We start from the raw sequence: 115,089 nt of genomic DNA on the forward strand, positions 1-115,089 counted from the left end.
GCCGCAGTCAGGCGTGCGGTGATCGGATCACCCGCCAGCGTATCTGCGCTCACCATTTCGGGTGACAGCTTAGACAGCGCGGCTTTCTGTGCAGAAGTCGCCGGAGCCTGCAGACGGTTATAGCTTGGCGCACCAAAGCGTTCGGCCAGCTCGTCATAGTGCTGCTGCGGGTTCTTGCCAGTTACCGCCGTGATTTCAGCAGCCAGCAGGCACAGAATGATGCCGTCTTTATCGGTTGACCAGGCTGAGCCATCGAAACGCAGGAAGGATGCGCCCGCGCTCTCTTCACCGCCGAAACCGAAGCTGCCATCGAACAGACCATCAACGAACCATTTGAAACCAACCGGCACTTCCACCAGCTTACGTCCAATGTCGTTAACCACGCGGTCGATCATCGCGCTGGAAACCAGGGTTTTACCCACAGCAACGTCTTTGCCCCACTGTGGGCGATGCTGGAACAGGTAGTTGATTGCCACCGCCAGATAGTGGTTTGGATTCATCAGACCTGCAGGCGTGACGATGCCGTGACGGTCGTAGTCAGGATCGTTACCAAAGGCCAGATCGAATTTGTCTTTGTACGCCAGCAAACCGGCCATCGCGCACTCGGATGAGCAGTCCATACGCACCACGCCATCTTTATCCAGATGCATGAAGCGGAAAGTCTGATCGATCGCATCGTTCACGATGGTCAGATCCAGTTTGTAGTGCTCAGCAATGCGCTGCCAGTAAGCAATACCGGAACCGCCTAACGGATCGACGCCAATTTTCAGGCCGGCGTTCTGGATGGCGGCGAAGTCAATTACCTGCGCCAGACCTTCAACGTATGGCTGGATCAGATCCTGCTCAACGATGTGGCCGCTCGCCCATGCCTGATCCAGCGGCAGACGTTTCACGTCTTTCAGCTCGCCTTTGATCAGTTGGTTAGCGCGATCTTCCACCACTTTGGTAACGTTGGTATCAGCCGGGCCACCGTTTGGCGGATTGTATTTGATACCGCCATCTTCCGGTGGGTTATGCGAAGGCGTGATAACGATGCCGTCCGCCTGCGCGCCGCCGCGTTTGTTGTGCTCAAGAATCGCGTTCGAGATTGCAGGCGTTGGCGTGTAGCCATTGTCCTGCTGAACAATTACGTCCACGCCGTTAGCGGCCAGCACTTCCAGCACCGACAGAATGGCTGGCTCAGACAGTGCATGCGTGTCTTTACCGACGTAGCACGGACCGGTGATGCCATTCTTTTTACGCTCTTCAGCAATCGCCTGTGCGATCGCCAAAATGTGCTGTTCATTGAAGCTTTGGCGTCCCGCGCTACCGCGGTGGCCTGAAGTGCCAAATTTCACCGCATGATCCGGATTCGCCACATCGGGCTTCAGGACGTAATACTGCGAGGTTAATTGTGCAACGTTAATCAAATCGCTCTGCTGGGCAGGCTGCCCGGCACGGGGGTGATTGGCCATTGGCGCTTCTCCCTGACGCTTCAGTTAAATGGTGCCGCGAACTTTCTCTGTCAGTTCCTGCGGGAACTGCATAGCCAGCATGATGTGTTCCACCATGCTGCATTTGCGACCTGTATTGGTGTTCGTGATCACCCAGTACGGTGTGCCGGGAACGTGCTTCGGCTTGGTATGGGTGCCATTTTGCAGCAGCGTGTGCTCGTCGCCCGCAAAGTAGACGCGGGTACGGCCCTGCAGCGAGGCAGTAGCTTCAGCAAACGCAGCCGGATCAAGACGATAGAGCGTTGACAGTACCAACATGAAGCGGTTAACCGCCTTATTCTGCTCGGCATATTCATCGGAAAGCAGCAGCTCACGTACCGCACGGACGCGATCCTGAGGACGCGCTTCACGGCTAGCAGGTTGCGCTTCTTTCATTGATGCACCAGCGGCGGGCGCAGCGGGTGCGCTCTGTCCGGCGGTGAACTTCAACATGCGGCGCAAAATATCTGAGGCGCTTTCACCAATGTGCTGCGTGTGGCTGGCAATATAACGGTAGAGTTCTTCGTCAACTTCAATCGTTTTCATCTTTTTCCGTACGATTCTGGCAAATGACAGAACCACGCATTCTTGCAACGTCCTTAGCAAAATCCAGTCGTGCAAAACGTGAGCGGGTTCTAACATAAGGATTATAAAGTTAAATCCGTGGCAGCCGATAGCGTTGGCAACGTTTACGGGCAAAAGTCGGAATATGCCCTAATGCCCACCGGCCTGACTGCTGGACAGGTGAATCCATGATAACCTAAGCCAAGGTCACAACCGTAAGAACTTTAGCCATGATTTTGAACGCCCGTCTGCAAACTGAACAATCTGCCCCCAATGCCACGCCGATTCTGTTGATCCATGGTCTTTTTGGCAGCCTTGATAACCTTGGCGTGCTGGCGCGTGGGGTGCGTGACGCACGTCCGACGCTGCAAGTTGACGTGCGCAATCACGGCTTGTCGGCGCGTAGCGATGAGATGAATTATCACGTGATGGCGCAGGACATTGTCGAAACGCTGGATGCGCACCATATAGATCGCGCGGGTGTAATCGGACACTCGATGGGCGGCAAAATCGCCATGGCACTCAGTGCCATCGCGCCGGAGCGTATTGATAAAATGGTAATGATCGATATCGCGCCCGTTGATTACCAAACGCGCCGCCATGACGAAATTTTTGCCGCTATCCGGGCCGTGAGCGCCGCGGGCGTCACGCGCCGCAGCGAAGCCGCTGAAGTAATGCGTCAGCATATTGATGAAGAAGGCGTGATCCAGTTCATCCTCAAATCTTTCGCAGAGGGCGAATGGCGCTTTAATGTGCCGGTGCTGTGGGATAACTACAGCACCATTTCCGGCTGGGAAGAGATTCCTGCGTGGCCGCATCCGGCGCTGTTTATCCGCGGCGGCGACTCGCCTTATCTGGATAATCAGCATCGCGATGCGCTGCTGCGTCAGTTCCCGCAGGCACATGCACATGTGATCAGCGGTGCTGGACACTGGGTGCACGCCGAGAAACCCGATGCGGTGTTACGCGCCGTTCGGCGTTTTTTTAACCTGTAAAAGCAAAAGCTTGCCGCTTGCGCTTTAGGGTTGGCGTCAGGGAAGGCGCTGGAGTATGATGTCGCGCTAAAAATTTGCCACGGATATTTTTTCGCCGTGGTCGGGCCGATAATGTTTTAATCGCGCAGCGCCTTTCCGCCGTTCGCGCCCACTCAGTTTTACAAACCATGGCAAAAGAACAGACAGACCGCACTACGCTTGATCTCTTCGCAGACGAGCGGCGTCCTGGTCGCCCGAAAACCAGCCCGCTGACGCGTGATGAACAGTTACGCATCAACAAACGCAATCAGCTCAAGCGCGATAAAGTGCGCGGGCTGCGTCGTGTTGAGCTGAAGATGTCGAGCGAGGCGGTTGACGCCCTCAGCACGCTGGCCGATCAGCAAAACATCAGTCGCAGCGAATTGATTGAACAAATGCTGCTGGCACAGCTCAAACTGTCGTAACGCGCGAAGACCGCACGCTGGAACACAAAGTCACGGCTTTATACGTTCCGCACTTTTTACCGGTCTGCTATTATTCGCATAACTGTGCAGTCAACTGACTTACTTTCACAATCAGGATTTAAGAGGTTACCTAACCCATGGCAATCGTAGGCATTTTCTTCGGCAGCGATACCGGCAACACTGAAAACATTGCAAAGATGATCCAGAAACAACTGGGTAAAGATGTCGCCGAAGTGCATGACATTGCTAAGAGCACCAAAGAAGATCTCGAAGCGTTCGACATCCTGCTGCTGGGTATCCCAACCTGGTATTACGGCGAAGCGCAGTGTGACTGGGACGATTTCTTCCCGACGCTGGAAGAGATTGATTTCAATGGTAAGCTGGTAGCGCTGTTTGGTTGTGGCGATCAGGAAGATTACGCCGAGTACTTCTGTGATGCGATGGGCACTATCCGTGACATCATTGAGCCGAATGGTGCGGTGATCGTCGGTCACTGGCCAACCGAAGGCTATCACTTCGAAGCCTCTAAAGGCCTGGCCGATGACAAAAACTTCCTTGGTTTGGCCATTGACGAAGACCGTCAGCCGGAATTGACCAACGAACGCGTTGAGAAGTGGGTGAAGCAGATCTTTGATGAACTGCAGCTGAAAGAGATTATTGAAGCTTAATTCCCTGCTCTGCCCGATGTGCGCACTGCCTCACATCGGGTAACGGAATTTCCTATAAAAATAATAGCTACGGTTTTTTAACTTTTCCCCGCAAATCTGTAGAATACCCGCAATGGTCATCCGCTTATTCCTCTGGCAGTAGAATGAGGCTGAGTGAAATGGAATCCAAAACCCAAGCGTCTTGAAGACGTTAGTGACGATATCCTTACAACCTTTGGTGATTAAGGACGTTGCCTTGGTTTTCATTTCACTGCTTGAGTTCTATAATGAGACGCAAATGAGAATGCGCGTTGACCTAAACATTCAAGGCCCCTGCGCCGCAAGTGACTAGCAAAGTAACAGGACAATATCCGCATGACTGACAACAACTCCGCATTGAAGAAGGCTGGCCTGAAAGTCACGCTACCCAGACTGAAAATTCTGGAAGTGCTTCAGGGACCCGGCCCAGAGTCCCATCACGTCAGTGCGGAAGATTTGTATAAGCGCCTGATTGATATGGGCGAAGAGATTGGTCTGGCAACGGTGTATCGCGTTCTTAACCAGTTTGACGACGCGGGCATCGTAACCCGTCACAACTTTGAAGGCGGCAAATCTGTCTTCGAACTGACTCAGCAGCATCACCACGATCACTTGATCTGCCTGGATTGTGGCAAAGTTATAGAATTCAGCGATGAATCAATCGAAACGCGTCAGCGTGAAATTGCCACTCGCCACGGCATTAAGCTCAGCAACCACAGCCTGTACCTGTACGGTCATTGTGCTCTGGGAGACTGCCGCGAAGACGATACGCTACACGATAAGTAATTGAGTGTGCTATGCAGTATAAAAAAACCGGCGCTTGAGCCGGTTTTTTTATGCCTGTAATCAGGCGACAAGCGTTTCCTGCAGGTAGCGCCAGCGCGGAATGGCGGTGCTGCAATCCAATACCGCCAGTGAAATGCGGCTCTGATTGATGCCGTTCATCATCTGTAATTCACGATACTGAATCGTCACTTCCTCGCTTTGCTGCGAGATGATGGCGTGCTCACTGGTGGCAATTCGCATGCCTTCACGCTGCCCCTGCAACTGGCGAAACAGCACTTCCATTTCATTGAGGTCCAATCGTTTGCCTTGCGGCGTGACCATTTTGAACTCGGGATGAAAGTGCGACAAAAACAGATCAATGCTGTCGTCGCTGCCTTCCGCCTGATTGAAAATACGTTCAATAAGCTGATGTAAAACCACCACGCTATGCCTGGCTTCCTGGGCGAGAGTTGTCATTTTTTTTCCTTAGATAAGCCGCAGAGCAACGTCTGAGAGCGCATAGCCTACCTGAAAAAAAGTTTTTCACACTGCCAAATGGGTTAATTTTTCTAAAGTCAGAATAGTCGCAAATAGGGAATTAAAGGCGGATTGAGGCGTGCAGCATAAAAGGTCGTATCTGGCCAAATTGAGATAATAAAAAAGGGCGATTGCTCGCCCTTTCATGATCTTATCGTGCTCGCGACTAAAACTATTAATCGCCGATTTTTGCCCAGGTATCACGCAAACCTACAGTGCGGTTAAACACCAGCCTGGAGGGCTGTGAATAGACGCTATCAGCACAGAAATAGCCTTCACGTTCGAACTGGTACGGTGCCATCGAATCGGCAGCACGTAAACCAGGCTCAACGAAGCCCTGTTTGATTTCCAGTGAGTTTGGGTTGATGGTGGTGAGGAAATCCTCAGCCGCGCCCGGATTTGGCACACTGAACAGACGATCGTACAGGCGGAATTCCGCTGGCAGCGCGTGGATTGCAGAAACCCAATGGATAACGCCTTTCACTTTACGGCCATCGGCCGGATCTTTGCTTAGCGTATCAACGTCACAAGTGCAATAGATGCAGGTGATATTGCCTTCAGCATCCTTAGCCACACGTTCGGCACGGATCACGTAAGCATTACGCAGACGCACTTCTTTACCCAGCACCAAACGCTTGTACTGCTTGTTGGCTTCTTCACGGAAGTCAGCGCGATCGATCCACACTTCACGGCTGAATGGCACTTCACGCGTGCCCATCTCCGGTTTGTTCGGATGATTCGGCATAGTGATGATCTCATCGTGACCTGCAGGCAGGTTCTCGATCACCACTTTCAACGGATCCATTACCGCCATCGCACGCGGTGCGTTTTCATTGAGATCGTCACGAATGCAGGATTCCAGTGAAGCCATCTCCACGATATTGTCCTGTTTGGTCACACCAATACGGCGGCAGAACTCACGGATAGAAGCGGCGCTATAACCACGACGACGCAGACCCGAAACGGTTAGCATGCGCGGATCGTCCCAGCCTTCTACCACCTTCTCGCTCACCAGCTGAGTCAGTTTACGCTTCGACATCACCGCATATTCCAGATTTAGGCGTGAGAACTCGTACTGACGCGGATGAACCGGAATGGTGATGTTATCCAGCACCCAATCATACAGACGACGGTTATCCTGGAACTCCAACGTGCAGAGAGAGTGCGTAATGCCTTCGATCGCATCCGAAATGCAATGAGTGAAGTCGTACATCGGGTAGATGCACCACTTGCTGCCGGTCTGATGGTGATCGGCAAACTTAATGCGGTACAGCACCGGATCGCGCATCACGATAAAGCTGGACGCCATGTCGATTTTGGCACGCAAACAGGCTTTGCCCTCTTCGAAACCGCCATCGCGCATCTTCTGGAACAGCGCCAGGTTTTCTTCCACGCTGCGATCGCGATATGGGCTGTTTTTACCCGGCGCCGTCAGTGAACCGCGATACTCACGGATTTCATCCGCCGACAGTTCATCAACGTAAGCCAGACCTTTGTTGATCAGCTCAACCGCATAGTTGAACAGTTGGTCGAAGTAGTCTGAGGAGTAACGAATGTTGCCGCTCCACTCAAAGCCCAGCCATTGCACGTCACGCTTAATGGATTCGACAAACTCCAGATCTTCTTTAACTGGGTTAGTGTCGTCGAAACGCAGATTGCACTGACCTTGGTAGTCTTGCGCGATACCAAAGTTCAGGCAGATAGATTTCGCATGGCCAATATGCAGATAACCATTGGGCTCAGGCGGGAAACGGGTATGCACACTGTTGTGCTTACCGCTCGCCAAATCTTCGTCGATGATCTGACGAATAAAGTTCGTTGGGCGGGCTTCAGCCTCACTCATCTCAAAATCCTCAAAAACTATAACGGGTGATTTGTACCACGAAGTAACGGAGTATGATCCACAAAGCGCAGGAGGGAAACAACCGTTTGTTGGTCGTTTTAAAACAAAAAAGGCAGGAATCGCTTCCTGCCTTCTGGCTCAATCACAAGGACTTAGCCTTTAACCTCGTAAAGCGGGGTTTCGCCTGCAACCACTGAACCGGTTGCCAGTAAATTCAGACCAGCGAAATCATCGCTATTGCTGACCACGACCGGACTGATCATCGAGCGGGCGTTGGCATTGAGGAAGTCCAAATCCATTTCCAGGATTGGCTGACCTGCAGTGACCGTTGCGCCCTCTTCAACCAGACGCGTGAAGCCTTTACCTTCCAGCGCTACTGTATCCAGCCCCATATGTACCACGATCTCGACGCCGTTTTCCGCCTCAAGGCAGAAAGCATGGTTGGTGTTGAAGATCTTCACCACAGTTCCGGCGGTTGGCGCAACCACGGTTTTGCCGGTTGGCTTGATGGCCAGACCATCACCGACTGCCTTGCTGGCGAATGCTTCGTCAGGCACATTTTCCAGCGCAACGATGTCACCGGTTACTGGCGCCAGCAGCGTAGCAATCACGGCTTTTTCGCTGTTCAGCACCGCCTGCGGTTTTACTGCAGCAGCAGGAGCAGCCGTTGACGCCGCGGCAGATGCCGCAACTGGACCTTTGCTCAGTACGGTTTTCATTGCTGTTGCAATGCTTTCCGCCTGCGTACCGACAATAACCTGTACGCTCTGCTTGTTCAGACGAATCACACCTGAAGCACCGAGACGTTTAGCGACACCTTCATTAACCTGCGCGGAATCTTTAACGTTCAGACGTAGACGTGTGATACAGGCATCGATGTTGGTCAGGTTTTCTGAGCCACCTACCGCCGCAATATAACGACGCGCCAGAGATTCAGTTTGGCTTTCACCGTTGCCGCTGTTATCGACATTGACGTCATACCCATCGGTTTCATCGCCCGCAGAGAGTTCGCGGCCCGGCGTCATCAGGTTGAATTTCTGGATGGTGAAGCGGAATACCACGTAGTAGATAACGAAGAACACCAGACCTTGTGGGATCAGCATCCACCAGTGCACCGCCAGCGGGTTACGCGTTGACAGCACCATATCCACCAGACCCGCACTGAAGCCGAAACCGGCAATCCACTGCATGCTCGCGGCGATGAATACAGAAAGACCGGTTAGAGCAGCGTGGATCACATACAGCACTGGCGCCACGAACATGAAGGAGAATTCCAGCGGTTCAGTGATACCCGTAAAGAAGGCGGCAAAGGCCGCCGCCAGCATAATGCCGCCGACTTTAGCGCGGTTTTCCGGGCGTGCGCAGTGGTAAATTGCCAGCGCTGCACCTGGAAGACCAAACATCATGATTGGGAAGAAGCCCGCCTGATAACGACCGGTGATGCCTGGGATACCTGTGCCTTCAGCGATAGACTGCGCGCCGCCAAGGAATTTAGGAATATCGTTAATACCGGCAACATCGAACCAGAATACTGAGTTCAATGCGTGGTGTAAGCCAACAGGAATCAGCAGACGGTTAAAGAAGGCGTAGATTCCCGCACCGACGGAACCCAGCTTCTGAATATGCTCACCAAAACTTACCAGTCCACCGAAAATGATCGGCCAGATATACATCAGAATGAACGCAACCAGGATCATCAGGAACGATACAAGGATCGGCACCAGACGGCGACCGCTAAAGAAGGACAACGCTTTTGGCAGTTCAACATGACTAAAGCGGTTATATACTTCAGCAGAAAGAATCCCGACAAGAATGCCAACAAACTGGTTATTAATTTTACCAAAGGCAGCGGGAACTTGCTCCACCGGCATCTTCTGAATCATTGCCACCGCTGCCGGAGAACAGAGTGTGGTCACAACAAGAAAGCCGACAAAACCGGTTAACGCTGCAGCGCCGTCTTTATCTTTTGACATACCGTATGCCACACCAATGGCAAACAGCACTGGCATATTGTCGATGATTGCCGAACCGGATTTGATCAACAGTGCTGCCAGCGCATTGCCTGCACCCCAGCTATCTGGATCGATCCAGTATCCAACGCCCATCAAGATTGCCGCTGCCGGCAGAGTCGCTACCGGCACCATAAGCGCGCGGCCGACCTTTTGCAGATATCCTAAAATACTCACCTTATTCTCCCCCTATGAGACTGGCGTTTTGCCGTGGCGCAGGTTGATTTTATTATCCCGTCGCCCGGTACCTTGATGACACTTTTCACCACGAGGCGCAGTGTAAAGATAAATTAATTCGCCTCGCAAATTAAAACCACTACAACTGTGACTTTAATCACCAAAATGGTGGTTTGATAATGCGAAATGCTAGCCAGCACCACAAACTTATTTTATGATAAAAAATATCGAGTCGCACTTATCCTTGGTGGCTACGCTTAAACGCATTACGCTTAAGGGCAAAAACTGTCAGAGAAACGGCAACTCCACATTTCCAATCTTAATTGAGGTGAAGACATGAGACTGATCCCTTTGGCCACACCGACCCAAGTGGGTAAATGGGCTGCACGCCACATTGTTAACCGCATTAATGCGTTTAAGCCTAGCGCAGAACGTCCCTTCGTGCTGGGTCTGCCAACCGGTGGAACACCGCTGGAAGCTTACAAGCACCTGATCGATATGCACAAAGCGGGCCAGGTTAGTTTCAAGCACGTTGTCACCTTCAACATGGATGAGTACGTTGGCCTGCCAAAAGAGCATCCGGAAAGTTACCACAGTTTCATGTACCGTAACTTTTTCGATCATGTTGATATTCAACAGCAAAATATCAATCTTCTGAATGGTAATGCCGAAGATATTGACGCAGAATGTCGCCAATACGAAGAGAAGATCCGCGCTTACGGCAAAATTAACCTGTTTATGGGCGGCGTGGGTAACGATGGTCACATCGCCTTTAACGAACCGGCTTCTTCCCTCTCCTCACGTACCCGCATCAAAACCCTGACGCACGATACGCGTATTGCAAATTCACGCTTCTTTAATGGTGATGTGGATCAGGTGCCGAAATACGCCCTGACGGTTGGTGTCGGTACGCTGCTGGATGCTGAAGAAGTGATGATTCTGGTTACCGGCCACCTGAAAGCGCAAGCGCTGCAGGCTGCGGTTGAAGGTAACGTCAACCATATGTGGACCATCAGCTGCCTGCAGCTACATGCCAAATCTGTCGTGGTATGTGACGAGCCAGCCACCATGGAACTGAAAGTGAAAACCGTGAAATATTTCCGCGAAATGGAAGCGGAAAATATGAAAGGTGTTTGAAAACACGTTGTAACAAAACCTGCTGCTTTCAGGCAGCAGGCTTAGCCGGGAGAGAGAAACGATGTACGCATTAGTGAACGGCCGGATTTTTACTGGTCATGAAATTCTGGACAATCATGCAGTTGTGATTGCAGATGGCCTGATTGAGCGCGTGTGTCCGCGTGATGCCCTGGACGCGGCAATTGCACAGCAGGATGTGGCTGGTGCGTTTCTCGCTCCTGGTTTTATTGATTTGCAGCTTAACGGCTGCGGCGGCGTGCAGTTCAATGATGACATCAATGCGTTAAGCGTTGAAACGCTGGAGATCATGCAGCGTGCCAACGAGAAATCAGGCTGCACCAGCTATTTGCCAACGCTGATTACCAGCACCGATGCGCTGATGAGACGCGCAGTCGAAACCATGCGCGCTTACCTGGCCAAGCATCAGAATCAGGCAATCGGCCTGCATCTGGAAGGTCCGTGGCTGAATAAAGCTAAAAAAGGTACGCACAATCCTGAATTGATTCGCCTGCCGGATGCCGAGCTGGTGGATTTCCTCTGCGCCAATGCCGACGTCATCACTAAAGTCACGCTGGCACCTGAAAATACGGGCAGCGAGGTGATTCGTCAGCTGCGTGATGCCGGCATCATCGTGTCAGCGGGTCACTCCAACGCGACCTATGAAGAAGCAAAAATTGGCTTCAGCGCGGGCGTCAGCTTTGCTACGCATCTCTACAATGCCATGCCAACCTTCGCTGGACGTGAGCCAGGTCTGATCGGTGCGCTGTTTGATTCGCCTGATGTATACTGCGGCATCATTGCGGATGGTTTACATGTCCATTACGCTAATGTGCGCAATGCAAAACGCATTAAAGGCGACAAGCTGGTGTTAGTGACGGATGCCACAGCACCGGCGGGCGCATCGATTGATCAATTTATTTTTGCAGGCAAAACAATATACTATCGCGATGGCCTGTGCGTTGACGAGAACGGTACGCTCAGCGGTTCTGCCTTGACCATGATTGAAGCGGTGCAGAACAGCGTTGAACATTGCGGTATCGCTCTTGATGAAGCGCTGCGTATGGCGACGCTCTATCCAGCGCAGGCGATGGGTGTGGAGAAGCAGTTAGGCACGGTCGAAGCAGGAAAAGTCGCCAACCTGACTGTCTTTACCCGCGATTATCAAATCACTAAGACGTTCGTCAACGGAGACAACGTCCTCAGCGAGTAAGCATTGAATGACCACTGGCGGCCAGTCTCAAATAGGAAATGTTGATCTTGTTAAACAACTCAATAGTGCAGCCGTTTATCGGCTAATCGATCAGCAGGGGCCAATTTCGCGCATTCAGATTGCCGAACACAGTCAGCTTGCGCCCGCCAGTGTCACCAAAATTACCCGCCAGCTCATTGAGCGCGGCCTCATCAAAGAGGTGGAGCAACAAGCCTCCACCGGTGGGCGTCGCGCGATCTCCATCATTACTGAAACCCGTCATTTTCATACTATCGGCGTGCGCTTAGGGCGTAATGACGCGACGTTGACGCTGTTTGATCTGAGCGGAAAATCGCTGGCGCAGGAAGATTATCCGCTGCCCGAGCGCACGCAGGAAACGCTGGAGAACGCGCTGTTCAATGCCATCAGCGCCTTTATGGCCGCGCATCAGCGTAAGATTCATGAACTGATTGCTATCTCGGTGATTCTGCCCGGTTTGGTCGATCCCATTAACGGCATCATTCGCTACATGCCGCACATCGCGGTAAGTCATTGGCCGCTGGTTTCCAGCCTGAAAAAACGCTTCAACGTCACCAGCTTTGTTGGTCATGACATCCGTAGCCTGGCGCTGGCCGAGCACTACTTCGGTGCAAGTCGCGATTGCGCAGACTCCATTCTGGTGCGTTTGCATCGCGGCACCGGTGCCGGAATCATCGCCAACGGCCACATTTTCCTCGGCAGTAACGGCAACGTGGGCGAGATTGGCCATATTCAGGTTGATCCGCTGGGTGAACGCTGCCACTGCGGTAACTTTGGCTGCCTGGAAACCATTGCGGCTAATGGAGCGATTGAAAACCGTGTGCGTCACTTGCTGAATCAAGGCTATCCCAGCTCATTAACCTTGAATGATTGCCTGATGCCGCAGATTTGTCGCGCCGCTAATCATGGCGACGCGCTGGCGTGCGAAGTGATTGAATATGTCGGCCGCTATTTAGGCAAGGCGATTGCTATCGCCATCAACCTGTTCAATCCGCAAAAAGTGGTGTTGGCCGGTGAAATCACTGAAGCCGATAAAGTACTGTTTCCTGCTATTGAAGGGTGTATCAATACGCAGACGCTGCCTGCCTTCCGTAAAAATCTGCCGGTGGTGCGTTCCGAGCTCGATCATCGCTCGGCGATTGGCGCCTTTGCTTTGGCAAAACGCGCAATGCTGAATGGCATTTTGCTGCAACATCTGCTGGAAGAGTAATCACCAGCCTGCTGTCAAGCAGGCCCGACCGGATGCAATCTATGACGATTAAAAGCGTAATCTGTGACATCGACGGCGTGTTGATGCATGACAATACCGCCGTTCCCGGCGCGAAAGAATTTCTGCAGCGCATTCTGGCGAAGGATATGCCGTTGGTGGTGTTGACCAATTATCCTTCGCAAACCGCGCTGGATCTGGCGAACCGCTTTGCCAACGCCGGCATTGACGTACCGGATTCGGTGTTTTACACCTCGGCGATGGCCACCGCCGATTTCCTGCGCCGTCAGGAAGGGAAAAAAGCCTACGTAATTGGCGAAGGTGCGCTGATTCATGAGCTGTATAAAGCTGGCTTCACCATCACCGACGTTAATCCAGATTTCGTTATCGTCGGTGAAACGCGCTCTTTCAATTGGGAAATGATGCATAAAGCCGCTTTCTTCGTGGCCAATGGCGCCCGCTTTATCGCCACTAATCCCGATACACATGCACGCGGCTTTGTTCCTGCCTGCGGAGCACTCTGCGCCGGTATCGAAACCATCTCCGGCCGTAAACCGTTTTACGTCGGAAAACCGAGTCCGTACATCATGCGCGCGGCGTTAAACAAAATGCATGCGCATTCGGAAGAGACGGTCATTGTGGGCGATAACCTGCGGACAGACATTCTGGCAGGCTTCCAGGCGGGTCTGGAAACCATTCTGGTGCTGTCTGGCGTTTCCACACTGAGTGATATTGATGCGATGCCTTTCCGCCCGGATTGGATTTACCCATCGGTCGCCGATATCGACCTGTTCTGATTCCAGCCATCACCCCTTCTTATGGCCCTGCTTATGCAGGGCTTTTGTTTTTTCTGTGGTTATGCCTTTCTTTACCGCTCGCCCCATGCCTACAAAACGAACGATAATGCAGTTTCATTAGATGCCATCTAAAATAAAAACGTAATAATTGAATAATATTCAATATTATTTGCCCATCAACATTCTTTTTATCAAAGAATCGCAATTTTGCTTGCACTAACACCGCCATTTAGCGCATTTTCTTATACATCACGCAGCCAAGGCTGCCGGACAAACGTAGAAATAACTTCGCCACAAGGTGAGATCAGGAGTCAGTTATGTGTTCAATTTTTGGTGTGCTGGATCTGAAAAGCGATCCTATTGAGCTGCGCAAGAAAGCGCTGGAATCTTCTCGTCTGATGCGTCACCGCGGCCCGGATTGGTCAGGTGTTTATGCGGATGATAAAGCCATTCTGGTGCATGAGCGTCTGTCGATTGTTGACGTTAACAACGGCGCACAGCCGCTGTATAACGCTGACCACACCCACGTACTGGCTGTTAACGGCGAAATTTACAACCATCAGGCGCTGCGTGCTGAGTTGAGCGATCGTTACGCTTTCCAGACCGGTTCTGACTGTGAAGTGATCCTCGCGCTGTATCAGGAAAAAGGCGTCGATTTCCTCGACGAGCTGCAAGGCATGTTCGCCTTCATTCTGTGGGACAGCGTGAAGCAACAATATCTGATTGGTCGCGACCATATCGGCATTATCCCGCTGTATATGGGCAACGACGAGCACGGCAACCTGTATGTCGCTTCCGAGATGAAAGCGCTGGTGCCGGTGTGCCGCAGCATCAAAGAGTTCCCGCCGGGAAGCTACATGTCGAGCGCCGATGGTGAAATCCGTCGTTACTGGCAGCGTGACTGGATGGAATATTCCGCCGTTGAGCACAACACTACGGATGCCGCCGAGCTGAAACATGCGCTGGAAGAGTCAGTAAAAAGTCACCTGATGTCTGACGTGCCTTACGGCGTGCTGCTGTCTGGCGGCCTGGACTCCTCCATCATTTCTGCCGTGACCAAGCGCTTTGCTGCGAAACGTGTTGAAGATGCGGATAAGAGCGATGCATGGTGGCCGCAGTTGCACTCCTTCGCGGTTGGCCTGGAAGGTTCTCCAGACCTGAAAGCAGCGAAATCAGTCGCAGAACACCTCGGTACCGTGCACCACGAAATCCATTTCACCGTGCAGGAAGGCCTGGATGCGATCCGTGAAGTGATTTACCACATCGAAACCTATGATGTGACCACCATTCGCGCCTCTACGCCGATGTATTTAATGTCGCGTAAGATCAAAGCGATGGGCATCAAAATGGTGTTGTCCGGTGAAGGTGCGGATGAAGTCTTTGGCGGCTACCTCTATTTCCATAAGGCGCCAAACGCCAAAGAATTCCACGAAGAGAACGTACGTAAACTGCTGGCTCTGCACATGTTTGACTGTGCTCGCGCCAACAAAGCGATGTCCGCCTGGGGCGTGGAAGCGCGTGTGCCGTTCCTCGACAAGAAATTCCTCGACGTGGCGATGCGCATCAACCCGGCAGACAAACTCTGTGGCAGCAACGGCAAGATGGAAAAACACATCCTGCGCGAATGCTTCTCTTCTTACCTGCCGGAGAGCGTGGCGTGGCGTCAGAAAGAGCAGTTCTCTGATGGTGTGGGCTACAGCTGGATAGATACGCTGAAAGAAGTGGCGGCGAAGCAAATCACCGATCAACAGCTGTCGACTGCGCACTTCCGCTTCCCGTACAACACGCCGAACTCGAAAGAAGCGTATCTGTATCGCGAGATCTTCGAGGAATTGTTCCCGATCGCCAGCGCCGCAGAGTGTGTGCCAGGCGGTCCGTCGGTGGCCTGTTCTTCGGCTAAAGCGATCGAGTGGGATGAAGCCTTTAAATCCATGGATGACCCTTCTGGTCGTGCCGTAGGTGTGCATCAGTCCGCGTATAAATAAGGTTTTTACTCAACAAGATATGGGGCTCATTCGAGCCCCTTTTTTATGCAATCCCTCGTACAACCTGAGAAATTAGCCGAATAAATCACCAGCCTGGTTACAAGCCAGACAAACAGGCGTTTTAAGGCGAAAAACGGCAAAAAAATTGTTGACGCTACAAGACTCAATACGCATAATGCGCCCCGCAACGCCGATGAAGGTTACGCGAAAAAGATGGCTACGTAGCTCAGCTGGTTAGAGCACATCACTCATAATGATGGGGTCACAGGTTCAAATCCCGTCGTAGCCACCATCTTTTTGCGGGAGTGGCGAAATTGGTAGACGCACTAGATTTAGGTTCTAGCGCCGCAAGGTGTGCGAGTTCAAGTCTCGCCTCCCGCACCATTTCAGTCTTCGGCAGCCGGATGGGGTATCGCCAAGCGGTAAGGCACTGGTTTTTGATACCAGCATTCCCAGGTTCGAATCCTGGTACCCCAGCCAATCCGGATTATGTTGTGGATACAAAGTCGACGAATGGGATATCGCCAAGCGGTAAGGCACCGGTTTTTGATACCGGCATTCCCTGGTTCGAATCCAGGTATCCCAGCCATCGTCGGACGCAGTAAGCAGTACAAAGGCTACGTAGCTCAGCTGGTTAGAGCACATCACTCATAATGATGGGGTCACAGGTTCAAATCCCGTCGTAGCCACCAAATTATTGGGGTGTCGCCAAGCGGTAAGGCTCTGGTTTCTGATACCAGCATTCCGGGGTTCGAATCCCTGCACCCCAGCCATAAAAAGACAATTTGATCAAACACCTATTGGGGTGTCGCCAAGCGGTAAGGCACTGGTTTCTGATACCAGCATTCCGGGGTTCGAATCCCTGCACCCCAGCCAAATTGCACAATAAAGCCCGCTTATGCGGGCTTTATTGTTTTCTGCGTTTGGCAAAGTGGCGAGCAAACTTTTAACCAAGAGCGCATCAATGCGCTCCATACAATCACAAACCTAATGCGTAACGCAGCACCTTACGTTTCAACTCTCCGGCATTCTCCGCCGCAATCAGCGCCAGGTTTCGCGCAAAACGCAGCGGCGGCAGTTTATTGCTAAACGCGAAGTAGAACAGATCCATTCCGCCCTGCATCAGTAAATTATCTTTGTAACGCTGACGATGATAACGCTGCAGCACAGCATCCGATGACCAGAGCTCCGCCTGGTTGCGCGCCTCGACCAGCCTCGTGATCAACGCATCCACATCCCTATAGCCCAGATTAACGCCCTGCCCGGCCAGCGGATTGATGGTGTGCGCCGCATCCCCCACCAGCGCCAATCCCGGCATCACATAACGCGTAGCATGACGTCGCACCAGCGGGAAAGAGGCCGCAGTTTTGACCTGAATACGGCCAACGCGTGCCGGGAAGTGAGCATAAATCTCTTTCTCCAGTTGCGGGAGCGGCAAACTTTGCAGCTGACGGATACGCGCGGGTGCGTCGTACCACACCAGCGAAGCACGACGATCAAACAGCGGCAGGAAAGCGCGCGGCCCTTGCGGCGTAAACTGCTGCCAGGTGGCATCGCCCGCCTCCTGCTCGCACTCCACGCTTATCAGCATGCAGGATTGCGCATAGTTCCAGCCGCGCACGCCAATACCCGCTAACTGGCGCACACGCGAGTTAGCACCATCTGCGCCGACCACTAAACGCGCATCCAGCGTTTGGCCGTTATCGAGTTGCACCTGCCAGCCAGCGCTGTGCGGCTGCAAACCCTGCAAGCTCGCCGGGCAGATCAGTGTGATGCCCTCTTGCTGCATTTTTTCCCACAGCGCACGCTGCAGCACGCTGTTTTCCACCATAAAGCCCAGCTCGGGCAACCCAAGCGACGCCGCATCAAACTTCACATGCGCGTTTTGCCACTCCCAGGTTTCCAGTTGGCGATAGGGCGCACAGCGCATCGCCTGCACACGTTGCCAGACATCCAGTTGCTGCAGCAGCGCCACCGACGACGCACCGATGGCGGAGATACGCACATCTGGCTCGCTGCTGGCATCAAAGCTTGCCGGTTCTGCCCGTTCAATGACCGCTACGCGAAACTGCTGCTGCGCCAGGCCACACGCCAGCGCCGCACCAACCATGCCACCGCCCACGATCACCACATCAAAATGTGAATCCTGCATCGACTCTAATCCTTCTTTTTGCCGTGAAACCTTCCAGCATCACGTTGATAGCTAAAGTGTACCGGAAATTAGCAGCGCGATGCGATGCAGATGCGTGAAGCCTGGTAACAACAGCGTCGAAGCATTACAATACGCGCCCTGCACTTCGCTTGAATCAATGGCTAGTTCGATGACCAAAAAACTGCACATCAAAACCTGGGGCTGTCAGATGAATGAATACGATTCATCGAAGATGGCCGATCTGCTGAACAGTACGCACGGCTACACCCTTACCGAGGAAGCTGAAGAGGCGGACGTTCTGCTGCTCAACACCTGCTCCATCCGTGAAAAGGCGCAGGAGAAGGTTTTTGCTCTGCTAGGCCGTTGGAAAAAGCTGAAAGCGACCAATCCCGATCTGATCATCGGCGTGGGTGGCTGCGTGGCCTCACAAGAAGGTGAACGTCTGCGCCAGCGCGCCAGTTACGTCGATATCGTCTTTGGCCCGCAGACCTTACATCGTCTGCCGGAGATGATTAACACCGTGCGCGGCAGTAAAAGCCCGGTTGTTGACATCAGCTTCCCTGAAATTGAGAAGTTTGATCGCCTGCCAGAACCGCGCGCCGATGGCCCAACCGCCTTTGTGTCGATCATGGAAGGTTGCAACAAATATTGTACTTTCTGCGTGGTGCCTTACACGCGCGGCGAGGAAGTCAGCCGTCCGAGCGACGATATTCTGCTGGAAATCGCCCAGCTTGCCGCTCAGGGCGTACGTGAAGTCAACCTGCTGGGCCAGAACGTCAACGCCTATCGCGGCGCCACCTTTGATGGCGATATCTGCACCTTTGCTGAGTTGCTGCGCTTAGTGGCGGCGATCGACGGCATTGACCGTATTCGCTTCACCACCAGCCATCCTATTGAATTTACCGATGACATCATCGAGGTTTACCGCGATACGCCCGAGCTGGCGAGCTTCCTGCATCTGCCGGTTCAGAGCGGATCAGATCGCATCCTGACGCTGATGAAGCGCGCGCACACCGCACTCGAGTACAAAGCGATTATTCGCAAGCTGAAAGCCGCACGTCCGGATATCCAGCTGAGCTCTGATTTCATCATCGGTTTCCCCGGCGAAACGCAGCAGGATTTTGAGCAGACCATGAAGCTGGTCGGTGAAGTGAATTTCGATGTCAGCTTCAGCTTTATTTACTCGATGCGCCCAGGCACGCCGGCGGCCGATCTGCCCGACGATGTGACAGAAGAGGAGAAAAAGCAGCGTCTTTTCATCCTGCAGGACCGCATCAATCAGCAGGTGATGGCGTGGAGCCGCCGCATGCTGGGCACCACGCAGCGCGTGCTGGTGGAAGGCATTTCGCGTAAGAATGTGATGGAACTGACCGGCCGCACCGATAATAACCGCGTGGTGAACTTCGAAGCACCGGTTGAAATGATCGGTAAGTTTGTTGATGTCGAAATTGTTGATGTCTATGCCAGCTCCCTGCGCGGCGTGCTGGTGCGCACCGAAGATCAAATGGCGCTCCGTGTGGCCGAAAGCCCGGCATCGGTGATTGCGCGTACCCGCAAAGAGAACGACATCGGCGTCGGACTGTTCCAGCCTTGAAACCTCGAACGTTGAGCGACAGCGCACAAAGCGCTGTCGCCTGTTTCATCCCCAGGCCCTTGCTTTCCACAAGTGCTGCCCAAATATCGACTCTGAAGCTTGCGCCAGTGCGCAGCGCCATAAATAATTTCATAAAGATGCGGAGAGATTGCTCTTCGACATCCGGCACACCTTTTCAACTGGCCCTGAGTGACCTTAAGGATTCATTTGAATATCGAAACGCGTGAAATCGCCCTTGAACCGGCAGATAACCAACGACTGATGAGCTTGTGCGGTCCGATGGATGACAATGTGAAACAGCTGGAGCGCCGTTTGGGCCTTGAGATCAAACGCCGTGACAACCAATTCACGCTTACCGGCCGCTCGCTGTGCGTGGACGCTGCCGTCAATATCCTGCGCACGCTGTATGTTGATACCGCCCCAATGCGCGGTCAGATCAAAGATATCGAACCGGACCAGATTCACCTGGCAATCAAAGAGAGCGGCGTTCTGGAACAAAGCGCTGAGAGCGTGCCGGAATTCGGCAAAGCGGTGAACATCAAAACCAAGCGTGGCGTAATCAAACCGCGTACGCCTAACCAGGCCCAATACATCGCCAATATCTTCTCGCATGACATTACCTTTGGTATCGGCCCGGCAGGTACCGGTAAAACCTATCTGGCGGTCGCTGCCGCAGTGGATGCGCTGGAGCGTCAGGAGATTCGCCGTATTCTGCTGACGCGTCCGGCGGTTGAAGCGGGTGAGAAACTCGGCTTCCTGCCCGGCGATCTCAGCCAGAAGGTCGATCCCTACCTGCGCCCGCTTTACGACGCGCTGTTCGAAATGCTCGGCTTTGAGCGCGTAGAGAAACTGATTGAGCGCAACGTGATTGAAGTGGCTCCGCTGGCCTACATGCGCGGACGCACGCTGAACGACGCCTTTGTGATTCTCGATGAGAGCCAGAACACCACAATCGAACAGATGAAGATGTTCCTGACGCGTATCGGCTTTAATTCGAAAGCGGTCATTACCGGCGATATCACGCAGATTGACTTGCCGCGCAGCACCAAATCCGGCCTGCGCCACGCCATTGAAGTGCTGGCAGAAGTCGATGAGATTAGCTTTAACTTTTTCCACAGCGAAGACGTGGTGCGTCATCCGGTTGTCGCACGCATCGTGAATGCTTATGAAGCCTGGGAAACCGCCGACCAGAAACGCCGTGATCAACAGGCAGAAGAGCGCAAACGCGAAGCTATCGCGGCTCAGCTTGCCAGCCAAACCAGCCCGCAGGAGCGTTCATGAGCGCGGTGATTCTTGATTTACAACTGGCCTGCGCCGATGAAAACCATCTGCCAGCGGAGAGTGATTTTCAACGCTGGCTGGAAGCGGCGGTAACGCCGTTTCAACCAGAAAGCGAAGTCACGATTCGTCTGGTGGATGAAGCCGAGAGTAATGAGCTTAATCTGACTTATCGCGGCAAAGATAAGCCGACCAACGTGCTGTCATTCCCGTTTGAAGCACCGCCGGGGATTGAACTGCCACTGCTCGGCGATCTGATTATTTGCCGTCAGGTTGTCGAGCAAGAGGCTGCTGAACAAGGCAAAACCGTCGAAGCCCACTGGGCGCATATGGTGGTGCACGGTACGCTGCATCTGCTGGGTTACGACCATATCGAAGATGAAGAAGCCGAAGAGATGGAGGCGCTGGAGACCGAGATAATGCTTGCTCTTGGTTATCCTGATCCGTACATTTCGGAGAAAGAAGACGCCTGAGCCGCTGGTTCAGGTTATTGCGCTGCTGGCGCGGATGCTAGCAGCCCCAATCCCTCATTAGAGAGAACGAAATAAAAACGCCATGAGCGACGACCATTCTCAAAACAGCGACGCACCCAGTAGTAAAAAGGGATTTTTCTCCCTGTTAATCAACCAACTGTTTCACGGTGAACCTAAAAACCGTGATGAACTGCTGGGGTTAATCCGCGATTCTGAGCAAAAAGAGCTGATTGATCAGGACACCCGCGACATGCTCGAAGGGGTGCTGGACATTGCCGAACAGCGCGTGCGCGACATCATGATCCCTCGCTCGCAAATGATCACCCTGAAACGCAACCAAACGCTGGAAGAGTGCCTTGCGGTGATTATTGAATCCGCCCACTCACGCTTCCCGGTGATCAGCGAAGACAAAGACCACGTCGAAGGCATTTTGATGGCCAAAGACCTGCTGCCGTTTATGGCCAGCGCGTCTGAGCCGTTCAGCATGGAAAAAGTGCTGCGCACCGCCGTGGTGGTTCCTGAAAGCAAGCGCGTCGATCGCATGCTGAAGGAGTTCCGCTCGCAGCGTTATCACATGGCGATTGTCATTGATGAATTTGGTGGCGTCTCTGGTCTGGTGACCATTGAAGATATTCTTGAGCTGATTGTTGGCGAAATTGAAGATGAGTATGACGATGAAGAAGATCGTGATATCCGCCAGCTCAATCGTTACACCTATACCATGCGCGCCTTAACGCAAATTGAAGATTTTAATGAGGTCTTTGGCACCGATTTCAGCGATGACGAAGTCGATACCATTGGCGGATTGGTCATGCAGGGATTCGGCCACCTTCCCGCTCGCGGCGAAAGTATTGTCATTGATGGCTATCAGTTCAAAGTCGCCATGGCTGACAGCCGCCGTATCATCCAGGTGCATGTAAAAATTCCGGAAGACTCACCACAACCGCAACTGGAAGACGAATAACTTTATGGCTTTAGCCTCTCTTTACTCGCAGCAGCGGGTTCGCCTGCTGCTGGCGTTAGTTACGGGTGCCATTGGCACCCTTTCCTTTTCCCCCTACGATTTCTGGCCTGCGGCGATAATTTCGCTGTTTGGTCTGCAACTGTTGCTGCTGGAACGTCGCACTGCGCAGGCTGCGGCAATCGGCTTCGCTTGGGGCTTTGGACTGTTTGGCAGCGGCATCAATTGGGTTTACGTCAGCATCGCCACCTTTGGCGGCATGCCCGGCCCGGTAAACATCTTACTGGTGATTCTGCTGGCGGCTTATCTGTCGCTTTATCCGATGCTGTTTGCCCTTCTGCTCAACCGTTTCTGGCCGCGCGCCACACTGTGGCGTTTGGCTTTAGCGGCACCCGCGCTATGGCAGATTAGCGAATTCCTGCGCGGTTGGGTGCTCACCGGCTTTCCGTGGCTGCAGTTTGGCTACAGCCAGATTGACGGTCCGCTAAAAGGCCTCGCGCCGCTCGCAGGCGTTGAAACCATTACCTTCCTGTTAATGGTGATCGTGGGCCTGCTGGTGCACGCGTTGCATCATCGTACCGTGAAAAGCTTGATAGCCGCCGCGCTCCTGCTGTTACTGCCCTGGCCGCTGCGCATGTTGCAGTGGTATCAGCCGCTGCCGGAACGCAGCGTTGATGTTGCGATGGTGCAAGGCAATATTCCGCAGTCGATGAAGTGGGATCCGCAGCAACTGCTGAACACGCTGCGCGTTTACACCTCCTATAGCCAGCCGTTTATCGGCAAAGCACCGATCATTATCTGGCCCGAATCAGCGATTACCGATCTGGAAAGCAACCAGCAGCCGTTCCTGCAGGCGCTGGACGCTGACCTGCGTGCGCGCGGCAGCTCATTGATTACCGGTATCGTGGATTCTCGCGTGGAAGGCGATAATCGCTATCACGACTATAACTCGGTAATTGTGCTGGGTGGTGAGCAGCCTTACAGCTATCAAAGCCAGAACCGCTATCAGAAGAATCATCTGGTGCCATTTGGTGAGTTTGTGCCGCTGGAAGCGTTGCTGCGTCCGCTGGCGCCGTTCTTCGATTTGCCGATGTCCTCCTTCAGCCGTGGCGCCTATGTCCAGCCGCAGCTGAAAGTGTCGGGTTATAACCTGACCAGCGCTATCTGCTATGAGATCGTGCTGGGCGAACAAGTGCGCGCCAACTTCCGTCCCGATACCAACTTCCTGCTGACCGTCTCCAACGATGCCTGGTTCGGTCACTCCATCGGGCCGTGGCAGCATTTCCAGATGGCGCGCATGCGTGCGCTGGAGCTGGGACGTCCGTTACTGCGCTCCACCAATAACGGTGTCACAGCGGTAGTAAATGCCAACGGTGAAGTAGAGAAAGAGCTGCCGCAGTTCACGCGGGATGTATTGGAAGCCAAAGTCACGCCAACCATCGGTGAAACGCCGTATGCGAAAGCGGGCATCTGGCCAGTGTGGCTAGTGACGTTGATTAGCATTGTGGTGGCCATTCTGCGCCGTCGCCACTAGTTCAGGCAGCTATGCAAACAGGCGAAGTGAATACTTCGCCTTTTTTATGCGCTGTTTTCTCTTCCTTCCGTGGTGCTTTCCCCGATTCTCTGCTGGCTTTTTACACTTCTTCATCGTGCTGGCACGATCATTGCTATTTATTTCAGTGATTTTCGCAAACATCGGCTTTTGTCAGCGTAGTGCAACCTTTACGCACTAATTTATGGCAATGATGCGCACTCTATTAGCGCATCGGGGAATTTTTGCCTTTTATTGGTGCGGAGCGGCTCGCAAAAAAGAAACTTTTTTGTTTCATTGCGTTAACAATTCGCTATGTTAATCACTATCCTGCGTGCGGTTGCGCTATGGGATAACAAAAAAAGCAGCACGAAATACACACAACATCACAATCTGCGCAGTTTATGTTCTGCGCGACATCCATACGAAGGAGTTGGAACATGCAGATACGCAAAGTGGCATTATCTCTTTTGCTGTTGGGAGCAGCAGCGGGAGCGGCCCAGGCGGAAGATCTCACCGGTACCCTGAAAAAAATCAATGATAGCGGCGTGATCGTCGTTGGGCATCGTGAATCATCAGTTCCCTTTTCTTACTATGACAACCAGCAAAAAGTGGTTGGCTATTCACAGGATTATTCAAACGCCATCATCGCGGCTATTAAAGCCAAACTGAATAAGCCTGATTTGCAGATCAAAATGCTGCCGATTACTTCGCAGAACCGTATTCCTCTGTTGCAGAACGGAACTTACGATTTTGAGTGCGGTTCTACCACCAACAACCTGGAGCGTCAGAAGCAAGCGGCATTCTCTGACACCGTGTTCATCATCGGTACGCGTCTGCTGGTGAAAAAAGGCGGCGACATCAAAGATTTCCCTGATCTGAAGGGTAAAACCGTTGTCGTGACCTCCGGTACCACTTCAGAAGTTCTGCTGCACAAACTGAACGACGAGCAAAAAATGGATATGCGCATCATCAGCGCGAAAGACCATGGCGATTCTTTCCGTACGCTGGAAACCGGTCGTGCTGTGGCCTTCATGATGGATGACGCGCTGCTGGCAGGTGAACGTGCCAAAGCCAAGAAGCCAGACAACTGGGACATCGTGGGTACACCGCAGTCGAAAGAAGCTTACGGCTGCATGCTGCGTAATCAGGATCCACAGTTCAAACAGCTGATGGATGAAACCATTGCTAAAGCGCAAACCTCTGGCGAAGCCTCAAAATGGTTTGAAACCTGGTTCAAAAAACCGATTCCACCGAAGAATCTGAACCTAAACTTCGAACTCTCAAGCGATATGCAGGCCCTGTTCAAAGCACCGAACGACAAAGCACTCTGAATTAACAACGACAACAAGGGCAGCCCCGCTGCCCTCTCGATTGCTGAACATGCGGTGCGGACAGACAGACTGTAACAGGCCGTTCCCCTGAAGCAGGATGCAAGACACCGCTCAACAATCTTATGGGTAGCCTCGCTACCCTTTTTTTACCGGAGCTCGTTATGGGTATCGATTGGAACTGGGGCATTTTTCTTGAACAGGCCCCGTTCGGCAATACGACTTACCTCGGCTGGCTGTGGTCCGGTTTTCAGGTCACCATTGCGGTGTCCTGCTGCGCCTGGATTATCGCCTTCCTGGTAGGTTCCTTATTTGGCATTCTGCGTACCGTGCCCAACCGCCTGTTGGCGGCAATTGGCACCTGCTACGTGGAGCTATTCCGTAATATCCCGCTGATTGTGCAGTTCTTCTTCTGGTATCTGGTTGCGCCAGAACTGGTGGGCGAAAAGCTGGGCATGTGGTTTAAGTCGGAATTGGATCCCAATATTCAGTTCTTCGTCTCCTCGACGATTTGCCTTGGTTTGTTCACCGCAGCGCGCGTCTGTGAACAGGTACGCGCGGCGATTCAGTCGCTGCCACGCGGTCAGAAAAATGCCGGCCTGGCGATGGGCCTGACGCTGCCGCAAACCTATCGCTATGTGCTGCTGCCGAATGCCTATCGCGTGATTGTGCCGCCGATGACGTCGGAAATGCTTAACCTGGTGAAGAACTCGGCGATCGCCTCAACCATCGGACTGGTGGATATGGCGGCGCAGGCCGGCAAGCTGCTGGATTACTCCGCGCATGCCTATGAATCCTTTACCGCCATCACTCTGGCGTACGTCGGCATTAACCTGGTGATCATGCTGATTATGAGTGTGGTAGAACGCAAAATTCGCCTGCCTGGCAATATGGGAGGCAAATAATGTACGAGTTTGACTGGAGTTCAATTGTTCCCAGCCTGCCTTACTTGTGGAATGGGTTGATCATTACCTTCAAGATCACCGCGATTGCCGTGGTGTTTGGCATTATCTGGGGCACGATTTTGGCGGTGATGCGCTTGTCGCCAATTGCGCCGATACGCTGGTTTGCCAAGCTGTACGTCAACCTGTTCCGCTCCGTACCCTTGGTGATGGTGCTGCTGTGGTTCTATTTGGTGGTGCCCGCCTTCCTGCAACAGGTGCTGGGCTTATCGCCTAAATCAGATATCCGCCTGATTTCTGCCATGGTGGCATTTGCGCTATTTGAGGCCGCGTACTACTCGGAAATCATCCGCGCCGGTATTCAGAGCATCTCACGCGGGCAGTCCAATGCCGCGCTGGCGCTCGGCATGACGCACTGGCAATCGATGAAACTGATCGTATTGCCGCAGGCGTTCCGCGCCATGGTGCCGCTGCTGCTGACGCAGGGCATCGTGCTGTTCCAGGATACCTCGCTGGTGTATGTACTGAGCCTGGCCGATTTCTTCCGCACCGCTTCAACCATAGGTGAGCGTGACGGAACCCAGGTTGAAATGATTTTGTTTGCTGGTCTGGTCTACTTTGTGATCAGCCTGAGCGCTTCGCTGTTGGTTACCTATCTGAAAAGAAAGAGGACGGTTTAAATGATTAGCCTGAAAAATGTTTCAAAGTGGTATGGGCACTTTCAGGTGCTGACCGACTGCTCCACCGAAGTGAAAAAAGGTGAAGTGGTGGTGGTCTGCGGTCCGTCTGGCTCAGGTAAATCAACGCTGATTAAAACCGTGAATGGGCTGGAGCCGATTCAAAAGGGCAGCATTCAGGTGACCGGCACCGAAGTGAATAACAAAAAAACCAACCTCGCTCAATTGCGTAGCAAAGTGGGCATGGTGTTCCAGCATTTCGAGCTGTTCCCTCATCTCAGCATCATCGAGAACCTGACGCTGGCGCAGGTCAAAGTGCTGAAGCGTGATAAAGCGGCCTCGCGTGAGAAAGCGCAGGGCTTGTTAAAACGCGTTGGGCTCTCTGCGCACGCGGATAAGTTTCCAGGCCAGCTTTCCGGCGGCCAGCAGCAGCGCGTAGCAATCGCGCGTGCGTTGTGCATGGATCCGGTGGCGATGCTGTTTGATGAGCCGACGTCAGCACTTGATCCTGAAATGATCAACGAAGTGTTGGACGTGATGGTTGAGCTGGCGAATGAAGGCATGACCATGATGGTGGTAACGCATGAAATGGGCTTTGCGCGCAAAGTCGCTAACCGCGTCATCTTTATGGATGAAGGGAAAATTATTGAAGACACCAATAAGGATGACTTCTTTAACAATCCGCAATCCGATCGTGCGAAAGACTTCCTGGCAAAGATCCTGCACTGATTAGCGCAATAAATTGCGCCGCTACGATAAGTGCTCGTACCCGTAGCGGCGCGATTCATCGCGCGGGGTTATTCGTTCATAAAATCAGGGTTCAAACGGCTGGCGCTGGAACTGATCGTGCCCGCACTCCGGGCAGCGCGTTAAGCTCTCTGGCGTATAAATCGCCCGTGTGAAGCCGCACTTCTCACAGACTAAATTCCCCAGCCCCACCACTTCACCGCTCTGGTAGACGCCGTGATGGCGCAAATCCTGAAACACTTCACGCCACTCGAGCTGACTTTTATCGGTGATATCCGCCAGCTCTTTCCACAGGCTTTCACGAATCACGCGCAAAAACACTGAATCGCCGACCACATCAGAAGACTCCTGATAGCTCAGCGCAAACTCGTGTAAATCGCGCCGCACGGCGCGCATCACTTCATTGACCTCGGCGGGTGACAGCGTTTTTTTCGCCAGCAAACTTTGCCGCGCCTCGGCCACCAGCGCATCAACATCGCGCTCGCCATGATCCAATCGTTGGGATAATGCTTCAATCGTTGCACGGTATTCCTGCGCCACGTTATTCATTTTATTCTCCTTTCCGCTGCGGATACTGCTATTAAGTTTAGCGGTTTTGTCACAATTGCATCGGCAGCAACCTAAGAAATCACAAAAGGGTGAAAGCGGCGGCGCATTCGGCAGAAATCCGGCCGGCGAGGGCGTGAAAAGTTGTTGAGGCGCAGCCTTATGGGTATGCTATGCGGATCTAAAAGTATGCTTAGCGATTTTCACAAAGGACCACAGGCAGCCATGCAAGAGCAATACCGCCCGGAAGAGATAGAATCCCGCGTCCAACAACACTGGGACGAAAACGAAACCTTTAAAGTGACCGAGCAGGAAGGCAAAGAGAAATATTATTGCCTTTCGATGCTGCCCTATCCTTCTGGCCGCCTGCACATGGGGCACGTGCGTAATTACACCATTGGCGATGTGATTGCGCGTTACCAGCGTATGCTCGGCAAAAACGTTTTGCAGCCAATTGGCTGGGATGCGTTTGGTCTGCCAGCCGAAGGTGCTGCGGTGAAAAACAACACCGCGCCGGCGCCGTGGACGTACGACAACATCGCTTACATGAAGAACCAGTTGAAATTACTGGGCTTTGGCTATGACTGGAGCCGCGAACTGGCGACCTGCCAGCCAGAATACTATCGCTGGGAACAGTGGTTCTTCACTAAGCTGTATGAAAAAGACATGGTCTATAAAAAGACCTCTGCGGTTAACTGGTGCCCGAACGATCAGACCGTGCTGGCCAACGAACAGGTTATCGACGGCTGCTGCTGGCGCTGTGATACCAAAGTTGAGCGCAAAGAGATCCCACAGTGGTTCGTCAAAATCACCGCCTATGCGGAAGAGCTGCTCAACGATCTCGATAAGCTGGAAGATTGGCCGGAGCAGGTCAAAACCATGCAGCGCAACTGGATTGGCCGCTCTGAAGGCGTGGAAATCACCTTTGACGTTGCCAACAGCGCTGAGAAGCTGACCGTTTACACCACCCGTCCAGATACCTTTATGGGTGCAACCTATGTGGCGGTTGCCGCAGGTCACCCACTGGCGCAGCAAGCAGCTGCCACTAATCCTGCGCTGGCTGAATTTATCGACGAATGCCGTACCACCAAAGTCGCCGAAGCCGACATGGCAACGATGGAGAAGAAAGGCGTGGCCACCGGCCTGTTCGCTATCCATCCGCTGACCGGTGAAGAAATTCCGGTGTGGGTCGCTAACTTCGTGCTGATGGAATACGGCACCGGCGCGGTAATGGCTGTTCCAGGCCACGATCAGCGTGACTGGGAGTTCGCTACCAAGTACAACCTGAACATTAAGCCGGTGATCCTGAATCTCGACGGTTCTGAACCGGACCTGAGTGCTGCCGCGATGACCGAAAAAGGCGCGCTGTTCAACTCGGGTGAATACAACGGTCTGGATCATCAGGCGGGCTTTAACGCCATCGCCGATGCGCTGGCTGCCAAAGGCGTGGGCGTGCGTAAAGTCAATTACCGTCTGCGCGACTGGGGCGTTTCCCGTCAACGTTACTGGGGCGCGCCAATTCCAATGGTGACGTTGGAAGATGGCACCGTGATGCCAACGCCAGAAGATCAGTTGCCGGTCATCCTGCCAGAAGACGTGGTGATGGATGGTATCACCAGCCCAATCAAAGCCGATCCTGAGTGGGCCAAAACCACCGTTAATGGCCAGCCTGCGCTGCGTGAAACCGACACCTTTGACACCTTTATGGAGTCATCCTGGTACTACGCGCGTTATACCTGCGCCAACTACCATGAAGGCATGCTGGATCCGGCGGCGGCAAACTACTGGTTGCCGGTCGATCAGTATGTTGGCGGTATCGAACACGCCATCATGCACCTGATGTATTTCCGCTTCTATCACAAGCTGCTGCGTGATGCTGGCCTGGTGAACTCTGATGAGCCGGCCAAACGCCTGCTGTGTCAGGGCATGGTGCTGGCTGATGCGTTCTACTACCTCGGCGTGAACGGCGAGCGTAACTGGGTTTCTCCGGTTGACGTGACCGTAGAACGCGACGAGAAAGGCCGCATTATCAAAGCCACCGACAACGAAGGTCGTGAAGTGGTTTACGCCGGCATGAGCAAAATGTCGAAGTCGAAAAACAACGGCATCGATCCCCAGCTGATGGTTGAGCGTTACGGTGCAGATACCGTTCGTCTGTTCATGATGTTTGCTTCGCCAGCAGAGATGACGCTGGAGTGGCAGGAATCGGGCGTTGAAGGTGCTAACCGCTTCCTGAAGCGCGTATGGAAACTGGCTTACGAGCACATTGCGAAAGGCGCGACCGTGGCGCTGGACGTCAATAACCTGAATGACGACCAGAAAGCGCTGCGTCGCGATCTGCACAAAACCATCGCCAAAGTGGCTGATGATGTGGGTCGTCGTCAGACATTCAACACCGCCATCGCTGCCATTATGGAGCTGATGAACAAACTGATCCGTGCCCCGCAGGAGAGCGAGCAAGATCGCGCGCTGCTGCAGGAAGCGCTGGTCGCGGTGACGCGTCTGCTCTATCCATTCACCCCGCACGCCAGCTATGTATTGTGGCAAGCGCTGGGCGGCGAAGGCAGCATCGACGAAGCCAGCTGGCCGGTAGCTGATGAAGCGGCCATGGTGGAAGATTCGCTGCTGGTGGTGGTGCAGGTGAATGGCAAAGTGCGCGGCAAGATTACCGTCGCGCCGGATGCCACGCAGGAGCAGGTGCAGGCGCGTGCTGCGCAGGAGCATTTGGTGGCGAAATATCTGGATGGCGTCACCATTCGTAAAGTGATTTATGTCCCTGGCAAACTGCTTAACCTGGTCGTAGGTTAAGTTCAGGAGGAACTGTGCGACAACTGATTATCAGGCTGTTTGTCCTGCTTGCGGTAGTGATTACCGCAGGCTGTGGTTTCCACCCGCGCGGCACCACCTCGGTGCCGAGTGAGATGAAAACCCTTATCGTCCAGAGCGGCGATCCCTATGGCCCACTGGCACGTGCCGTGCGCCAGCAGCTGCGCATCAACAATGTCACCATCATTGAAGACAGCAAAGCGGCCAGCGCCAAATACCCAACGCTGCGTCTGGGTGCTGAAGGCCAGGGACGTGATACCGCATCGGTGTTTATCAGCGGTACCACCGCGGAATACTCGCTGGTGATGACGGTCACCGCACAGGTTCTGCTGCCGGGTAAAGGTATCTACCCGATCAGCACCACCGTGTATCGTTCTTTCTTCGACAACCCGAACGCCGCACTGGCGAAGGATGCCGAGCAAGATATGATCGTGCAGGAGATGCGTCAGCGCGCGTCCGAGCAGTTAGTACGTAAACTGCTGACCGTGCATGCCGCGCAGGAAAGCAACAAAGATACTTTGCCGCAGCCTGAGACGATTGCACCGGGACAGAACTCACCGGAAGTGTCCTCTTCGTCAGCTACCAGTCTGCAATGATCAGGATTTATCCTGAACAACTGAGCGCGCAGCTTCGAGAGGGGCTGCGCGCCTGTTATTTTCTCACCGGTAATGAACCTCTGCTGATTCAGGAAAGCGCGGATGCAATCCGTGCTACCGCCAGCGCACAGGGATTTGAAGAGCACTTCAGCGTCACCATTGATGCGCAAACCGACTGGGATGCGATCTTCGTTAGCTGCCAATCGCTCAGCTTGTTTACCCAACGCCAAACCCTGACGCTGCAACTACCCGAAAACGGCCCCAATGCCGCTATCGCCGAGCAGTTAGTGAAACTCTCCACGCTGCTGCACAGCGATATTTTGCTGGTGCTACGCCTGGCGAAACTGACCAAAGCGCAGGAGAACAGCGCCTGGTTCAAAGTGCTGAGTACGCAGGCGGTAATGGTTCCGTGCCAGGCGCCTGAACAGGCACAGCTGCCGCGCTGGGTGGCGAGTCGCGCCAAAGCGATGAAACTCAGCGTAGATGATGCGGCGATCCAGCTTCTTTGCTACTGCTACGAAGGGAATCTGCTGGCGCTGTCGCAGGCGCTGGAACGCTTATCGCTGCTGTGGCCAGATGGCAAATTAACGCTGCCGCGCGTGGAAGCCGCCGTCAACGATGCTGCGCACTTTACACCGTTCCATTGGGTGGATGCATTGCTGGCAGGGAAAAGTAAACGCGCCCTGCACATCCTGCATCAGCTGGAGAAAGAGGACAGCGAAGCGGTGATTCTGCTGCGCACGCTGCAACGCGATTTACTCACGCTGCTGCACCTGCAGCGGAATCAGGCGAAACAAGCGCTGCGCACGCTGATGGATCAGCAACGTATCTGGCAAAACCGTCGCGCGCTGTTTACTGAAGCCTTGCAGCGCCTTGATGCTCAGCGTTTACAGCGCGCGGTGCATTTGCTGGCAGAGCTGGAACTCAGCATGAAGCAAGATTACGGACAAAACCTGTGGCCGCAGCTGGAAACACTGTCGCTGCTACTGTGTCACCGCGATTTCCCATTGAGCTTTACTGATGTCTAAACTCTACGCTCTGTTTGGCGGCACCTTCGATCCGATTCACTACGGCCATTTGCGCCCGGTAGAAGCGCTGGCACAGCAAGTGGGATTAAAAAAGGTCACGCTGCTGCCGAACAACGTGCCGCCGCATCGCCCGCAGCCGGAAGCCAGTGCGCAACAGCGCGTTGAGATGCTGCGCTGTGCTATTGCCGATCGCCCGCTGTTTGATATCGATACGCGCGAACTGGCGCGTGCAACGCCGTCCTGGACAGTTGCCACGCTGGAAGCACTGCGTGCGGAACGCGGCCCAGAACAGCCCCTCGGGTTTATCATTGGTCAGGATTCTCTGCTAACGTTAGCCAAATGGCATCGCTGGCAGGATCTATTGTCGCTGTGTCATTTGCTGGTGTGTAAGCGTCCAGGTTACGCCACGCAGATGGAGACGCCAGAGATGCAGCAGTGGCTTGATAAGCATCTCGCCGATGATGTGCAGCAACTCCATCACGCACCGGCGGGACACATCTGGCTGGCGGATACGCCGCTGTTCGACATTTCCGCCACCGAAATCCGTCAGCGCCGCCATGCGGGCATCTCCTGCGCGGATTTACTGCCAGATGCAGTGATCGGCTACATCGATAGCGTTGGCTTATATCGCAGCTAAAGGCAGCATGCTATACTGCGCCGCTTCATTTTCGGCTACCTTTCTCGCATCGTTAGCCCGTCCGTAATCACCTGTTTTTAAGGGGAACCTTTTGCAAGGTAAAGCACTCCAAGAGTTCGTTATTGATAAGATTGATGATCTCAAAGGCCAGGACATCATTGCTATTGATGTTCAGGGCAAATCCAGCATCACCGATTGCATGATCATTTGCACCGGCACTTCAACACGTCACGTCGCTTCTATCGCCGATCATGTGGTGCAGGAATCGCGCACTGCGGGCCTTAAGCCGCTGGGTGTAGACAGTAAAACCGCCTCCGATTGGGTGGTCGTTGACCTGGGTGACGTGATTGTGCACGTGATGGAAGCAGAGAGCCGCCAGCTGTACGAGCTGGAAAAACTCTGGAGCTAAGACGTGAAACTGCAGCTTGTGGCCGTCGGCACCAAAATGCCCGACTGGGTTCAGACCGGTTTCATGGAGTATCTGCGCCGCTTCCCGAAAGATATGCCGTTTGAACTGATCGAAGTAACTGCCGGCAAACGCGGCAAGAACGCTGACATCAAACGCATTCTGGAAAAAGAAGGTGAAGCGATGCTGGCCGCCGTGGGTAAAGGCAATCGTATTGTCACGCTGGATATCCCCGGACAGCCGTGGGAAACCCCACAGCTGGCGCAGCAGCTTGAACGCTGGAAACTGGATGGCCGCGATGTCAGCCTGTTAATCGGCGGTCCGGAAGGACTGGCGCCCGCGTGCAAAGCCGCTGCTGAACAAAGCTGGTCACTGTCAGCGCTCACGTTGCCACATCCGCTGGTGCGTGTGCTGGTAGCGGAAAGCCTGTATCGTGCGTGGAGCATCACCACGAATCATCCTTATCATCGTGAATAAACGCCTGACAACCCCAGACAATAAATGTAGCGGATGAAATTACAGAGCAACGCCTTTCGCGATTACACTGCCGAACAGAAACTTTTTGTCCGCCGAGCATTGGTGGCTTTTGTTGGCATTCTGCTGCTCTCCAGCATTCTGGTGGTCAACATGTACCACCTGCAAATTCTGCGCTTTGACGACTACAGCACCCGTTCAAATGAAAACCGCATTAAGCTGGTGCCGGTGGCACCGAGCCGCGGCATTATTTTCGATCGTACCGGCGTCCCGCTGGCAGTAAACCGCACGATTTATCAGGCCGAACTGATGCCGGAAAAGGTCGACAACCTGAAGCAGACCTTGCAGGATCTGCGTCCGGTACTGGATCTGACCGACGACGATCTCGATGCGTTTGACAAAGAGCGCAAACGCTCGCGCCGCTTTACCTCGATTCCGGTCAAAATCGGTTTAAACGAAGTGCAAGTGGCGCGTTTCGCCGTCAATCAATACCGTTTTCCTGGCGTGGAAGTAAAAGGCTATCAGCGCCGCTACTATCCGTATGGCCAGACGCTGACGCACGTAGTGGGCTACGTTTCCAAAATCAACGATCGCGACGTTACACGCCTCGATCAGGAAGGCAAATGGCCGAACTATGCGGCTACGCATGATATCGGCAAGCTCGGCATCGAAAATTATTACGAAGATGTGCTGCACGGTAAAACCGGTTATGAAGAGGTTGAAGTTAACAACCGTGGCCGCGTCATTCGACAGCTGCACGAGCAATCTCCGCAGGCCGGACGCGATATCTACCTGACGGTTGACCTCAAACTGCAGCAGTACATCGAAACCTTGTTGACCGGCAGCCGCGCGGCAGTGGTGGTGAGCGATCCACGCACCGGCGAAATTCTTGCACTGGTTTCTACCCCCAGTTACGACCCGAACCTGTTTGTCGACGGTATCTCGAGCAAAGATTATAAAGCGCTATTAAGCGACGAAAATCGTCCGCTGTATAACCGTGCGCTGCAGGCCTCCTATCCCCCAGCGTCAACGGTGAAACCTTACGTTGCCGTGTCGGCGCTGAGCGCAGGCGTGATCAACCGCAATACCAGCCTGTTCGATCCCGGCTGGTGGCAACTGCCTGGCTCGGAAAAGCGCTATCGTGACTGGAAAAAATGGGGCCACGGTCGCCTGAACGTCACTAAATCGCTGGAAGAGTCGGCGGATACCTTCTTCTATCAGGTTGCCTACGATATGGGCATCGATCGCCTGTCAGAGTGGATGACCAAGTTTGGTTACGGCCATCGCACCGGCATTGATCTGCCGCAGGAGAGCGCGGGCAACATGCCCACGCGTGAATGGAAGCTGAAGCGCTTTAAGAAGCCGTGGTATCAAGGTGACACCATTCCGGTGGGTATCGGCCAGGGCTACTGGACCGCGACGCCCATTCAGATGAACAAAGCGATGATGATTCTGATCAATGACGGTGTGATCAAAGTGCCGCACTTACTGCGCGCCACGCGTGAAGGCCAGGTCATGGTGCCTTATCGCCAGGTTCCGGATGCGCCGATTGGCGATATTCATTCAGGTTACTGGGAAATTGCCAAAGACGGCATGTATGGCGTAGCCAACCGCGCCAACGGTACCGCGCACAAGAGCTTTGCCGATGCACCCTACAAAATCGCCGCCAAATCCGGTACCGCGCAGGTTTACGGGTTGAAAGAAAATGAAGTCTACAACGCACACAAGATTGCCGAACGTCTGCGTGACCATAAATTAATGACCGCCTACGCGCCTTACGATAAACCGCGCGTGGCCGTCACCATGATTCTGGAAAACGGCGGCGCAGGCCCGGCTGTCGGCACCGTGATGCGCCAGATTCTCGACCACATTATGTTAGGCGACAACAATACCGTGCTGCCAGAAGCCGCACCGACACCGCCCGGCTACGAAGGTGAATGACAATGTCCATGAACGATAGTCCGCAGAAAAGATCGATCTGGACGCGCATCCATATCGACCCCCTGTTTATGCTGATCATTCTCAGCTTGCTGACCTACAGCGCCATCGTCATCTGGAGCGCTAGCGGACAGGATCCAGGCATGACCGAGCGTAAGTTCGGGCAGATTGCCATGGGCATCATCGTTATGCTGGTGCTGGCGCAGGTGCCGCCGCGCGTCTATGAAAGCTGGGCGCCCTATCTCTATATTGTCTGCGTAATATTGCTGATAGCAGTGGACGCATTTGGTCACATCAGTAAAGGCGCACAGCGCTGGCTCGATCTTGGTTTTGTGCGTTTTCAGCCCTCGGAGATTGCCAAGATTGCCGTGCCGCTGATGGTGGCGCGCTTTATTAACCGCGATGTCTGCCCGCCGACGCTGAAAAACACCGGCATCGCGTTGATTCTGATTTTCATGCCGACGCTGCTGGTGGCGGCACAACCCGATCTCGGCACCTCGATTCTGATCGCCGCTTCCGGCCTGTTTGTACTGTTCTTATCCGGCATGAGCTGGAAGCTGATTGGTATCGCGGTATTGCTGGTCGCCGCGTTTATCCCGATTTTGTGGTTCTTCCTGATGCATGATTACCAGCGCGCCCGCGTGATGATGCTGCTGGACCCGGAAAGCGATCCGCTCGGCGCCGGTTATCACATCATTCAGTCGAAGATTGCTATCGGTTCCGGTGGCCTGCGCGGCAAAGGCTGGCTGCACGGCACCCAATCGCAGCTGGAATTCCTGCCTGAACGCCATACCGACTTTATTTTTGCCGTTTTAGCGGAAGAACTTGGTCTGGTTGGCGTGTTGTTACTGCTGGTACTCTATTTGCTGCTGATCATGCGCGGACTGATTATCGCGGCGCGTGCGCAAACCACCTTTGGTCGCGTGATGGCGGGCGGTTTGATGCTGATTTTATTCGTTTATGTTTTCGTTAACATTGGCATGGTAAGTGGTATCTTACCGGTGGTTGGCGTACCGCTGCCGCTGGTGAGCTACGGCGGATCGGCATTGATTGTGTTAATGGCTGGATTTGGCATCGTGATGTCGATCCATACTCATCGAAAAATGTTATCTAAAAGCGTTTAAGAGGCTGCACATGCGTAAGGACTGGCTTGGGGTTGCACTGGCATCATTGGTACTGGCTGCCTGTTCCATACCGGAACAGCAGAATAATACTGCGCCACCGCAACCGGCCTATAACGGCCCGGTAGTGGAAATTCCTGGCGTGGAACCACGTTATGAACCGATCAATCCTTCCACCAGCCAGGATTACAGCGTCAACGGTAAAAACTACCGCGTGATCAAAGATCCTTCGAACTACAGCGAAGTGGGTTTAGCCACCTGGTACGGTGACGAAGCGCAGGGGAATCGCACCGCTATCGGTGAATCTTACGATCCGGAAGGCATGACCGCCGCGCATCCAACGCTGCCGCTGCCGAGCTATGTGCGTGTCACTAACCTCGCCAACGGCCGCCAAATTGTGGTACGCGTCAACGATCGTGGCCCTTACACGCCAGGCCGCATTATCGACTTGTCGCGTGCGGCGGGCGATCGCCTGAATATCTCTAACAACACCCGCGTGCGCGTTGATTACATTAAAGTGGCGCCGGATGGTTCCGTTTCCGGTCCCGGCACCATCGGTACCACCGTCGCCAAACAGAGTTACGCCCTGCCCGCGCGTCCCGATCTCGGCGGCGGCATGGTGATGATGGGTGGCAGCGCCAATGCGGCGCCAGCACCTGCACCGCAGGATGTGCGCGCTGTCGATAACAGCACCTTGCAAAGCAATGACAGCATGGGTGCGCCCGTCCAGAGCAGCGGTTTTCTCGGCGCGCCACAGCCGTTAGCCACGGGCGTGCTGGAAGGGAACGAGCCGGTTGCCGCGCCAGCCCCAGCAACGTCTTCCGCGCCAGCCGCTGCTGCCGCACCAGCTACCAGCCAGAATGCCCATGCCGACAGCGGTTATGTGGTTCAGGTCGGCGCGATTAACGATCCGGCGCGTGCACGTCAGCTGGCCGAAAGTCTGGGTAAACGCTTTGGCGTGCCGGGCGCGGTTGAAGCCAATGGCAACGTCTATCGCATTCAGTTAGGTGGCTATAAAAGCCGTGCCGAAGCCGCTGCCTTGCAGCAACGTCTTAACACTGAAGCGCAAATGAGCTCATTTATTACCACTGCCCGTCCATCGATGTAACGGACAGTGACATTTCCTGCTGAAACTGATTTGCAAAGCAAGATGTCGCCCGATCGGACGTTTGCTATAGTTAGGCACTTTTTTCACTCTAAACCCACGGATGTTGTAGTCCTGAACATGAATACGCTGAAACCTTCTCGTTTTCTGAAACGCCTGACAGTGGGATCACTGGTCGCCCTTTCTCTCAGCCATGCCGCATTTGCGGACGATGTTAATCTTAAGACTATGATTCCGGGTGTACCGGACATTGATGCTGAAGCTTATGTGCTGATCGACTATAACTCCGGCAAAGTGCTGGCCGAAAAGAACGCGGATGCACGCCGCGATCCGGCAAGCCTGACCAAAATGATGACCAGCTACGTGATTGGTCAGGCGGTCAAAGCGGGAAAAATCCATAACGATGACATCGTGACCGTGGGTAAAGATGCCTGGGCAACCGGTAATCCGGTATTCAAAGGTTCATCACTGATGTTCCTCAAGCCTGGCGATCGTGTGCCGGTTTCTCAGCTGACGCGCGGTATCGTGCTGCAATCAGGTAACGACGCTTGTGTAGCGATGGCGGATTACGTTGCTGGCAGCCAGGACGCATTCGTCAACCTGATGAACAACTACGTTGGCGCGCTGGGTCTGAAAAACACCCACTTCCAGACCGTGCACGGTTTGGATGCCGAAGGCCAATACAGCTCGCCGCGCGATATGGCGTTGATCGGCCAGGCGCTGATCCGTGACGTACCCGATGAGTACGCGGTTTACCGTGAAAAAGATTTCACCTTTAATAATATCAAGCAGACCAACCGTAACGGTTTGCTGTGGGATACCAGCCTGAACGTCGATGGCATTAAAACCGGCCACACAGACGCAGCGGGTTACAACCTGGTCGCCTCGGCAACGGAAGGCCAGATGCGTTTGATCTCCGCGGTGATGGGCGGTCGTACCTTTAAAGGCCGTGAAACCGAGAGCAAGAAGTTGCTGACGTGGGGCTTCCGCTTCTTTGAAACCGTCGCACCGCTGAAAGCGGGCAAAGAGTTTGCCTCTGAGCCTGTGTGGTTCGGTGACAGCGATCGTGTCCAGCTGGGCGTGGAGAAAGATGCCTATCTGACCATTCCGCGTGGCCGCATGAAAGATCTCAAAGCCAGCTATGTGCTGAACAACACTGAACTGCATGCGCCGCTGCAGAAAAATCAGGTAGTGGGCAGCATCAACTTCCAGCTCGACGGCAAAACTGTGGAACAGCGTCCGCTGGTGGTGCTGAATGAAGTGAAAGAAGGTGGTTTCTTCGGCCGCATCATCGATTACATCAAACTGATGTTCCACCACTGGTTCGGCTAAGGCGCGCTTGAAAAAACGCCAATTTGCCCCCAATTAAGTTACTATCTTTGCTCCCGCCTCGGCGGGAGCCTGTTTTTTAAGCACCGGAGTCAATGTATGAAAACCAAATTGAATGAACTGCTCGAATTCCCTACGCCTTTCACTTACAAAGTGATGGGTTTGGCGCAACCGGAGCTGGTTGATCAAGTGGTTGAAGTGGTGCAGCGCCACGCGCCAGGCGATTACAAACCGGACGTTAAGCCAAGCAGCAAAGGCAACTATCACTCTGTTTCCATTACCATCATCGCCACCCACATTGAGCAGGTTGAAACCCTGTACGAAGAGCTGGGCAATATCGAAATCGTGCGCATGGTGCTGTAATTCTGGCGCTGGCAAAGTCCGCTTTGCCAGCGTTATACTCTGCCTTCCACTCTTTACCGGATATCTGCTTTGTCAGCTAATACGCTTCTTGTTCGTCAACTCGGCCAGCGCGATTGGCAACCCATCTCCGATGCCATGCATCACTTTACCGATCAACGCGACAGCAGCACTGCCGATGAAATCTGGCTGGTGGAACATCATCCGGTGTTTACCCAAGGCCAGGCAGGGAAAGCTGAACATCTGCTGATGCCGGGCGATATTCCGGTGGTACAAAGCGATCGCGGCGGCCAGGTAACCTATCACGGCCCCGGCCAACAGGTGATGTATGTGCTGATTGACGTAAAACGTCGCAAGATGGGCGTGCGCGAGTTAGTGACGGCGTTAGAAGAAACGGTGATCGCCACGCTGGCCGACTATGACATCAGCGCGCGGGCGCGACCGGATGCGCCGGGCGTGTACGTTGGCGATGACAAGATTTGTTCGCTGGGACTGCGCATTCGTAAAGGCTGCTCGTTTCACGGCCTGGCGCTGAATGTGGCGATGGATTTAGCGCCGTTCCTGCGCATCAATCCGTGCGGATATGCCGGGATGCAAATGACGCAGCTTAGCCAGCTGCAGCCGGGCGTCACGCCCGCCGATGTGCGACCACGTCTGGTGCAGCATTTCGCCCATTTAACCGGATTTACCCAACTGGAATGGCATAGTGATGCCGCGGTCTGACCTTGACTGTACGTGCCTATTTACAAAATTGTAACTTTTGCACCGGCGAATCGGCTGCTTATGAGCAGACGAGATGATATAATTTTTGCCATATTTTCAAAAAAAGTTGAAAGCCTGGTTCTCAGTTTGAGTGAGGAAGCTTTCAAATCGCAATCCCGACCGGAACCTGCAGATTTATGAGTAAACCAATTCAGATGGAACGTGGCGTCAAGTATCGCGATGCCGACAAAATGGCGCTGATCCCGGTGAAAACCGTGATGGTTGAGCGTGAAGAAATTCTGCGTAAGCCGGAATGGATGAAGATCAAACTGCCTGCGGACTCCAGCCGCATTCAGGGCATCAAGGCCGCGATGCGTAAAAACGGTCTGCACTCGGTGTGTGAAGAAGCCTCCTGCCCTAACCTCGCAGAGTGTTTCAACCACGGTACCGCGACCTTTATGATCCTCGGCGCGATCTGTACCCGTCGCTGCCCATTCTGCGACGTGGCGCACGGCCGTCCGAATATGCCTGACGCTAACGAACCGCTGAAACTGGCACAAACCATCGCCGATATGGCGCTGCGTTATGTGGTCATCACTTCAGTGGACCGTGATGACCTGCGCGACGGCGGTGCCCAGCACTTTGCTGACTGCATCAGCGCGATTCGCGAAAAAAGCCCAACCATCAAAATTGAAACATTGGTACCGGACTTCCGTGGTCGTATGGATCGCGCGCTGGAAATCCTCACCGCGACGCCACCGGATGTGTTTAACCACAATCTGGAAAACGTGCCGCGCGTTTACCGTCAGGTCCGTCCTGGCGCCAACTACGATTGGTCACTGAAATTGCTGGAGCGTTTCAAAGAAGCGCATCCGGATATCCCGACTAAATCGGGTTTGATGGTCGGTCTGGGCGAAACCAATGCTGAAATCATTGAAGTGATGCGCGATCTGCGTCGCCACGGCGTCACCATGCTGACGCTGGGACAGTATTTGCAGCCGAGCCGTCACCACTTGCCGGTGCAGCGCTACGTTAGCCCGGCCGAGTTTGACGAAATGAAAGAAGAAGCAATGGCGATGGGCTTCACCCATGCCGCCTGCGGCCCGTTTGTGCGCTCCTCTTATCACGCCGATATGCAGGCCAAAGGTCTGGAAGTTAAGTAATATGCTTCGCGATTGCGCTCTTACCAGGGCGCAATCGCAAATATCTCCTTAAAAGTCTTAATCCCTGTCTCAAATCTGTCGCTTTAATCGCTGAGGCCATAAGAGCCTATTTCTCTTTTCTCAGTGTTTATTTTTGAAGGTCAGATAATGCAAACATCCTCTCACTTAAAGGGGCTCGATTTTCTCCGGGAACCCGATTTGTCAGGTCAAATACCCGATGTGCGGCTTAACAGTGCATCCGGAGAGAGTTTGGATGCGCTTAAAGCGCGCACCACGCCCATAGATAACACCAATCCCTATACTTCATCTCACGCCTCATGTGCCAATGCATTTATCGCTACCGCTATCAGTATTGAGCATCGATACGATGAAATTCATTTAGAGTTGCCACTAAAGGGTCATGAAACTGTCGCTGTGATGCCCGAAGTGGTGCGACACATCATGCCTTATGCTGAAGATATTGCTTTTCAAACTTCTCAGGAGAATGTACTCCCTGTGATTAATGAAGAGCCTGAACCTGAATGGAATTTTGATTTGCTGGAAGCGAAATTCAATGCTCCTCTGCCACAACTGTGGCAACCGGCTATCGGCATGCACCACGAGAGTTTGGAAATTGCCACGCTACCTGAACGCGAGAGTGCCAAACCTCAACTTTTAGTACAGGTACAGTCAAAGGTTATCGCTGAAAATGAGGTCATCATCGATGATCTGAATGAGGATGAAGGGTCTTTCAGCGGTGATGCGCCAGTTGGTACGACGTTATACTTTTATCTTGATGATGTGTGGGTCGGCAGCTCTGAAATTGATAGCCAAGGCCGCTGGCAGTTTGAACTGCCCACCGATATTTCTGTCGCTCAGCATGTTTTTAGTGCAGTCCCCATTAATCCGCAAGGCGTAATGGGTGGCAAAGTTGATTATCCGTTTTTGACTAAGCCTAAAATAGGTGAAATCATTATGCCAATTGATGAGAGTGAATCAGACAAAATTGAAATAGCACTCATTGATGTTATTACAGCCGAGGAAGAAGAAACAATATCGTTGATACCATTAATTTTAACTGATGATATGTTGCAGGGCTGGCATACCCAGGATGGGTTGAGCGACTTTGATGGCTTATATGGCTCAACAATATTTGATGTGGATGAGCAGGAAATCATTTACGCCAATTGGCACTAAGACGCAAAAAACAAAAACCAGGCTGGCGACAGTCTGGTTTTTTATCAACGTAATAAATATTTACACTTATTGACGTTCGGCGCAGAGATTACTCTTTGTGGCTGACACGTTCAGCAGGCACTTCTTCAGCGCTGCTTTTGGATGCGCCGGATTCATCATCTTTCATGGCTTTTTTGAAGCCTTTGATTGCGGAACCCAGATCGCCACCCAGTGAACGTAACTTATTGGTGCCAAAAAGCAGTACGATGAGCGCACCGATGATCAGCAGTTTGGCAATACTGATACCTTCCATAATTTACCTTTCAACCAATGTGAAAAACGGACCTGACTATTAACGCGCAGTTTATAAACGGCCTCAACTGCAATCTGTAACAGAGTGAGACCGCCTGCTCAGATAAAGCGGCTGAGAAATGCCTGCGTGCGCGGATGTTGCGGGTTACCAATCACCTGCTCCGGACTACCCTGCTCCACTACCACGCCGCCATCCATAAACACCACGCGATCGGCCGCCTCACGCGCGAAACCAATTTCATGGGTCACGACAATCATGGTTAGCCCTTGATCGGCTAAGGTGCGCATGGTGGCCAGCACTTCGCCAACTAATTCCGGATCGAGTGCCGAAGTGGGTTCATCGAACAGCATCAGCGCCGGTTTAATCGCCAGCGCACGCGCAATCGCCACGCGCTGCTGCTGGCCACCGGATAGATGACGCGGCCAGGCGTCGGCTTTGTCACTCAATCCCACGGTCGCCAGCAGTTCACGCGCATGCTTGAGTGCATCCTGCCGTGTAAACTTGTGCACACCTATCGGCGCTTCAATGATGTTTTGCAGCACCGTCATGTGCGGATAGAGGTTGAACTGCTGAAACACCATGCCGATTTTCTGGCGCTGATGAGCAATTTTACGCGCCGACAGACGATGCAAAATACCGCGCTTCAGTTCATAACCGATCTGATCGTCACCGACCACAATCGAACCGGCATTCATGTCTTCCAGATGGTTAATACAGCGTAAAAAGGTGGATTTACCCGAACCTGATGGCCCGAGAATCACCACCACTTCACCGGGAAACACATCGAGATCGATGCCTTTCAGCACTTCATTATCGCCATAACTCTTCTGCACATTACGCGCACGCACCAGTGGCTGAACTTCACTCATACATCCTCCTTCAGACGGTGCGCGACGGCTGGCGCGGCTTCGTTAGTGGCAACGCGACGTTTGTTCACCACCGTGCGGGTGGTGCCGCGTGCGTAGTAACGCTCGATGGCGGACTGACCAAGGTTGAGAATCGAGGTGATAAACAGATACCAGATCACTGCGACCATCAGCATCGGGATAATTTCAAAGGTGCGGTTATAAACGGCCTGCACTGAGTACAACAGATCGCCCATAGCGATCACACTTACCAGCGAGGTCGCTTTGATCATGCTAATCAACTGGTTGCCGGTAGGCGGAATAATTGAACGCATCGCCTGTGGAATGATCACGCGGCGCAGCGCACGACTGCGACTCATGCCAAACGCCTGGGTGGTTTCGACCTGACCGTTATCCACTGACAGCAGGCCGGCGCGAATGATCTCGGCCATATAAGCCGCTTCATTGAGCGCCAGTCCGGCAATGGCTGCGGTCAGTGGCGTGATCAGATCGTTGGTGTTCCAGCTGGCAAAAGTGATATCCGTCCACGGAAGAGTGATTGCGATGGTGGGAAACAGCGTCGACAGGTTGTACCAAAAGATCAGCTGTACCAGCAGCGGCGTACCCCGGAAAAACCAGATGTAGAGCGACGATAAGCCGCTCAGCAATTTGTTTTCCGAGAGACGCCACACGCCCAACAGCAGCCCGAGCAGCGTGCCGAGAATCATCGACACCACCGTCAAGCCGAGCGTGACCTGCAGGCCTTTCATCACCGAACCTTCGGTGAACCACTGCAGCACCACGTTCCACTCGAAATTGGGGTTGGTCGCCACCAGCCAGAGGAAGTTCGCGGCAATAACCAGCACCAAAATCCATGAGATCCAGCGCCCATAAGTCGGCGCACTGCGGGCAAAAGCCACATCGCGCTGCTGCACGTCGGCCTTATCCCTGGCTCGCGAATTGTTGGTGACCGGACTCATTTTGCAGCCCCTTGCGCCAGGTTACGTCCCGGTTGCTGCAACACGTTGCCGTCTAATTTCCACTTCTTCATGATGGCCGCGTAAGTGCCGTTATTGAACAGCTCTTTGTACGCATCCAGCACCACGTTGCCGAGTTCAGAACCCTTGGGTACCACGGTGCCCTGGAAAATGTCACCAAAGCCGTTTTTCTTGCCTTTGCCCGAAAGCTCCAGCTGGCCATTGGCCTGTTCGATGAAGTATGTCAGCGGCGCCTGCGAGGAGAAGAAAGCATCGGAACGTTTTGAACGCACGGCTAAAATCGACGATGGCTGGTCGGTGAAGGATTGCACCACCACCGCCGGTTTACCCGCCGCGACACAGGCATCGGACTGCTTGCGAATCACCTGCTCTGCTGAACCGGCCGCCATTACCGCAATGCGTTTACCGCAGGTATCTTCCAGACCGTTAATCTTCGAGGGATTGCCTTTCTGCACGCCAAACACCACGAACTCCTGCACGAAGTCGATAAAATCAACCTTCTGCTGACGATCCGGATAATCGCCAATCGGGCCAATCGCCATCTGGTAGCGGCCGGAATTAATGCCGGTGAGCACGCCCGATAAACCGCTGACGGTGGCATGTTCAATCTTCACGCCCAGCAATTGTGCCAGCGCTTCGGTGAGATCGGCGGAAGCGCCGTCCATTGAGTGCGGACCGTTAACGATCTCATACGGAGGAAAAGATCCGTTGTTCACCGAGATCATTTTACCGCTGCTTTTGATCTCTGCTGGCAGACGATCGTGCAGCGCCTGATCCACTTTTTGCGCAGGAATCACGTCGGCGGCCTGAGCGAAACAGGCCGTGAGGCCCAATGACAGCGCGATGGCGGTAGCAAGAATTTTCATCAGTCAGATTCCCCAGCGATCAAAGTGGTTTAAGTTCGGGACGCGCAAAACAGCGATTTTCCAGCACCGGTAGTACGCTGCGTGCATAGGCGATGCGCTGCGGATCGAGATCGGCAAACACCAGCGCGGCCGATTCCGGCGCTTTGGCAATCGCCACGCCCAACGGATCGATTACCAGGCTGTTGCCGATATTGCGTGGCCCGCATTCGCCCACCGCCACCATGTAGCAGGTGTTTTCCAGCGCACGCGCGGTGGTCAGCAATTCCCAGTGCATCTCTTTCAGCGGGCCTTTCACCCACGCTGCCGGCAGCACCAGCACATCCGCGCCGTCAAGCACTAGGCGACGCGCCAGCTCCGGAAAGCGCACGTCGTAGCAGGTCATCAACCCGACTTTCATGCCCGCCACGTCAACCAGCGGCGGAATCTCACGCCCCGGATTCACGCGCTGCGACTCCTGCATGGCGAAGGCATCATAAAGGTGCAGTTTCACGTACTCGGCGATGATTTCGCCGTTGCGAATGGCGATCAGCACATTGAGCGCCTTCTGCCCTTCTGTCGGCACGTGCACGCTCATCATGGTGGTCAGATTGTTGCCTTGGCTAACCGCCAGCAGCTGCGTGACGAAAGGACCATCAAGTGGCTGCGCCGCTTTCAATACCAGATCAGGATCGGCGATATCACGCGCCAGCACGCCTTCCGGCAGCACCAGCAGATCAGCACCGCCTGCCAATGCCTGGTTCATCAATCCGATGCAGATATCGGTGTTTTCCTGCCATTCGCGGCTGACGGCAAATTGTCCCATTGCTACTTTCATGGTTATTCTCCTTGCGCCGCAGCCGGGAAAATCGCTTCCGGCGTCAGCAATGTTTGGGTTAGGCCTTGCTGGAACAGCTCATTCGCAAAGTCGGCAATCATCTTTTTGTTAACGGAAAATCCGTTCTGATTCCAGTTGGCCGGTAATTCCTGTGCGGTGCGCCGCAAATCGTCCAGCAGCCACGGCGTGGTGTCGGCGTATTTCTCGCGCTTCTTCATCCACATCTGGTACGAACGATCGATGATGTCGCTCAGCGCCTGAGGCAGCCACGGATGCGCCTCCGCTAAGGCGGGCTTCAGTGCCAGTAAGTGAATGCCCGGCACATAACCGACGCGATTAAAGTAGTCGCGCTCGGCAGCGGCAAAATCCACCTGCAGCTGACGCAAACCCGAATCGGCGAGGAAAAAACCTTCCGGCATAAAAGGGGTAAAGACAGCATCCAGCTCGCCCTCTTTCAGCAACGCGATCAGTGGACGCTCACCTGGCGCCGGTTCAATACGCCCCGGACGACCAAAACCGGCCAGACGATCAACAATCGGGTGATCCTCAGTCAAACGCCCGGCAAACCAGTACGCATCATCAATCTCCACGCCCGCTTCACGCAGCACGGTGCGCGTCCAGGTGTTGCCCGAATCCTGCCAGCCGGTAACGCCGATCTTTTTGCCTTTCAGCTGCGCTGGCGAGGTAATCGGGCTGTCGCTGCGCGTAATGATGCAGCGCTGACGGAAACCGCGCATCAGAAAGTGTGGCAGGCCCAACAGTGAAGTGTCACCTTTAGCCCGAGCCTGAGCAAAGCGGCTAAACGACACCTCACCGGCATCGTATTTATCGCTGGTGGCGAGGTTATCCACCAGCGTGCCAACGCGATCGATCTCCAGCGAGAAACCTTCCGGTTTGATATCGCCAAGTGCCAGCGGTGTGAAGTAATCCCAGTCACGTACCGCCAGTCTGATGGTTACCATAGTTTTGCCTTCCCCGTCTGTTCTGCCAGCCCTGCGGCTGTGATTATTTATGCAGCAAATAGTGCTTGAATTTGAGTCTAAATCGCGAATACTAATCTGAACAATCTATTATTTGTTACTGAACAAAGGATTTTCTTATGACGCAAAGTGTGGATTTGGAGTGGCTCAGCCAGCAGATCACGGATGCTTCGGTGAAAGGCATCACGCATGCGGCATCCACGCTAATTCGCGATGGGCAGATTGCGGTGGGCATGCAGATGCCGGCAGTACGGGAATTGGCTGAGCGATTGGGCGTGAGCCCGGCAACCGTTTCCGCTGCCTGGGCGCAACTGAAGAAGCAGAAAGTGCTGGCGGGTAAAGGTCGCAGCGGCGTGTGGGTGAGCGGCAATAGCGTGATGCCGCGTCCGATTCGCTTCGAGAAAATCGGCAATTACGGCGAGAATGTTCAGGCGTCACTGGCAATGGCCTCACCGGATCCAACGTTATTGCCGGATCTACGTCAGGCGATGCTGGCGGGCATTGCATCGCCGCAACTGAATAGTTATCAGCGTGAGGCGATTTCACCGCAATTGCTGGATGCCGTAGCGCCACGTTGGCCCTATCCCGCCGAAGCCTGGTTGGCAACCGATGGCGGCTTCGATGCCATGAACCTGATCGTTCAGACGTTGCTGTCACCGGGCGATCGTGTGGTAATCGAAGATCCTACTGCAACGCGATTACTGGATATTTTAGACAACATCGGTGCTGAAATTCTGCCGCTGCCCTGCGATGAGCAAGGTCCCATTCCCTCGACGCTGACCACGCTGATGCAGAAATCTCCGGCGATGTTTATTTATCAACCGCGCACCCATTCCGCTACCGGAAACAGCGTGAGCCAGCGTCGCAGTGCAGAGCTGGCGCGCGTGCTGGCAAACAGCAGCACCGTCATTGTCGAAGATGACGGCATTGGCGATCTGTCGCGCTGCCCGGTGTTTAGCCTCGGCTTCCACTATCCCGAACGCGTGCTGCACGTGCACTCGTTTTCCAAAGCTTATGGGCCGGATTTGCGGCTGGCAGTGTTATCAGGCACCGCCGAAATGGTGAAGCGCCTGCAAGCATGGCGCAACTTTGGCGTGAGCTGGACCAGCCGTATTTTGCAGGATGCCGTGGCGTGGATGCTCAATGATGAAGAGACTCAGCAGCGTATTCAGCAGGCCAAAGCCACCTATGCGCAGCGTCGCCAGCAGTTACTGGCCGCGCTGGCGAAACGCGGTCTGGTGCTGGAAGAGCGTGATGGATTGAGCGTGTGGATTCCGGTGGAATCGGAGCAGTACGCGATGATCACGCTGGCCGCGCGCGGTATCGCCGTGCTGCCCGGGGAGCGCTGTAGCATTAGCAGCCGGCAGTTCATTCGCGTCAGCGCGGCGCTGCTCCCTGTTGCACAACTCGACAGCATCGCCGATGCCATCGTGATAGCCAGCGGACGCGAGCTCAATCTAAACCCAGAGCTTTAATGTGATAGCGCGGTGATTCCACATAGCCTTCACGCGCATAGAACTGGTTGGCTTTGAGGCGCGATGAATGGCAGTGCACTTCCATACGATCGCAACCGCGTGACCGCGCCAGCTGTTCGGCGTGGTTCAATAACTGCTGCCCGCTGCCTTTGCTGCGCTCGCCTTCGGCAATACAGAAGTAGCTGATGCGGGCAAAATCGCCGGCCAATGCCAGCTGCGGAATAAAGTGCAACGAGAGAAAGCCCAGCACCTGATTGCCGTGTTCCGCGACCAACAACATTTCATCGGGATGATGAATAAGCTGCGCCAAACGTGTATCGATAAATCCTTCCGTCGCGCTATAACCTAATTCGGTTAGCAACGCGCTCAATGCAAAACTGTCTTTTGCCTGTGCCTGACGTATGTTCATCCTGCCTCCTCATTTTCCCTGAGCAGTTATATAGCGTTGCCGGACAAAAATCTGCAAGTAAGCATTGTTGTGGCTATGTTACGGAAGTTATCTGTGAGATGTGCCGCAGAATCTGCCTTGTCACGAGAATGTCATAACGGCTTAAGGCTGGCTTAATCTGGCATTGGCATGCTGAGGGAAATCTCTTTCTGAGGCAGGCGAAATGAAAAACCTTATTCCACGCACTTTCGATGAGTTAATGGCGCTGAGCATCAGCATGCTTGCCTTAGCGAGCTGGATGATTATTTGGTGGCGAGCCTAAAAAAGGATAAAAAAAACCCGCCATAAGGCGGGTTTTCAGAATTCGAACTGTTAAATTACAGTGCGATAACGTTAGCAGCTGATGGGCCTTTAGCGCCGTCAGTGATTTCGAACTCAACGCGTTGACCTTCAGCCAGAGTTTTGAAACCGTTGCTGTTGATTGCAGAGAAGTGTACGAATACATCTTTGCTGCCATCTTCTGGAGTAATGAAACCGAAGCCTTTCGACTCATTAAACCACTTTACGTTACCTTTGATCTTAGACATCTATATTACCTTTACATGAAAAAAGGACACTAAACTGTGTCGACGTCTAGTACAGCAATTGCGGTGACATTTGTCCAGTGCGATTTGATGAAAAAGTGATAAATATTGATTTTTTGCATGCCGATCACACTTTATGCGTGCCGCAAGCGCTTAAAACTCAAATCTCAGCCATGCAAAGTAAACGTTGCCGTTATTATAAGTGCCGGGAATATAAGTCATTTGGAAAGTGGCTGGACCATATCCAATTGATGCCAAAGGCAATATCAGCGGAACCGGGATGTAGCGCCAGTTATCACGTGCCGTTACACCCGCCGTGTATCCGGCGCCCAAATGAAAGTTCTGATCGCTAAGCGGTCGCCAGGTCGCTTCCCAACCGTAACCGCCAATCGGCTCCCATTTGTTAAAGGAGTCCTTGAACGCCATCAGGTACAAACCGTGCCAGTTACCTTTCTCATCCCAGCGCGAAACGCCCGCACCTGCGCCCCACGGGCGCTCGTTGTATTTATCGATGTGCTCATCGTCGTAAGTCCAACGATTGTGCCAGGTAATCGCCGGCAGATAAAAATCATAATTCTGCGGTTGCGACCAGGTTTGCGACACGTTATTGCTAAAGGTGTTCCAGCCTGATTTGATGGCTTGTGAAGTTGTTACCGCTGATGCCGAAAATGAGACCGATGAGGTCAAAAGGCAGCCTAACAAAACTGCAGAAAAGTGCCGATTCACAACTTAATTTCCTGTTAATTCGTGCTGAAAAAATGCACTACCCTGAGGCAAAGTTTTCAGATTCTTGTACGACGCATTCCTAAGTAATCGCCAAAAGGATATTAAAAAACATGCTTAATATCTCCAGGCTAATTCTCGGTTGACGGCGAATTTTACCTCATGCGGAATGTGAAATTGAAACGCCGGATAAACGGAAAGGCATTACTGAGGGATGTACACAAAGTGCAATCATGTTGTGATGATGACGGCAAGCAATAAGATAGCTTTCAGTGACTTAGTATCAACTATTCACGCATGGAATAAATTAACAAAATTTATCAATTGAACTCGCCCGACGAATAAGATAAATCTCGATACTCCAGGACGGAGATGGGGAAAAAACTGACATGACTATTCGTTGTAGCCGCTGCGGTTGCACTAAATTTTTTTACACCTTAACGGACTGCAAACAGGTCGATGCAATAAATCATCATGGCGCCTGCTGCGCACAGTGTCAGAAACCGTTGACGCTGGGCGATCTCATCCTGCCGATTGCGTCTTTTAATGACAGCGAAAAATCCTATGCTGAATAAAAAATTCAGGCACCCGCAGGTGCCTGTTGTTGTCAGAAAATCAGTTTAAAGACGCCTGTTAGTGTCAGTAACCCAACGATGAAGATGATGGCGATAACCCACAGAATTATTTTCATTGTTCGCTCCTTCAAGTATGAAAAATAACGTGTCTGCTAACCAGTATAGATGATCATTCTGCTTTCGCTGGGCGCTGCGAGAGTGGTCACAACCCTTGGCTATCGTTTCGCTTAATGCCGATTTAATTCTGCGAGACGGGTCGCAGCCTGCGATTTTCCCTCTCCTTGATTCCGCACTCAGCGCCTGTCCGCAGTCTAAACTTATAGCGCCTGAAGAGGCCTCGATTGTTATCAATGCCGACGTAACAAGGAGATTCTTATGAGCACGATTAATACCAGCATGGGGCGTTATAGCCTTAAGGCAAAGGATTACGGCAACCACATCAGCGGCAGTATAGCGATTAATGATGAAGGTGGCACGCAACTCACCCTGCAGGAATTTGAAGAGCACTATCTTGACGATGTCGTCAACAATGTCATTTATCCGATCACTGGCGGAAACCGTGAAATTACCCGCGCGCTGCGCGATCAGATGGTCAAAGCGGGCTTTGAACAGCCGCACTGAGTTTTTGGGCCACACGTTGTGGCCCTTTACTTCTTATCATTGACTTGCGGTTATTACTGGTTTCGGCACAGGATGCATGATTGTTCATGATAAGGAGATTGACCGTATGAGTACTCTGCATCTTATTCCCCCTTCTCGCCTTCATCAGTTTGTTCAAGCCATTTGGTTACATGCTGGCAGCAGCGCCGAAGAAGCGCGCCTGGTCGCCGACCATTTGGTGGCCGCGAATCTGGCGGGTCACGATTCACACGGCGTTGGCATGATTCCGAGCTACATGAAATCGCTGGCACAGGGCTTTTTGCAACTCAACCAACATGCCAGCATTGCAAAAGACGCCGGCGCGGTGCTGACGCTACACGGGCACAACGGTTTTGGTCAGGTGGCGGCCTTTGAGGCGATGCAACTCGGTATTGAGCGCGCAGCCAGGTTAGGTATTGCGGCGGTTGGTTTACACCATTCGCACCACATTGGTCGCATCGGCCATTGGGCAGAACAGTGTGCGGCCGCCGGTTTTGTCTCCTTCCACTTCGTTAACGTGATGGGCGATCCGATGGTCGCGCCGTTTAACGGTAGCGATCGTCGCTTTGGCACCAATCCTTTCTGCGCCATTTTCCCGCGCCGCAATGCCAAACCGCTGTTGCTCGATTTCGCCACCAGCGGCATCGCCTTTGGTAAAACGCGAGTGGCGTGGAATAAAGAGCAGCAGGTCGCGCCAGGTTATCTGATTGATCATCAAGGCCAGCCGACCACCGAACCGGGCGTGATGCATCAGGCGCCGTATGGTTCACTGATGCCGTTTGGTCTGCACAAAGGCTATGCGCTGGCAACCATGTGTGAAATTCTCGGCGGCGCGCTGTCCGGCGGACGCACCACACATGATGAGACGCTGGTCACCAGCCACGATGCCATTTTCAACTGCATGACCACCATCATCGTGAATCCGGATGCGTTTGATGCGCCTGCGATGCAGGAAGAGGCGGAATCATTCCTGGATTGGGTGAAACAGTCGCCGCAAAGTGGCGATGCACCGATTCAGGTGCCCGGCGAGTGGGAAGAGCAAAACCGCGTGGCACGTGAACGCGATGGCATTCCTCTCGACAGCAACAGCTGGGAGCAAATCTGTGACGCGGCGTTACAAGCGGGAATGCCGCAAGAGGAACTCGCGGCATTCCGCGCCTTAACGCAGTAAACCGCAAGCGGCTGAGGCGCAGTGCCTCAGCCTTGATACTTAGATGACGTTGGCGAGCAGTAAGCAACCCAGCAAACCGCACACCGAAATAATGGTTTCCAGCGCCGACCATGAGCGGAAAGTTTCGCCGATGGTCAGGTTGAAATACTCCTTAAACAGCCAGAAGCCCGGATCGTTAACGTGAGAGAAAATCACGCTGCCGGAGCCGACCGCAATCACCATCAGTTCCGGACTGGCGCCGCTGGTGATGATCAACGGTGCGACAATGCCGCCTGCCGTAATCGCCGCCACGGTAGCGGAACCCAGCGCAATACGCAGCACCGCAGCAATCGACCACGCCATGAAGATCGGCGACAGATTGGTTTCATGCATCATGCTGGCGATATATTTATCGACGCCGCTGTCCACCAGCACCTGTTTGAACGCCCCGCCACCACCAATCACTAACAGCATCATCGCGATGATCTTGATCGAATCGGTGATGGTGCCCATCACGTCATCCATGCTGCGGCCACGGTTGAGACCAAAGGTGAAGATGGCGATCAGCACGGCAATCAAGGTTGCCATAATGGGGTCACCAAAGAACTCGGCATACGGCAACAACACGTGACCTTTCGGCAGCAGCATCTCCGCCACCGCGCGCAACGCCATCAGCACCACCGGCACCAATGCCGTCCAGACGCTGACGCCAAAGCCAGGCATCTCCGCTTCGGTAAAGGTTTTCGGGTTCCACAAGCCTTCCGGGATCGGCTTATCAATGCCTTTCAGGAAGCGCGCATAAACCGGACCGGCGAGAATAACGGTTGGAATCCCCAGCAGCGTTCCGTACAGCAGCGTTTTACCCATATCGGCGTTAAACAGCGTGGCGATCGCAGTTGGGCCCGGATGCGGTGGCAGGAAACCGTGTGTGACCGAGAGCGCGGCCGCCATCGGCACACCCACGTAAAGCAGCGGCACGCGCGCGGAGGCGGCGATGCTGAACACCAACGGCAGCATCAGCACAAATCCCACTTCGTAGAACAGCGCAAAGCCGACGGTGAAGCCGGTCAGCACCAGCGCCCACTGAATATGCTTCTCACCAAATTTAGCGATTAACGTGGTGGCGATTCGCTGCGCCCCGCCGCAATCCGCCAGCAGTTTACCCAGCATTGCGCCGAAGCCCATGATCAGCGCGAGGCTGCCCAATGTGCCGCCGACGCCGGTTTTAATCGAAACGATAACTTTGTTGACCGGCATGCCCTGCATCATGCCAACGGCCAGCGCCACCAGAATCAGCGCAATAAATCCGTTCAGTTTGAAACGAATCATCAGCAACAGCAGTAACGCTACGCCAATCGCCACATAGAGTAATGGCATAATTTTTCTCCACTTTTGCGCACGGTAAGTTACCGGCAGCGGTTTATTTTGGTTATCCCAGAGGACATGAGAATCAACAACGTGCACCACAGTAAACATCCTGCTGAGCAATGTTACGGGTATCATGTTAAGGGTAACATTGCGTACAAAGCACCTGGCGCCGCAGCGGAATTTCTGTTTTGCGAAGGTGATCAACTTTTTGCCAGCGGGTTATCAGAATGTTTGCAGCGGGAGTGTCATGGCTTATGGTTACACTTAGGTCTTTGAGCCAAACAAGAAGGACGTGCAGGTGAGTGAGAATCTGATCGAGTTGTACAGTAATCAACAAACCCTGTTTGGGCGCGGCAGCATTGACCAACTGATTCCGCTGCTGGCGGCCAATACCCAGCCGACGCTGCTGTTTTGCGGCCGCTCATTCCTGAATGGTCCGGCCTGGACGCGCTTAGGTGCCGCGCTCAACGATCACATCATCGGTTACGAGATTGTCAGCCATGAAGCCTCGCCAGATGAGATTGATGGCTGGGTGCGACGCTGGCGCGGCCATGTTGATCGCGTGGTGGCGATTGGCGGCGGCAGCGTGCTGGATGCGGCTAAAGCCTTTAGCGCGATGATGCAGCACCCGCTGAATACCGCGCGCTATCTGGAGAAAGTCGGTGATACGCCAGTGCAAGCGGTGACCTTGCCGCTGATCGCCATTCCCACCACGGCCGGCACCGGCAGCGAAGCCACGCAGAACGCAGTGGTGACCGATCAGCAGCATATTCAGGTCAAAGCGTCGCTACGCCATCCGGTGTTTGTGCCGCAGGTCGCAATTCTCGATCCTGATCTGCTAAAAGGCGCGCCCGACAGCGTGCTGGCAACCTGCGCCATCGATGCCTTCACCCATCTTTTCGAAGCCTATCTGTCGCGCAAAGGCAATTTGTTCACCCAGCAAACTGCCCTTAATGGGCTGCGACTGTTCTTCCAGGCTTGGCCAGATTTAAACCGTGACGACGAGCGTGGAGATGCCGCGCGCGAAGCGATGATGATGGCGTCATGGTTGGGTGGCGTGTGTCTGAGCAGCGCCGGATTGGGCGTGATCCACGGCATTGCCGGTGAGTTGGGGGCAATCAAGCCGTTCCATCACGGCGAAGTGTGCGGACGTTTACTGTTCCCGTTCCTCGAGGTGCTGGCAGAAACCGAGCATGCTGAACAGCAACGTTTGATGGCGCAGTTCGGCCAACAGCTGCTGCCGGACGATCCCGCGCCGCCCGCGCTGGCGTTGAAAGCCTGGATCCAGCAGCAGGCGATCGTGCCGTTCTGGTTAGAAGGCCCAACGCTGTCAGCCACCGACGTTGACTGGATTGTGTCGCGCGCCAACAGCAAAAACGGCTGGGTCAGCTACGATGCACCGACGTTAACCGAGATGATTGCCGCCGCCTGGCGCATCGTCTAAATGATAACGGGCAGCCGACGCTGCCCGATTTTTTACTGCTCAGCCACTTTAAACATCGCCATCTCTTGCGCCAGCTGCGCCGCTTCATCACGCAGCGCCTGGGTATTTTCGGCGGTTTGCGTCACCAGCATCAGGTTTTGCTGAATACCGCGCTCCATCTGTGATACGGCCAGCGTCACTTCCGCAATACCTTTGCTCTGCTCATCACCAGCCACGCGCATCTCGCTGACTACCTGCTTCACTTTATGCACGTCGGAAACCAGTTGCGAAAGCTGCTGCCCCGCGCCTTCCACCAGTTTACTGCCGGCCAGCACGTTGCTGTCGGAATCGGCAATCAGCGCTTTGATCTCCTGCGCCGCCGTGGCGCTGCGCTGGGCTAAGGCGCGCACTTCAGATGCCACCACCGCAAAACCACGCCCTTGCTCACCGGCGCGTGCCGCTTCCACCGCCGCATTCAGGGCAAGGATGTTGGTTTGAAACGCGATGCTGTCAATCACCGTCAGAATCTCCGCCACGCGGCGCGACGAGGATTGAATAGCGCCCATGGTGCTCACCACTTCGCCCATCACTTCGCTGCTGCTGCGGGCAATCTGCGCGGTCTGTTCGGCGGCAGCATCAGCCAGTCGGGTATTTTCAGCGTTTTGCTGCACGGTGGCGTTAAGCTGCTCCATCGCCGCCGCACTCTGCTCAAGCGCCGCAGCCTGCTCAGCGATTTTCTCCGACAGCGCGGTGTTGCTGTGCGCTAATCCCGATGCGTTGGCCGCCACCGTTTCGCCGCTGCCCTGCACGCGGGTAATCACGCCAGCGATCTTATCGACAAAGCTGTTGAACGCACCGGCAATATCCGCCAGCTCATCGCGCCCACTTTTGGTCAGACGGCGGGTTAAATCGCCATCGCCATTGGCAATCTCATCCAGCGCCGCGTGCGTCGCCTTCAGACGTTGGCCAATGCGTTGGGTAAACGCCCAGGTTAACAGCAGCAGCACGATCATCGCCGGAATCAGGAAAGTGAAGATGTCGCGCATCATGGTACGCGCCAGGCCGCTGACGGCACTTTCCGGCGTTACCAGGCCAATCACCCAACCGGTGCCGGGCATGCGGAACAGCGTCACCTGCGCGCTGTTGTGCAAGTAGCCGTCTGCAAAATCCGACAGTTGTAATACATCGCCATCGCCCTTCAACTGGGTGATACGGGCGGCCAGCGGCGCCAGCCAGCTGGATTTTTCCGCCAGGCTGCTCAAGGTGGTGAGCGATTTCATATCCTGGCCTGGGTAATAGAGCAGATTGCCCGCGCTATCGAGCGCAAAGGCATAACCGCCCGTCACCTGCCCTTTCTGCTGCATAAAGCCCGCAAGATTATCCAGCTGCACATCCAGCGTTGCGACACCGGCAAACCGATCGCCCGCCGCATACGGCACGCTGCAGGTCACCATTTTCACACCGGAGACCGGATCCTGATAAACCTCCGACCAACCGCAACGATCGCGCGGTCCGTTACGCACCGCGCTGTACCAGCTTTCCTGTTGATAGCCGTTGCCCGCAGGCAGGTTGTAGTCATCGGAATAGGCCAGCGCGCCATCACCCTGTCGCGCCCAGAAGAAGCTACGACGTTGCACACCGGCGCTAAACGCATCGGGTTCCGGCCACACACCGCCGCCGGCAATGGTTTTATTGCCGCTGCTGTTGATGATTTGTGGGAAGCTTTGCTGCCACAGCGTGGCATCGTGCGGCAACACTTCAGCAAGGCGCGCCATGCTGACGGCCTCGCCTTCAATACGCACCAGCTGCTGATTTAATTGGCTGACCAGATTGCTACCGGCCTGCTCAATCAGCGTATGGCTGGCTTCGATGACGCGCGGCTGACCGCGCAACAACAGAACGGAAAATACGACTGCGGTGGTGACGCACAGTAATAGCAGGCCACCCAGCGTCATGCGGGCAGCCAAACGGGTTGGCAACATAATTTATCCTTTCTAACCGACTGCATTAACGATTGAGATAAGAAGTGCCGCTCAGCGGCGAATTGTGCGTTCCGTCACAATCGAATATCGGCAAAGCAAAGAATAAATTCAGCTATAAATGACGATCAGATGACAAACGGCGGTTTGCCGGCCAGCATCTGCTCAATCACCTGTAAAACGCCCTCGTCGTTATTACCCGGCGCTTCAAAGCGGGCCGCATCTTTGACCTTCTGCGGTGCGTTCGCCATGGCAAAGCTGAAGCCCGACTGCTGCAGCATTTCGAGATCGTTACCGCCGTCGCCAAACACCAGAATTTCACTGCGTTCGATGCCCCAGCGTTTGCCCAACAGATCGAGGCCGTGACCTTTATGGTTGCCCGGCACGATCAAATCCACCGATCCATGACCGCTGGACGTGGCGGCAGCCGCCCCCTGATGCAGACGCTCAATGTCCGCCATCAGCGGTTCCACGTAATCATCAGACAGATTCAGCGCAAACTTGAACAGCTTATCGCCCGCCACGTCATCGAGGCTGCGAATCGCCTTCAGGCGGTGGCAATAGTGACGCATTTTCACCAGCCACTTTTCATCAAGGCCTTCGAAGTAGTACGCGCTGTCGCGTCCGCACAGGATGTAACGCAGTTCGGGATAATTACCGTTGTGCAACGTATCCAGCACCGCATCAATATCCGGACGGGAAAACTCGCCGCAGAATAACTCTTCATCACAATCGATAATCCACGCGCCGTTCTCCGCCACGAAGGCAATTTCGTGGGCGATCTCAGGGAAGAAGGATTTGAGTTGGTAATACTGGTTGCCGCTGGCTACCACAAACTTGATGCCGCGCTGCTTCATTTCCTGATAGCAGGCGTTAAAACGCGCGCGATTGTACTGTTTCTTGTCGTCGAGAAAGGTGCCGTCTTTATCCACCGCCACCATTTTTACCACGGTCATCATCACTCCTTAACGTATCGAAAGGAAAAACGGGTCGTAGAGAGAATAACCTGGTGAGCGGATAAAGCGCAGAGAAACACGGATGGCCGCAGCCATCCGCGGAGGGATTAGTTGAACGCGCCGTTGAGCAGAATTGCGGTAATGATGCCGGTTGCTGCGGCCACCAGCACGTAATTACCGTCGATGTAAGCCCAATGCTCACCGCGCGGTGGTTCATACAGACCACGGTCACGCCAGTCATCTACGCGATAATGCGGACCACGAAACTCCGGCGGTGCCGGATAGCCGCGACGGAAGTCATGTCCGCCCCAGGCGAAGCGGTCGCCGTCACGATGCCCTTCCGGCATACGATGGTCAGCATAACGGTCATGACGATCCGGGCCGCGATCGTGATCGTGACCACGGTCGTGATGATTGCCGCGATCCGGTCCGCGGTCGCCGCCACGATCCGGGCCACGTCCGTGGTCCTGATGCTGGTCGCCGCCGTGCGGCTGCCAGCGCTGGTCACCTGGGCCGTCTGCCCACGAGACGCTAGAAAACAGTGTGCTGCATGCAATAAATGACGCAATAAGAGTTAATGTTGTTTTTTTCATGGTGTTGCCTCCAATGATAACGGCGGTTGCTGTGCCGTTAAGCATTACTATTGATTAACTGGAGACAGAAAAGCATTTCCAAAACTCTTAAAAACCGCACACTTACAGGAAATTACGTCAACTTGTCACTTTCTTAACGGTTGTGTATTTTCTGACATTAACGGGATCGAAGAGACGCATCAGCGTTTATTGCGGCGAGAGCGGGAAATATAAAGAAAAACCCGATCGCAAGGATCGGGTGGATAACTCAATTTCCAGAAATTGCATAAAGGGGTAAACCCTGCAAAAGTGAGGGTAAAACTGAAGCACACAACGCCACATCACTAGCATTGCCAGCAAACAATACCATTTAAAATTGAAAACTTCTTTTGAAAAGGGCTATTTTTCAGAAAAATACGCAAAAATTAAATGACAGAAACAAATATTATTTTAGGAACGTTGTTTCAGGATAAATAAGGTCTGTGCTCTGACCAGATTCAGCAAAGACACAACAATAAGGCATTCAAGCAGCTAATCCATGCTATCAAGAATGGTTAATATCCCTTTAAAAACAACACTATTTGCTCTTTAAACCTTTATAATCTCAGCACGCCGCACGCGCAACCTGATGAGTATTTAACAATTACTGCTCCTTATTAGGCGCGGATTGTTTATCACCAACATTAATACACGGCGGTGATTACTATCGTGCTCAAAATTACCCTGCTTGCGTAACGTTTAAATATCACGAGGCAGCCTGATAAACTATTTAGGGTAAACGTTTACATGAGCAGAATATTGGTTTGCACGCTCACTATCTCATAAAGAAGATAAATGGCGCGTTGAGGACGCCGGATGACGTGCTAACGCTGCAGCAGGACGAATCGGTCGACGCACCAGTTCACCGCTGCAATTCGGGCAGCGCTGCGCCAGGATACCTTCCGCGCACGCCACACAGAACGTGCATTCAAATGAACAGATGCGCGCCTCAAGCGACTCCGGCGGCAGATCTCTATCGCAGCATTCGCAGTTAGGACGTAGTTCCAGCATGATTTCCTCCGGTGAGTTTCAGCCACCATCATCACCGTAATAGTGCTGCCGCGCCAGCCAGTGAACAGACATCAGGCGGACAAATCGGGACATCTTGTGTCTGCTCTCTTCACGAGCTTGAGCGAACCATCGATCCTAAAAACATTACTTTCCCCGTTAAGCGTTCTATAGTTCATTCGCCCTATCTACTGACGAGACTATGTAATGCGTATTAAAGGACTTAATTTAGGCTTCTTTATCGTTATTTTGGCGATCGTCACCTTCGCCTTTTTTGATGTGCTGACACCCTATTTTTCTGCCATTTTCTGGGCCGCGATTCTGGCGGTGATCTTCCATCCACTGAAGTCGCTGCTGCGCCGTAAAATGGGCGATCGCAACGGCCTGGCTTCGTTCGCTACGTTGCTGATTATCTGCCTGATGGTGTTCACGCCGCTGGCGCTGATCACCTCTTCAATGGTGGTTGAAGTTAACACCGTCTACACCAAGCTGCAGAACAACTCCGCGCAGTTCCCAGCGGTGTTTGCCGATCTGCTGCAGCATCTGCCTTCCTGGGCACGCAACTATCTCGCCGATAACAACCTGAACAACGCGCAGGAGATTCAGCAGAAGCTCTCTGGCTTTGCGCTGAAAGGCGGCCAATACATGGCGGGCAGCGTGTTCCTGATCGGTAAAGGGACGTTCACCTTTACCGTTGGCTTTGGCGTGATGCTCTATCTGCTGTTCTTCCTGTTGAAAGATGGCGCCTGGCTGGTGAATTTGATTCTGGAAGCGCTGCCGCTTTCAACCTACGTGAAACATCACCTGCTGATGAAGTTCGCAGCGGTATCGCGCGCCACGGTCAAAGGCACGGTGGTGGTTGCGGTGGTACAAGGTGTGCTGGGCGGCATCGCCTTCTGGATCACCGGCATTGATGGCAGCTTGCTGTGGGGCACCTTGATGGCGTTCCTGTCACTGATTCCGGCGGTCGGTTCCGCCATTGTCTGGGTACCGGCAACCATCTTCTTCTTCGCCACCAGCGCCATCTGGAAAGCGCTGTTCCTGATTGGCTTCTTCGTGGTGGTGGTTGGCCTGGTGGACAATATTCTGCGTCCGCTGCTGGTCGGTAAAGACACCAAAATGCCGGACTATCTGATCCTGATCTCCACGCTGGGCGGCATGGAAGTGTACGGCATCAACGGCTTTGTAATTGGTCCGCTGATCGCCGCGCTGTTTATTGCCTGCTGGAATCTGCTTTCTGGTCGCGATAACCGTGAGAACTCCGAAGAGATCGACGAAGAGTTTATCGAAGAGGGTAAAACCCGCGAGGAAGAGGGCAAAATCCGCGAGTAAGCGTTTCAAACGGCTACCGTTTATCGGTAGCCGCATTCACGCATGAGAATATCGGCCAGCCATTTGCTATCATCGTGGCATTGATTACGGCTTGCGACAAAAGAGAACAACATGTCCATGGAATCCTCCTTAGCGCGTGAAAATCAGGTTCTGTCAGTCTTCGATTTTGACGGCACGCTGACCATTCACGACAGCTTCATCCCCTTTCTGCGTTTCAGCTTTGGCAAACGCGCGTTCGCACGCAAAATTGCCAAACTGGCATTCCCTACGCTGCGCTGCATGCGGAAAAAGCTAACGCGTGATGAGTTAAAAGAAGTGTTGATTCACACCTTTTTAACCGGCGTTGAGGAGCAATGGATTCGCCAGCAGGCGCAACTTTTCTGCGCGGCAAACTGGAATAAGCTAATGCGCCCAGCCGGGCTGTTAGCGGTTGCCGCCGAAGTGAACTCCAGCGCCGAAGTGACCATCTGTTCCGCCTCGCCAGCGATGGTGTTAGAACCGTTCGCCGAGCGTCTGGGCATCAATCTGATCGGTACCCAATTAGAAGTGGTAGACGGCATTCTTACTGGTAAAATTACCGGCCATAACTGCCGCTGCGGGCAAAAGGTCAAGCGACTGGAAAGCGTTTACGGCCCGCTGCATAACTATCACCTGCGCGCCTGGGGCGATACGCGCGGTGATTTTGAGTTACTGGCCGCCGCGCAGGATCCACACTGGCGTCATTTCCATCCAACGTGGAAAAAACGCCGCGTGCCAATGGAAAAACTGCGCATGCTGCGTCTGGATCCTTAGGGGCACCATTCATGGCGACCGATTGACACTTCGTCGCTACGCAATAAGCACTTAGTCGTTTTGATCCATTATTGAGACAGTAAAAAGCCCCGGACCAGCCGGGGCTTTGTTAGCCATGCTTTGAATCAGACGCTCACGCCGTGCTGGGAAGCCAGCGCTGACAGGCCGCCTGCGAAGCCCTGACCAACGGCTTTGAATTTCCACTCGGCACCATTGCGATACAGCTCACCAAACACCATCGCGGTTTCGGTAGACGCATCTTCAGACAGGTCGAAACGGGCGATTTCAGCACCGCTGTCATTATTGAAGATACGCATGAAGCTGTTGCTCACCATGCCGAAGTTCTGCTTACGCGCTTCGGCATCATAAATGGTCACCGCGAAGACCAGCTTCTTCACCTCAGCCGGTACTTTAGACAGGGTAATTTTAACCTGCTCGTCATCGCCATCGCCGGCACCGGTGCGGTTATCGCCCTGATGCTCAACGGAACCACAAGCGCTCTGCTTGTTGTTGAAGAAGATGAAGCTGGCATCGCTCAGCACTTTACCGTCGTCACCGACCATAAATACTGACGCGTCGAGGTCGAAGTCCTGACCATCTGTTACACGTGCATCCCAACCCAGACCCGCCATGGCAACATTCATGGTGGGTGCTTCTTTAGTCAGGGAAACGTTACCGCCTTTTACCAGAGAAACTGCCATTTTAAAGCTCCTGCTTTTAATTGGATGATGCGGGCTGCGCGAAGCTGCCCGTGATAATTAAGACGCGTTGATGCCGTACTGAGCACATACCGAAGCGAGGCCGCCGGCATAACCCTGGCCTACCGCGCGGAATTTCCACTCGGCGCCGTTACGGTACAGCTCACCAAACAGCATCGCGGTTTCAGTTGAGGCATCTTCGGTCAAATCGTAACGCGCCACTTCACTGCGATCGTCATCGTTGACCAGGCGGATAAACGCGCCGGAAACCTGGCCAAAGCTCTGACGACGGGTCTGCGCATCGTGGATGGTGACCACAAACACAATCTTGTCGACGTCAGCCGGAATCAAATCCAGTTTGATTTTCAGCGATTCATCATCGCCATCGCCTGCACCAGTACGGTTGTCACCGGTGTGGGAAACGGAACCGTCGGAAGAGACCAGATTGTTGTAGAAAATAAAGTCAGCATCGCCGCGGACTTTGCCGCTGGCGGACAGCAAGAACGCTGACGCATCAAGGTCAAAGTCCTGACCATCGGTGGAACGTGCATCCCAGCCAAGGCCAACGAGGACGTTTTTCATGGTTGGTGCCGCTTTGCTCAGCGAAACGTTACCGCCTTTAGAAAGAGAAACGCTCATTGTAATTACCTCTTGGTTAATGATTTTTCAGACTCATTGCTGGCAGAAGATCAGCTCTCTTCTTTTTCCTCGGGTTTACCGGGGAACATCACGCTGAGTACGATACCGACCGCTAACACGCCGAGTACCACAAACAGGCTGGCGCTAGCAGAGATGCTGTAGCCGTGATGCCAGATATGATCGGTAGCATTCAGACCCAGTTTCACCGCGATGAAGAACAGCAGCACGATGACGGCTTTCTCGAGGTGAACCAGATACTGCTTCAATGCTTCAAGTACGAAGTACAGTGTACGCAAGCCGAGGATGGCGAACATCATGGCGCTATAAACGATCAGCGGTTCACGGCTTACTGCGATAATCGCCGGCACGGAGTCAAAGGCGAACATCACGTCAGAGAGTTCAACCACCGCCACACACAGCATCAACGGCGTGGCATACAGCGCTGCTTTCTTGCCGCGACCAATCGCTACGTCTTTGTTTTCTGGCTTCTGCAGCTCTTCATCAACTTCCTTCTGATTCAGCAGGAAGGCGTTACCGCGCATTTTTGGCCAGATTGGGAAGAAGCGCTTCACCATGCGATAAGCAAGGTGCTGCGAGTAATCTTCGATCTCGTCGCTGTCATCGCCGCTTTTCAGCATCATCACCGCCGTCCACGCGACGATCAGCGCAAACACGATTTCGACATACGGACCAAGGCTCAGCAAGCCGGTACCGATCGCCACGAAGATGCCACGGAAAACGATGGCACCGATGATGCCCCAGTAGAGCACGCGGTGACGATAGCGGTCCGGAACAGCAAACCACGAGAAGATCGCCATCATCACGAACAGGTTATCGACGGAAAGTACTTTCTCCAGCGCGTAACCGGTCACGAACAGGCTGGCAACTTCAGCGCCGTGATGGATATAGAGGAAGCCGGCGAAACCCATCGCCACCGCCACCCAGAACACCGACCACAGCGCCGCGCTTTTCAGCGAAATCGGCTTGTCGCCGCGGTGCATGAACAGGTCGATAAAAATAGCGCCCACCGACAGCGCGATGAAAACCGCGACTGTTTCAGTTGGGAAGCCAATGTGCGTAGACACCATGATGAACCCTTAAAAGATAAAAAATTACAGACCAAATATTGCTGGATCAAAGCCCAAAGCGACGGCGATTTCACGCACCGCTTTCTGCTCGTCAGCATCAAAATCACCATCACTCTTACCGACAGCAATACCTACGCGGATCGCCAACTGTGCGGCTTCCGGCTGATCTTTCAACGCCATGATGTGCTTCATAGTTTCGCCCTTGCCGATTTCCAGATCGAAATCAAAGCTGCTCACCAGCTTGTTGAAGAACTCAATCACTTCATTGGTATCAAAGACTTTCAACTCTTCGGAGGCGCGCAGAAAACCGATCATCTTTTGCTTCTCTTCCGCGCTCACGCCGCCGTCTGCCACCGCAATGCGTGCGCAAACCGCGACGGTGCCTTGCATAAATTTCTTGTTCTTAAAGCGGCTAACCTGTTTGGTTAATTCATCGCGGCCGGAATTAAATGCCCCTTTGACCTTGTTGAAAAAGCTCATAGTGAATCCTCTGTCTGTTATTATTTGGAGCCGGCTCGCCAGTTGAATCCCCAACCGAAAGCTTTGTCCATATCGGAATGCCCGTTAAAGAACTGATTGATACGCTCGACGCGGATACTGCCGTTCTCATTGACCAGGCGAGCAATCGCACACATGTTGCGGCGGTTCTCCCCTTCAGTCATACGCGTTTCAATCGGAGGCTGGTCTGGAATGTGCAGCGTGACTACGCCATCCGTTTTGTCCCAGCTCGCCGCACCTTGATAGATGAAGGCGAAAATTAATACCTCGCGAATCTGACTCCATTCGCGACCGTTGATGTGCAGCCATTCGCCGTCGGTCACTTCGCCGGTGCGATCATCGCCCTGCAAGTGTACGAAAGGTTTGGCATGCATAGCGCCAAAATTGCCGCCCAGCGCCTGGATCACACCGCGCGAGCCGTCTTGCAGCTCAACGAAGGCGCCGAGATCGAGATCCACGCCTTTGTTGCCGCCGAACAATCCGCGCAACCCGCCGCCACTGCTGGTTTCACGGTGCCAGTTCAGATTGATGCGGATCTCACCGAAGTTATCGCGCTTGGTCAGGCTGATAGCTGGCTTCTCTTTGGTAAGAGACACTTTGCTCAGATTGATTTTTGCCGGCGCGGGTGTCGGTGCTGGAGCCGGTGACGCCTGCGGTGCAGGCGCAGGCGTTGGGGCAGGCGCGGGTTCAGCCACATCCACACCAAAATGTTCCGCCAGCGGCTTTAAGCCGCCGTTGAAACCCTGCGCAATAAAGCGGAATTTCCACTCATTATTGCGGCGGTAAAGTTCGCCGAGGATCAACGCTGCTTCCTGACGTCCTACCAGCTCCACGCTGCCATTCAGCAACACTTCACCGCTCTGCTCCACCTGAATCGCCAGACGTTGCAAACCCGACACGTTGCGGCCGCCGTCACAGGTAACGGTAAAGGCCACTTTCTGCACGTCAGGACGCAAGCGGTTAAGATCGACAGAAAAGGCAGAGTTGTGCCCTTCGCTTTTCAGGCTGATGGTGCGGTCATCGTTATCCGGCTGACCGTAGAACACCATATCGGCATCGCCATTGACTTTGCCGCTGGCGAACAGACGAAAGGCCGAAGCATCAACGGCGGCGCCAGCGAGTACGCGCACCGTCAGCAGATTAGCGGGAACGGGAGCATTGCTCCCCGGCGTCATATTCATTAGCGCACCACTGCGGCAACGATGTCGTTTTGCATCGCGTCAATGGTACGGCCGGCACTCGCGCGGCCATGCGCCGTGAAGTCCCACAGCCCGCCGTTGCGGTGCAGCGAAGCAATCACAATGCCGGTATGGCTGCCTTGCTCAGTCAGCTCATAGCGCGCCAGCTCTTTGCCGTTTTGATCCACCACGCGGCAGAAGGCATTTTCCACTTCATTGAAGGTTTGACCCTGGAAGCTGTTCACGGTGAACGCCAGATACTCAACGTTAGCTGGCAGACGTGACAACTCAACGATGATCACTTCATCGTCGCCATCGCCTTCGCCAGTACGGTTATCGCCGCTGTGTTTCACCGCACCACATTTAGAGGTTAATGCGCGGAACCAGATGGTATCAATGGCATGACCAGATTGATCCAATAATACGCAGCTGGCATCCAGATCGATGGAATCGCTGCCACCACCAAAAAGCTTGCCCATGAAGCCTTTCTTTTTAATGGGATCCCAGCCTAAGCCGAAATGTAATTTATTCAGCGAAGCGGTTTGTTTGCTGAGTGAAACCGTCTGATTCTTGCTTAATGAAACCATGTCATAATTCCTTCAAACAGGTTTGAAAAGGGTTTTATATTTGCAACAAATTCCATGAGGGCAAAATCATAACATGAGGATATTCATGTTCAGCATTAATTTTCACAGCAATTTTATGAAATACAATAAATCCTTGCAGAAGAACAACTTAAAAGAATCCAGCCCGAACCAGCAACGCACTAAACATGACAATTCTTTACATTAAAATTCATAAGGTTACGTTAGGGTAAAAAATCATATTATGATTGACTCATTTCAAAGTGAGAAATAAACTCGCAAACCATAATCCAGCCACCAGCCTCTTGCGGAAATAATTAGAAATGTCTCACAAAATTTGGCTAATGGAAGGTTTATCCTCCCAGCGCGATATAATTAATGGCATAACATCTGCAGTTAAAAAACATAACTACAACGTGTCGATTTATGCATCACATCGCCAATCGCGTAATGAAATACTTTCTCTGGCGGATCATGCATTAATTGAACCTGATGATATTAATCAGCGCCTCGAATTTATTCTTTCCACCGTAGAAAAATATGCCATTCAGGCGATCCATACCGGTCGACATGCTCATTGGTTTGAAGCCCATCGCGCCGCTATCGAAGCCAGCGGTGCGCGCTTAACCACCGGCGCACGCGATGTTGCGATGCTGGATCTGGCCGATGACAAAGTCGCGTTTGCCCACCATATGAAAAGCCTGAATTTGCCGGTGGTGCCTTCACTGCGCGTTGATTCGCCCGTACAGTTGCGTGAGCTGATCGCCGGTAAACCCTTTGGCGATCTGCCGCTGTGCGTAAAACCGGTTACCGGTATTTATGGCATGGGATTCTGGCAGTTTGATGAAAGCGTCTCGCCGATGGCGCCGTTTACCCATCCCGACGCACGCCGGGTGAAAGCCGAATATTACTTACAGGCGCTGGAAGCCGCCGACAGCATGGAGCCGCTAGTCCTGATGCCGTATCTGCCGGGCCCGGAATATTCGGTTGATATGCTGGCGGAAAACGGCAAGGTGCTGGCCGCCGTGGCGCGCCGCAAAGAAGGGGCGCTGCAGTATCTGGAAAACCGCGGCGAAGCCTTTGAACTGGCGCTAGCCTGTGCCGCTGCGATGGGCGCGGATGGATTGATCAACGTGCAGACGCGCAATGATGCCAGCGGCAAACCGCTATTACTGGAGATCAATATGCGCCCTTCCGGCGGCATTGGTTATACCCGTTTCAGCAGCGTCAATCTTCCCGGCTTGTTTGCCCTGCGCCAGCTAGGCTTGATCAGTCAGCAGCAGGTGATCGACAACGCCCGCCGCGACTTCACGCCAGCCACCGTCCGCGCGCTGAGCGACGTGGTGGCGTACAACCCCGTCCTGTCCAACCAGGTTCAATAAGGAACAATCCATGACCACACTTTGGAGCAGGACGCTGTCATGCGGCACGCTGAGCGTTACGCCAACCGGCGGCATCAGCGCCATCGACGATCTGTTCGAGATCGCCGAGCGCCGCAATCCCAAACGCGCTTTTTTGTTCGTCAGTAAAGTGCTTGGCCGCCACATTCCGGTCGCGCCGGAGAAAATGCGCGCCGTGTATCGCCAACTGGCGGAGCAGTTCCCGCCGCTTTCTGACGGCCCGGTGCTGTTTATCGGCATGGCGGAAACCGCCGTTGGCCTCGGCGCAGGCGTATTTGATGAAGTGCGCCAGCGCGTCAGCGAACCGGTGTATCTCACCTCAACGCGTCATCCGCAGCAGGCCGATTTGCTGTGCGAGTTCAAAGAGAATCACAGCCACGCCACCGATCATTTGATCTACCTGCCCGATGATGCGCAGCTGCGCCAGCGCGTGATCAACGCGCGCACGCTGGTAATGATTGATGACGAAGCCACCACCGGCAACACCTTTATTAACCTGCTCGAAGCGCTGCGCAACGACGGCGGCTTAACGCAGATCGAGCAGGTTATCGCCGTCACGCTCACCGACTGGAGCGGCGATGCGTTACCCGCGCGCTGTCCGGTGCCGGTGCGCAGCGTGTCGCTGGTGCAAGGCGACTGGCACTGGCAGCAGGATCCCGACGCCGCACTGCCGCCGATGCCAGCGATGGTGCTTAACGATGCCGCCACCGTGCCCATCACCGGCAAACAGCGCTGGGGCCGACTCGGCATGGCAGCGCCAGCGGGCGATCTGGGTTGCGCGATTCAGGCGCAGCCGGGAGAAAAAATTCTCGTGCTCGGCAGCAGCGAATTTGTCTGGGAACCTTTCTTGCTGGCTGAACGTCTGGCGGCACAAGGCGCAGAGGTGAAATACAGCTCCACCACGCGCTCGCCAATCGCTACCGGATTTGCCATCGAATCAGCTATCGCCTTCGGTGATAACTACGGTCTCGGCATCGCCAACTTCGTTTACAACGTGGCGCATCAGCAGTTTGACCGCATTTTGCTGTGCATCGAAACGCCGGTCGACAGCGTGGATCCGCTGTTAACCACGGCACTGGCCCAGGTTGCGCCACTGGTGGAGGTGATCAGCTATGAATAAACCGGTGATTTTTTCCGACCTTGACGACACGCTATTTCAAACGCGCCGCAAAATGGTGGACGAGCTGGATCTTGAGCCGTTCCGTACTGGCGCGCTCGATCTCAGCCTGCAACCGCGCAGCTTTATGACGGAAGAGCAGTCGATGCTGGTTGACTGGATGATCGAGCAGGCCGATTTGATCCCGGTCACCGCGCGCGGCACCGAAGAGATCGCCCGCGTGCAGATCCCCTTTCGTTCGTGGGCGGTGACCACGCACGGCGCGGTGATCCTCAACCCGCAAGGTGAGGAAGATGCCGAATGGCGCGCGCAGATGCTGGAAAAACTGACGCCGTACGGCCCGGCGCTGCTCTCGATGCAGCAGGCGATCACCGACCTGATGGCAGAGCGCGACATCAACGGCTGGGCGCGCATCAACTATGAATATGGCGTCACGCCGATCTATCTGGTGATGAAGCACCGCGACAGTACGCGCCTCGAAGAGCTTTACGCCATCGCCGATGAAATCGAGCAACGCTTCCCCACCGCCGGTTATTACATCCATCGCAACAGCAACAACGTCGCCTGGCTGCCGAACGTGGTGGAAAAAGGCTTAGCCGTCAGCTACCTGCTGGAAAAGCTGCGTAACGAGCGCGGCGTTTTCCCGGTGATTGGCCTTGGCGACAGCCTCAGCGATCACCGCTTTATGAAGCTGTGCAGCTGGTACGGCATTCCGCGTCAGAGCCAGTTTGCCGAACGCATCAACCAGGCAATATTCGGAGAACAAACAGATGGTGAATAACTTGCCTTTCTCTGGATCGTACCGAGCCGGCGACGTCGAATTTCTGCTGAAGCCGGTTGAAATCGACATGACGCCGGTGGAGCAAAAAGAGCAGCTGATCCAATCTGGCGCGCGCCACTATTCCGAGATGTTGAGTCAGGAACCGGAACCGACGCGCTGGCACCTTGAGCTGTTTTCCCGCGCGCTTGACGCCGGTGCCGGACGCCTGGCGCAAGAAGTCACCATGCTGGCGCGGACGCTGGCACACCAGTTTGGCGACACGCCGATTGTGCTCGCCAGCCTGGTGCGCGCGGGGGTGCCGCTCGGCGTGATGCTGCAACAGGCGCTGCGCGCGATGGGCCGCGAATCCTACCATTACGGCATCAGCATCATCCGCGATCGCGGTATTGATCAGGCCGCGCTGGAGATCATCGAAGCGCGCCACGGCACCGCAGGCATTGTGTTCGTTGATGGCTGGACCGGCAAAGGCGCCATCACCGGCGAGCTGATCCGCAGCCTCGAACATCGTCCCGGCTATCCGGCACAGCCGCGCTTGGTGGTGCTGGCCGATCCGTGCGGTCGGGCGTGGCTTTCGGCCAGCGATGATGACTGGCTGATCCCGTTTGGCATTATGGGCGCGCCGGTTTCAGGTTTGATCTCGCGCTCGTTGTGGTCTGAAGCGGGCTTACACGGCTGCGTGCAGTGCGACCATCTGGCGCAATACGATTGCAGCCAGCAGCTGGTGAACACCGTGGCGGAATACGCGCGATCGCTGGATGTCAGCGCCCTGCCCGCGTGCCAGCAGGATCCACAACATCAGCAGCAGCTGGTGGCGCAAAGTGAAGCGGTGATCGCCATGCTGGCGGCGCGTTATCAGGTGAACAGCATCAACCGCATCAAGCCGGGCATCGCCGAAGCCACGCGCGCCGTGCTGCGTCGCGTGCCGGATCAGGTGCTGGTCCGTTCGGTGGACGATCCCGACGTGGCGCTGCTGGTCTATCTTGCCCAACAAAAAGGGCTGACCATCACAGAAGCGGGTGCCGATCTTGGGCAATACCGCGCCGTGACGATAATCAAAAAGGTGCTGTGATGAACGGCCGTCTCTCTCCGTGGCGTTTGGGCGCAACGCTGTATATGCCAGCGGTGCGCAGCGATATCGTCGATGCCATTCTGCACAATAAAATCAGCGGGTTGCGCTCGCTGGTGATCTGCCTGGAAGATGCGGTCAGTGATGCGGATTTGCCGCAGGCGCTGCACAATCTCCAGCAAATCTTAAATGTGTTGAACGCCGAACAGCGCGCCAATGGCAACGCGCAGTGGCCGCTGGTGTTTATCCGTCCGCGTAACAGCGAGATGGCCGCGTGGCTGGTGGAAAACCTCAACCTCAGCGCGATAGACGGTTTTGTGCTGCCGAAATTCACCGCCGATTCCTTGCCGGTGTGGTGGCAGATTCTCGAACCGAGCCATCTGTGCATGATGCCGACGCTGGAAACCGAAGAGGTGTTCGACGTGGTGGCGATGCGCGAGCTGGCCCTCACGCTGCAAAACCATGCCTGTCGCGAGCGCGTGATCGCCCTGCGCATCGGCGGTAACGATTTGATGAATGTGCTGTCGCTGCGCCGTTCACGCCACTTCACGCTGTATGACAGCCCGATGGGTTACACCATCAAAATGCTGGTGGCGGTATTCGCATCGCGGGATTTTGCGCTGACCGCGCCGGTGTGCGAGCACATCGACGATCAGCAAATTATGGATCAGGAAATGGCGCTGGATATCGCGCACGGTTTGGTGGGCAAAACCGCCATTCACCCGAGCCAGATCGGCAAGATTCAGGAGATGTTGATGGTTTCCGCCAGCGATCAGGCGGATGCCTTCCGCATCCTCAATTCAAGCCAGGCGGTATTCAAATCGCAGGGCGCGATGTGCGAACCGGCGACGCATCGCCGCTGGGCCGCCGCCATCCTGGCGCGCGCGCAGGAATACGGCATCGCACCCGATACCCGCTCAGACGGCGCGTTGATGCTGGTAACCTGACAACCCCCGCAGGGTGGGCATTCATGCCCACCGCGTTACCACTGAACCACAAACCGGACGTAGGAATTTTCGGACCCTATTTACCTGATATTTAAATACCCTCTGATACTGTCGAAAACCATTTGCCAGGAGGGCGATACCAACCATTGACCACTAACGCAGGCCTCATCGACCATGCAACTCAGTACCCGACAGACACGCGTATTCATGCTCGCCTCGCTGCTCAGCAGCGGCAAACCGGTCGCATCCAGCCGCATTCTCGCTTCGCTCGACTGCTCCGAACCCACGCTGACGCGTGCGCTAAAAGAGCTGCGTGAATCCTGGTCTGCGGAGATCAAATACAGCCGCCTCACCCACTGCTACCAACTTACTGAACCCGGCAAACTCGATAAGAAAAGCCTGCGCCATATTAATGAAGCGCTCAAACTTAATGCCGAACTGCAACAGAGCGAAACCGTCAGCCGGGTATTTCTGGATAAAGAGAAAAAGAAAGCGGTGTCGCTGTCGTTGCGTATGTCTGTTTTAAGGAAAATCGATCAGGTTGTGCGATTGAGTGAAACGACACGGAGTGATGCGGTGGAGATGCTGGTTGAGAGCGGGCTGGATGAGTTGATTGAAAAGTTAGTGCTTAAAAAGAACGAGTTAAAACGGCAGTAATATTTCAGCAGTGGTTTAACAACATTGAGTGGTGGGATATATTGCCGACGCACTTCAGCGATACCAATCTACCTCAGGCCCTTAAATTTTTGCTGGACCTTATAGACCTTGCCAATGTCCCCTAACCTGCCAAAACTGTTAACGTAATCACGTTTTATCGATCGTTATTTTCATCATTAACATTCACATCTTCACACCGCATGATTACTCACGCAGAACAGACTTCCCCTTTATTGAATTATCAAAAATCTTTCAAAATCAGAATGTAAAATAAAAAACCGCAGTAACTGAATCGCGTTAGGATTACTAGTAATGTCGAGGGTAAATCCTTGCTGAAAATTGGAATCCTGTTTCACAAACTCAAATTGTTAGTTTGATCAACTATCACTCCTTGTAATATCCTCAGGGCCGTTGGTAGGTGGAGATCGCCCTTTCAGGGCAGCGAGTCCACCTTTGCTCGGCTAAGTAAGCAGCGTGAGCAACAGCCATTTCTCGATTGAAATCGGTAATTGGATTAATGGATTAACAATGTTCAGGCGTTACCAGGAAGGTGCCCATGACGTTTTCACAACACAACATCACAGCGAATACTCTCGATGAGCTGATGCAGGATACCTGGCTATTGGCGCTCGCGATCCGTAATGGGCAATCCATCACGGTTGATGATGCACTCTACCAGCGCTGCTTCAATACGATTCAACAGGTTCAGCATCACCTCACGACAGCGGGAGCATCCGCTTCTCTCTGCGAAGAAATCAAATTTGCGCACTGCGTCTTTCTCGACGAACTGATCATGACCATTCCGCAAGCTGATATCTCTGCCTGGTGGAAACGCACACCTTTGCAGGGGCACTTTCTCGGGCACCTCATTGGTGGTGAGCAATTCTTTGACCGCATCAAAAATCTGCTTCGTGAACCTGCAACAGCTCAAGCCGCTATTAGCTGCTACTACAGAATGTTGCATTTGGGTTATGCCGGAAAATACCGAACGGAAGACGATGAGGAGCGCCAGTTGCTGATGCAGCAGCTAAAAGCGTTAATGCCGAAGCAGATTGGATCTGCCGACTCAGCAATAATTATCCAGCGCTCGAAACATAAAACATCTTTCTGGCAACGTTCTCCGTGGCTTATTCGCAGCAGTGTGCTGGTTGCCATTATTATCGCCACTTTCATCATGAACGGTCATCTGCAATATCTGTTAGTCAAAGGGTAGGTTTCAGGCAAACAAATTTCAGGAAGGAATCTGTAAATGGGCAAGAAGGATTTTGTGATTACGGCTGGCAAGACGCCGATATACAGCCACTATCAACTGAGCATCCAGATGCTGAAAAATCAGCGTCCCGATATTCTTTTGTCAGTGCTGCGTTTTAGCGGTGAAGAGGCATTAAATTCGCCGTGGAAGTACAGTATTGAATTCACTAGCGCTACACGCGATATTCCCGCCGATATTCTGATTAACAGCACGGCCCAGTTATTGTTTTACCCTGACGGCCAACCCTGGCAGTCAGTGGAACCCCGCATTTTGCGCGGTGTAGTTACCGCTTTCCAGCAGTGCGAATCCTCTGCTGACCAAACACGTTATGTAGTCACGCTGGAATCGCGCCTTGCGCTGCTAAAAAACAGCCTGACCTATGCCGTTTACCAGCATAAAAGTGTACCGGGTGCGGTAGAGGATATCCTTAAACGCTGGGAATATTCCTCGCTGGATTATCACTTTCGCCTGAATACTCAATATCCGATTCGCGATTTCTATATCTCATATGCGGAGAGCGATCTCGCCTTTATAGAGCGTCATCTGTCGCGCATTGGTGTCTTTTATTACTTCACCTGGGATGAAGAAAACCACCGAGATGTGCTGGTACTGGGTGACAGCGCGCAGGCCTATGGTGCTGAGCAAAGCATCGTCTTTCGCCATCCGTCAGGGTTATTTGATGGCGGCCTGGAATCTCTCTGGGATATTTCCGTTAATCGCCAATCCGTTGCCGCCAGCACACGACTCAATGATGAGTATTACCGCAACGCGCAAAATGACATGCAGGCGCAAGCGGAAACCGATCCTGATAAGCCTGCGCTTACGGGAGAGCTGTATCGCTATGGTGAAAACTATCAGTTGCTCGGCAAGGAGTACCAGGCGCTACCGGAACAGGGACAGTGGTTTGTCAGACGTCGCCAGGAACGCCTGATCACCGAGCAGGTCACTTTCGACGGTATGAGCAACGGCATGGATATCCGTCCGGGCATGGTGATCTCGCCACAAGGTAAAGAGTGGCCAGATGCGCCGGATGGCCTGCTGGTAGTGTCTACCTCATCAACCCGTATTTCGCGCGATACCGCCTATGTTATCCGCTTTACCGCTGTGCCCGTTCGGCCGCAAAGCACTTATCGCCCACCGTTGAAAAGCTGGCCGCACATCGCAGGCACGCTGCTGGCTCGCGTTACCAGCCCGGTAGAAAATGCGCAATATGCAGAACTTGATGAACATGGCCGCTATCGGGTGCGTTTTCAGTTCGATCTAAACGAATCCTGGCAGTCTGGTTTTGAAAGTGTACCGGTGCGGCTGGCGAAGCCCTATGCAGGCAATGTCTACGGCTGGCATTTTCCACTGATAGCTGGAACACAGGTGATGATTGCCTTCACCAACGGCGATCCTGACAGACCTTACATTCTCTGCGCGGTACATGATTCTCGCCATGAAGATCATGTCAATCTCTATAACTATCATCGCAATGTGCTGAGGACGCCGGCGAATAACAAACTCCGATTTGAGGATCGCCGTGGATATGAGCACGTCAAACTGTCGACGGAATTTGGCGGTAAGAGCCAACTCTCACTCGGACATATCGTCGACAGTTCACGTAGCAAGCGCGGCGAAGGGTTTGAGCTGCGTACAGACAGCACCGGTACGCTGCGAGCCGGCAAGGGCCTTTTCCTGACGGCTGATAAGCAGGCCACGGCAACCGGGCCGGTACTGGAAATGACATCGGCAATAAGCCTGGTCAAAGGTGCGATCAGCCAGATGAGCGGCTGGCAGTCGATCACTCAGTCGCACCATAATCTCCAGCCTGATGTCACGCATCTCAGGGCTTATCTGGCCGCTGTCGACCAGCTCAAATCCCCTGCCATGTTGCTGAGTGCGCCAGAAGGCATTGGCGTTGTCAGCCCCAAAAGCATTCTGCTCAACTCAGGCAGCACTCTGCATCTGCAAAGCCAGATGGAAACCAGCATTGCCAGTGGCAAACGCATTCAGGTCAACGCCAGCCAGGCGATTTCCCTGCTGTCGCAGCAGGAAGGGATTCGCATGGTGTCGGGCCAGGGTCCGCTGACGGTGGAATCGCACGGCGATACCCTGGGACTGACGGCGATGAAAGATATCAGCGTGCAGACCGTTCAGGGTGAACTGCGCCTGACCGCGAAAAACGGCATTGTGCTGGGATGTGGCGGCGCAACCATCAGGATTACGCCGCAGGGTGATATCCAAATTCATTCGCCGGGTAAAACCAGCATCCGTGGCGTTCATGCCTAGAATTCTCCTGCCAGCGAAGAAACAACGCTGCCTGATCTGCCTAAATCCGTGTGCAAAGAGTGCCTGAAAAAAGCACAGGAAGCCGCGCTGGCTTTCGCGCCAAGGGGATAGCGATGACGGACATGAATAATGGATGGTTGAAACAGGCTAACGCGCTTTGCACTGCTGCCGGACAGGATTATCTCGATGTGCTGGTTGATCAGGCTGGCACAGCACAGCCGCTGCAACAGGCGCTGAACCAAATTAACCCGCCGTTACGCTGGTTCGAGCTGTTTGCGAACACGCCGGAAGCGGCAACGCCAGAGTATTCACCGCTGGTGATGCGATTGCATTTTAGCATCAGCAGCCACCAGCGCTGGCTGGAACAGCTGGTGGAACACTTCTCCACGACGCCGCGATTGACATTGCTGATATCGCCACTGGCATTCGACCTGCTGAGTAGCCATTTGCAGGCACTTTCACAGGTTCACTGGGAAGAGCAAACCGGTTTACTGCGCTATTACGACAATCGCGTATTTCCCTCGCTACTTGAGCACGTCCTGACGCCAGAGCAGCAGGCGGCTTTCACCGATATTGCGCTGTTCTGGGGCTGGCGAGATCGTGATGACGAGGTGGTATGGAAAACCGGTACCTGGAACCCGGGTCGACAACTTGCTGATGCGCCAGAGATGAACCGCATGAGTGATGCGCAGGTTGAGCTGATGGGATGTATTAGTGATGCCGAGACGTTGATGAAGGAGCAGGCAACTTTGGTTTCCTCACGAGAGGAACACTTTGCGCAATGCCTGGCAATTGCCATCAGAGCAAGCCGGGCGGGATATATAGGCGATCTACTGGACTATAAGGAATAAAGCGAATGAAAAAATGGATATTTAGTACGCTGAGCAAACAGTTGATCTGCGCAATTTTGTTTGTGCAGCTAGCTGGATGCGGGACAATGATGCGCGGAGGAAGTAGTGAGAAAGTGTATCGCGGAGTTGATATCGATATACGCAATACAACTAATGCATACATGTGGTTATTTAGTGGTGGAATTTTACCCGTTTTCTCAATTATTTCGATGCCCTTTGATGCAGTGATCGATACACTTTTGTTGCCTGTCGATCTAGCCATCAGCAATTCGCCTAAAGTTTATAAACAACCCGCGGCAAATTATGTCCCAGTTTTTGCCGTCAATATGACGGGTCAACCAGACGTTGATTATACTATTCGCAAAAAAAGCACTGGAGAAATACTTACTCAATCCCGAAGTAAAATTATTCCTCAGGCTGGTAGCGCATCGGAAAAACTTAATAAAGCATCCCTGATGAAAAAGGATAATCCATCTATTCTCCCGGAATCTGTAACGATTAGCTGGGATGCTGGAACAAGGCTTCTACAAACAGAGTCGACGGATAGCAGTAACATCACTGAATCATATACTCCCGATGACTCTCTGCTTAAAGCCGCAAGTGTCATCGCAATATTTTTTCCTTGTAATCGAGTCATGCTGGTTAATTATGATTCTGGATTTTACAACTACGATTTTATTCATAAACAAGCCATACAGGATGTTTTCCAGCAATTAAAGTCATTATCCGAACGTTCTCAGTGTTCTGCTTCAGGACAGATAACGCTAATGATGCAAGGAGCCTGGAAATGAAAAAGAAAACATTCGATTGGTTGTATAAAGGAATGTTTTTTATCGTTGCTTCGATACTTTCAGGTTGCTCGCAGGCAAGCGTTGATGACGGCTATACCGCTGGCGATCTTCGTGCAGTAAACCATGTCGAGGGACAGGGTATAAATGGTTTTTCAGTGAATGGATACCACGTTCCAGGTCTAGGCGGGGGATATTGCTGCATCATGCTTCCTGAAAAGTGGACGCCTGATTTGAAAGCTAGGGTTGAATGGGAAGTTGACCCCAATCCTAATGTAATTTTACCTCCACTAGGAACGGATGAGTTCCGTAAAGCATACGAACAGCATAGAACAAAATATCAACAATACAGTGCCATCGTTAATATTCCGCAGTTTGGCAAGGAGCGCTGTGGCTTAACTGTGCACTTTCTGCCTTGTAATAAGGTGAAGGTCACAACTGTTTGTTCCGGGTATGGCACTGAGAATTATCCGATCAAGGAACCACTTAACATGAAGGAGCCACCGGCATGTCCCGTGAAATGAGCCTCGCGTTGCCTTGCTTTGCGCCCCCGGTTTTTCCTGATGCTGGACGCTTGCAACTTAGCGAAATGCAGATTAATGGCAATTACAAAAAGCAGATTCGCGAAGAAATTGATAACCGAGCCAGTCTTGCCGAAGATATCGGTAAGAAAGGCATCGTCCCTTGCTGTAGAAGCCTACATATCAGCTTATTTTTCGATGGGACGGGAAATAACGAAGAGAACGATACGCGTATTGCTAAACCGTCGCATCCTACCAATATCGCGAAGTTGTATCATGCGACATATCAAAATGCTGATGGTGAAGGCTATTTTCGCTATTACATTCCGGGTGTTGGCACCCCCTTCCCAAAAATTGGCGAAATGGATTACAGCAATGATGGTCTGGCTTTCGCCGCAGGTGGAGAAGATCGAATTAACTGGGCGTTGCTGAGATTAGTGGATGCTTTGACTTATGCCATCACCAAAGGAGCCAAACGCCTTGATGATGGAGTAGCGAAGGGAATGCTGCCCAGCATGCAAGCTCGCGGAGCTTTTTCAGGGGAAGTGAACCGACGTAATGTGATCAATCCCTTGTTAAAGACGTTGGAAAGTCAGGCAGCCCAAACCCAGCAGCCCCATCTTCTGGGTATTAAGTTGTTTATCTATGGTTTTTCTCGCGGAGCTGCTGAAGCGCGGACCTTTGTAAACTGGTTAACCCAGTTACCCGATCCCAAGCTAAAGGGTGATCACCTGAAACTCGCTGGTTTACCCATCAGTATTGAGTTTCTGGGATTACTGGATACGGTGGCGTCTGTTGGAGCAGCTCACATGATGCCGGGTGCTGCAGGTCATATGGGCTGGGCGGATAATAGTCAACAATTACCTGATGAGCGTAAATTTCCTGGATTGATTAAGTGTTGTCGGCATTTTGTTGCCGCACACGAACAGCGCTTATGTTTCCCTCTTGACTCCGTTCGTCGTCCTGATGGCAGTTACCCGGCCAACACTCAGGAAGTCATTTATCCCGGGATGCACTCGGATGTTGGCGGCGGTTATCCTCCAGGGGATCAAGGGAAATCATGTAATGGCACTGGCGAATTATTATCGCAAATTGTTCTTCACGATATATATATTGCGGCATTTGAGGCGGGTGCACCATTAGCAGTTTTACCTAAAAGTATTTCTGCACTAATAAAAGACGTTTCACCGTCAAGAGCTATGTCTCCTGAATCACAAGGAGAATTCGACTTCAGTAAAACGCTGGTCAAACGCTTCAACATCTGGCGTCAAACCCTGCTCAACACCACTCTGCAAGGCAGCGAAGAGCCGGGAGATACATCAGAAGGCTATCGCGCCTATCAACTTTCTCAGACACTTGAAAGTGCGCTGATCGATCAGATTGGCTGGATCACTGCCTGGCGCATTGGTCGTTATGCTCACGGCAGCATGCTTCCTCAGGGCGATGATTTTGCCAACAGTTTCTTTAACAAAGCACCCCAGCTAACTCCTGAAGGACTTAAAAAAGAAGCGGATGATCATAAAGCAGCGGTAAAAGCACTTGACTCACGCCGAGCAGAAGCCAAAAAGAGCCGCTTGCCGCTGGACGAAAGCTTGCAGGGCAAGCCCGATCTTGATCCGACTAACGCCCAATATCAACTCCGCGAAGCTGCGCGTGAATTCCAACACGACTATAGGCTGTGGCGGCGAGACATTAATGGTGGCTTGATAGATAAAACTGCGCAGATCGTTCTGGATGTGATCCCCAAGCACGCCATCTTCCTGATCAACGGTGACGATGAAGACGCGGAATACGCGCAGATGAAAGCCGATGGCAATCGTCGTTATCCGCAGCTGTTTATCGACAAGCTGGGCACCGGCATTCGTACTCAACCGCGTGCTGAACTGCTGACCCTCTTTGATGAACAAATTCACGATTCCCGCGCCTGGTTTATGCAAAGTGCATTGGGGGGACGTGAACCCTGGGGCGGTTATTTCCGCTATCGCATGATTTACTGCGGCAACCAGACTAATAAAAACCTTCGCCTGATTTCCGTCGAAGGCAAAGTTATCAACGCCGCGCCAACCTCCAATAACGTCATCTATTTTATCGAGCCGAAAACCGCTTATAACAATGTGACTTATAAAGTGAAGGACATGGCGAACGGCGTCGTTCAGATACTCAATCCTCCAGAGGCAACCACCCAACCAGGCGCCGCAGTTGCTCTGGCTCGCACCAGTGTGGTGAGCGAACAGCACCAGGCCATGATGACCTCTGCCATCGATATGCTGAAATCATCGGGAGCGCGAGTGGTATGACACTTAAAAAACTGGTGCGCGTTGGCGATAAGCTCAAACCTTACGGTGGTGAAGTGCTCAGCGGGAGCTTTGACGCATTTGGCAAGCCGGTGGCCTGCGTCAATGACAAAGCGAAATGCAACGAGCACGGCATGACCACCATTATTCAGGGAGCAACCAACAGCACCGTAAACGGTAAAGCGGTGGCGCTCGATGGGCATAAATGCGCCTGTGGTTGCACGCTGGTTAGTTCCCTGCCCGATATGGATGTCTGCGGATGAATCAACCGCCGGTTTATGCCGATTACGCCACCATTTACCCGCCCCGCTGGCGGCGCTGGTGGGTGGCGTTGCCCGTGCTGCTGTTTATATCAGCGATGATTACCATGCTGCTGTGGCCAGAGGGAAAGCCGACCCGTTCGCCGCTTTTCTGGTTCTGCGCGCTGGTCTTGCCGCTGCTGTGCTGGTTGCTGGCGGTGACGCTGCGCTGGCTGGTCTGGCTGCAATCTACCGATAACCGCCGCACGCACTATGCAGAAATCTCGCTGGCGCTGGATGCGTGGTGGCAAAAGCGCAGCCAGGCCTTGCCAGTTGAAGCCGTGTTGCTGGTGACGCCAGCCGGAGAAGACGCATCCGAACATCTGGCGCTGTTGTCACACCCTGCAGACGCTCCGCAACCGGGCATCACTGCGCAAGGTTATGCTGCGTTGCGTTGCCCACGGGTGCTTAACAGCGCCCGCAGTCGTCCTGTGATGCTGGCGGCTTATCTCGCCAATCGCCTGGTGACGCATATGCGTCAGTCAGGTGATGCACGCCCAATCAACCATCTCTGTTGGCTGGGTGATGACCAAAGTCTGCTCGCCTTTCGCGAAACGCTACTGGCAGCGGGCATGACGTTGCCAGAGGAAACCCTTCGACTCATTGCGATTGATGGCGCAGATACCATTATCGATCTCTTCGCCACTACTGCTCCGGTTTTGCTGCTGTGTGCCGGAAGCGGCGAAGGATTGTCTGATCGCACCCCGGTTGCCGGGGAAGCGGCCTTTGCCTGGCTCTGCTCGGCGCAGGGGACTGCGCTGATGCATCGCTCGGAGCGCTGGCAACCGGCGTTGGGTGAAACGGCCACTCTGACCGTCGCACAGCTTTCCCGTTATGCCGGATTAAGTGATACGCCGGATACGGTGATCGCGGCAGATGCCCCCGCCATGGAAGCGTTGCTGGAGGGCGGCTGGTCCGCGCTGGATCACGTACTTGCCCCGCGGATCGGCCATGCCGGGCAAATCACACCGTTTACGTTACGGTCGCTGGCGCTGCTCTCGGCGCTCAACGGCCAGTCCTGCGGCTGGATCGCCGCAGAAATGGAATCTCAATACATTACAGGAGTTTGTATTCCCCGTGGAAACCTCCCGCACTAATCCCCGGCACTCGCTGTTCTGGCTGGTTTCAGGATACTTGCTTGCTGTCACCCTGCTGGTGCTGACTGGCGCAGGGCTCTATTACTTCGCAGGCAGTAGCGTTGATCTGCCGGAAGCTCTGCCGCGCCAGATTGCTTTCTGGTCATTGATGGTCTGGCTGGCGCTGGTGTGGTTCTGTCCACTGTTTATTCTCGCCTGGCGCGGGCTGGTGCGACTCAACGCGCGTGAAGCAACAGGCTCGCAGAAACAGCGCCCTGCAGAATATCAGTGGGTGCATGAGATCATTACCCAGATGCGCTACCAGTATCGGTGGCGCTGGCGCAGCCGGGCACGCATTCTGCTGGTGGTCGGGGATGTGCATCTGGTTGAACGGAGTATTCCCGGCCTGACAACTCAACACTGGCTTGAGGGGCATCATACCTTGCTGCTCTGGCACGGCAGTCCGCAGGAAGATCCGCTACCCGCGCAGCTGCGGGCGTTACGCAAAATTCGCCGCCAGCTGGCCGATGCGGTGGTGTGGGTAGTGAACGCAGAAGCGGAAATGAACCAGGATGTGCTGGATACCACGGCTCGCCAGATGCAGAAGCGCTACAACCTGTTGGGCCAGGATATCCCGCTGTGGCTGTGGGAGATTCACGCCCCCTCTCTGCATAGCGCCCCCGCGCAGGGGATCGGATTTACCATTGCGCAAGGTGATAGTGCGGACGATTACCGTCAGTCACTGGATGATCTTCAGCACCAGTTGGTTGAGCGCGGCATGCAGCAAATTGAGCGTAATCGCCAGCACAGTTTTTTACTGGAACTGGCGCACGTGCTGCGCAGCGGTGGCGCGGATCGCCTGACACGAACTTTGTCGCAGCTCTCCACAGGCGCAAGAGCGCTGCCGCTGGCGGGAGTCGTGCTCAGCCAGCCGGAGATCACCGGAAGCGCTTCATTGCGAAATGCCTGGCAGCCGGGAAAAGCCTGGCGGGATTTACTGGCGCTACGCTGGCGCAGGCCGCTAACTAACGGTGCCTCATGGCGGAAAACGGTGCTTACGCTCTGCTCCTGCCTGCTGGTGATGTGGATGGCCTGCCTGGTGTTTTCCTGGATTGCCAATATGCGTCTTATACAGGCAGATCAGCAGCTTGCCGCCGCCGCAACAGATTTCCGTCAGCCGCTGCAGCAGCAACTTTCAGCCTTGCGCGAGTTGCAGAAAGAGATCGAGCGTCTGCAGCATCGCCAGCAATATGGTGCGCCCTGGTATATGCGTTTTGGCCTCAGCCAGAATGACGCACTGTTGGATTCTCTGTGGCAACAATGGCAGCAGGCGGCCATGCCGCTGCTGCGTGATGCCTCCGTCAAGCGCCTGACTACGCTGATGAGCGGCTGGCGTAACCTGCCGCCCGATAGCCCGCTGCGGGCCGATGAGGCCAAAAGCATGTATGACCTGCTGAAGGCGTACCTGATGCTGGCACATCCCGAACAATCCGATCCGGCGTTTTTCAGCGCCACGGTAATGAAGGTCTGGCAACGGCGTGATGGCATTCAGGACGCAAGCTGGCGCAACAATGGTGGCGCTATGCTGGCCTTTATGATGACGAATCTGCCTGCGCACCCAGAGTGGCCGTTACAACCGGATATGCGACTGGTCAGCAGTATGCGCTCAGCGCTGCTGCGTCAGATTGGTGCCAGCAATGCGGAGACCTCACGCTATCAGCAGCTCATCGAGCAGGTATCCCGTGATTATGCTGATATGACGCTCAGTGAGATGGTCAGCGGCACCGACAGCAGCAGGTTGTTCAATACCGATGAAACCGTGCCCGGCGTCTTTACCCGTAAAGCGTGGGAAGAGGCAGTAGAGCCAGCGATTGAGCAAGCGGCGAAAGTGCGTCGCGATGAAATCGATTGGGTGCTGAGTGATAACAAAACGGCCAGCAATAATGTTGTCTCTGCGGAAACGTTGCAAGCGCGGCTGACAGATCGCTATTTCTCCGATTACGCCGGAGCCTGGCTTAAATTCCTCAACAGCCTGCAATGGCAGCGGGCGGAGAGCCTGTCAGAATCGATTGAACAGTTAACCCTGCTGGCCGACATACGCCAGTCACCTTTGATTGCGCTGATGAACACGCTGAATGTGCAGGGCCGGACGGGGCAAACTGGCGGTAATCTTACCGATTCGCTGGTGAGCTCGGCAAAGAATCTGCTCAGCAGTGACCAAACCCAGGCCATCGCCAGACCACAAGGTGCACGTGGCCCAATGGATCACACCTTTGGACCTTTGCTGGCGCTGACCGATACCGGCGCAGCGGCTAAAGATAGCCTCAGCCTGCCAACCTTCCTGACGCGTATCACCCGTGTTCGTCTCCGGCTGCAGCAGGTCACCAATGCGCCGGATCCGCAGGCCATGATGCAGTCATTAGCATTAACGGTGTTTCAGGGCAAAGCCGTTGATCTCACTGACACCCGCGATTACGGCAGTCTGATTGCTGCCAGCCTCGGACAGGAGTGGAGCGGGTTTGGTCAGGCGATATTTGTCGAGCCGATGGTGCAGGCGTGGGAGCAAGTGCTCAGCCCCACTGCTGAAAGCATTAACAGCCAGTGGCAGAACGATATTGTAACCCCGTGGGATCAATCGTTTGCCGACCGCTATCCGTTTGCTAACCGACAAAGCGACGTCTCCTTACCGCATTTAGCGCAGTTTATGCGTACCGACACCGGACGTATCGCGCAGTTCGTTAACAGTCGCCTCGCTGGCCTGCTGCGGCTCGAAGGCGATCGCTGGGTGCCGGATGCCATGAACAGCCAGGGACTGACGTTCGATCCTGCTTTTCTCAACGCGCTGAATAAACTGACGCACATCGCTAACACCGCATTTGTCCGGGGAGATGTGGAACTGCATTTTCAGATGATGGCAAAACCTTCCCGCGACGTGGTGGAATCAGAGCTGACGGTGGATCGCCAGAAGCTGCAATATTTTAACCAGGAAGAGAGTTGGCAAACGCTGAACTGGCCTGACAACCGCTGGCAACCGCAAACCACGCTGACCTGGCGCAGCACCCATACCGGAACCCGCATTTATGCCGATCACCCTGGAAGCTGGGGCCTGATCCGCCTGCTGGATAAAGCCCGCATCACCAATCTGGGGAACAACATCTATCGTGTTACCTGGCCGACGCCGGACGGGCTGGCACTGAACTATCAGATACGTACGGAGCTCGGTAGTGGCCCGCTGGCGCTGCTCGAATTGCGCGGCTTCCGCATGCCTGCGCGGATATTTATTTCCGCTACGCAAAATGAAGATGCGTATCAGGGAGGTGAACAATGAAAGTTCGCTTCGCTCATGTGTTGCTGATTTTGCTGTCGCCAACGTTGCTGAGCAGTTGTGGAGCGTGGCAAAAAACCAAACAGGGAACAGCAAGCATTGCCGATGCCGTGTTTTATCGTCAGGTCAATATCCTGCACCTGACCTTCACTGCGCGTACGGCGATCAATCAGGACGACGCCCAGCAGTCGATGCCTTTACGCCTGAATATTTTGCAGCTCAGCACGCGTCAACGTTTCGATAACGCCGAATACAGCAGCCTGTTGGCACAGCCGGATTGGGTGCTGAAAGAGAGCCTGGTGGCGCAGCGGCAACTCAGCGTCATGCCGGGACAAAGCGTCAGCCTCGATATGCCAATGGAGAAGCAGGCGCAGTTTGTCGCAGTCGTGGGCTTGTTCCGCCAACCGGACCGGGAGCGCGGTACATGGAAACGGGTGCTGAGCCGTGAGGAGCTTGATGCGGATTCACCACGCACGATTGAAGTAAGGGATAACACCCTGAATTTGGAATTATTGAAGTAACTATTCAATTTAACGGCAGGAGCCACAAAGTGACGCTATACGATATAAAACCGAAGTTTCAGCATTTATTAAGACCGCTGGTCGTCAGGTTACATGCGCAGGGTATCACTGCCAACCAGGTAACCTTGTTTGCCATGCTCACCTCTGTAGTACTGGGCGCATTGTTGATGCGTTTCCCCGATCCACGCTTTTTTATCACCCTGCCCGTTTTCCTGTTTTTCCGCATGGCGCTAAACGCCATTGATGGCATGTTAGCCAGGGAATTCCATCAGCAATCCACCCTCGGGGCAATCCTCAATGAGGTGGGTGACATTATCTCCGACGCGGCACTCTACCTCGCTTTTGCCTTTGTTACTGGCATCTCTGCCTGGTGGGTTGTGCTGGTCGTGCTGCTTGCCTGGTTGAGCGAATTTTGCGGTGTGATGTGCCAGACGCTGAACGGCATCCGAAGCTACCGTGGCCCGTTAGGCAAAAGTGACCGCGCATTTATCTTTGGCGCTCTCGGCCTGGTGATTGCGCTGTGGCCGCAGTCTATCGGCTACGCTAACGCAGTGTTTGCCATCGCCGCCCTGTTATTGTGCTGGACCAGCCTGAATCGCTGCCGCAATGCGATGGAGGCGAAAAATGGCTGATTCCAGTCAAGTGCTTTATTACTGCTTGGGCGGTATCTTCGGCGTTCTCATTCTGGCGACGCTGATTATTTTTGTGCTGAGAAAGTGCCGCCCACAACGCAACTGGCTGGAATTGCAGCAGCGCGTTAATAGCTGGTGGGTGATTATCTGCCTGTTCTCGTTAGCAATGCTGTCGCCGAAGTGGCTGGCGCTAACCTTTTTCGGCTTCATCAGTTTCCTGTCGTTAAAAGAGTATCTGACGCTAGCACCCACGCGGCGTTCTGACAGTATGCCGCTGCTGTGGATGTATGCCGCTATCCCGGTGCAATATCTCTGGACCGGCATGGCCTGGTACGGCATGTTCATCATTTTTATCCCGGTTTATGTCTTCCTATTCCTGCCCGCTCGCATGGTGATTGCCGGTGATACCAAAGGTTTTCTGCACTCTGCGTCGGTAATGCACTGGGGCATGATGACCACCGTGTTCGCTCTGAGCCACGTTGCCTACCTGATGACTTTACCCGGTGCCGACGCCAGCGCCGGTGCGCTGCTGGTGTTCTTCCTCGTGGCGCTGACTGAGCTGAATGATATTGCCCAGTATCTGTGGGGAAAATCGCTGGGCAGGATTCGGGTAACGCCCAACGTCAGCCCGAATAAGACGCTGGCCGGTTTGCTGGGTGGCATCTTTACCACCATGTTGCTGGCTGCGATTCTTGGCCCACTGCTGACACCGATGAGTTATCTCCACTCGCTGGGTGCTGGGTTGATTATTGGTGCAAGCGGCTTTTGCGGCGATGTTGTGATGTCGGCGATCAAGCGCGATTTTGGTGTGAAGGATTCCGGCAAATTGCTGCCCGGACACGGTGGCATTTTGGATCGACTCGATTCACTCATCTACACTGCGCCGCTGTTCTTCCACTTCTATTACTACTTCTACGTGTAGGAGGCGCACATGAACCGCATGCTGCGCTGGCTCTTTACCCTGTGCATCGCTTATCCGGTGGTGTGGATCTGGCTGGGTGTCGCCGTGGCCAACCGCAAGAAGCTACCGAAAACAGGCCCGGCGATCATTGTGGCAAACCACAACAGCCATCTTGATGTGCTGACGCTGTTCACCTTGTTCCCCCTCTCGACGTTAATGGACGTACAGCCGGTGGCTGCGGCTGATTACTTCCTGAAAAACAAAGTGGTGGGTTGGTTTGCGCTCAAGGTGATTGGCATCATCCCGGTGTATCGCGGGGCGCATCAGGCTAATCCATTGCAGGCCTGCGTCGATGCACTGGCAGAAAAGAAAATTGTGATTATTTTCCCGGAAGGCACACGCGGCGAGCCGGGGAAACTGTCAGAAATTAAATCTGGCCTGTGGCATCTCAGCCAGCAGTGCCCGGATGTGCCCATCATTCCGGTCTATATGCACGGGCTGGATCGCTCAATGGGTAAGGGTCAGAAAATACCGGTGCCGTTCTTTATCGATATTTATATCGATGATCCGCTGCGTTATCAGGACAACAAGGCCGAATTTAAAAGCGCGTTATTAAATCGTTTTGTCGAATTACAACAGCAAGCCATAAGGAAATCATCATGAGCCAGGAAGCACGTTTATTTCAGGAAGGATCTTTTTCAACCAGCGACGGGGAATCTCTCTATTTTCGCCACTGGCCCGCGCAGGATGCGCAGAGCAAAAAAGTGATTGTGCTATTTCATCGCGGGCATGAGCACTCCGGACGTTTGCAGCATGTTGTCGATGAGTTACTGATGCCGGATGCCCATTTTTACGCATGGGATGCGCGTGGACACGGACATTCGCCGGGAGAGCGAGGTTATAGCCCAAGCCTGGCTCGCTCAGTGCAGGACGTCGATGAATTTGTTCGCTTTGTCGCTGAACAAGCCAGGGTGAGCATTGAAGATATAGTGGTGATTGCGCAAAGCGTCGGCGCGGTGCTGGTCGCTACCTGGGTGCATGATTACGCACCTAAAATTCGCGGTATGGTGCTGGCCTCTCCAGCGTTTAAGGTGAAGCTGTATGTGCCTTTCGCACGCACGGGATTGGCTATGCTGCAACGTATTCGCGGTCTGTTTTACGTGAACTCTTACGTCAAAGGGAAATTTCTCAGCCACGACCCCGAGCGCATTCGCAGCTTTGAGCAGGATAAATTCATCACCCGTCAGATTGCCGTGAATATTCTGCTGGATCTGTATAAAACGGCGGAGCGTATTGTTTCTGACTCTGCCGCCATCACCGTGCCAACCCAGTTGCTGATTTCCGGCGATGATTTTGTGGTGCACACCAAACCGCAGAAAAAATTCTATCAGGGGCTGCGTAGCGCCATCAAAGAGCAGCATATTCTGCCCGGTTTTTATCACGATACGCTGGGAGAGAAGGATCGCCAGCTTGCCTTCGATAAAATGAAGCCGTTTATTGAACAGCTTTACCACGCTGCGCCTTACACCTTCGATTACAGCCATGAAGATCAGTGGAGTCCGGGCGCTGATGCGTACCGTGAGTTGCAGGCGCCACCTAAGCGCTGCTCACTACAAGGTGTGTCCTACGCTTCATTAAGTTTTGGCATGAAAACCCTTGGCAGGCTGTCTAAAGGCATGCGCCTGGGATATGAAACCGGCTTTGACTCTGGCAGCACGCTGGATTATGTCTACCGCAACTCGGCTGAAGGCACCGGCATTATTGGCCGTATCATCGACAGGCAGTACCTCAACAGCATTGGCTGGCGCGGCATTCGCATGCGCAAAGAGAATATCCAGCAGGTGATTGCGCAGGCCGTAGCAAAACTGCAAGAGCACAATTTGCCGATTCGCGTAGTCGACATAGCCGCCGGACATGGCCGCTACGTTCTCGATGCGCTGGAGAAACAGCCGGGAATTGAAAGCATCTTGTTGCGAGATTACAGCGATCTGAATGTGGAAAAAGGCCAGGCGATGATTGAAGCGCGTCAATTAGGCCATCTCGCGCAGTTCAAAAAAGGCAATGCCTTCGATTATGGCTCGCTCGCCACACTCGCGCCTGCGCCGACGCTGGGCATTGTCTCCGGCCTGTATGAACTGTTCCCGAGCAACCAATTAATCAAAACTTCGTTGGCCGGGTTGGCAGCCGCCATTCCGCCGGGCGGCGTGCTGGTTTATACCGGGCAACCGTGGCATCCGCAGTTGAAAACCATCGCATGGACCTTAACCAGCCACCAGAACGGTATTCCCTGGTTGATGCGCGTACGCAGCCAGAAAGAGATGGATACGCTGGTCGAAGATGCTGGATTTGAGAAATGCCACCAGCTGATCGATGAGTTTGGCATCTTTACCGTTTCGCTGGCGGTAAGAAAATAGCATGACTGAATCGTTGCTGACACAGCGCCCTTTTCGCCCCTGGAAGCAGGGGCTTTACTGGCTGATGTTGCTGGGTCCCCTGTTTTTTCTCAGCTACGGGCAGGTGAATACCTTCACCGCGACCCGCGATGATGTGGAAAGCCTGGTGTTTGCCTGGGAACGTTCGATTCCATTTGTTCCCTGGACTATCGTGCCTTACTGGAGCATCGACCTGCTTTACGGTATTTCACTGTTCATCTGCACATCAAGACAGGAGCTGATGCGTCACGGCTATCGCCTGCTTGCAGCATCGCTGGTGGCGTGTGCAGCGTTTTTACTTTTCCCGCTGAAGTTTACCTTCACGCGCCCGGAAACCCAGGGTGCCTTCGGCTGGTTGTTCCGTCAGCTTGAACAATTTGATTTACCCTATAACCAGGCCCCTTCGCTGCACATTATTCTGACCTGGCTGCTCTGGCTGCGCTTTCGCCAGCATCTGAATCGCAATGCAAGAATCTTTGCGGGCGGTTGGTTCCTGCTGATTGCTGTCTCGGTACTGACCACCTGGCAGCACCATGTTATCGATGTCATTAGCGGGATTGGGGTCGCGCTCATCATCAGCTACCTGATTCCGATTAGAGGAGAATGGCGCTGGCAGCGGCCCACTTGGCACGCGCGACGTCTCGCAAGCAAATACGCCTTGGGTGGAATGCTGTTTTTACTGGCGGGGATAGCGATTCCCTGTGGTCATTTGCTGCTGTGGCCTGCCATAGCGCTGCTGGCGGTGGCTGCGGGCTATGCCGGCTTAGGCGTGACGGTGTTTCAGAAAAGCAGTTGCGGTAACTTATCTCTCTCAGCACGTTTGCTGCTTCTGCCTTATCTGGCAGGCGCGAACATTTCCCGCCGCTGGTTTTCCCGACATAGCGCGCAAAGTAATGAGATTGCCGCTGGCGTAGCGCTGGGCAGGTTTCAGGACAAGGCGCAGCAAGATTTTGCCGTTTTTGATCTGACCGCAGAATTTCACAAAGGCAACCGGAGCGCACAGCGATGGCAGGCCTATCCGCTAATGGATCTGCTGGTGCCCGACATTGCGCATTTGCGCACTGCAGTAAGACAGCTCCAGCAACTGCACCGGGAAAGTGACAAGGTGTTGGTTTGCTGCGCGCTGGGTTTATCGCGCAGTGCCACAGTGATTGCGGCGTGGCTGCTGGCGGAAGGACATGCAGCTTCTGTCGTTCAGGCCGTTGAACTCATTAAGTCCCGACGCCCGCAGATTGTTCTCACCCCTGCACACATTGCAATCCTCGAAGCCTTTAGCAAGGAACAGCTATGTCAGACATCATGATGACCAACCGAATTGTGCAAATTCATCTGGCAAGCTGGCGCTACTTTGCCGCGCTGACACTGCCGCCGTTGGCGCTGATACTCAGCCTTTTCTACTTCGCGCTGAGCCTGCCGTTAATGGTGTTGTTCTTCATCACACACTACTACTGCTGGCGTTTATGGCTCGATGAACGGCTCTTCGCATTGCTCAACAACGAAGACGACCTTGCTGAGTTTGACCGGGGCATGGCGCAGCTGTGGCCGAAAAAATTTGCCCGTGCGCGTTCACTGGCTGATCGCCTGCACGTAACAAGAGTCATGTTTTACCGGGCAATGATCTCACTGCTGGTGCTGTGGTTGGCTTCACTCTGCTCAGTGAGTTATCTGGCACTCACGCTGGGTGAGTAGGTGAACCATGAACGACCATGATTTTCTGAAATATTTCGACAGCGAAATGCGTTATCTGAAAGCCGCTGCGCAGGAGTTTGCGGAGGAATATCCGGAGGCGGGACGGCGACTGGGTGTCGACGGCATGTCTTTGAAGATGAATGACTCCGTAGAGCAACTGTTTCAGGGCTTCTCGCTGATGATGGCGCAGATGCGTCGCAAGATTGATGACGATATTCCGGAGCTGACGGAGCCGCTGCTCGGGCATCTGCTACCCGTGGTAAACCGTACGCTGCCATCAATGTCTGTGGTGGAACTTACGCCCGATAGCGTCGCTCAGGTACGTGATGCGGTGCTGCCGGAAGGTACAACGCTGCTGACCCGACCGATGGATATCATTGGCCAACGCTGCCCGTATCGCACGACCGATGCGTTGAAATTGCATCCGCTGGCGTTAGGCAATGTCACAACATCGTTTCACCCCGACGGGCACCAGATTATCTCCCTGCGTTTTACACTCAGCCCTCAAGCCGATACGAGCCAGGTCGATCTCAGCGATATTCCACTTTATATCAACGGAGATCGCCCAGTGCAGTCGCTGCTATACCATGCGCTGACCCGTCATCTGAGCAACATCACTTTTCGCCTGCCGCAGAGTGATAACCCCGATTCGCAGCCATTTAGTGGCGACATCCGTGCCCGCTGGCAACAGCACTGGCGTCCGGTCTGGCCGGAAAGCGACAGTCCTGCACTCTGTGGTGAAGTGCGCCCGCTACTGGAATATTTCAGTTTTCCGGCTCGCTACGCCTTCTTTACTCTTTCGGGGCTCGACACGCTTCCTTTCAATGAAAGCTGCCGGGAAGTGATGCTCGATATTCACCTTAGTCAGCCACTTCCGCATGATATTTTGCTGCCGGCAGACGCGCTGCGCATTCACTGCGTGCCGGTGATTAACCTGTTTACGCTGAACGCCGAGCCGCTGAAGGTGAAGCCTGCGGTGCTCGATTATCGTCTGCGTCCGCACCGCCTGCGCGATCGGCACACTGAGATTTACAGTGTTGATGAAGTTGCCGCCAGCGAAACACTGGATAAGCGGCGTTATGTGCCGTATCGGCACTTCCGGCAAAAAGGGGGCATGTTGCAACGCAAAGAATCCTGGCCGGAGCGATATTTCCACACGCGCATCTGGCGCGGTGTCAGCGGTCTTTATGAAACCCTGCTGATGCTGGGTGGCGATGAAAGCGAAACCGATCGAGGCGAGGATGATGCCACGCTGTTTATGAACATCACCTGCACCAATGGTAATTATCCGCGCATGGCGCTGGAGAAAGCCGTATTTGATGGAAGCGCGTTAACCGGCAACCTGACATTGCAGTGCATAACGCGTCATCCCCCTTCTATGCCTTATTACCCGCCAGCCACGCAGTTGTATCAGTGGCATGTGATGTCGCTGCTGCATCCGCGCGCCCTGAGCCAGATGATTAACGATGCTGCAAGTCTCCGAGCCGTGCTGGCGCTGTTTGACTGGAGCGATGACGATAACAACCGCCGTCGCATCAGCGGTATTCGTCACGTCAGCTGGCGTCAGGACTATAACGCCTCCTATCACTGGCACGGCGTGCGTATTCGCGTGGCGCTCGATGAAACCCAGTTCAGCGGCACCGGCGATGCCCGCCTGTTCTGCGAGCTGCTGGAACAGTTCCTGACGCAGTACGCCAGCGTTGTACGTTTTACCCAACTGACGGTGCTGCTGACCGCGTCGGGAACCGAATGGGCCTGGCCGGAGCGACGCATTGACAGGGTGCTGATGTGAGCGAAGAAAACAAAAAACCGTTCTGGCTGGACGATGACGGCAATGACCAGACCGCGCGTTACAACTTTTACCGCTTCTGCCAGCTGCTGGAGCAGACGACCGGCAGCCGTCTCGGCACGGGCCGCACGCCAGAAAGTGATCCAGTGCGTTTTCGTCCCAATCCGCATCTGGGCTTTCCCGCCGGGGAGCTAAAACGCACGGAAATTGACGCCGATAACCCTGATGCGATACCAACGGTCCGAACCAACTTCTTCGGCCTGTACGGCGTGGATTCGCCGCTGCCCACCAGCATCATTGACGACATCAACCAAGGCCGCGATGGTGCGGATGCGATGGCAGCGTTTCTGGATATCTTCAATCACCGGCTGATGACGCAGTTTTACCGCATCTGGCGCAAGTACAGCTATCCGGCCACCTTTGAGCCAGGCGGTACCGATAGAGTTTCGCAAAGCCTGATGGCGTTAACCGGCATTACCCACAGCGGCGACCAACCTTCGTCACGCCTGCTGGCGATACTGAAACCGTTGCTGCATACCACACACACTGCTGAAGGTATTACAGCGGTGATCAACAGCCAGGCACCAAACACCAAAGTGGAGGTTTTCGCACACCATCCAGTGAGCATGCCGGTGGCAAAACGCGCCCGCCTCTCACTGAACGGCGGCATGACGCTCGATCAGAATCCGATGCTGGGCGATGAAACCCGCGTGGCTGATTACTGCTCACGGGTAGAGCTTTCAACAGACGATCCTGATGAAGCGAAAGGCTGGATGCCTGACGGGCAAATCCGGCAGGACGTGATGGCGCTGCTGCGTACCTATCTGGGCTGTGACTATGATTTGCGGTTTTGGCTGACGATTCCCACCCGATTGCTGCCAATGCCGCGGCTAGGCGATGCCGGGTTGTTCAATGGATGCAATATGATGCTGGGGCTGAGGGAGGATAATCTGAGTGCGATGCCGGAAAGGGTGCGAATTAAAGTAGGTAAGCTGCGAGGGGAAAATGCCCAAGTAGCTTTTTGAATATTGACTATTTATATATAAATTTGCAACTAAAAGCACCCTATCATAATTAGGAAGGCAAAAAGAGCCATTAGAGTTTTGTGTAAAAACCGTATTAAATAACATTATGGTAAAAAATGTTATTCTTATTGGATGCTATATCTACATTCCTTTACGAACACTATAGGCTTAATTGATGACTTTAAAACCCGAAAAAATAATGCCTCTTGTGCCTAAAACCACTTTCTTCTACGAACTAACTTCCCATCGCCAAGACTGTAACTTCCAGAGTGAATAGCTAACCAGAAAAATATAGTCAACACACTCGGATGAATTATTATTTTACAAAGCAGTTTACGCATCATCCCTACAAGAGAAACTCCCTCATTATGATCTGATGTAAAAAAGAAGTGCTGGTAATCGCCTAATCTTCTGCGTAAATAACCTGACATCTCAAGCTTTGCATATTCTATCGAGTTGCAGTTCCATAACATCCCCCAGCGTCGCTGCCACTTATCATTGAATAGCCAATTGTAAGTCAAATGGGATGTTAATGAATTGAAATGCGGTATTTTATGGCCATCTGTCATAGTTAACTGGCAATCGATGAATTGGATTTCATCAATAGTGAAGAAAATACCGCGCTCACTCGATTCTATTAAGTCATCTTGGGGAATCTGTTCAAGAGTAACAACAAGAACGTTTTCATCAATATTTTTCAGCTCAATTTTCTGTTGATACCGAAGCCCACTTCCTCTGGCCTCAAAAAAAAGAACAGCTTCCTTAATTGGAGTTTTCAAGGAACGAAAAGCCACCTTAGACTTTATTTTTTTCATGGTCAGCGGGATTTGAAAGTCTTAGTGAATATTCAAGATGGTCATCTAAACTCTCCCAGTATGATCCCAGACGTTGTAGTTTCTGTTTGTCTTCGTGAGATTTTTTGTAGGTGTTATATAACCAAAGTCGGGTTAGTTTCTCCCACCCCCATTTAATTACTTTTCCAATTAATCCCCAAGGTGTAGGAATACTCATAATTGCCTCCAGCATTATCAGGTGGATAATGTAATCATTAAGCTCTGAGGATCTACTGAAATTCATTAAGTTTCAGATTGCAAGATCCAAAGGCAAATCCGATATATCTTTTAATCGCTTACCATTAACCATTACAGCAAGCATATCAGCGGCATCATGCAAACCGAGAAACTTTACTGCAGCCTGAAGTTCATAAAGAGCAAAGTGATAGACACAATCAATATCACCTGTACCAAGGGCTATTGAGGCAAGTCTGCTTGGGGTTGGTTCAGCAGTTACGACCATGATGTGTGGAAGTGTCCCTTTACGGTTTCGCATTAGATTAAGAGCTTCAGATCGTGCGTTCTGAGCCCGATCGCTTCTTATCGTCCATTTGCAGGAAATACTCGCGTGTAGTAACGGTTTACCGCCATTTGATTCGCGTAGTCCTGACATCAGAGTGACAGAATCATTCACGATCATTTCTGGCTTGTTAATGACGCTGTCATGCTCAGGCTGACGAGCGACAACAATATCGGGTGAAATGGTATAGTCACTTCCTAACGCAGCGGCAAGTTGTGCATCATTCTTAGCTGCGCTATCGAGGGCTATGAGGTGAGCATATTGTTCATACTTGGCTATTTCAAGGCGATTTCGACCAGATACTTGTTGAACATTCCATCTGCCTGGCCGTAGGTGGCCAAGTTTCAGAAATGTTTTTTCAACGAACTGAGCGCAGATGCTTTCGAACTGATTACCTGATGTTTGCCCGGCAATCCTCTCGCCTATAGTTTCAGCCTGCAGCAAACGGGCAATTTCACGTGCGATTGCTTTACTGTTGTTATTACTGCTATCAGCATTACTTACCACACCTGCAGCATTGATAGTCAATGTATTCAAAAGAAGCTGTGCGTGAAATTCTTTGCGAGCTTCAGCGAAAGCAACAGTACCAATTTCGTTATGTTCGTCCATAAACCTCTAACCTTCTATGCAGCGTCTTTTTTCTTAACCGTCACCGCATCATCTTTCTTTGCCCGCAGTACATCAAGTGCGTAAGCAGCGATTTTTTCGGCGAATAATGGTGGAACCGCATTGCCAATCTGACGTGCGACTTCCGTTTTAGAACCATGAAAAATGAAATCATCGGGAAATGACATCAGTCTAGCGGCTTCTCGGTGAGTAATAGGGCGATGCTGCTCAGGATGAAGATAACGCCCCTTCTCTGGCTTGAAGAACTCTGTACGTATAGTTACAGAGGGTCTTTCCCACCAAAGTCGACCAAACAAATCTGTTCCGCCTGATGTTTTTTTGATCCAACATGCAGGGGTTAAGTCAGGTCGATTCTTCTGTAAGTCGAAACGATTCCCACCTAGGGGCACCGCCTGATAGCGTTGTTTGGAAATCTCAGTTGGACTGCGACCAAAATGAAGATTCATGGGTGGCAATTCATCTCGGATCTCAGTACCAATAGGATCAGGTAAATCTCCAATCGCCTCTTGAGTTGAAATCCAGACAGGCAGCTCGCCAGACTTCTCGGGTGATCGATGAGAAGGGGCCGGAGGAAATGCGGGTACGTTGTCCATATCAAAAAGCTCTCGTTTGATACCGATAGCTATAGTTCTTTTCCTGGTCTGAGGCACACCATAGTCAGCAGTGTTAAGTACTTTTGGGTCAAGAAGCACAAAGCCCATAGATTCGGCTCTAGCAGCAATATCGACAAACTCATCGCTTTTAAGCAGGCCTGGGACATTTTCCATTACGAACATGGACGCGCCAGAACACTGAATGATGTCCATGTAGGGCTCCCAAAGCGCTCTACGGTGATCGCCTTCCCTGTTCTTGTTAAGGAGGCTAAATCCCTGGCATGGCGGCCCTCCGATTACGATATCGGCAGACGGAATCTCATTGGAAGCAATCCATTCATCGATATTGGCTTGGATACCATGTGAACCGAAGTTTGCGTTATAGGTCTTAATCGCAGCAGCATCGTTATCAATGGCCAAAATGCTTTCAAAATGAGCTGACATCTCGCCATGACAAAACCCAGTGGAGAGCCCACCAGCACCACAGAAAAGATCTATCACCTTGAATTTATTGCTCATAATACCGCACCGCTTAGTTATGATGACTATAATTAGCCATAATTTATCATATGTTTATGCTGTACAAAAACCCATACCTACTTCTCTTTAAGTTTAGGATGACGCTCAACAAATGCTAGGACGTGTTGTAGTGGCATGGATTTACTCGGTAGACAGCAAGTCAGGCAGAGCAATTGACGTTGCCCTGAATGGCACAGCCGAAGTCGTTCAATGCAAACAGATGGAGTGGCATTACAACTGGGTATTTGTTCACACCGAATTAGCGAAGAGAAGTGACGGAACCACAACAGCAACCGTGCGCAAAACGTGAGTTGATTCCAATACAGCCTTGAGAGCCTCTTTAAAGCGATCGAGCATTGATGATTTTCCGCTTTCATGACCTTCGCCATATATGGGCGAGCTGGCTTATTCAGGCCGAGGTGCCATTGTCACCATTACAGGAAATAGTGGGATGGGAAAGCATTGAGATGGTGCGTCGATACGCTTACCTGGCACCCAATCATTTAACGGAGCATGCACGCAAAATTGACTCGCTTATGGGAGGTGGCGACACAAATACGACATAAGGGGAAAATCAGGTGGGGTTAAAGCTGGCGTAAGTCATTGAAAGTATTTGGTACGCCCTACAGGATTCGAACCTGTGACCTACGGCTTAGAAGGCCGGTGCTCTATCCAACTGAGCTAAGGGCGCATAGTGATTGGGTCGGATTATACGTCCAGCGGCTCGCGCGTCAACGTTTTTGCCCTTGAACATAAGCGGAGTGCTGCCAGATTAACCAAAACCCCTTAATGCCGCTTGCGCCATTCGCTCATCGACACCAGATTCCCGCCCTGCTCCGTTTCGCCTTCCAGCTCAATCCCTTGCTGCGTGAAGTGCGCATTATACTGGTCGCGCAGCGCATGCAATTCCTGGCTGTCCGGTTCCAGCTGGCGCAAGAACCCCAACGCCAGCAACAGCTGCTGCCTCGAAATCAACGCAGAAAACCCCGCCCGGCTCAAAATGCCATGCCAGCGCTGCCTATTTTCGTCGCTGCCATCGACAATCAGCACCTGCCAAATCAGCAGCACCGCCGCGCCATTGTGCAGATGCGTGTCGTTATCGCCCGCGATGTAGTCGGTAAACTCTTTTGCCGCCTCTTTGCCCATCAGCGACAACATTGATTCGATATGCACCGGCGGCAGCTGCAACCGTTTATTAAGCGCCTGCACCGCATGGCGCGAGCTGGCCGTCAGCAGCTGAAAACCTACCACGAACACCACCGCCAGCGTGGCGAGAATTAACCAAATCATCACGTCATCCATCTCATTCACTGCCGGGCATCATAAGCGCTAACGCGGGCGGGCGCCACGGCGAAAAATCGGGAAAGCGGCGTTGATGGCGAATCTCTACCTGACAGCCGCACGCGCTTCTGACAGAATAGGCGCCATCCCCGATCTAACCCTCTACAGATGGATTTCCTCTCTGATGGCAGCAAAAATTATTGACGGTAAAACGATTGCGCAGCAGGTGCGCCTTGAGGTTGCCGAAAAAGTACAGCAGCGTCTGGCGGCCGGTAAACGTGCGCCCGGTTTGGCAGTTGTGCTGGTGGGTGAAAACCCGGCTTCGCAGATCTATGTCGCCAGCAAACGTCGTGCTTGTGATGAAGTGGGCTTCATCTCCCGCTCGTACGATCTGCCCGCCACCACCAGCGAAGCCGAGCTGCTGGAGCTGATTGATACGCTCAACAACGACAACGACATCGACGGCATTCTGGTGCAGCTGCCGCTGCCAGCCGGCATCGATAACGTCAAAGTGCTGGAGCGCATCGTGCCGGACAAAGATGTGGATGGTTTCCATCCGTATAACGTCGGTCGTCTGTGCCAGCGCGCGCCGAAGCTGCGTCCGTGTACGCCGCGCGGCATTGTCACCTTGCTGGAGCGCTACAATATCGATACTTACGGCCTGAACGCCGTGGTGGTTGGCGCATCGAACATCGTTGGCCGTCCGATGAGCATGGAGCTGCTGCTCGCCGGTTGTACCACCACCGTGACGCACCGTTTCACCAAAGATCTGCGTCATCACGTTGAGCACGCCGATCTGCTGGTGGTGGCGGTTGGCAAGCCGGGCTTTATTCCAGGCGACTGGATCAAGCCGGGCGCGGTGGTGATTGATGTGGGTATCAACCGTCTCGACAGCGGCAAGGTGGTCGGCGATGTCGAGTTCGAAGCGGCTGCTGAGCGCGCCTCGTACATTACGCCCGTTCCAGGCGGCGTCGGTCCAATGACGGTCGCGACACTGATCCAAAACACGCTAACGGCGTGTGAAGAATTTCACGACATTGAGGAGGCATAATGGCCAGTTTTTCTCTCGGTAAACATGCCCACGTAGATTTGTGCGACCTGCTGAAACTCGAAGGTTGGGTGCAAAGCGGTGCGCAGGCGAAAGCGGTGATTGCGGAAGGCGAAGTGCGCGTCGATGGCGCAGTTGAAACGCGTAAGCGCTGCAAAATTGTTGAAGGCCAGAAGGTCGAGTTTGCGGGCTTTAAGATTACGGTTGTTGCCTGACCTTTAGGCGTCCCAATCGGGACGCCTAAATCCGCTCTTCCCCCACCACCCGAGTTTCCCCTTCAATTTGCTCCAGCGCGATATGATTCACCGCCGTATGCTGCACAATCAGCGTCGCCAGTTTCGGTGAATGGCTGGTGATCCACAGTTGGCTAAACTGGCTGGCTTCGGCGATCAGTCGTGCTAATGCAGGCAACAAATCTTCATGCAAACTGTTCTCCGGTTCGTTCAGCGCCATAAACGCTGGCGGCCGCGGGCTGAGCAGCGCCACCACTAAGCAGAGAAAGCGCAGCGTGCCATCCGAGAACTCGGCGCTCTCCAGCGGACGCAAAATTCCCCGCCGTGACATCAGCATCTGAAAACGCCCGTTCTGCACGTCAACGTGAAATTCCGTGTCCGGGAAGGCTTCGGCCATCATCTCAAGCAGTAATTCGGAATGACCGCGTTCAACAATCGTAGCCCAGGCTGCGGCCAAATTGCTGCCATCGTGGCTCAGTACCGGCGCGCGCACGCCAATCTGCGGCGCACGAATCGGCGAACCGGGCCACACCGCAAACTCATGATAGAAACGCCACTGGCGCAGCCTTTCACGTACCTGCGAAAGCTCGGGATAAAGGTGCGGCTCGCCAAGCTGCCCAAACAGCGACTCTTCCGGATGCAGCACCGCAGGATAAGCAACGCGTTCGCCATCAACGTTGTGCAGAAAAGCGGTTTGATTTTGCCGCTGCAGGATGCAGGAGGAAGGACGCCGACGCTGGCCGCTCATCCATATACGCTCCTCTTTCACGAGCGGATCGAGGTTAAACATGCTGGTGGCTAACGGCTCAGGAAAACCGATATCAAGCTGATAATCCATATCATCCATCACCACCGCGAGCGCCAGACGTTTAGGATCGTGGCGACGATCGCCGCGCCGTAATCCGCCCGCCCACATCGCTTTCTGGATGCCGCCCTCTTCCGCCAGCGCCAGCGCTAAACGTCCGCTCGCCGCTTCGTGCAGCAATCGCACCGCTTTATACAGGTTGGATTTGCCGCAGCCGTTCGGGCCGCTCACCACGTTGAGCTGCTGCAGCGGTAGCGTCAGGTCGCGCACCGAGCGGAAGCCGTGAATATGAATCTGTTCAATCGCCATCAATAAAAAAGGGCGATTTCTCGCCCTCTCCGGTTATTTGCGTCGCCAGCTGGAACCTTGCGGCCCATCCTCAACGATCACGCCCAACTCATTGAGCTTATCGCGCGCCACATCCGCCTGCGCCCAATCTTTGGCTGCACGCGCGTCGGAACGGGCTTTCACCCAATGCTCGATTTCCGCCACTTCATCGTCATTCACCTGCGCACCGCTTTGCAGGAACTGCTCGGGATCCTGCTGCAGAATGCCGAGCACGTTAGCGATCTGGCGCAGTTTCGCCGCCAGCGCATCAGCGGAGGCTTTGTCTTCAGTCTTCAGACGATTCACTTCACGCGCCATATCAAACAACACCGAATAGGCTTCCGGCGTGTTGAAGTCGTCATCCATCGCGGTACGGAATCGCGCTTCAAATTCTTCGCCACCCGCCGCCGTGGCATTGGCATCGGTATGACGCAGCGCGGTGTACAGGCGCTCGAGCGCCGCACGCGCCTGGTTGAGGTTATCTTCGCCGTAGTTGAGCTGGCTGCGATAGTGGCCCGACATCAGGAAGTAACGCACGGTTTCGGCATCGTAGTGCTGCAACACATCGCGCACGGTGAAGAAGTTATCCAGCGATTTCGACATCTTCTCGCGGTCAACCATCACCATGCCGGAGTGCATCCAGTAATTTACATACGGGCCATCATGCGCACAGGTGGATTGCGCCACTTCGTTTTCGTGGTGCGGGAACATCAGATCCGAACCGCCGCCGTGAATGTCGAAATGGGTGCCGAGCTGTTTGCAGTTCATCGCCGAACACTCGATGTGCCAGCCTGGACGGCCGTTGCCCCACGGCGAGTTCCACGCCGGTTCGTCGGCTTTAGACATCTTCCACAGCACGAAGTCCATTGGATTGCGCTTCACGTCCGCCACTTCGACGCGCGCGCCGGCCTGCAGCTGCTCCAGATCCTGACGCGACAGCACGCCGTAATCTTTGTCGCTCATCACGTCGAACATCACGTCGCCGTTGTCCGCCACGTACGCGTGCTTACGCTCAATCAGCGTGCCGACCAGCTCGATAATCTCGTCGATATGGCGGGTGGCGCGCGGCTCCAGATCCGGTGGCAGAATGCCGAGCGCGGCGAAATCGTTGTGCATCTCGGCGATCATGCGGTTGGTCAGCGTTTCAATGCTTTCCCCGTTTTGATTGGCACGTTTGATGATTTTGTCATCGATATCGGTGATGTTACGCACATACTTCAGCTGATAGCCCACGTAACGCAGATAACGCGCCACCACGTCGAATGCCACAAATGTACGCCCATGGCCGATATGACAGAGGTCGTAAACCGTGATACCACACACGTACATACCGACTTGACCGGCATGGATGGGTTTGAATTCCTCTTTCTGTCGACTCAGGGTGTTATAAATCTTTAGCATTGAACGGTTCCGTTTATTTACGTGTGCGGGAATAGAACTATCAAAAATCTTGCTGTTTATTGCGTCAAGCCAACCAGTTAACCACTGTAATCCGTGACTGCACATTCCGTAGCGGCGCGATTTATCGCGCAATAAATTGCGCCGCTACGGAATGTGCGCGCTATGAGAACGGTTTTCATCTCTTAACTGACAAACATCAAGCCGGTTATTGTGCCGTATTTTTCTGACTTGTGCATCGCTCGGTTGCCAACTGCCGTCCGGTTACTGACGCGTTATTGGAAATTGTGATATAAGAAGCGTCTACAAAAATGCCCCGCCGCCTTACAGGCGTGGCAGTTGATACTGACGACAACCTTGACAGGAAGAAAATAATGGTCACTTTCCAGACGAACCATGGCGATATCGTAATCAAAACTTTCGATGACAAAGCGCCGGCTACCGTGAAGAACTTCCTGGAATACTGCGCGGAAGGTTTTTACGATAACACTATCTTCCATCGCGTAATCAACGGTTTCATGATTCAGGGCGGCGGTTTTGAGCCTGGCATGAAGCAGAAAGATACCAAAGCAGACATCCGCAACGAAGCGAACAACGGCCTGAAAAACACCAAAGGCACCCTGGCGATGGCGCGTACTCAGGCGCCACACTCTGCAACAGCCCAGTTCTTCATCAACGTGGCAGACAACGACTTCCTGAACTTCCGTGACGAAAGCCTGCAAGGCTGGGGTTACTGCGTGTTCGCTGAAGTGGTTGAAGGCATGGACGTGGTTGAGAAAATCAAAGCGGTGAAAACCGGCCGCAGCGGCATGCATCAGGACGTTCCGGTTGAAGATGTTGTCATCCAGAAAGTGACTGTTAGCGAGTAATGTCGCGCACGCTGTTTATCGCAGATCTGCATCTGTGTCATGAAGAACCGGCAATTACTGCCGGTTTTCTGCATTTTTTGCAGGGTGAAGCGCGCACGTGCGATGCGCTTTACATCCTCGGCGATCTGTTTGAAGCCTGGATCGGCGACGACGATCCTAATCCGCTGCATCAGCAGATCGCTGCGGCGCTCAAAGCCTTGCCGGTACCGAAATTCTTCATCCACGGTAATCGCGACTTCCTGCTCGGCCAGCGTTTTGCGCGTGCCAGCGGCATGACGTTGCTGCCGGAAGAAAAGGTGCTCGATCGCTACGGACATCGTGTGTTGATCATGCACGGCGATACCTTGTGCACCGACGATGCAGGCTATCAGCGTTTCCGCGCCAAAGTGCATCAGCGCTGGTTGCAGCGTCTGTTCCTCGCGTTGCCGCTGCGTCTGCGCATGCGTATTGCCGCGCGCATGCGCAATGGCAGCAAGCAGGCGAATCAGCATAAATCGGTCAGCATCATGGACGTCAATCAGTCCGCGGTGGAAGCCGCGATGACGCGTCAACAGGTGGCGATTCTGATTCACGGCCACACGCATCGTCCCGCCATTCACGCCTTCCCGCTGCACGGCAAAAACGCCCAGCGCGCGGTGCTGGGTGCCTGGCATGAGAACGGATCGATGATTCAGCTTGATGCCAGCGGCGTAAGCCTGATCGAATTCCCCTTCTGAAATCCGGGCATCAATGCCCGTTTTCCGCCTACGCAACCGTTTTCCTTGCTGCCATCTCATGCTATTCTCTGTGCCCTTCTTCGCCTGCCCGCCCGGCCAGGTTCGTTTGCATATTCACAGGAGTTGACCGCATGTCATCCAACGCCGCCCCGGCCCGTATCGCCATTGTCATGGGTTCCAAAAGTGACTGGGCTACCATGCAGTTCGCCGAGGAAATTCTTAACAGCCTGGATGTTCCCTTCCACGTTGAAGTGGTCTCAGCTCACCGTACGCCCGACAAACTGTTTAGCTTCGCGGAAACCGCCGCCGACAACGGTTTTCAGGTGATCATCGCCGGTGCCGGCGGTGCTGCCCATTTGCCGGGCATGTTGGCCGCGAAAACGCTGGTGCCGGTGCTGGGCGTGCCCGTGCAAAGTGCGGCGCTGAGCGGCGTCGATAGCCTCTACTCCATCGTGCAGATGCCGCGCGGCATTCCGGTGGGTACGCTGGCAATTGGTAAAGCCGGTGCTGCCAACGCCGCCCTGCTGGCGGCACAGATTCTGGCGATCCACGACAGCGCGCTGTCAACGCGCATCGCCCACTGGCGTCAAACGCAAACTGATGAAGTGCTGAACAACCCGGATCCGCGGGAGGACGCATGAAGCCGGTTTGCGTATTAGGAAATGGTCAGTTAGGCCGCATGCTACGCCAGGCGGGTGAACCGCTGGGTATCGCGGTGTATCCGGTGGGCCTGGATGCGGAACCTTCTGCGCTGCCGATCGCCGAAAGCGTGATCACCGCTGAGATCGAGCGCTGGCCGGAAACCGCGTTAACCCGCGAACTGGCGAGCCATCCGGCTTTTGTGAATCGCGATATCTTCCCGCGTCTGGCCGATCGCCTGACGCAAAAACAGCTGCTGGATCAGCTGAACCTCGCCACCGCGCCGTGGCAGCTGCTGGCCGATAAAGCCGAGTGGCCAAATGTGTTCAGTAACTTGGGCGAACTGGCGATTGTAAAACGTCGTACCGGCGGCTATGACGGCCGTGGCCAGTGGCGTTTGCGCGCTCATGAAACCGACGCGCTGCCGGATGAGTGCTACGGCGAATGCATCGTTGAGCAAGGCATTAATTTCAGCGGTGAAGTGTCGCTGGTCGGTGCGCGTGGACACGATGGCAGCACGGTGTTTTATCCGCTGACGCATAACCTGCATCAGGACGGCATTCTGCGCACCAGCGTGGCGTTCCCGCAGGCCGATGCCGCACAGCAACAGCAGGCGGAAGCGATGCTCAGCGCCATCATGCATGAGCTGAACTACGTCGGCGTGATGGCGATGGAGTGTTTCATTACGCCAGAAGGTTTGCTGATCAACGAGTTAGCACCGCGCGTGCACAACAGCGGTCACTGGACGCAGAATGGCGCGTCAATCAGCCAGTTCGAACTGCATCTGCGCGCGGTTTTGGGCCTGGCGCTGCCAAAGCCGGTGGTGTTTGCGCCGTCGGTGATGGTGAATCTGATTGGTACTGAGATGAATCTGGCGTGGCTGCAGCAGCCGCTGGTGCATCTGCATTGGTATGACAAAGAGGTGCGTGAAGGCCGCAAGGTTGGGCATCTTAATCTCACCGATAGCGATCACGCGCGTCTGGCATCAGCCTTGAATGCGCTGGTGCCGCTGCTGCCGGAAGCGTATGCAAGCGGGATTGTGTGGGCGGTTGAGAAGCTGTAGTTCAGCTGTTTTTCCCCTCACCCTAGCCCTCTCCCACTGGGAGAGGGAACCGAACGCGCTAACATCTCCCTCTCCCACTGGGAGAGGGAACCAATCGAGCTAACATCTCCCTCTGGGAGAGGGCCGGGGTGAGGGCATCAGCCCGCCCAGAACTCCCCTTACCCCACCATCTTCATCGCCACATGGCTCCAGCGATTCAGATGCGTAATCTGGAACCCATGCGCACTGAACAATGCATTCAGCGACGCTTCCGAATGAATCGTAATATGACCGGTGCGCGGCGCAATATACCAGTCAGTCATCCCCAAATGACTCACTTCGTCAGTGGTCGCGGTGCTGAAGAAAAACACTCCGCCTTTTTTCAAAAAACCTGACACTTCTGCCAGCGTTTTATGCGGATCCGGCGTATGCTCAAACACCTCAAAACTGGTCATAAATTCATAAGAATTCAGTTCTGGATAATCGCCGGGCACAAACGGATCCCACGCCACCATATCAATGCCCACTTCCTGCATTAAGCGCGCCAGCGTGCCGGTGCCGCCACCGTAATCCAGCATTTTTTTGCCGTGATATTTTTTGAATAACGTCAAAATCAGATCGCGATTTCTCATTGGTCGATTGATCTCATAGTTAGGATCAAACTGCCCGTAAGCCTCGTTATACATATGCTGTGCATAATCCGCTGGCGTCCAGTCATCGCATGCGTGGGTATACACCAAACCACAGGTCTGGCATTGATGATAATAAATCGCCACGCCGGTGAGCGGATAAGTGTAACGACTGGCATTTTCCGAATGACAGATGGTATTGAAATCGGTCACACCATACAGCGTGGCCTCGCCCTGGCAGACTTTACAGCAGCCGATTTCAACAACGGATTTGACGATAAGTGGAGATGACATGTTTAGCCTTAAATAAGTCTGGTCTGCTTTCATGAGTCGACTCACGCAGACCAGAACTTAAATTTAAGACAAATCGTTTTGCTTATCCGGCACTGAAGCTTCTGAACAGCGCCTTCTGTTTTAATAGTCGAATACCCAACCAGGCACCGCACAGCGAGAGCAGCAGCGCGCCGCCGATCGGCAAGGCAATCCATAGCGTCCAGTCTGGCTGCCACGGGAAATCGAAGATCTTGCGCTGCAAGCCCCACAGCGCCGCTTCCGCGCCCAGCGCCGCCGCAATCCCCGATACCACGCCAAGCAGCGCAAACTCACACCATAAGGTGCCGCGCAGCAGGCGCTTGCTGGCACCCAACGTGCGATAGACCACCAACTCCTGCCGACGCTGACGCATGCCAACCTGGATCTGCGCCAGCAACAGCAGCACGCCGCACACCGTTACCAGCACCACCATCACTTCCAGCGCCTGGCTCACCTGCGTCAGCACCTGACCGATCTGGCGCATCATGCTGCCGATATCCAGCAGGCTCAGCGTCGGGAATGAACGATTTAGCTGCGCCAGCAGCGCCGGATTGCTCTCCATGCGGAAGCTGGTCAGCCAGGTTTGTGGCTGTTGATCGAGCGCGCCCGGCGGGAAGATAAAGAAGAAGTTCGGCCGCAGACTCTCCCAATCCACCTTGCGCAAGCTGGTGATTTTGGCGCTGAACTGCTGAGTATCGCCGCTGAAGGTTAAGCTATCGCCGAGCTTCACGCCCAGACGATCCGCCAGCTCCACCTCCATCGACACTTCACCGGGCTGCGGCGGCCAGTTACCGGAAATCAGCGGATTGTGATCCGGACGCTCCGCTTGCCACGTCAGATTGAGTTCGCGATTCAGCGCGTTATCCAGCTGCGGATCAGCCTCTTTGCCGTTTAGCTCGGTGAGACGTGCACGCACAATCGGGTAGAAGGTCTCCGGATTAAGCTGATGCCCAGCTAGGAAGTCGCGTACCTGCGGCACCTGCTCTTTGGTGATGTTCAGCAGGAAATAGTTCGGACTGTCCGGCGGAAGTTGCTGTTGCCAGCGATCCAGCAGATCGCCGCGCATCACCAGCAGCAGCGCCAGCAGCATAAATGACAGCGAAAACGCCGCCAGCTGGCTGAGCGTCATCGCCGGTTGACGCAGCAGACGGTTGATCGCCAGGCGCAGCGCCAGATTGCGCACCACCAGCCGACGCAGCAGCAGCAAGGTGCCCCAGCCGAGTAACGCCAGCAGCAGCGCCAGCATCACCACGCCCGCCAGCAGCGCCCACAGCATTTTGCTGCCGCCCATTAGCAGCGCCAGCAAGCCAATCACCACCAGCGCCATTGCCGGCAGATAGAATCGCAGCGGCCAAACGTTCGCCACCGCATCCCGCCGCAGTACGCGCAGCGGTTGCGTCGCCATCAGCAAACGATACGGACGCAAACCCACCAGCAGTGAAATCACAAACATCGCGCCGATCGCCCACAGCCACGGCCAGAAACTCGCCGCAGGCAGCGCGCCCGGCAGCACCGGTTTCAGCATCAGCAGCAGAATCACTTCAATGCCCTGCCCTAAGGCGCTCCCGACAATCGCCGCCAGCAGCAGCACCGCCAGCCATTGACCGATAATCAGCCGCTGCAGCGCCTTGCGCGTTGCGCCCAGCGTTTTCAGCACCGCCACCAAATCGTAGCGGCTGCGGCAGTAATGACTCATCGCCACCGCCACCGCAGCAATCGCCAGCATCAGCGTCAGCAAGGCGGAAAGCAGTAAAAACTGCTGCGCGCGCTGCATCGAACGGCCCAGCGCATCTTCCGAATTATCCACGCTGATCCAGCGCTGATCGGCTTTTAGCTGCGGCGCGATCCACCTGTCATAGCGCGCCAGCGGTGCCGGATCGCCGGAGAATTTATAGCGCCAGCTCAGACGACTGCCCGGCTGCACCGCACCGGTTTTCTCCACGTCGGCCAGATTCATTAGCAGACGTGGCGCGGTCTGGAACGGATTAAAGCCGCCATCCGGCTCCTGAATCACTTCCCCGGCAATGCGCAGCGTGGTGTCGCCGACATCCACGCTATCGCCCACTTTCAGATTCAACAGCGCCAGCAAACGCGGTGCGACCAACACCGTGCCCGCTTGTGGACGTAGGCCCGGCGGATCGGTTTGCAGCGTGCCGAACATCGGATAGGCATTGTCCACCGCCTTTACGTCCGCCAGCTGCGGCGTCTCTTGCGCGAAGGTCATGGTCATAAAGTGCAGCTGGCTGCTGACCGACAGCCCTTCATCACGCGCTTTGTTAAGCCACGCTTCCGGCGCGGGCGCGGTGGTGCGCAGCGTGCGATCGCCCGCCATAAAGTCGCGGCTCTGCTGGCTTAAGCCTTTCTCCATGCGATCGCTGATCGAACCCAGCGCCAGCACGCAGGCCACCGCAAGCGTGAGCGCCAGCCAGACAATCAGCAGCGAGGGCGAACGCCACTCGCGCCAGAACCAGCGCCAAATCATGACTCCTCCCACAACTTGCCGTCGCGCAGCCGTAAGCGACGGTCGCAGCGCGCCGCCAGTTGTTCATCGTGCGTCACCAGAATCAGTGTGGTGGCAAAATCGCGGTTGAGGGAGAACAGCAGATCGGCGATACGATCGCCGGTTTTACGGTCGAGGTTGCCGGTGGGTTCATCGGCGAACAGCAAACCGGGACGGCCGCTAAAGGCACGCGCCAGCGCCACACGCTGTTGCTCCCCGCCAGAAAGTTGCGCCGGCAGATGGTGCAGACGATCTTTCAGACCCAGCACCGTCAGCAGTTCCACCGCCTGGCGGCGACTTTCGCGATCGCTGTCGCCACGCAGCAGCGCCGGCAGCTGCACGTTTTCCAGCGCATTCAGCGTCGGCACCAGCATAAAGGATTGAAACACAAAGCCCACTTCGCGCGCGCGCAGCGCCGCTCGCTGCTCTTCATTCATGCTGTGCAGCGGCTGGCCAAGCAGATGCACTTCGCCGCTGCTGCCGTCATCCAGTCCGGCCAGAATGCCCAGCAGCGTGGATTTGCCCGAGCCGGACTCGCCAATCAGGGCGATGGTCTCAGCTGGTTTGACAACCAGCTCAACTCCGGTAAGGATGGTCAGCTGATGCTCTCCCTGACCGACGGACTTAGTAAGATGATGAACTGCAACAATGTTTTCCGCTGGCATTATCCCTTCCTGTTGTTATTGCTTCTGCTGGTGTCCCGACTCGCCGCCGCCGATACCCTGCTGGTGTTGGGCGACAGCCTGAGCGCCGGGTATCGCATGTCGGCCACGGCGGCCTGGCCCAGCCTGCTGAATAAAGAGTGGCAACAGCAACCCAAAGTGGTCAACGCCAGCATCAGCGGAGATACCGCAGGACAAGGGCTGGCGCGTTTACCGGGCCTATTAAAACAGCATCAACCCCGCTGGGTGTTAATCGAATTGGGCGGTAACGATGGCCTGCGTGGTTTCCCGCCGCAGAATATCGCCGCGGACCTGACCAAAGTGATTGACGAAGTGAAAGCCGCTAAAGCGCAGCCGCTGCTGATGCAGATTCGTCTGCCGGCTAATTATGGACGTCGTTATACGGAAGCGTTTAGCGCGATCTATCCGCGCCTGGCACAGCAGTACAACATTCCTCTGGTGCCCTTCTTTATGGAGCAGGTCTACCTGAAGCCGGAGTGGATGCAGCAGGATGGAATTCACCCCAATCCGGATGCTCAGCCGTTTATCGCCAACCTGATGGCGACCGAACTGGCTCCGTTAGTAAAGCATGATTAATGCAGACGCGTGATTTTTAACGGGTAAAAAAATGCAAAGAACTATTCTTATCACCGGCTGCTCGAGCGGTATTGGTTTGGTCGCGGCGAACGATCTTTTATCGCGCGGCTATCGCGTGCTGGCCGCCTGTCGCCGCGCCGACGATGTGGCGCGCATGGAAGCATTGGGATTTACTGGCGTGCAGCTCGATCTCGATGATGCCGCCAGCGTCGATGCCGCCGCCGATCGCGTGCTGGAACTCACCGATCATCGCCTGCACGCGCTGTTTAACAACGGCGGTTTTGGTCAATATGGGCCGCTCAGCAGCGTTTCGCGTCAGCAATTAGAGAAGCAATTTTCCACCAATCTGTTTGGCACTCATCAACTGACCATGCGCCTGCTGCCCGCGCTGCAAGCCAGCGGCAACGGACGCATCGTCAATACCAGTTCGGTACTGGGACTGATCTCGACGCCGGGGCGCGGCGCCTATGCCGCCAGCAAATGGGCGCTGGAAGCCTGGAGCGATGCGCTGCGTCTTGAAGTACGCGACTCTGGTGTGCGCGTTAGCCTGATTGAACCCGGCCCGATAAGCACGCGTTTCACCGATAACGTGCATCAGGGCCAGCAGGATAAACCGGTACAAAATCCGGGCATCGCCGCGCGTTTCACGCTGCCGCCGGAAGCGATTTTGCCGAAGCTGCGCCACGCGTTAGAGAGCAAACATCCGCGCCTGCGCTATCCGGTAACGCTGGTGGCCTGGGCGATGAGCCTGCTGAAACGCCTGCTGCCAGGTTGGATACTGGATCGCATTTTGCGCAGCAACTAAGCTGCAACGCAGAATCAAACTTGAACCGGGGCAGCTTGCCCCCATATCCTCAACACACTTTCTGACAAGAGACGTATTCATGTCACACGCTTTGATTATCGACATCAACGAATCCAACCTGCAGCAGACCTTAGAACAGTCGATGCAGCTGCCGGTGCTGTTCTATTTCTGGTCCGAACGCAGTCAGCACTGTCTGGAACTGACGCCGGTGCTGGATCGCCTGGCGCAGGAGTATGCGGGTCAGTTTATTTTGGCGAAGCTGGATTGCGATAAAGAGCAAATGGTGGCATCGCAGTTTGGCCTGCGCTCGATCCCAACCGTTTATCTGTTCCAGAACGGTCAGCCGGTTGACGGCTTCCAGGGACCGCAGCCGGAAGAGGCGATTCGCGCTCTGCTGCAAAAAGTGTTGCCGCGTGAAGAAGAAGTTAAAGCGCAGCAGGCGATGCAATTGATGCACGAAGGCAAACCGCTGGAAGCGCTGCCGCTGCTGAAAGACGCCTGGCAGCTGAGCAACAAAAACAGCGAAATTGGCTTCCTGCTGGCAGAAGTGTTGATCACCCTGAACCGCAGCGACGAAGCAGAAACCGTGCTGGATGCGGTGCCGCTGCAGGATCAGGACACGCGCTATCAGAGCCTGATTTCGCAAATCGATCTGTTAAAGCAGGCCGCCGATACGCCAGAAATTCAGCTGTTGCAGGAGCAGTTAGCCAGCGATCCGACCAATGCCGAACTGGCTGCTAAACTGTCGTTACAGCTGCATCAGGTTGGCCGCAACGAGGAAGCGCTGGAGTTGTTGTTCAGCTTCCTGAAAAGCGATCTCAGCGTTGGTGACGGCCTGGTGCGTAAAATGTTCCAGGAAATTTTGGCCGCACTCGGCACCGGCGACACCCTCGCCACGCGCTATCGCCGCCAGCTTTACTCGCTGCTGTACTGATCGGTACCGCGCGTTAAACGGGCCGAACGACTCGGCCCGACAATCTGACAGCCAGGAGGTTATATGTTAACGGTCATTCCCGTCATCATTGTGCTCGCACTCGTTACCGTGTGGGCCGGTGTAAAAATTGTTCCACAAGGTTACCAGTGGACGGTAGAGCGCTTTGGCCGCTACACCAAAACCCTGGCGCCCGGCCTCAATTTGCTTGTGCCGTTCATGGATCGTATTGGTCGCAAAATCAATATGATGGAACAGGTGCTCGATATCCCTTCCCAGGAAATCATCTCTAAAGACAACGCCAACGTCACCATTGATGCGGTGTGCTTTATTCAGGTTGTCGATCCGGCGCGCGCCGCCTACGAAGTCAGCAATCTTGAACTCTCGATCCTGAATCTGACCATGACCAACATCCGTACCGTGCTCGGCAGCATGGAGCTGGATGAGATGCTGTCGCAGCGCGACAACATCAACACGCGTCTGCTGCATATCGTTGATGAAGCCACCAATCCGTGGGGCGTGAAAATTACCCGTATCGAAATTCGTGACGTGCGCCCGCCGCAGGAGTTGATCGCCGCGATGAACGCGCAGATGAAGGCGGAACGTACCAAACGCGCCGATATCCTTGCCGCCGAAGGCGTACGTCAGGCGGCGATTTTGCGCGCCGAAGGGGACAAGCAGTCGCAGATCCTCAAAGCAGAAGGCGAACGCACCTCGGCCTTCCTGCAAGCTGAAGCGCGCGAGCGTCAGGCGGAAGCGGAAGCCACGGCGACGCGCATGGTCTCCGAGGCGATAGCCGCCGGTGATATTCAGGCGGTGAACTACTTTGTGGCGCAGAAATACACCGACGCGCTGCAAAAAATCGGCGAAGCCAACAACAGCAAAGTGGTGATGATGCCGCTGGACGCCAGCAGCCTGCTCGGTTCAATTGCCGGTATCAGTGAACTGCTGAAGGAGAACCGGACGGAGCGCAGACCATGATCCTGATGGAGCTGATTGCGCATCCACACTGGTTCTGGCTGACGCTGGGCGGCCTGCTGTTGGCCGCCGAAATGCTCGGCACCAGCGGTTATCTGCTGTGGAGTGGCTTAGCCGCCGTCGCGGTGGCGCTGATTGAGTGGCTGTTTCCCATCTCATGGACCAGTCAGGGCATTGTGTTTGCGGTGATGACGTTGTTCAGCGCGTTCTTCTGGCATCGCTGGATGCGCTATCGCGAATCGTCGCAGGTCGCTAACACGCTTAACCAACGCGGTAACCAGTTAATGGGCATGCAGCTGACGCTGGATAATGCGCTGAAAAACGGCCTTGGACACGTACGCATTGGTGACAGCAGCTGGCGCGTGCAGGCGGACAGCGACCTGCCGGCGGGCACGCCGGTGATTGTCACTGGCGTGGTCGGCATTACGCTGATGATTCAGCCGCGCTTTCCATCGGCGTGATGGCAGCAACCGGCCAGATGATTGATGATCGGGCACTCTGCGCTGTCATCGCCGGGGCAAGCCTCCGCCAGTTCCAGCAAGCGCGCGCGCATCGCATGTAACTCTTCGATGTGCGCAGCAATCTCGTCGGCTTTCTGCAAAGTGCGCGCTTTAACATCGGCGCTGTGGCGCGCGGGATCGTTGAACAGCGTCACCAGTTCACGGCACTCTTCCAGCGTAAAACCCACCTGACGCGCCTGGCGCAGCAGATTCAGCTCATCAATATGATGCGCCGCGTAATGGCGATAGCCATTGTCACCGCGCGACGGCGGCGTCACCACGCCCTTCTCTTCGTAGAAGCGAATCGCTTTGCTGGTGAGTCCGGTTTTTTTTGCCACATCGCTGATGTTCATTTTTCCCCCTTGACCTTCCATTCAGGGGAAGGTTTAGGCTGTAGTTCTAATGCAAATTTTGCATGCAGTCAAAATCATTAGCCTGAGGAGTACACCATGTCACATACCCAACTGCTGGCGCTGGACGGCTTGTCCTGTGGCCACTGTGTAAAACGCGTCAAAGAAGCGCTGGAGCAGCGCAGCGATGTTGAACAGGCGGACGTCACGCAGCAAGAAGCGCGCGTGACCGGTGCGGCGAGCGCCAGCGATCTGATCGCTACGGTTGAACAAGCCGGTTATCACGCGGTGCTGAAAGACGGCGCAGCCAGCCCAAAGCCTGATCCGTTGACAGCTACAGAGCCGCCGCCGGAGGCGCTG

112 protein-coding genes, 8 tRNA genes and 1 pseudogene (2 of these 121 running past the window's edge) are annotated in these 115,089 nt (G+C 54.1%); 82 read left to right on the forward strand and 39 right to left on the reverse strand.

The annotated features are described in order from the left end of the window. Both pgm and seqA read right to left on the reverse strand, forming a co-directional pair. On the reverse strand, positions 1-1,454 hold the 5' portion of the coding sequence (pgm, locus tag IB226_RS18040; protein WP_101763230.1) for a phosphoglucomutase (alpha-D-glucose-1,6-bisphosphate-dependent). It extends 187 nt beyond the left edge of the window; the window shows 1,454 of its 1,641 coding nt (coding positions 1-1,454); the start codon lies at positions 1,452-1,454; its stop codon lies off the left edge, out of view. Between the two features lie 24 nt (positions 1,455-1,478). Then, complete coding sequence (seqA, locus tag IB226_RS18045) at positions 1,479-2,018, reverse strand: replication initiation negative regulator SeqA (RefSeq protein WP_110865729.1); 540 nt, start codon at positions 2,016-2,018, stop codon at positions 1,479-1,481. 248 nt (positions 2,019-2,266) lie between these two features. On the opposite strand from seqA, the gene ybfF reads away from it, so the two are divergent. From ybfF to fur, 4 genes are all read left to right on the forward strand, one after another. Continuing rightward, complete coding sequence (gene ybfF / locus IB226_RS18050) at positions 2,267-3,031, forward strand: esterase (RefSeq protein WP_110865728.1); 765 nt, start codon at positions 2,267-2,269, stop codon at positions 3,029-3,031. Positions 3,032-3,198: 167 nt separating this feature from the next. Next, the gene (gene ybfE, locus IB226_RS18055; protein WP_007890670.1) at positions 3,199-3,474 is read left to right on the forward strand and encodes a LexA regulated protein; all 276 of its coding nucleotides are present in this window, start codon (positions 3,199-3,201) and stop codon (positions 3,472-3,474) included. 137 nt (positions 3,475-3,611) lie between these two features. Beyond that, a complete protein-coding gene (gene fldA, locus IB226_RS18060; protein ID WP_110865727.1) occupies positions 3,612-4,142 on the forward strand; it encodes a flavodoxin FldA in 531 nt (176 codons plus the stop codon). A gap of 354 nt (positions 4,143-4,496) precedes the next feature. Next, the gene (fur, locus tag IB226_RS18065) at positions 4,497-4,946 is read left to right on the forward strand and encodes a ferric iron uptake transcriptional regulator (RefSeq protein WP_007890672.1); all 450 of its coding nucleotides are present in this window, start codon (positions 4,497-4,499) and stop codon (positions 4,944-4,946) included. Positions 4,947-5,006: 60 nt separating this feature from the next. Here fur and IB226_RS18070 read toward each other — a convergent pair whose 3' ends face one another. The 3 genes from IB226_RS18070 to nagE form a co-directional block, all read right to left on the reverse strand. Beyond that, positions 5,007-5,402, reverse strand: a complete 396-nt coding sequence (locus IB226_RS18070; RefSeq protein WP_101763235.1) for a hypothetical protein — start codon at positions 5,400-5,402, stop codon at positions 5,007-5,009. Between the two features lie 235 nt (positions 5,403-5,637). Then, the gene (glnS, locus tag IB226_RS18075; RefSeq protein WP_101763236.1) at positions 5,638-7,305 is read right to left on the reverse strand and encodes a glutamine--tRNA ligase; all 1,668 of its coding nucleotides are present in this window, start codon (positions 7,303-7,305) and stop codon (positions 5,638-5,640) included. A gap of 152 nt (positions 7,306-7,457) precedes the next feature. Next, positions 7,458-9,485, reverse strand: a complete 2,028-nt coding sequence (nagE, locus tag IB226_RS18080; RefSeq protein ID WP_137386855.1) for an N-acetylglucosamine-specific PTS transporter subunit IIBC — start codon at positions 9,483-9,485, stop codon at positions 7,458-7,460. Positions 9,486-9,827: 342 nt separating this feature from the next. Between nagE and nagB the strand changes: the two genes are divergently transcribed. The 12 genes from nagB (at position 9,828) to IB226_RS18140 (ending at position 16,721) form a co-directional block, all read left to right on the forward strand. Continuing rightward, positions 9,828-10,628 (forward strand): glucosamine-6-phosphate deaminase, encoded by an 801-nt coding sequence (nagB, locus tag IB226_RS18085; protein WP_110865725.1) that lies wholly within the window; start codon positions 9,828-9,830, stop codon positions 10,626-10,628. A gap of 61 nt (positions 10,629-10,689) precedes the next feature. Further along, positions 10,690-11,838, forward strand: a complete 1,149-nt coding sequence (nagA, locus tag IB226_RS18090) for an N-acetylglucosamine-6-phosphate deacetylase (RefSeq protein WP_192236633.1) — start codon at positions 10,690-10,692, stop codon at positions 11,836-11,838. A gap of 7 nt (positions 11,839-11,845) precedes the next feature. Then, entirely contained in the window at positions 11,846-13,066 is a 1,221-nt protein-coding gene (locus IB226_RS18095) for an N-acetylglucosamine repressor (protein ID WP_137385370.1), read from the forward strand. A 41-nt stretch (positions 13,067-13,107) separates the two neighbouring features. Next, a complete protein-coding gene (locus IB226_RS18100) occupies positions 13,108-13,860 on the forward strand; it encodes an HAD-IIA family hydrolase (protein ID WP_192236634.1) in 753 nt (250 codons plus the stop codon). 317 nt (positions 13,861-14,177) lie between these two features. Next, positions 14,178-15,845 (forward strand): asparagine synthase B, encoded by a 1,668-nt coding sequence (gene asnB / locus IB226_RS18105; RefSeq protein ID WP_192236635.1) that lies wholly within the window; start codon positions 14,178-14,180, stop codon positions 15,843-15,845. Positions 15,846-16,060: 215 nt separating this feature from the next. Beyond that, positions 16,061-16,137 (forward strand) — tRNA-Met (locus tag IB226_RS18110). Between the two features lie 7 nt (positions 16,138-16,144). Then, positions 16,145-16,229, forward strand: a tRNA-Leu gene (locus tag IB226_RS18115). 21 nt (positions 16,230-16,250) lie between these two features. Then, a tRNA-Gln gene (locus IB226_RS18120) sits at positions 16,251-16,325 on the forward strand. 34 nt (positions 16,326-16,359) lie between these two features. Beyond that, positions 16,360-16,434 (forward strand) — tRNA-Gln (locus IB226_RS18125). Between the two features lie 26 nt (positions 16,435-16,460). Continuing rightward, positions 16,461-16,537, forward strand: a tRNA-Met gene (locus IB226_RS18130). A 6-nt stretch (positions 16,538-16,543) separates the two neighbouring features. Then, positions 16,544-16,618 (forward strand) — tRNA-Gln (locus IB226_RS18135). A gap of 28 nt (positions 16,619-16,646) precedes the next feature. After that, a tRNA-Gln gene (locus IB226_RS18140) sits at positions 16,647-16,721 on the forward strand. 103 nt (positions 16,722-16,824) lie between these two features. On the opposite strand, the gene ubiF is transcribed toward IB226_RS18140, so the two are convergent. Continuing rightward, positions 16,825-17,997, reverse strand: coding sequence for a 3-demethoxyubiquinol 3-hydroxylase (gene ubiF, locus IB226_RS18145; RefSeq protein WP_192236636.1), 1,173 nt, complete (start codon positions 17,995-17,997; stop codon positions 16,825-16,827). A 169-nt stretch (positions 17,998-18,166) separates the two neighbouring features. Here ubiF and miaB point away from each other — a divergent pair, with 169 nt between their 5' ends. From miaB to IB226_RS18190, 9 genes are all read left to right on the forward strand, one after another. Then, positions 18,167-19,591: a tRNA (N6-isopentenyl adenosine(37)-C2)-methylthiotransferase MiaB gene (gene miaB / locus IB226_RS18150; protein ID WP_192236637.1), complete on the forward strand. Its 1,425-nt coding sequence runs from the start codon at positions 18,167-18,169 to the stop codon at positions 19,589-19,591. A gap of 207 nt (positions 19,592-19,798) precedes the next feature. Continuing rightward, the gene (locus tag IB226_RS18155; RefSeq protein WP_101763243.1) at positions 19,799-20,872 is read left to right on the forward strand and encodes a PhoH family protein; all 1,074 of its coding nucleotides are present in this window, start codon (positions 19,799-19,801) and stop codon (positions 20,870-20,872) included. Further along, on the forward strand, positions 20,869-21,342 hold the full coding sequence (ybeY, locus tag IB226_RS18160) for an rRNA maturation RNase YbeY (protein ID WP_008103651.1): 474 nt from the start codon (positions 20,869-20,871) through the stop codon (positions 21,340-21,342). Before IB226_RS18155 ends, ybeY begins: the two co-directional genes overlap by 4 nt. An 82-nt stretch (positions 21,343-21,424) precedes the next feature. Continuing rightward, the gene (corC, locus tag IB226_RS18165) at positions 21,425-22,306 is read left to right on the forward strand and encodes a CNNM family magnesium/cobalt transport protein CorC (protein ID WP_176971375.1); all 882 of its coding nucleotides are present in this window, start codon (positions 21,425-21,427) and stop codon (positions 22,304-22,306) included. A 4-nt stretch (positions 22,307-22,310) separates the two neighbouring features. Beyond that, complete coding sequence (gene lnt, locus IB226_RS18170; RefSeq protein WP_192236638.1) at positions 22,311-23,837, forward strand: apolipoprotein N-acyltransferase; 1,527 nt, start codon at positions 22,311-22,313, stop codon at positions 23,835-23,837. Between the two features lie 437 nt (positions 23,838-24,274). Further along, positions 24,275-25,168, forward strand: a complete 894-nt coding sequence (locus IB226_RS18175) for a glutamate/aspartate ABC transporter substrate-binding protein (protein ID WP_101763246.1) — start codon at positions 24,275-24,277, stop codon at positions 25,166-25,168. Between the two features lie 161 nt (positions 25,169-25,329). Continuing rightward, complete coding sequence (locus tag IB226_RS18180; RefSeq protein ID WP_061717388.1) at positions 25,330-26,070, forward strand: amino acid ABC transporter permease; 741 nt, start codon at positions 25,330-25,332, stop codon at positions 26,068-26,070. Further along, entirely contained in the window at positions 26,070-26,747 is a 678-nt protein-coding gene (gene gltK, locus IB226_RS18185; RefSeq protein ID WP_101763247.1) for a glutamate/aspartate ABC transporter permease GltK, read from the forward strand. The genes IB226_RS18180 and gltK overlap by 1 nt, the downstream gene beginning before the upstream one ends. Beyond that, complete coding sequence (locus tag IB226_RS18190; protein ID WP_008103661.1) at positions 26,748-27,473, forward strand: amino acid ABC transporter ATP-binding protein; 726 nt, start codon at positions 26,748-26,750, stop codon at positions 27,471-27,473. It abuts the gene before it with no gap. Positions 27,474-27,557: 84 nt separating this feature from the next. On the opposite strand, the gene IB226_RS18195 is transcribed toward IB226_RS18190, so the two are convergent. After that, on the reverse strand, positions 27,558-28,040 hold the full coding sequence (locus IB226_RS18195; RefSeq protein WP_007890691.1) for a zinc ribbon-containing protein: 483 nt from the start codon (positions 28,038-28,040) through the stop codon (positions 27,558-27,560). 222 nt (positions 28,041-28,262) lie between these two features. Here IB226_RS18195 and leuS point away from each other — a divergent pair, with 222 nt between their 5' ends. The 14 genes from leuS to IB226_RS18265 all read left to right on the forward strand — a co-directional run bounded on the left by leuS (position 28,263) and on the right by IB226_RS18265 (position 42,898). Continuing rightward, entirely contained in the window at positions 28,263-30,845 is a 2,583-nt protein-coding gene (gene leuS / locus IB226_RS18200; protein ID WP_101763315.1) for a leucine--tRNA ligase, read from the forward strand. A gap of 14 nt (positions 30,846-30,859) precedes the next feature. Continuing rightward, on the forward strand, positions 30,860-31,459 hold the full coding sequence (lptE, locus tag IB226_RS18205; RefSeq protein WP_110865718.1) for an LPS assembly lipoprotein LptE: 600 nt from the start codon (positions 30,860-30,862) through the stop codon (positions 31,457-31,459). Next, complete coding sequence (holA, locus tag IB226_RS18210; RefSeq protein ID WP_192236639.1) at positions 31,456-32,487, forward strand: DNA polymerase III subunit delta; 1,032 nt, start codon at positions 31,456-31,458, stop codon at positions 32,485-32,487. The genes lptE and holA overlap by 4 nt, the downstream gene beginning before the upstream one ends. After that, positions 32,480-33,124, forward strand: a complete 645-nt coding sequence (nadD, locus tag IB226_RS18215; protein WP_192236640.1) for a nicotinate-nucleotide adenylyltransferase — start codon at positions 32,480-32,482, stop codon at positions 33,122-33,124. Before holA ends, nadD begins: the two co-directional genes overlap by 8 nt. A gap of 91 nt (positions 33,125-33,215) precedes the next feature. Next, positions 33,216-33,533, forward strand: a complete 318-nt coding sequence (gene rsfS, locus IB226_RS18220) for a ribosome silencing factor (protein WP_008103673.1) — start codon at positions 33,216-33,218, stop codon at positions 33,531-33,533. A 3-nt stretch (positions 33,534-33,536) separates the two neighbouring features. Then, entirely contained in the window at positions 33,537-34,007 is a 471-nt protein-coding gene (rlmH, locus tag IB226_RS18225; protein ID WP_008103678.1) for a 23S rRNA (pseudouridine(1915)-N(3))-methyltransferase RlmH, read from the forward strand. A 33-nt stretch (positions 34,008-34,040) separates the two neighbouring features. After that, the gene (gene mrdA, locus IB226_RS18230; RefSeq protein WP_101763251.1) at positions 34,041-35,945 is read left to right on the forward strand and encodes a peptidoglycan DD-transpeptidase MrdA; all 1,905 of its coding nucleotides are present in this window, start codon (positions 34,041-34,043) and stop codon (positions 35,943-35,945) included. Between the two features lie 8 nt (positions 35,946-35,953). Beyond that, positions 35,954-37,066, forward strand: a complete 1,113-nt coding sequence (gene mrdB, locus IB226_RS18235) for a peptidoglycan glycosyltransferase MrdB (protein ID WP_101763316.1) — start codon at positions 35,954-35,956, stop codon at positions 37,064-37,066. A 10-nt stretch (positions 37,067-37,076) separates the two neighbouring features. Continuing rightward, positions 37,077-38,171, forward strand: coding sequence for an endolytic peptidoglycan transglycosylase RlpA (gene rlpA / locus IB226_RS18240; RefSeq protein ID WP_192236641.1), 1,095 nt, complete (start codon positions 37,077-37,079; stop codon positions 38,169-38,171). Between the two features lie 117 nt (positions 38,172-38,288). Beyond that, positions 38,289-39,500, forward strand: a complete 1,212-nt coding sequence (dacA, locus tag IB226_RS18245) for a D-alanyl-D-alanine carboxypeptidase DacA (RefSeq protein ID WP_101763253.1) — start codon at positions 38,289-38,291, stop codon at positions 39,498-39,500. A 96-nt stretch (positions 39,501-39,596) separates the two neighbouring features. Beyond that, positions 39,597-39,860 carry a DUF493 family protein YbeD gene (ybeD, locus tag IB226_RS18250; protein WP_008103691.1) on the forward strand — a complete coding sequence of 88 codons (264 nt, stop codon included), beginning with the start codon at positions 39,597-39,599 and terminating at the stop codon, positions 39,858-39,860. A gap of 69 nt (positions 39,861-39,929) precedes the next feature. Beyond that, positions 39,930-40,580 (forward strand): lipoyl(octanoyl) transferase LipB, encoded by a 651-nt coding sequence (gene lipB / locus IB226_RS18255; protein ID WP_192236642.1) that lies wholly within the window; start codon positions 39,930-39,932, stop codon positions 40,578-40,580. A gap of 176 nt (positions 40,581-40,756) precedes the next feature. Next, the gene (gene lipA / locus IB226_RS18260) at positions 40,757-41,722 is read left to right on the forward strand and encodes a lipoyl synthase (RefSeq protein ID WP_101763255.1); all 966 of its coding nucleotides are present in this window, start codon (positions 40,757-40,759) and stop codon (positions 41,720-41,722) included. Positions 41,723-41,869: 147 nt separating this feature from the next. Then, on the forward strand, positions 41,870-42,898 hold the full coding sequence (locus tag IB226_RS18265) for a hypothetical protein (protein WP_192236643.1): 1,029 nt from the start codon (positions 41,870-41,872) through the stop codon (positions 42,896-42,898). Between the two features lie 88 nt (positions 42,899-42,986). Here the strand turns inward: IB226_RS18265 and tatE are convergent, their stop codons facing one another. From tatE to IB226_RS18295, 6 genes are all read right to left on the reverse strand, one after another. Further along, positions 42,987-43,190, reverse strand: a complete 204-nt coding sequence (gene tatE, locus IB226_RS18270) for a twin-arginine translocase subunit TatE (RefSeq protein WP_064740541.1) — start codon at positions 43,188-43,190, stop codon at positions 42,987-42,989. Positions 43,191-43,288: 98 nt separating this feature from the next. After that, entirely contained in the window at positions 43,289-44,059 is a 771-nt protein-coding gene (locus IB226_RS18275) for an amino acid ABC transporter ATP-binding protein (protein ID WP_101763257.1), read from the reverse strand. Then, positions 44,056-45,015 (reverse strand): amino acid ABC transporter permease, encoded by a 960-nt coding sequence (locus tag IB226_RS18280; protein WP_192236644.1) that lies wholly within the window; start codon positions 45,013-45,015, stop codon positions 44,056-44,058. The genes IB226_RS18275 and IB226_RS18280 overlap by 4 nt, the downstream gene beginning before the upstream one ends. Beyond that, complete coding sequence (locus IB226_RS18285) at positions 45,012-45,899, reverse strand: ABC transporter substrate-binding protein (protein ID WP_110865710.1); 888 nt, start codon at positions 45,897-45,899, stop codon at positions 45,012-45,014. Before IB226_RS18285 ends, IB226_RS18280 begins: the two co-directional genes overlap by 4 nt. 19 nt (positions 45,900-45,918) lie before the next feature. Next, positions 45,919-46,713: a deaminated glutathione amidase gene (locus IB226_RS18290; protein WP_101763260.1), complete on the reverse strand. Its 795-nt coding sequence runs from the start codon at positions 46,711-46,713 to the stop codon at positions 45,919-45,921. Between the two features lie 2 nt (positions 46,714-46,715). Further along, the gene (locus IB226_RS18295) at positions 46,716-47,675 is read right to left on the reverse strand and encodes an ABC transporter substrate-binding protein (RefSeq protein WP_192236645.1); all 960 of its coding nucleotides are present in this window, start codon (positions 47,673-47,675) and stop codon (positions 46,716-46,718) included. Positions 47,676-47,812: 137 nt separating this feature from the next. Between IB226_RS18295 and IB226_RS18300 the strand changes: the two genes are divergently transcribed. Further along, a complete protein-coding gene (locus IB226_RS18300) occupies positions 47,813-49,168 on the forward strand; it encodes a PLP-dependent aminotransferase family protein (protein WP_192236646.1) in 1,356 nt (451 codons plus the stop codon). On the opposite strand, the gene IB226_RS18305 is transcribed toward IB226_RS18300, so the two are convergent. The 3 genes from IB226_RS18305 to pagP all read right to left on the reverse strand — a co-directional run bounded on the left by IB226_RS18305 (position 49,146) and on the right by pagP (position 50,866). Further along, positions 49,146-49,577 (reverse strand): GNAT family N-acetyltransferase, encoded by a 432-nt coding sequence (locus tag IB226_RS18305; protein WP_192236647.1) that lies wholly within the window; start codon positions 49,575-49,577, stop codon positions 49,146-49,148. The two genes, IB226_RS18300 and IB226_RS18305, sit on opposite strands and share 23 nt — an antisense overlap. A 356-nt stretch (positions 49,578-49,933) precedes the next feature. Further along, positions 49,934-50,143, reverse strand: a complete 210-nt coding sequence (cspE, locus tag IB226_RS18310) for a transcription antiterminator/RNA stability regulator CspE (RefSeq protein WP_007890714.1) — start codon at positions 50,141-50,143, stop codon at positions 49,934-49,936. Positions 50,144-50,293: 150 nt separating this feature from the next. After that, on the reverse strand, positions 50,294-50,866 hold the full coding sequence (gene pagP / locus IB226_RS18315) for a lipid IV(A) palmitoyltransferase PagP (RefSeq protein ID WP_192236648.1): 573 nt from the start codon (positions 50,864-50,866) through the stop codon (positions 50,294-50,296). A gap of 947 nt (positions 50,867-51,813) precedes the next feature. On the opposite strand from pagP, the gene IB226_RS18320 reads away from it, so the two are divergent. Continuing rightward, positions 51,814-52,059, forward strand: a complete 246-nt coding sequence (locus tag IB226_RS18320; RefSeq protein WP_101763266.1) for a hypothetical protein — start codon at positions 51,814-51,816, stop codon at positions 52,057-52,059. Positions 52,060-52,165: 106 nt separating this feature from the next. Next, positions 52,166-53,248, forward strand: a complete 1,083-nt coding sequence (locus IB226_RS18325; RefSeq protein ID WP_192236649.1) for a malate/lactate/ureidoglycolate dehydrogenase — start codon at positions 52,166-52,168, stop codon at positions 53,246-53,248. Between the two features lie 39 nt (positions 53,249-53,287). On the opposite strand, the gene gntT is transcribed toward IB226_RS18325, so the two are convergent. After that, on the reverse strand, positions 53,288-54,604 hold the full coding sequence (gene gntT / locus IB226_RS18330; RefSeq protein ID WP_101763267.1) for a gluconate transporter: 1,317 nt from the start codon (positions 54,602-54,604) through the stop codon (positions 53,288-53,290). 283 nt (positions 54,605-54,887) lie between these two features. Between gntT and IB226_RS18335 the strand changes: the two genes are divergently transcribed. Beyond that, complete coding sequence (locus IB226_RS18335) at positions 54,888-56,039, forward strand: iron-containing alcohol dehydrogenase (protein WP_233501651.1); 1,152 nt, start codon at positions 54,888-54,890, stop codon at positions 56,037-56,039. Positions 56,040-56,071: 32 nt separating this feature from the next. On the opposite strand, the gene IB226_RS18340 is transcribed toward IB226_RS18335, so the two are convergent. From IB226_RS18340 to IB226_RS18355, 4 genes are all read right to left on the reverse strand, one after another. After that, on the reverse strand, positions 56,072-58,000 hold the full coding sequence (locus tag IB226_RS18340; RefSeq protein ID WP_192236650.1) for a methyl-accepting chemotaxis protein: 1,929 nt from the start codon (positions 57,998-58,000) through the stop codon (positions 56,072-56,074). A 125-nt stretch (positions 58,001-58,125) separates the two neighbouring features. Beyond that, complete coding sequence (locus IB226_RS18345) at positions 58,126-58,953, reverse strand: Cof-type HAD-IIB family hydrolase (RefSeq protein ID WP_110865702.1); 828 nt, start codon at positions 58,951-58,953, stop codon at positions 58,126-58,128. 107 nt (positions 58,954-59,060) lie between these two features. After that, positions 59,061-59,546, reverse strand: a complete 486-nt coding sequence (locus IB226_RS18350) for an RcnB family protein (protein ID WP_192236651.1) — start codon at positions 59,544-59,546, stop codon at positions 59,061-59,063. Positions 59,547-60,344: 798 nt separating this feature from the next. Next, the gene (locus IB226_RS18355; protein WP_192236652.1) at positions 60,345-60,575 is read right to left on the reverse strand and encodes a DUF1272 domain-containing protein; all 231 of its coding nucleotides are present in this window, start codon (positions 60,573-60,575) and stop codon (positions 60,345-60,347) included. 204 nt (positions 60,576-60,779) lie between these two features. Between IB226_RS18355 and IB226_RS18360 the strand changes: the two genes are divergently transcribed. Then, positions 60,780-61,904 (forward strand): AI-2E family transporter, encoded by a 1,125-nt coding sequence (locus IB226_RS18360; protein WP_101763272.1) that lies wholly within the window; start codon positions 60,780-60,782, stop codon positions 61,902-61,904. Positions 61,905-62,015: 111 nt separating this feature from the next. Next, complete coding sequence (locus IB226_RS18365; RefSeq protein WP_101763273.1) at positions 62,016-62,696, forward strand: HAD family hydrolase; 681 nt, start codon at positions 62,016-62,018, stop codon at positions 62,694-62,696. A 125-nt stretch (positions 62,697-62,821) separates the two neighbouring features. On the opposite strand, the gene IB226_RS18370 is transcribed toward IB226_RS18365, so the two are convergent. From IB226_RS18370 to IB226_RS18395, 6 genes are read right to left on the reverse strand one after another with little or no spacing between them, the layout of a single operon-like run. Next, complete coding sequence (locus IB226_RS18370; protein WP_101763275.1) at positions 62,822-63,397, reverse strand: TerD family protein; 576 nt, start codon at positions 63,395-63,397, stop codon at positions 62,822-62,824. 57 nt (positions 63,398-63,454) lie between these two features. Further along, positions 63,455-64,033, reverse strand: a complete 579-nt coding sequence (locus tag IB226_RS18375) for a TerD family protein (protein ID WP_008103744.1) — start codon at positions 64,031-64,033, stop codon at positions 63,455-63,457. A gap of 50 nt (positions 64,034-64,083) precedes the next feature. Next, positions 64,084-65,121: a TerC/Alx family metal homeostasis membrane protein gene (locus IB226_RS18380; RefSeq protein WP_008103746.1), complete on the reverse strand. Its 1,038-nt coding sequence runs from the start codon at positions 65,119-65,121 to the stop codon at positions 64,084-64,086. 24 nt (positions 65,122-65,145) lie between these two features. Further along, positions 65,146-65,601, reverse strand: a complete 456-nt coding sequence (locus tag IB226_RS18385) for a tellurite resistance TerB family protein (RefSeq protein ID WP_192236653.1) — start codon at positions 65,599-65,601, stop codon at positions 65,146-65,148. A gap of 20 nt (positions 65,602-65,621) precedes the next feature. Continuing rightward, complete coding sequence (locus IB226_RS18390; RefSeq protein WP_192236654.1) at positions 65,622-66,800, reverse strand: TerD family protein; 1,179 nt, start codon at positions 66,798-66,800, stop codon at positions 65,622-65,624. After that, the gene (locus IB226_RS18395; protein ID WP_101763278.1) at positions 66,800-67,384 is read right to left on the reverse strand and encodes a TerD family protein; all 585 of its coding nucleotides are present in this window, start codon (positions 67,382-67,384) and stop codon (positions 66,800-66,802) included. Before IB226_RS18395 ends, IB226_RS18390 begins: the two co-directional genes overlap by 1 nt. A 320-nt stretch (positions 67,385-67,704) precedes the next feature. On the opposite strand from IB226_RS18395, the gene IB226_RS18400 reads away from it, so the two are divergent. The 24 genes from IB226_RS18400 to tssG all read left to right on the forward strand — a co-directional run bounded on the left by IB226_RS18400 (position 67,705) and on the right by tssG (position 95,015). Next, positions 67,705-68,763 carry an ATP-grasp domain-containing protein gene (locus IB226_RS18400; protein WP_192236655.1) on the forward strand — a complete coding sequence of 353 codons (1,059 nt, stop codon included), beginning with the start codon at positions 67,705-67,707 and terminating at the stop codon, positions 68,761-68,763. Between the two features lie 10 nt (positions 68,764-68,773). Next, complete coding sequence (locus tag IB226_RS18405; protein WP_192236656.1) at positions 68,774-69,901, forward strand: phosphoribosyltransferase domain-containing protein; 1,128 nt, start codon at positions 68,774-68,776, stop codon at positions 69,899-69,901. After that, entirely contained in the window at positions 69,894-70,679 is a 786-nt protein-coding gene (locus IB226_RS18410) for a hypothetical protein (RefSeq protein ID WP_101763319.1), read from the forward strand. Before IB226_RS18405 ends, IB226_RS18410 begins: the two co-directional genes overlap by 8 nt. Then, positions 70,669-71,748, forward strand: a complete 1,080-nt coding sequence (locus tag IB226_RS18415) for a cysteine protease StiP family protein (protein ID WP_192236657.1) — start codon at positions 70,669-70,671, stop codon at positions 71,746-71,748. Before IB226_RS18410 ends, IB226_RS18415 begins: the two co-directional genes overlap by 11 nt. Then, positions 71,748-72,692, forward strand: coding sequence for an HpcH/HpaI aldolase/citrate lyase family protein (locus tag IB226_RS18420; RefSeq protein ID WP_192236658.1), 945 nt, complete (start codon positions 71,748-71,750; stop codon positions 72,690-72,692). Before IB226_RS18415 ends, IB226_RS18420 begins: the two co-directional genes overlap by 1 nt. 174 nt (positions 72,693-72,866) lie before the next feature. After that, positions 72,867-73,349 (forward strand): tellurium resistance protein TerW, encoded by a 483-nt coding sequence (locus tag IB226_RS18425; RefSeq protein ID WP_192236659.1) that lies wholly within the window; start codon positions 72,867-72,869, stop codon positions 73,347-73,349. A gap of 556 nt (positions 73,350-73,905) precedes the next feature. Further along, positions 73,906-74,562, forward strand: coding sequence for a type VI secretion system protein TssL, short form (gene tssL, locus IB226_RS18430; protein WP_192236660.1), 657 nt, complete (start codon positions 73,906-73,908; stop codon positions 74,560-74,562). Positions 74,563-74,598: 36 nt separating this feature from the next. After that, positions 74,599-76,872, forward strand: a complete 2,274-nt coding sequence (locus IB226_RS18435; RefSeq protein WP_225608368.1) for a type VI secretion system Vgr family protein — start codon at positions 74,599-74,601, stop codon at positions 76,870-76,872. Positions 76,873-76,985: 113 nt separating this feature from the next. After that, entirely contained in the window at positions 76,986-77,723 is a 738-nt protein-coding gene (locus tag IB226_RS18440; RefSeq protein WP_192236661.1) for a DUF4123 domain-containing protein, read from the forward strand. A 5-nt stretch (positions 77,724-77,728) separates the two neighbouring features. Further along, a complete protein-coding gene (locus IB226_RS18445; RefSeq protein WP_192236662.1) occupies positions 77,729-78,514 on the forward strand; it encodes a YceK/YidQ family lipoprotein in 786 nt (261 codons plus the stop codon). Next, on the forward strand, positions 78,511-79,035 hold the full coding sequence (locus tag IB226_RS18450; RefSeq protein ID WP_192236663.1) for a DUF3304 domain-containing protein: 525 nt from the start codon (positions 78,511-78,513) through the stop codon (positions 79,033-79,035). Before IB226_RS18445 ends, IB226_RS18450 begins: the two co-directional genes overlap by 4 nt. Then, positions 79,020-81,329, forward strand: a complete 2,310-nt coding sequence (locus IB226_RS18455; protein ID WP_192236664.1) for a DUF2235 domain-containing protein — start codon at positions 79,020-79,022, stop codon at positions 81,327-81,329. Before IB226_RS18450 ends, IB226_RS18455 begins: the two co-directional genes overlap by 16 nt. Next, positions 81,326-81,589, forward strand: a complete 264-nt coding sequence (locus IB226_RS18460) for a PAAR domain-containing protein (protein WP_192236665.1) — start codon at positions 81,326-81,328, stop codon at positions 81,587-81,589. The genes IB226_RS18455 and IB226_RS18460 overlap by 4 nt, the downstream gene beginning before the upstream one ends. Continuing rightward, positions 81,586-82,722 (forward strand): hypothetical protein, encoded by a 1,137-nt coding sequence (locus IB226_RS18465; RefSeq protein ID WP_192236666.1) that lies wholly within the window; start codon positions 81,586-81,588, stop codon positions 82,720-82,722. The genes IB226_RS18460 and IB226_RS18465 overlap by 4 nt, the downstream gene beginning before the upstream one ends. Further along, the gene (locus IB226_RS18470) at positions 82,703-86,029 is read left to right on the forward strand and encodes an ImcF-related family protein (protein WP_192236667.1); all 3,327 of its coding nucleotides are present in this window, start codon (positions 82,703-82,705) and stop codon (positions 86,027-86,029) included. The genes IB226_RS18465 and IB226_RS18470 overlap by 20 nt, the downstream gene beginning before the upstream one ends. Continuing rightward, positions 86,026-86,547, forward strand: coding sequence for a type VI secretion system lipoprotein TssJ (tssJ, locus tag IB226_RS18475; RefSeq protein ID WP_192236668.1), 522 nt, complete (start codon positions 86,026-86,028; stop codon positions 86,545-86,547). Before IB226_RS18470 ends, tssJ begins: the two co-directional genes overlap by 4 nt. A gap of 29 nt (positions 86,548-86,576) precedes the next feature. Beyond that, a complete protein-coding gene (locus IB226_RS18480) occupies positions 86,577-87,179 on the forward strand; it encodes a CDP-alcohol phosphatidyltransferase family protein (protein WP_192236669.1) in 603 nt (200 codons plus the stop codon). Next, positions 87,172-88,101, forward strand: a complete 930-nt coding sequence (locus tag IB226_RS18485) for a phosphatidate cytidylyltransferase (protein ID WP_192236670.1) — start codon at positions 87,172-87,174, stop codon at positions 88,099-88,101. The genes IB226_RS18480 and IB226_RS18485 overlap by 8 nt, the downstream gene beginning before the upstream one ends. Positions 88,102-88,110: 9 nt before the next feature. Further along, complete coding sequence (locus tag IB226_RS18490) at positions 88,111-88,743, forward strand: lysophospholipid acyltransferase family protein (protein WP_192236671.1); 633 nt, start codon at positions 88,111-88,113, stop codon at positions 88,741-88,743. Next, positions 88,740-90,494, forward strand: a complete 1,755-nt coding sequence (locus tag IB226_RS18495; protein ID WP_192236672.1) for a bifunctional alpha/beta hydrolase/class I SAM-dependent methyltransferase — start codon at positions 88,740-88,742, stop codon at positions 90,492-90,494. The genes IB226_RS18490 and IB226_RS18495 overlap by 4 nt, the downstream gene beginning before the upstream one ends. 1 nt (position 90,495) lies before the next feature. Beyond that, on the forward strand, positions 90,496-91,815 hold the full coding sequence (locus IB226_RS18500) for a phosphatase PAP2/dual specificity phosphatase family protein (protein WP_192236673.1): 1,320 nt from the start codon (positions 90,496-90,498) through the stop codon (positions 91,813-91,815). Next, complete coding sequence (locus IB226_RS18505) at positions 91,800-92,201, forward strand: hypothetical protein (protein WP_192236674.1); 402 nt, start codon at positions 91,800-91,802, stop codon at positions 92,199-92,201. The genes IB226_RS18500 and IB226_RS18505 overlap by 16 nt, the downstream gene beginning before the upstream one ends. Positions 92,202-92,208: 7 nt before the next feature. Then, positions 92,209-93,993, forward strand: a complete 1,785-nt coding sequence (tssF, locus tag IB226_RS18510; protein WP_192236675.1) for a type VI secretion system baseplate subunit TssF — start codon at positions 92,209-92,211, stop codon at positions 93,991-93,993. Beyond that, on the forward strand, positions 93,990-95,015 hold the full coding sequence (gene tssG, locus IB226_RS18515; RefSeq protein WP_192236676.1) for a type VI secretion system baseplate subunit TssG: 1,026 nt from the start codon (positions 93,990-93,992) through the stop codon (positions 95,013-95,015). The genes tssF and tssG overlap by 4 nt, the downstream gene beginning before the upstream one ends. 212 nt (positions 95,016-95,227) lie before the next feature. Here tssG and IB226_RS18520 read toward each other — a convergent pair whose 3' ends face one another. The 4 genes from IB226_RS18520 to IB226_RS18535 all read right to left on the reverse strand — a co-directional run bounded on the left by IB226_RS18520 (position 95,228) and on the right by IB226_RS18535 (position 98,107). Continuing rightward, positions 95,228-95,794 carry a hypothetical protein gene (locus IB226_RS18520; RefSeq protein ID WP_192236677.1) on the reverse strand — a complete coding sequence of 189 codons (567 nt, stop codon included), beginning with the start codon at positions 95,792-95,794 and terminating at the stop codon, positions 95,228-95,230. Positions 95,795-95,810: 16 nt separating this feature from the next. Further along, positions 95,811-96,026, reverse strand: coding sequence for a hypothetical protein (locus IB226_RS18525; protein ID WP_192236678.1), 216 nt, complete (start codon positions 96,024-96,026; stop codon positions 95,811-95,813). A 72-nt stretch (positions 96,027-96,098) separates the two neighbouring features. Beyond that, entirely contained in the window at positions 96,099-96,977 is an 879-nt protein-coding gene (locus IB226_RS18530) for an NgoMIV family type II restriction endonuclease (protein WP_192236679.1), read from the reverse strand. A 14-nt stretch (positions 96,978-96,991) separates the two neighbouring features. Further along, complete coding sequence (locus tag IB226_RS18535) at positions 96,992-98,107, reverse strand: DNA cytosine methyltransferase (RefSeq protein ID WP_192236680.1); 1,116 nt, start codon at positions 98,105-98,107, stop codon at positions 96,992-96,994. A 130-nt stretch (positions 98,108-98,237) separates the two neighbouring features. Here IB226_RS18535 and IB226_RS18540 point away from each other — a divergent pair. Further along, positions 98,238-98,673 (forward strand): annotated as a pseudogene (locus IB226_RS18540) (tyrosine-type recombinase/integrase); the annotation flags it as partial. A 48-nt stretch (positions 98,674-98,721) separates the two neighbouring features. Here IB226_RS18540 and IB226_RS18545 read toward each other — a convergent pair. Beyond that, positions 98,722-98,798 (reverse strand) — tRNA-Arg (locus tag IB226_RS18545). 95 nt (positions 98,799-98,893) lie between these two features. Further along, complete coding sequence (locus IB226_RS18550; protein ID WP_192236681.1) at positions 98,894-99,397, reverse strand: DUF1198 family protein; 504 nt, start codon at positions 99,395-99,397, stop codon at positions 98,894-98,896. Between the two features lie 175 nt (positions 99,398-99,572). On the opposite strand from IB226_RS18550, the gene folD reads away from it, so the two are divergent. Beyond that, complete coding sequence (gene folD, locus IB226_RS18555) at positions 99,573-100,439, forward strand: bifunctional methylenetetrahydrofolate dehydrogenase/methenyltetrahydrofolate cyclohydrolase FolD (protein WP_036648219.1); 867 nt, start codon at positions 99,573-99,575, stop codon at positions 100,437-100,439. Further along, complete coding sequence (gene ybcJ, locus IB226_RS18560) at positions 100,439-100,651, forward strand: ribosome-associated protein YbcJ (RefSeq protein ID WP_007890771.1); 213 nt, start codon at positions 100,439-100,441, stop codon at positions 100,649-100,651. Before folD ends, ybcJ begins: the two co-directional genes overlap by 1 nt. Positions 100,652-100,676: 25 nt before the next feature. Here the strand turns inward: ybcJ and IB226_RS18565 are convergent, their stop codons facing one another. Beyond that, positions 100,677-101,783 carry an AAA family ATPase gene (locus IB226_RS18565; RefSeq protein WP_192236780.1) on the reverse strand — a complete coding sequence of 369 codons (1,107 nt, stop codon included), beginning with the start codon at positions 101,781-101,783 and terminating at the stop codon, positions 100,677-100,679. A gap of 33 nt (positions 101,784-101,816) precedes the next feature. Beyond that, positions 101,817-103,202, reverse strand: a complete 1,386-nt coding sequence (gene cysS / locus IB226_RS18570) for a cysteine--tRNA ligase (protein ID WP_192236682.1) — start codon at positions 103,200-103,202, stop codon at positions 101,817-101,819. A gap of 371 nt (positions 103,203-103,573) precedes the next feature. Here cysS and ppiB point away from each other — a divergent pair, with 371 nt between their 5' ends. From ppiB to purK, 4 genes are all read left to right on the forward strand, one after another. Beyond that, a complete protein-coding gene (gene ppiB, locus IB226_RS18575) occupies positions 103,574-104,068 on the forward strand; it encodes a peptidylprolyl isomerase B (protein WP_008103818.1) in 495 nt (164 codons plus the stop codon). Next, a complete protein-coding gene (locus IB226_RS18580) occupies positions 104,068-104,784 on the forward strand; it encodes a UDP-2,3-diacylglucosamine diphosphatase (RefSeq protein WP_192236683.1) in 717 nt (238 codons plus the stop codon). Before ppiB ends, IB226_RS18580 begins: the two co-directional genes overlap by 1 nt. A gap of 131 nt (positions 104,785-104,915) precedes the next feature. Continuing rightward, positions 104,916-105,425, forward strand: coding sequence for a 5-(carboxyamino)imidazole ribonucleotide mutase (gene purE, locus IB226_RS18585; RefSeq protein WP_192236684.1), 510 nt, complete (start codon positions 104,916-104,918; stop codon positions 105,423-105,425). Further along, a complete protein-coding gene (purK, locus tag IB226_RS18590) occupies positions 105,422-106,486 on the forward strand; it encodes a 5-(carboxyamino)imidazole ribonucleotide synthase (RefSeq protein ID WP_192236685.1) in 1,065 nt (354 codons plus the stop codon). Before purE ends, purK begins: the two co-directional genes overlap by 4 nt. 158 nt (positions 106,487-106,644) lie before the next feature. On the opposite strand, the gene IB226_RS18595 is transcribed toward purK, so the two are convergent. The 3 genes from IB226_RS18595 to ybbA form a co-directional block, all read right to left on the reverse strand. Next, complete coding sequence (locus tag IB226_RS18595; RefSeq protein WP_101762377.1) at positions 106,645-107,388, reverse strand: class I SAM-dependent methyltransferase; 744 nt, start codon at positions 107,386-107,388, stop codon at positions 106,645-106,647. A gap of 82 nt (positions 107,389-107,470) precedes the next feature. Next, on the reverse strand, positions 107,471-109,888 hold the full coding sequence (ybbP, locus tag IB226_RS18600; protein WP_192236686.1) for a putative ABC transporter permease subunit YbbP: 2,418 nt from the start codon (positions 109,886-109,888) through the stop codon (positions 107,471-107,473). After that, positions 109,885-110,571, reverse strand: coding sequence for a putative ABC transporter ATP-binding protein YbbA (gene ybbA / locus IB226_RS18605; protein ID WP_101762379.1), 687 nt, complete (start codon positions 110,569-110,571; stop codon positions 109,885-109,887). Before ybbA ends, ybbP begins: the two co-directional genes overlap by 4 nt. Here ybbA and tesA point away from each other — a divergent pair. The 5 genes from tesA to IB226_RS18630 all read left to right on the forward strand — a co-directional run bounded on the left by tesA (position 110,539) and on the right by IB226_RS18630 (position 114,340). Further along, positions 110,539-111,165, forward strand: coding sequence for a multifunctional acyl-CoA thioesterase I/protease I/lysophospholipase L1 (tesA, locus tag IB226_RS18610; protein ID WP_192236687.1), 627 nt, complete (start codon positions 110,539-110,541; stop codon positions 111,163-111,165). The two genes, ybbA and tesA, sit on opposite strands and share 33 nt — an antisense overlap. 31 nt (positions 111,166-111,196) lie before the next feature. After that, a complete protein-coding gene (locus IB226_RS18615; protein WP_192236688.1) occupies positions 111,197-111,970 on the forward strand; it encodes an SDR family oxidoreductase in 774 nt (257 codons plus the stop codon). Positions 111,971-112,049: 79 nt separating this feature from the next. Further along, complete coding sequence (locus tag IB226_RS18620; RefSeq protein WP_192236689.1) at positions 112,050-112,904, forward strand: co-chaperone YbbN; 855 nt, start codon at positions 112,050-112,052, stop codon at positions 112,902-112,904. A gap of 63 nt (positions 112,905-112,967) precedes the next feature. Continuing rightward, positions 112,968-113,882, forward strand: coding sequence for an SPFH domain-containing protein (locus IB226_RS18625; protein ID WP_101762383.1), 915 nt, complete (start codon positions 112,968-112,970; stop codon positions 113,880-113,882). Continuing rightward, positions 113,879-114,340 carry an NfeD family protein gene (locus IB226_RS18630; protein WP_225608369.1) on the forward strand — a complete coding sequence of 154 codons (462 nt, stop codon included), beginning with the start codon at positions 113,879-113,881 and terminating at the stop codon, positions 114,338-114,340. The genes IB226_RS18625 and IB226_RS18630 overlap by 4 nt, the downstream gene beginning before the upstream one ends. On the opposite strand, the gene cueR is transcribed toward IB226_RS18630, so the two are convergent. Then, the gene (gene cueR / locus IB226_RS18635) at positions 114,316-114,732 is read right to left on the reverse strand and encodes a Cu(I)-responsive transcriptional regulator (protein WP_101762384.1); all 417 of its coding nucleotides are present in this window, start codon (positions 114,730-114,732) and stop codon (positions 114,316-114,318) included. The two genes, IB226_RS18630 and cueR, sit on opposite strands and share 25 nt — an antisense overlap. Positions 114,733-114,828: 96 nt before the next feature. On the opposite strand from cueR, the gene copA reads away from it, so the two are divergent. Then, positions 114,829-115,089: the 5' end (the start) of a copper-exporting P-type ATPase CopA gene (gene copA / locus IB226_RS18640; RefSeq protein WP_192236690.1), read on the forward strand. Its footprint extends 2,259 nt past the window's final position; 261 of the gene's 2,520 nt are visible here — the first part of the coding sequence; the start codon lies at positions 114,829-114,831; its stop codon lies off the right edge, out of view.

The organism is Pantoea sp. PNT03 (genome assembly GCF_014852515.1).
Lineage (GTDB): Bacteria > Pseudomonadota > Gammaproteobacteria > Enterobacterales > Enterobacteriaceae > Pantoea > Pantoea leporis.

Bases quoted from the DNA above. Each gene is read 5' to 3' on its own strand.
- seqA (WP_110865729.1), bottom strand. From the start codon at position 2,018: ATGAAAACGATTGAAGTTGACGAAGAACTCTACCGTTATATTGCCAGC.
- ybfF (WP_110865728.1), top strand. From the start codon at position 2,267: ATGATTTTGAACGCCCGTCTGCAAACTGAACAATCTGCCCCCAATGCC.
- ybfE (WP_007890670.1), top strand. From the start codon at position 3,199: ATGGCAAAAGAACAGACAGACCGCACTACGCTTGATCTCTTCGCAGAC.
- fldA (WP_110865727.1), top strand. From the start codon at position 3,612: ATGGCAATCGTAGGCATTTTCTTCGGCAGCGATACCGGCAACACTGAA.
- fur (WP_007890672.1), top strand. From the start codon at position 4,497: ATGACTGACAACAACTCCGCATTGAAGAAGGCTGGCCTGAAAGTCACG.
- IB226_RS18070 (WP_101763235.1), bottom strand. From the start codon at position 5,402: ATGACAACTCTCGCCCAGGAAGCCAGGCATAGCGTGGTGGTTTTACAT.
- glnS (WP_101763236.1), bottom strand. From the start codon at position 7,305: ATGAGTGAGGCTGAAGCCCGCCCAACGAACTTTATTCGTCAGATCATC.
- nagB (WP_110865725.1), top strand. From the start codon at position 9,828: ATGAGACTGATCCCTTTGGCCACACCGACCCAAGTGGGTAAATGGGCT.
- nagA (WP_192236633.1), top strand. From the start codon at position 10,690: ATGTACGCATTAGTGAACGGCCGGATTTTTACTGGTCATGAAATTCTG.
- IB226_RS18095 (WP_137385370.1), top strand. From the start codon at position 11,846: ATGACCACTGGCGGCCAGTCTCAAATAGGAAATGTTGATCTTGTTAAA.
- IB226_RS18100 (WP_192236634.1), top strand. From the start codon at position 13,108: ATGACGATTAAAAGCGTAATCTGTGACATCGACGGCGTGTTGATGCAT.
- asnB (WP_192236635.1), top strand. From the start codon at position 14,178: ATGTGTTCAATTTTTGGTGTGCTGGATCTGAAAAGCGATCCTATTGAG.
- ubiF (WP_192236636.1), bottom strand. From the start codon at position 17,997: ATGCAGGATTCACATTTTGATGTGGTGATCGTGGGCGGTGGCATGGTT.
- miaB (WP_192236637.1), top strand. From the start codon at position 18,167: ATGACCAAAAAACTGCACATCAAAACCTGGGGCTGTCAGATGAATGAA.
- ybeY (WP_008103651.1), top strand. From the start codon at position 20,869: ATGAGCGCGGTGATTCTTGATTTACAACTGGCCTGCGCCGATGAAAAC.
- corC (WP_176971375.1), top strand. From the start codon at position 21,425: ATGAGCGACGACCATTCTCAAAACAGCGACGCACCCAGTAGTAAAAAG.
- lnt (WP_192236638.1), top strand. From the start codon at position 22,311: ATGGCTTTAGCCTCTCTTTACTCGCAGCAGCGGGTTCGCCTGCTGCTG.
- IB226_RS18175 (WP_101763246.1), top strand. From the start codon at position 24,275: ATGCAGATACGCAAAGTGGCATTATCTCTTTTGCTGTTGGGAGCAGCA.
- IB226_RS18180 (WP_061717388.1), top strand. From the start codon at position 25,330: ATGGGTATCGATTGGAACTGGGGCATTTTTCTTGAACAGGCCCCGTTC.
- gltK (WP_101763247.1), top strand. From the start codon at position 26,070: ATGTACGAGTTTGACTGGAGTTCAATTGTTCCCAGCCTGCCTTACTTG.
- IB226_RS18190 (WP_008103661.1), top strand. From the start codon at position 26,748: ATGATTAGCCTGAAAAATGTTTCAAAGTGGTATGGGCACTTTCAGGTG.
- IB226_RS18195 (WP_007890691.1), bottom strand. From the start codon at position 28,040: ATGAATAACGTGGCGCAGGAATACCGTGCAACGATTGAAGCATTATCC.
- leuS (WP_101763315.1), top strand. From the start codon at position 28,263: ATGCAAGAGCAATACCGCCCGGAAGAGATAGAATCCCGCGTCCAACAA.
- holA (WP_192236639.1), top strand. From the start codon at position 31,456: ATGATCAGGATTTATCCTGAACAACTGAGCGCGCAGCTTCGAGAGGGG.
- nadD (WP_192236640.1), top strand. From the start codon at position 32,480: ATGTCTAAACTCTACGCTCTGTTTGGCGGCACCTTCGATCCGATTCAC.
- mrdA (WP_101763251.1), top strand. From the start codon at position 34,041: ATGAAATTACAGAGCAACGCCTTTCGCGATTACACTGCCGAACAGAAA.
- mrdB (WP_101763316.1), top strand. From the start codon at position 35,954: ATGAACGATAGTCCGCAGAAAAGATCGATCTGGACGCGCATCCATATC.
- rlpA (WP_192236641.1), top strand. From the start codon at position 37,077: ATGCGTAAGGACTGGCTTGGGGTTGCACTGGCATCATTGGTACTGGCT.
- dacA (WP_101763253.1), top strand. From the start codon at position 38,289: ATGAATACGCTGAAACCTTCTCGTTTTCTGAAACGCCTGACAGTGGGA.
- ybeD (WP_008103691.1), top strand. From the start codon at position 39,597: ATGAAAACCAAATTGAATGAACTGCTCGAATTCCCTACGCCTTTCACT.
- lipA (WP_101763255.1), top strand. From the start codon at position 40,757: ATGAGTAAACCAATTCAGATGGAACGTGGCGTCAAGTATCGCGATGCC.
- IB226_RS18265 (WP_192236643.1), top strand. From the start codon at position 41,870: ATGCAAACATCCTCTCACTTAAAGGGGCTCGATTTTCTCCGGGAACCC.
- tatE (WP_064740541.1), bottom strand. From the start codon at position 43,190: ATGGAAGGTATCAGTATTGCCAAACTGCTGATCATCGGTGCGCTCATC.
- IB226_RS18275 (WP_101763257.1), bottom strand. From the start codon at position 44,059: ATGAGTGAAGTTCAGCCACTGGTGCGTGCGCGTAATGTGCAGAAGAGT.
- IB226_RS18280 (WP_192236644.1), bottom strand. From the start codon at position 45,015: ATGAGTCCGGTCACCAACAATTCGCGAGCCAGGGATAAGGCCGACGTG.
- IB226_RS18285 (WP_110865710.1), bottom strand. From the start codon at position 45,899: ATGAAAATTCTTGCTACCGCCATCGCGCTGTCATTGGGCCTCACGGCC.
- IB226_RS18290 (WP_101763260.1), bottom strand. From the start codon at position 46,713: ATGAAAGTAGCAATGGGACAATTTGCCGTCAGCCGCGAATGGCAGGAA.
- IB226_RS18295 (WP_192236645.1), bottom strand. From the start codon at position 47,675: ATGGTAACCATCAGACTGGCGGTACGTGACTGGGATTACTTCACACCG.
- IB226_RS18300 (WP_192236646.1), top strand. From the start codon at position 47,813: ATGACGCAAAGTGTGGATTTGGAGTGGCTCAGCCAGCAGATCACGGAT.
- IB226_RS18305 (WP_192236647.1), bottom strand. From the start codon at position 49,577: ATGAACATACGTCAGGCACAGGCAAAAGACAGTTTTGCATTGAGCGCG.
- cspE (WP_007890714.1), bottom strand. From the start codon at position 50,143: ATGTCTAAGATCAAAGGTAACGTAAAGTGGTTTAATGAGTCGAAAGGC.
- IB226_RS18320 (WP_101763266.1), top strand. From the start codon at position 51,814: ATGAGCACGATTAATACCAGCATGGGGCGTTATAGCCTTAAGGCAAAG.
- IB226_RS18325 (WP_192236649.1), top strand. From the start codon at position 52,166: ATGAGTACTCTGCATCTTATTCCCCCTTCTCGCCTTCATCAGTTTGTT.
- gntT (WP_101763267.1), bottom strand. From the start codon at position 54,604: ATGCCATTACTCTATGTGGCGATTGGCGTAGCGTTACTGCTGTTGCTG.
- IB226_RS18340 (WP_192236650.1), bottom strand. From the start codon at position 58,000: ATGTTGCCAACCCGTTTGGCTGCCCGCATGACGCTGGGTGGCCTGCTA.
- IB226_RS18345 (WP_110865702.1), bottom strand. From the start codon at position 58,953: ATGACCGTGGTAAAAATGGTGGCGGTGGATAAAGACGGCACCTTTCTC.
- IB226_RS18350 (WP_192236651.1), bottom strand. From the start codon at position 59,546: ATGAAAAAAACAACATTAACTCTTATTGCGTCATTTATTGCATGCAGC.
- IB226_RS18355 (WP_192236652.1), bottom strand. From the start codon at position 60,575: ATGCTGGAACTACGTCCTAACTGCGAATGCTGCGATAGAGATCTGCCG.
- IB226_RS18360 (WP_101763272.1), top strand. From the start codon at position 60,780: ATGCGTATTAAAGGACTTAATTTAGGCTTCTTTATCGTTATTTTGGCG.
- IB226_RS18365 (WP_101763273.1), top strand. From the start codon at position 62,016: ATGTCCATGGAATCCTCCTTAGCGCGTGAAAATCAGGTTCTGTCAGTC.
- IB226_RS18370 (WP_101763275.1), bottom strand. From the start codon at position 63,397: ATGGCAGTTTCTCTGGTAAAAGGCGGTAACGTTTCCCTGACTAAAGAA.
- IB226_RS18375 (WP_008103744.1), bottom strand. From the start codon at position 64,033: ATGAGCGTTTCTCTTTCTAAAGGCGGTAACGTTTCGCTGAGCAAAGCG.
- IB226_RS18380 (WP_008103746.1), bottom strand. From the start codon at position 65,121: ATGGTGTCTACGCACATTGGCTTCCCAACTGAAACAGTCGCGGTTTTC.
- IB226_RS18385 (WP_192236653.1), bottom strand. From the start codon at position 65,601: ATGAGCTTTTTCAACAAGGTCAAAGGGGCATTTAATTCCGGCCGCGAT.
- IB226_RS18390 (WP_192236654.1), bottom strand. From the start codon at position 66,800: ATGAATATGACGCCGGGGAGCAATGCTCCCGTTCCCGCTAATCTGCTG.
- IB226_RS18395 (WP_101763278.1), bottom strand. From the start codon at position 67,384: ATGGTTTCATTAAGCAAGAATCAGACGGTTTCACTCAGCAAACAAACC.
- IB226_RS18400 (WP_192236655.1), top strand. From the start codon at position 67,705: ATGTCTCACAAAATTTGGCTAATGGAAGGTTTATCCTCCCAGCGCGAT.
- IB226_RS18405 (WP_192236656.1), top strand. From the start codon at position 68,774: ATGACCACACTTTGGAGCAGGACGCTGTCATGCGGCACGCTGAGCGTT.
- IB226_RS18410 (WP_101763319.1), top strand. From the start codon at position 69,894: ATGAATAAACCGGTGATTTTTTCCGACCTTGACGACACGCTATTTCAA.
- IB226_RS18415 (WP_192236657.1), top strand. From the start codon at position 70,669: ATGGTGAATAACTTGCCTTTCTCTGGATCGTACCGAGCCGGCGACGTC.
- IB226_RS18420 (WP_192236658.1), top strand. From the start codon at position 71,748: ATGAACGGCCGTCTCTCTCCGTGGCGTTTGGGCGCAACGCTGTATATG.
- IB226_RS18425 (WP_192236659.1), top strand. From the start codon at position 72,867: ATGCAACTCAGTACCCGACAGACACGCGTATTCATGCTCGCCTCGCTG.
- tssL (WP_192236660.1), top strand. From the start codon at position 73,906: ATGACGTTTTCACAACACAACATCACAGCGAATACTCTCGATGAGCTG.
- IB226_RS18435 (WP_225608368.1), top strand. From the start codon at position 74,599: ATGGGCAAGAAGGATTTTGTGATTACGGCTGGCAAGACGCCGATATAC.
- IB226_RS18440 (WP_192236661.1), top strand. From the start codon at position 76,986: ATGACGGACATGAATAATGGATGGTTGAAACAGGCTAACGCGCTTTGC.
- IB226_RS18445 (WP_192236662.1), top strand. From the start codon at position 77,729: ATGAAAAAATGGATATTTAGTACGCTGAGCAAACAGTTGATCTGCGCA.
- IB226_RS18450 (WP_192236663.1), top strand. From the start codon at position 78,511: ATGAAAAAGAAAACATTCGATTGGTTGTATAAAGGAATGTTTTTTATC.
- IB226_RS18455 (WP_192236664.1), top strand. From the start codon at position 79,020: ATGTCCCGTGAAATGAGCCTCGCGTTGCCTTGCTTTGCGCCCCCGGTT.
- IB226_RS18460 (WP_192236665.1), top strand. From the start codon at position 81,326: ATGACACTTAAAAAACTGGTGCGCGTTGGCGATAAGCTCAAACCTTAC.
- IB226_RS18465 (WP_192236666.1), top strand. From the start codon at position 81,586: ATGAATCAACCGCCGGTTTATGCCGATTACGCCACCATTTACCCGCCC.
- tssJ (WP_192236668.1), top strand. From the start codon at position 86,026: ATGAAAGTTCGCTTCGCTCATGTGTTGCTGATTTTGCTGTCGCCAACG.
- IB226_RS18485 (WP_192236670.1), top strand. From the start codon at position 87,172: ATGGCTGATTCCAGTCAAGTGCTTTATTACTGCTTGGGCGGTATCTTC.
- IB226_RS18490 (WP_192236671.1), top strand. From the start codon at position 88,111: ATGAACCGCATGCTGCGCTGGCTCTTTACCCTGTGCATCGCTTATCCG.
- IB226_RS18495 (WP_192236672.1), top strand. From the start codon at position 88,740: ATGAGCCAGGAAGCACGTTTATTTCAGGAAGGATCTTTTTCAACCAGC.
- IB226_RS18500 (WP_192236673.1), top strand. From the start codon at position 90,496: ATGACTGAATCGTTGCTGACACAGCGCCCTTTTCGCCCCTGGAAGCAG.
- IB226_RS18505 (WP_192236674.1), top strand. From the start codon at position 91,800: ATGTCAGACATCATGATGACCAACCGAATTGTGCAAATTCATCTGGCA.
- tssF (WP_192236675.1), top strand. From the start codon at position 92,209: ATGAACGACCATGATTTTCTGAAATATTTCGACAGCGAAATGCGTTAT.
- IB226_RS18525 (WP_192236678.1), bottom strand. From the start codon at position 96,026: ATGAGTATTCCTACACCTTGGGGATTAATTGGAAAAGTAATTAAATGG.
- IB226_RS18530 (WP_192236679.1), bottom strand. From the start codon at position 96,977: ATGGACGAACATAACGAAATTGGTACTGTTGCTTTCGCTGAAGCTCGC.
- IB226_RS18535 (WP_192236680.1), bottom strand. From the start codon at position 98,107: ATGAGCAATAAATTCAAGGTGATAGATCTTTTCTGTGGTGCTGGTGGG.
- IB226_RS18550 (WP_192236681.1), bottom strand. From the start codon at position 99,397: ATGATTTGGTTAATTCTCGCCACGCTGGCGGTGGTGTTCGTGGTAGGT.
- folD (WP_036648219.1), top strand. From the start codon at position 99,573: ATGGCAGCAAAAATTATTGACGGTAAAACGATTGCGCAGCAGGTGCGC.
- ybcJ (WP_007890771.1), top strand. From the start codon at position 100,439: ATGGCCAGTTTTTCTCTCGGTAAACATGCCCACGTAGATTTGTGCGAC.
- IB226_RS18565 (WP_192236780.1), bottom strand. From the start codon at position 101,783: ATGGCGATTGAACAGATTCATATTCACGGCTTCCGCTCGGTGCGCGAC.
- cysS (WP_192236682.1), bottom strand. From the start codon at position 103,202: ATGCTAAAGATTTATAACACCCTGAGTCGACAGAAAGAGGAATTCAAA.
- ppiB (WP_008103818.1), top strand. From the start codon at position 103,574: ATGGTCACTTTCCAGACGAACCATGGCGATATCGTAATCAAAACTTTC.
- IB226_RS18580 (WP_192236683.1), top strand. From the start codon at position 104,068: ATGTCGCGCACGCTGTTTATCGCAGATCTGCATCTGTGTCATGAAGAA.
- purE (WP_192236684.1), top strand. From the start codon at position 104,916: ATGTCATCCAACGCCGCCCCGGCCCGTATCGCCATTGTCATGGGTTCC.
- purK (WP_192236685.1), top strand. From the start codon at position 105,422: ATGAAGCCGGTTTGCGTATTAGGAAATGGTCAGTTAGGCCGCATGCTA.
- IB226_RS18595 (WP_101762377.1), bottom strand. From the start codon at position 107,388: ATGTCATCTCCACTTATCGTCAAATCCGTTGTTGAAATCGGCTGCTGT.
- ybbP (WP_192236686.1), bottom strand. From the start codon at position 109,888: ATGATTTGGCGCTGGTTCTGGCGCGAGTGGCGTTCGCCCTCGCTGCTG.
- tesA (WP_192236687.1), top strand. From the start codon at position 110,539: ATGATGAACTGCAACAATGTTTTCCGCTGGCATTATCCCTTCCTGTTG.
- ybbA (WP_101762379.1), bottom strand. From the start codon at position 110,571: ATGCCAGCGGAAAACATTGTTGCAGTTCATCATCTTACTAAGTCCGTC.
- IB226_RS18615 (WP_192236688.1), top strand. From the start codon at position 111,197: ATGCAAAGAACTATTCTTATCACCGGCTGCTCGAGCGGTATTGGTTTG.
- IB226_RS18620 (WP_192236689.1), top strand. From the start codon at position 112,050: ATGTCACACGCTTTGATTATCGACATCAACGAATCCAACCTGCAGCAG.
- IB226_RS18625 (WP_101762383.1), top strand. From the start codon at position 112,968: ATGTTAACGGTCATTCCCGTCATCATTGTGCTCGCACTCGTTACCGTG.
- IB226_RS18630 (WP_225608369.1), top strand. From the start codon at position 113,879: ATGATCCTGATGGAGCTGATTGCGCATCCACACTGGTTCTGGCTGACG.
- cueR (WP_101762384.1), bottom strand. From the start codon at position 114,732: ATGAACATCAGCGATGTGGCAAAAAAAACCGGACTCACCAGCAAAGCG.